At 72.5% G+C, this 115,343-nt stretch carries 100 protein-coding genes and 1 tRNA gene (2 of these 101 cut by a window edge); 47 read left to right on the forward strand and 54 right to left on the reverse strand.

Annotated elements, in window-relative coordinates; all coding sequences use genetic code 11:
• From ABGB11_RS24530 to glf, 6 genes are all read right to left on the reverse strand, one after another.
• Window positions 1-682 carry the 5' portion of a class I SAM-dependent methyltransferase gene (locus ABGB11_RS24530; RefSeq protein WP_347636317.1) on the reverse strand. Its footprint begins 410 nt before the window's first position, so the window shows 682 of its 1,092 coding nt (coding positions 1-682); it begins with the start codon at window positions 680-682; its stop codon lies beyond the left edge, outside the window.
• Entirely contained in the window at window positions 669-3,332 is a 2,664-nt protein-coding gene (locus tag ABGB11_RS24535; RefSeq protein WP_347636318.1) for an HAD family hydrolase, read from the reverse strand. The genes ABGB11_RS24530 and ABGB11_RS24535 overlap by 14 nt, the downstream gene beginning before the upstream one ends.
• Window positions 3,333-3,404: 72 nt before the next feature.
• Complete coding sequence (locus tag ABGB11_RS24540; protein ID WP_347636319.1) at window positions 3,405-4,193, reverse strand: ABC transporter ATP-binding protein; 789 nt, start codon at window positions 4,191-4,193, stop codon at window positions 3,405-3,407.
• A 2-nt stretch (window positions 4,194-4,195) separates the two neighbouring features.
• Entirely contained in the window at window positions 4,196-5,065 is an 870-nt protein-coding gene (locus ABGB11_RS24545) for an ABC transporter permease (protein WP_347636321.1), read from the reverse strand.
• Complete coding sequence (locus ABGB11_RS24550) at window positions 5,062-7,113, reverse strand: glycosyltransferase (protein WP_347636322.1); 2,052 nt, start codon at window positions 7,111-7,113, stop codon at window positions 5,062-5,064. The genes ABGB11_RS24545 and ABGB11_RS24550 overlap by 4 nt, the downstream gene beginning before the upstream one ends.
• Window positions 7,110-8,324, reverse strand: coding sequence for a UDP-galactopyranose mutase (gene glf, locus ABGB11_RS24555; protein WP_347636324.1), 1,215 nt, complete (start codon window positions 8,322-8,324; stop codon window positions 7,110-7,112). The genes ABGB11_RS24550 and glf overlap by 4 nt, the downstream gene beginning before the upstream one ends.
• 137 nt (window positions 8,325-8,461) lie before the next feature.
• On the opposite strand from glf, the gene ABGB11_RS24560 reads away from it, so the two are divergent.
• Genes ABGB11_RS24560 through ABGB11_RS24575 form a run of 4 tightly spaced genes read left to right on the forward strand, consistent with a single transcriptional unit; the run spans window position 8,462 to window position 13,509 of the window.
• Entirely contained in the window at window positions 8,462-9,799 is a 1,338-nt protein-coding gene (locus tag ABGB11_RS24560) for a hypothetical protein (RefSeq protein WP_347636325.1), read from the forward strand.
• A gap of 8 nt (window positions 9,800-9,807) precedes the next feature.
• Entirely contained in the window at window positions 9,808-10,992 is a 1,185-nt protein-coding gene (locus ABGB11_RS24565; RefSeq protein WP_347636326.1) for a hypothetical protein, read from the forward strand.
• Window positions 10,989-11,972 carry a glycosyltransferase gene (locus ABGB11_RS24570; protein WP_347636328.1) on the forward strand — a complete coding sequence of 328 codons (984 nt, stop codon included), beginning with the start codon at window positions 10,989-10,991 and terminating at the stop codon, window positions 11,970-11,972. Before ABGB11_RS24565 ends, ABGB11_RS24570 begins: the two co-directional genes overlap by 4 nt.
• Entirely contained in the window at window positions 11,956-13,509 is a 1,554-nt protein-coding gene (locus ABGB11_RS24575) for a glycosyltransferase family 39 protein (RefSeq protein ID WP_347636329.1), read from the forward strand. The genes ABGB11_RS24570 and ABGB11_RS24575 overlap by 17 nt, the downstream gene beginning before the upstream one ends.
• On the opposite strand, the gene ABGB11_RS24580 is transcribed toward ABGB11_RS24575, so the two are convergent.
• Complete coding sequence (locus ABGB11_RS24580) at window positions 13,491-14,957, reverse strand: family 43 glycosylhydrolase (RefSeq protein WP_347636330.1); 1,467 nt, start codon at window positions 14,955-14,957, stop codon at window positions 13,491-13,493. The two genes, ABGB11_RS24575 and ABGB11_RS24580, sit on opposite strands and share 19 nt — an antisense overlap.
• Window positions 14,958-15,074: 117 nt before the next feature.
• Here ABGB11_RS24580 and ABGB11_RS24585 point away from each other — a divergent pair, with 117 nt between their 5' ends.
• Window positions 15,075-16,571, forward strand: coding sequence for a sulfatase (locus ABGB11_RS24585; protein ID WP_347636332.1), 1,497 nt, complete (start codon window positions 15,075-15,077; stop codon window positions 16,569-16,571).
• A 118-nt stretch (window positions 16,572-16,689) separates the two neighbouring features.
• Window positions 16,690-19,953, forward strand: coding sequence for a hypothetical protein (locus ABGB11_RS24590; RefSeq protein ID WP_347636333.1), 3,264 nt, complete (start codon window positions 16,690-16,692; stop codon window positions 19,951-19,953).
• A gap of 40 nt (window positions 19,954-19,993) precedes the next feature.
• On the opposite strand, the gene ABGB11_RS24595 is transcribed toward ABGB11_RS24590, so the two are convergent.
• Window positions 19,994-20,923: a glycosyltransferase gene (locus ABGB11_RS24595; protein WP_347636334.1), complete on the reverse strand. Its 930-nt coding sequence runs from the start codon at window positions 20,921-20,923 to the stop codon at window positions 19,994-19,996.
• A gap of 184 nt (window positions 20,924-21,107) precedes the next feature.
• Window positions 21,108-22,547 (reverse strand): LCP family protein, encoded by a 1,440-nt coding sequence (locus ABGB11_RS24600; protein ID WP_347636336.1) that lies wholly within the window; start codon window positions 22,545-22,547, stop codon window positions 21,108-21,110.
• Window positions 22,548-22,690: 143 nt separating this feature from the next.
• On the opposite strand from ABGB11_RS24600, the gene ABGB11_RS24605 reads away from it, so the two are divergent.
• Both ABGB11_RS24605 and ABGB11_RS24610 read left to right on the forward strand, forming a co-directional pair.
• A complete protein-coding gene (locus ABGB11_RS24605) occupies window positions 22,691-23,632 on the forward strand; it encodes a DUF6177 family protein (RefSeq protein WP_347636337.1) in 942 nt (313 codons plus the stop codon).
• Between the two features lie 73 nt (window positions 23,633-23,705).
• Entirely contained in the window at window positions 23,706-25,127 is a 1,422-nt protein-coding gene (locus tag ABGB11_RS24610) for a DUF1266 domain-containing protein (RefSeq protein ID WP_347636338.1), read from the forward strand.
• 46 nt (window positions 25,128-25,173) lie between these two features.
• On the opposite strand, the gene ABGB11_RS24615 is transcribed toward ABGB11_RS24610, so the two are convergent.
• Together ABGB11_RS24615 and ABGB11_RS24620 are read right to left on the reverse strand one after the other, a co-directional pair.
• A complete protein-coding gene (locus tag ABGB11_RS24615) occupies window positions 25,174-25,677 on the reverse strand; it encodes a hypothetical protein (RefSeq protein WP_347636340.1) in 504 nt (167 codons plus the stop codon).
• Window positions 25,674-27,290 (reverse strand): MinD/ParA family protein, encoded by a 1,617-nt coding sequence (locus tag ABGB11_RS24620; protein WP_347636341.1) that lies wholly within the window; start codon window positions 27,288-27,290, stop codon window positions 25,674-25,676. The genes ABGB11_RS24615 and ABGB11_RS24620 overlap by 4 nt, the downstream gene beginning before the upstream one ends.
• Window positions 27,291-27,480: 190 nt before the next feature.
• Between ABGB11_RS24620 and ABGB11_RS24625 the strand changes: the two genes are divergently transcribed.
• Entirely contained in the window at window positions 27,481-28,308 is an 828-nt protein-coding gene (locus ABGB11_RS24625) for a hypothetical protein (RefSeq protein ID WP_347636343.1), read from the forward strand.
• 27 nt (window positions 28,309-28,335) lie between these two features.
• On the opposite strand, the gene ABGB11_RS24630 is transcribed toward ABGB11_RS24625, so the two are convergent.
• On the reverse strand, window positions 28,336-28,650 hold the full coding sequence (locus tag ABGB11_RS24630) for a hypothetical protein (protein ID WP_347636344.1): 315 nt from the start codon (window positions 28,648-28,650) through the stop codon (window positions 28,336-28,338).
• Window positions 28,651-28,905: 255 nt separating this feature from the next.
• Between ABGB11_RS24630 and ABGB11_RS24635 the strand changes: the two genes are divergently transcribed.
• From ABGB11_RS24635 to ABGB11_RS24690, 12 genes are all read left to right on the forward strand, one after another.
• A complete protein-coding gene (locus ABGB11_RS24635; protein ID WP_347636346.1) occupies window positions 28,906-29,307 on the forward strand; it encodes a YbaB/EbfC family nucleoid-associated protein in 402 nt (133 codons plus the stop codon).
• Window positions 29,304-29,606 carry a WXG100 family type VII secretion target gene (locus tag ABGB11_RS24640; protein ID WP_347636347.1) on the forward strand — a complete coding sequence of 101 codons (303 nt, stop codon included), beginning with the start codon at window positions 29,304-29,306 and terminating at the stop codon, window positions 29,604-29,606. Before ABGB11_RS24635 ends, ABGB11_RS24640 begins: the two co-directional genes overlap by 4 nt.
• 8 nt (window positions 29,607-29,614) lie before the next feature.
• On the forward strand, window positions 29,615-38,506 hold the full coding sequence (locus ABGB11_RS24645) for an ADP-ribosyltransferase (RefSeq protein ID WP_347636349.1): 8,892 nt from the start codon (window positions 29,615-29,617) through the stop codon (window positions 38,504-38,506).
• A 34-nt stretch (window positions 38,507-38,540) separates the two neighbouring features.
• Window positions 38,541-39,395, forward strand: a complete 855-nt coding sequence (locus ABGB11_RS24650; RefSeq protein ID WP_347636350.1) for a hypothetical protein — start codon at window positions 38,541-38,543, stop codon at window positions 39,393-39,395.
• Window positions 39,396-39,404: 9 nt separating this feature from the next.
• Window positions 39,405-39,821, forward strand: coding sequence for a hypothetical protein (locus tag ABGB11_RS24655; protein WP_347636351.1), 417 nt, complete (start codon window positions 39,405-39,407; stop codon window positions 39,819-39,821).
• Entirely contained in the window at window positions 39,821-40,768 is a 948-nt protein-coding gene (locus tag ABGB11_RS24660; RefSeq protein WP_347636353.1) for a hypothetical protein, read from the forward strand. The genes ABGB11_RS24655 and ABGB11_RS24660 overlap by 1 nt, the downstream gene beginning before the upstream one ends.
• Entirely contained in the window at window positions 40,765-42,213 is a 1,449-nt protein-coding gene (locus tag ABGB11_RS24665; RefSeq protein WP_347636354.1) for a hypothetical protein, read from the forward strand. The genes ABGB11_RS24660 and ABGB11_RS24665 overlap by 4 nt, the downstream gene beginning before the upstream one ends.
• Window positions 42,214-42,239: 26 nt before the next feature.
• Window positions 42,240-42,758: a hypothetical protein gene (locus tag ABGB11_RS24670; protein ID WP_347636356.1), complete on the forward strand. Its 519-nt coding sequence runs from the start codon at window positions 42,240-42,242 to the stop codon at window positions 42,756-42,758.
• Between the two features lie 40 nt (window positions 42,759-42,798).
• On the forward strand, window positions 42,799-43,605 hold the full coding sequence (locus ABGB11_RS24675; protein WP_347636357.1) for a hypothetical protein: 807 nt from the start codon (window positions 42,799-42,801) through the stop codon (window positions 43,603-43,605).
• A gap of 14 nt (window positions 43,606-43,619) precedes the next feature.
• On the forward strand, window positions 43,620-44,843 hold the full coding sequence (locus ABGB11_RS24680) for a hypothetical protein (protein ID WP_347636358.1): 1,224 nt from the start codon (window positions 43,620-43,622) through the stop codon (window positions 44,841-44,843).
• 129 nt (window positions 44,844-44,972) lie between these two features.
• A complete protein-coding gene (locus ABGB11_RS24685; protein ID WP_347636360.1) occupies window positions 44,973-45,464 on the forward strand; it encodes a hypothetical protein in 492 nt (163 codons plus the stop codon).
• A gap of 189 nt (window positions 45,465-45,653) precedes the next feature.
• Complete coding sequence (locus ABGB11_RS24690) at window positions 45,654-46,466, forward strand: hypothetical protein (RefSeq protein ID WP_347636361.1); 813 nt, start codon at window positions 45,654-45,656, stop codon at window positions 46,464-46,466.
• Here ABGB11_RS24690 and ABGB11_RS24695 read toward each other — a convergent pair.
• The 8 genes from ABGB11_RS24695 to eccD all read right to left on the reverse strand — a co-directional run bounded on the left by ABGB11_RS24695 (window position 46,463) and on the right by eccD (window position 54,120).
• Window positions 46,463-47,182 carry a sulfotransferase gene (locus ABGB11_RS24695; RefSeq protein WP_347636363.1) on the reverse strand — a complete coding sequence of 240 codons (720 nt, stop codon included), beginning with the start codon at window positions 47,180-47,182 and terminating at the stop codon, window positions 46,463-46,465. The genes ABGB11_RS24690 and ABGB11_RS24695 overlap by 4 nt on opposite strands.
• Window positions 47,183-47,186: 4 nt before the next feature.
• Complete coding sequence (mycP, locus tag ABGB11_RS24700; RefSeq protein WP_347636364.1) at window positions 47,187-48,503, reverse strand: type VII secretion-associated serine protease mycosin; 1,317 nt, start codon at window positions 48,501-48,503, stop codon at window positions 47,187-47,189.
• 79 nt (window positions 48,504-48,582) lie between these two features.
• Window positions 48,583-49,695: a hypothetical protein gene (locus tag ABGB11_RS24705; RefSeq protein WP_347636366.1), complete on the reverse strand. Its 1,113-nt coding sequence runs from the start codon at window positions 49,693-49,695 to the stop codon at window positions 48,583-48,585.
• Between the two features lie 24 nt (window positions 49,696-49,719).
• Entirely contained in the window at window positions 49,720-50,319 is a 600-nt protein-coding gene (locus ABGB11_RS24710) for a hypothetical protein (RefSeq protein WP_347636367.1), read from the reverse strand.
• 101 nt (window positions 50,320-50,420) lie between these two features.
• Window positions 50,421-50,717 (reverse strand): WXG100 family type VII secretion target, encoded by a 297-nt coding sequence (locus ABGB11_RS24715; protein ID WP_347636368.1) that lies wholly within the window; start codon window positions 50,715-50,717, stop codon window positions 50,421-50,423.
• 46 nt (window positions 50,718-50,763) lie between these two features.
• Window positions 50,764-51,051: a WXG100 family type VII secretion target gene (locus ABGB11_RS24720; RefSeq protein ID WP_347636369.1), complete on the reverse strand. Its 288-nt coding sequence runs from the start codon at window positions 51,049-51,051 to the stop codon at window positions 50,764-50,766.
• Between the two features lie 215 nt (window positions 51,052-51,266).
• On the reverse strand, window positions 51,267-52,712 hold the full coding sequence (eccB, locus tag ABGB11_RS24725) for a type VII secretion protein EccB (protein WP_347636371.1): 1,446 nt from the start codon (window positions 52,710-52,712) through the stop codon (window positions 51,267-51,269).
• 7 nt (window positions 52,713-52,719) lie between these two features.
• Entirely contained in the window at window positions 52,720-54,120 is a 1,401-nt protein-coding gene (gene eccD / locus ABGB11_RS24730; protein ID WP_347636372.1) for a type VII secretion integral membrane protein EccD, read from the reverse strand.
• A 176-nt stretch (window positions 54,121-54,296) separates the two neighbouring features.
• Here eccD and eccCa point away from each other — a divergent pair, with 176 nt between their 5' ends.
• Window positions 54,297-58,280: a type VII secretion protein EccCa gene (gene eccCa / locus ABGB11_RS24735; RefSeq protein WP_347636373.1), complete on the forward strand. Its 3,984-nt coding sequence runs from the start codon at window positions 54,297-54,299 to the stop codon at window positions 58,278-58,280.
• Between the two features lie 52 nt (window positions 58,281-58,332).
• On the opposite strand, the gene ABGB11_RS24740 is transcribed toward eccCa, so the two are convergent.
• From ABGB11_RS24740 to ABGB11_RS24780, 9 genes are all read right to left on the reverse strand, one after another.
• Window positions 58,333-59,610 (reverse strand): S8 family serine peptidase, encoded by a 1,278-nt coding sequence (locus tag ABGB11_RS24740; RefSeq protein WP_347636375.1) that lies wholly within the window; start codon window positions 59,608-59,610, stop codon window positions 58,333-58,335.
• 205 nt (window positions 59,611-59,815) lie between these two features.
• Complete coding sequence (locus ABGB11_RS24745; RefSeq protein ID WP_347636376.1) at window positions 59,816-60,124, reverse strand: DUF1416 domain-containing protein; 309 nt, start codon at window positions 60,122-60,124, stop codon at window positions 59,816-59,818.
• A 45-nt stretch (window positions 60,125-60,169) separates the two neighbouring features.
• A complete protein-coding gene (locus ABGB11_RS24750; protein ID WP_347636378.1) occupies window positions 60,170-61,009 on the reverse strand; it encodes a sulfurtransferase in 840 nt (279 codons plus the stop codon).
• A complete protein-coding gene (locus tag ABGB11_RS24755; protein WP_347636379.1) occupies window positions 61,006-61,443 on the reverse strand; it encodes a DUF4395 domain-containing protein in 438 nt (145 codons plus the stop codon). Before ABGB11_RS24755 ends, ABGB11_RS24750 begins: the two co-directional genes overlap by 4 nt.
• 385 nt (window positions 61,444-61,828) lie before the next feature.
• The gene (locus ABGB11_RS24760) at window positions 61,829-62,254 is read right to left on the reverse strand and encodes a thioredoxin family protein (protein WP_347636456.1); all 426 of its coding nucleotides are present in this window, start codon (window positions 62,252-62,254) and stop codon (window positions 61,829-61,831) included.
• Between the two features lie 48 nt (window positions 62,255-62,302).
• Window positions 62,303-63,025, reverse strand: a complete 723-nt coding sequence (locus tag ABGB11_RS24765) for a zf-HC2 domain-containing protein (RefSeq protein WP_347636380.1) — start codon at window positions 63,023-63,025, stop codon at window positions 62,303-62,305.
• Window positions 63,022-63,537, reverse strand: a complete 516-nt coding sequence (locus ABGB11_RS24770) for a sigma-70 family RNA polymerase sigma factor (protein WP_347636457.1) — start codon at window positions 63,535-63,537, stop codon at window positions 63,022-63,024. The genes ABGB11_RS24765 and ABGB11_RS24770 overlap by 4 nt, the downstream gene beginning before the upstream one ends.
• A 45-nt stretch (window positions 63,538-63,582) precedes the next feature.
• Entirely contained in the window at window positions 63,583-64,290 is a 708-nt protein-coding gene (locus ABGB11_RS24775; protein ID WP_347636382.1) for a DUF2993 domain-containing protein, read from the reverse strand.
• Window positions 64,291-64,404: 114 nt separating this feature from the next.
• Window positions 64,405-64,659, reverse strand: coding sequence for a MoaD/ThiS family protein (locus ABGB11_RS24780; RefSeq protein ID WP_347636383.1), 255 nt, complete (start codon window positions 64,657-64,659; stop codon window positions 64,405-64,407).
• A 221-nt stretch (window positions 64,660-64,880) separates the two neighbouring features.
• On the opposite strand from ABGB11_RS24780, the gene ABGB11_RS24785 reads away from it, so the two are divergent.
• Window positions 64,881-65,597 carry a response regulator transcription factor gene (locus ABGB11_RS24785; RefSeq protein WP_347636384.1) on the forward strand — a complete coding sequence of 239 codons (717 nt, stop codon included), beginning with the start codon at window positions 64,881-64,883 and terminating at the stop codon, window positions 65,595-65,597.
• A 4-nt stretch (window positions 65,598-65,601) separates the two neighbouring features.
• On the opposite strand, the gene pstB is transcribed toward ABGB11_RS24785, so the two are convergent.
• The 5 genes from pstB to mshD form a co-directional block, all read right to left on the reverse strand.
• The gene (gene pstB, locus ABGB11_RS24790; protein ID WP_347636386.1) at window positions 65,602-66,378 is read right to left on the reverse strand and encodes a phosphate ABC transporter ATP-binding protein PstB; all 777 of its coding nucleotides are present in this window, start codon (window positions 66,376-66,378) and stop codon (window positions 65,602-65,604) included.
• A 22-nt stretch (window positions 66,379-66,400) separates the two neighbouring features.
• Window positions 66,401-67,306: a phosphate ABC transporter permease PstA gene (gene pstA / locus ABGB11_RS24795; RefSeq protein ID WP_347636387.1), complete on the reverse strand. Its 906-nt coding sequence runs from the start codon at window positions 67,304-67,306 to the stop codon at window positions 66,401-66,403.
• Entirely contained in the window at window positions 67,303-68,283 is a 981-nt protein-coding gene (pstC, locus tag ABGB11_RS24800; RefSeq protein WP_347636389.1) for a phosphate ABC transporter permease subunit PstC, read from the reverse strand. The genes pstA and pstC overlap by 4 nt, the downstream gene beginning before the upstream one ends.
• Before the next feature lie 92 nt (window positions 68,284-68,375).
• A complete protein-coding gene (pstS, locus tag ABGB11_RS24805; protein ID WP_347636390.1) occupies window positions 68,376-69,479 on the reverse strand; it encodes a phosphate ABC transporter substrate-binding protein PstS in 1,104 nt (367 codons plus the stop codon).
• Window positions 69,480-69,756: 277 nt separating this feature from the next.
• Complete coding sequence (mshD, locus tag ABGB11_RS24810) at window positions 69,757-70,629, reverse strand: mycothiol synthase (RefSeq protein WP_347636458.1); 873 nt, start codon at window positions 70,627-70,629, stop codon at window positions 69,757-69,759.
• A gap of 110 nt (window positions 70,630-70,739) precedes the next feature.
• On the opposite strand from mshD, the gene ABGB11_RS24815 reads away from it, so the two are divergent.
• Entirely contained in the window at window positions 70,740-72,419 is a 1,680-nt protein-coding gene (locus ABGB11_RS24815; RefSeq protein ID WP_347636391.1) for a bifunctional metallophosphatase/5'-nucleotidase, read from the forward strand.
• Between the two features lie 61 nt (window positions 72,420-72,480).
• Here ABGB11_RS24815 and ABGB11_RS24820 read toward each other — a convergent pair whose 3' ends face one another.
• The 5 genes from ABGB11_RS24820 to ABGB11_RS24840 form a co-directional block, all read right to left on the reverse strand.
• A complete protein-coding gene (locus tag ABGB11_RS24820; protein WP_347636460.1) occupies window positions 72,481-73,467 on the reverse strand; it encodes an inorganic phosphate transporter in 987 nt (328 codons plus the stop codon).
• Between the two features lie 173 nt (window positions 73,468-73,640).
• Window positions 73,641-74,258 (reverse strand): DUF47 family protein, encoded by a 618-nt coding sequence (locus tag ABGB11_RS24825; protein WP_347636392.1) that lies wholly within the window; start codon window positions 74,256-74,258, stop codon window positions 73,641-73,643.
• Window positions 74,259-74,604: 346 nt separating this feature from the next.
• Complete coding sequence (locus ABGB11_RS24830; RefSeq protein WP_021597037.1) at window positions 74,605-74,796, reverse strand: hypothetical protein; 192 nt, start codon at window positions 74,794-74,796, stop codon at window positions 74,605-74,607.
• A gap of 233 nt (window positions 74,797-75,029) precedes the next feature.
• On the reverse strand, window positions 75,030-79,091 hold the full coding sequence (locus ABGB11_RS24835) for an AAA family ATPase (RefSeq protein ID WP_347636394.1): 4,062 nt from the start codon (window positions 79,089-79,091) through the stop codon (window positions 75,030-75,032).
• An 88-nt stretch (window positions 79,092-79,179) separates the two neighbouring features.
• Entirely contained in the window at window positions 79,180-79,701 is a 522-nt protein-coding gene (locus ABGB11_RS24840; RefSeq protein ID WP_347636395.1) for a gamma carbonic anhydrase family protein, read from the reverse strand.
• Window positions 79,702-79,937: 236 nt separating this feature from the next.
• Between ABGB11_RS24840 and ABGB11_RS24845 the strand changes: the two genes are divergently transcribed.
• The 5 genes from ABGB11_RS24845 (at window position 79,938) to ABGB11_RS24865 (ending at window position 85,229) form a co-directional block, all read left to right on the forward strand.
• Window positions 79,938-81,035 (forward strand): DivIVA domain-containing protein, encoded by a 1,098-nt coding sequence (locus ABGB11_RS24845; RefSeq protein WP_347636397.1) that lies wholly within the window; start codon window positions 79,938-79,940, stop codon window positions 81,033-81,035.
• Between the two features lie 81 nt (window positions 81,036-81,116).
• Window positions 81,117-81,647, forward strand: a complete 531-nt coding sequence (gene def / locus ABGB11_RS24850) for a peptide deformylase (RefSeq protein ID WP_347636398.1) — start codon at window positions 81,117-81,119, stop codon at window positions 81,645-81,647.
• Between the two features lie 116 nt (window positions 81,648-81,763).
• On the forward strand, window positions 81,764-82,492 hold the full coding sequence (locus ABGB11_RS24855) for a response regulator transcription factor (protein WP_347636399.1): 729 nt from the start codon (window positions 81,764-81,766) through the stop codon (window positions 82,490-82,492).
• Window positions 82,492-84,024 (forward strand): ATP-binding protein, encoded by a 1,533-nt coding sequence (locus ABGB11_RS24860; protein WP_347636401.1) that lies wholly within the window; start codon window positions 82,492-82,494, stop codon window positions 84,022-84,024. Before ABGB11_RS24855 ends, ABGB11_RS24860 begins: the two co-directional genes overlap by 1 nt.
• Before the next feature lie 275 nt (window positions 84,025-84,299).
• Window positions 84,300-85,229: a trypsin-like peptidase domain-containing protein gene (locus ABGB11_RS24865; RefSeq protein ID WP_347636402.1), complete on the forward strand. Its 930-nt coding sequence runs from the start codon at window positions 84,300-84,302 to the stop codon at window positions 85,227-85,229.
• Between the two features lie 145 nt (window positions 85,230-85,374).
• On the opposite strand, the gene ABGB11_RS24870 is transcribed toward ABGB11_RS24865, so the two are convergent.
• Window positions 85,375-86,199: an oxygenase MpaB family protein gene (locus tag ABGB11_RS24870; RefSeq protein WP_347636403.1), complete on the reverse strand. Its 825-nt coding sequence runs from the start codon at window positions 86,197-86,199 to the stop codon at window positions 85,375-85,377.
• 88 nt (window positions 86,200-86,287) lie between these two features.
• On the opposite strand from ABGB11_RS24870, the gene arfB reads away from it, so the two are divergent.
• On the forward strand, window positions 86,288-86,713 hold the full coding sequence (gene arfB, locus ABGB11_RS24875) for an alternative ribosome rescue aminoacyl-tRNA hydrolase ArfB (protein WP_347636405.1): 426 nt from the start codon (window positions 86,288-86,290) through the stop codon (window positions 86,711-86,713).
• A 9-nt stretch (window positions 86,714-86,722) separates the two neighbouring features.
• On the opposite strand, the gene ABGB11_RS24880 is transcribed toward arfB, so the two are convergent.
• Window positions 86,723-87,100 (reverse strand): MerR family transcriptional regulator, encoded by a 378-nt coding sequence (locus ABGB11_RS24880; protein ID WP_347636406.1) that lies wholly within the window; start codon window positions 87,098-87,100, stop codon window positions 86,723-86,725.
• A gap of 55 nt (window positions 87,101-87,155) precedes the next feature.
• Here ABGB11_RS24880 and ABGB11_RS24885 point away from each other — a divergent pair, with 55 nt between their 5' ends.
• On the forward strand, window positions 87,156-88,025 hold the full coding sequence (locus ABGB11_RS24885; RefSeq protein ID WP_347636407.1) for a polysaccharide deacetylase family protein: 870 nt from the start codon (window positions 87,156-87,158) through the stop codon (window positions 88,023-88,025).
• 10 nt (window positions 88,026-88,035) lie between these two features.
• Here the strand turns inward: ABGB11_RS24885 and ABGB11_RS24890 are convergent, their stop codons facing one another.
• From ABGB11_RS24890 to ABGB11_RS24900, 3 genes are all read right to left on the reverse strand, one after another.
• Window positions 88,036-88,752 carry a L,D-transpeptidase family protein gene (locus tag ABGB11_RS24890; RefSeq protein ID WP_347636409.1) on the reverse strand — a complete coding sequence of 239 codons (717 nt, stop codon included), beginning with the start codon at window positions 88,750-88,752 and terminating at the stop codon, window positions 88,036-88,038.
• A gap of 175 nt (window positions 88,753-88,927) precedes the next feature.
• Window positions 88,928-89,740 carry a crotonase/enoyl-CoA hydratase family protein gene (locus tag ABGB11_RS24895; protein WP_347636410.1) on the reverse strand — a complete coding sequence of 271 codons (813 nt, stop codon included), beginning with the start codon at window positions 89,738-89,740 and terminating at the stop codon, window positions 88,928-88,930.
• Window positions 89,741-89,747: 7 nt separating this feature from the next.
• On the reverse strand, window positions 89,748-90,521 hold the full coding sequence (locus tag ABGB11_RS24900; protein WP_347636411.1) for an SDR family NAD(P)-dependent oxidoreductase: 774 nt from the start codon (window positions 90,519-90,521) through the stop codon (window positions 89,748-89,750).
• A gap of 164 nt (window positions 90,522-90,685) precedes the next feature.
• Here ABGB11_RS24900 and ABGB11_RS24905 point away from each other — a divergent pair, with 164 nt between their 5' ends.
• Together ABGB11_RS24905 and ABGB11_RS24910 are read left to right on the forward strand one after the other, a co-directional pair.
• Window positions 90,686-91,534, forward strand: coding sequence for an SDR family oxidoreductase (locus ABGB11_RS24905; RefSeq protein WP_347636413.1), 849 nt, complete (start codon window positions 90,686-90,688; stop codon window positions 91,532-91,534).
• Window positions 91,534-92,553 carry a DNA topoisomerase IB gene (locus ABGB11_RS24910; protein ID WP_347636414.1) on the forward strand — a complete coding sequence of 340 codons (1,020 nt, stop codon included), beginning with the start codon at window positions 91,534-91,536 and terminating at the stop codon, window positions 92,551-92,553. Before ABGB11_RS24905 ends, ABGB11_RS24910 begins: the two co-directional genes overlap by 1 nt.
• 13 nt (window positions 92,554-92,566) lie before the next feature.
• Here the strand turns inward: ABGB11_RS24910 and ABGB11_RS24915 are convergent, their stop codons facing one another.
• The 4 genes from ABGB11_RS24915 to ABGB11_RS24930 form a co-directional block, all read right to left on the reverse strand.
• Complete coding sequence (locus ABGB11_RS24915) at window positions 92,567-93,328, reverse strand: metallophosphoesterase (protein ID WP_347636416.1); 762 nt, start codon at window positions 93,326-93,328, stop codon at window positions 92,567-92,569.
• Entirely contained in the window at window positions 93,325-93,570 is a 246-nt protein-coding gene (locus ABGB11_RS24920) for a BON domain-containing protein (protein WP_347636417.1), read from the reverse strand. Before ABGB11_RS24920 ends, ABGB11_RS24915 begins: the two co-directional genes overlap by 4 nt.
• 16 nt (window positions 93,571-93,586) lie before the next feature.
• On the reverse strand, window positions 93,587-94,213 hold the full coding sequence (locus ABGB11_RS24925; RefSeq protein WP_347636419.1) for a hypothetical protein: 627 nt from the start codon (window positions 94,211-94,213) through the stop codon (window positions 93,587-93,589).
• Window positions 94,214-94,287: 74 nt separating this feature from the next.
• The gene (locus ABGB11_RS24930) at window positions 94,288-95,706 is read right to left on the reverse strand and encodes a family 1 glycosylhydrolase (protein WP_347636420.1); all 1,419 of its coding nucleotides are present in this window, start codon (window positions 95,704-95,706) and stop codon (window positions 94,288-94,290) included.
• A gap of 591 nt (window positions 95,707-96,297) precedes the next feature.
• Here ABGB11_RS24930 and ABGB11_RS24935 point away from each other — a divergent pair.
• Complete coding sequence (locus ABGB11_RS24935; RefSeq protein ID WP_347636422.1) at window positions 96,298-96,846, forward strand: C40 family peptidase; 549 nt, start codon at window positions 96,298-96,300, stop codon at window positions 96,844-96,846.
• 71 nt (window positions 96,847-96,917) lie between these two features.
• Here ABGB11_RS24935 and ABGB11_RS24940 read toward each other — a convergent pair whose 3' ends face one another.
• Entirely contained in the window at window positions 96,918-97,991 is a 1,074-nt protein-coding gene (locus tag ABGB11_RS24940) for an alkene reductase (RefSeq protein ID WP_347636423.1), read from the reverse strand.
• 102 nt (window positions 97,992-98,093) lie between these two features.
• On the opposite strand from ABGB11_RS24940, the gene ABGB11_RS24945 reads away from it, so the two are divergent.
• Together ABGB11_RS24945 and ABGB11_RS24950 are read left to right on the forward strand one after the other, a co-directional pair.
• Window positions 98,094-100,688 (forward strand): AAA family ATPase, encoded by a 2,595-nt coding sequence (locus ABGB11_RS24945; RefSeq protein ID WP_347636425.1) that lies wholly within the window; start codon window positions 98,094-98,096, stop codon window positions 100,686-100,688.
• Window positions 100,685-101,530 (forward strand): ADP-ribosylglycohydrolase family protein, encoded by an 846-nt coding sequence (locus tag ABGB11_RS24950; RefSeq protein WP_347636426.1) that lies wholly within the window; start codon window positions 100,685-100,687, stop codon window positions 101,528-101,530. Before ABGB11_RS24945 ends, ABGB11_RS24950 begins: the two co-directional genes overlap by 4 nt.
• Here ABGB11_RS24950 and ABGB11_RS24955 read toward each other — a convergent pair.
• Together ABGB11_RS24955 and ABGB11_RS24960 are read right to left on the reverse strand one after the other, a co-directional pair.
• Window positions 101,525-102,214, reverse strand: a complete 690-nt coding sequence (locus ABGB11_RS24955; protein ID WP_347636427.1) for a dienelactone hydrolase family protein — start codon at window positions 102,212-102,214, stop codon at window positions 101,525-101,527. The two genes, ABGB11_RS24950 and ABGB11_RS24955, sit on opposite strands and share 6 nt — an antisense overlap.
• 1 nt (window position 102,215) lies before the next feature.
• Window positions 102,216-102,614: a PaaI family thioesterase gene (locus tag ABGB11_RS24960; protein WP_347636429.1), complete on the reverse strand. Its 399-nt coding sequence runs from the start codon at window positions 102,612-102,614 to the stop codon at window positions 102,216-102,218.
• Between the two features lie 24 nt (window positions 102,615-102,638).
• Here ABGB11_RS24960 and ABGB11_RS24965 point away from each other — a divergent pair, with 24 nt between their 5' ends.
• The gene (locus ABGB11_RS24965; RefSeq protein ID WP_347636430.1) at window positions 102,639-103,925 is read left to right on the forward strand and encodes a cytochrome P450; all 1,287 of its coding nucleotides are present in this window, start codon (window positions 102,639-102,641) and stop codon (window positions 103,923-103,925) included.
• 43 nt (window positions 103,926-103,968) lie between these two features.
• A tRNA-Lys gene (locus ABGB11_RS24970) sits at window positions 103,969-104,044 on the forward strand.
• Window positions 104,045-104,732: 688 nt separating this feature from the next.
• On the opposite strand, the gene ABGB11_RS24975 is transcribed toward ABGB11_RS24970, so the two are convergent.
• The gene (locus tag ABGB11_RS24975) at window positions 104,733-105,113 is read right to left on the reverse strand and encodes a metalloregulator ArsR/SmtB family transcription factor (RefSeq protein ID WP_347636431.1); all 381 of its coding nucleotides are present in this window, start codon (window positions 105,111-105,113) and stop codon (window positions 104,733-104,735) included.
• A 67-nt stretch (window positions 105,114-105,180) separates the two neighbouring features.
• Between ABGB11_RS24975 and ABGB11_RS24980 the strand changes: the two genes are divergently transcribed.
• Entirely contained in the window at window positions 105,181-106,272 is a 1,092-nt protein-coding gene (locus ABGB11_RS24980; RefSeq protein WP_347636433.1) for an NAD(P)/FAD-dependent oxidoreductase, read from the forward strand.
• A gap of 288 nt (window positions 106,273-106,560) precedes the next feature.
• On the opposite strand, the gene ABGB11_RS24985 is transcribed toward ABGB11_RS24980, so the two are convergent.
• A complete protein-coding gene (locus ABGB11_RS24985; RefSeq protein ID WP_347636435.1) occupies window positions 106,561-106,926 on the reverse strand; it encodes a metalloregulator ArsR/SmtB family transcription factor in 366 nt (121 codons plus the stop codon).
• A 300-nt stretch (window positions 106,927-107,226) separates the two neighbouring features.
• On the opposite strand from ABGB11_RS24985, the gene ABGB11_RS24990 reads away from it, so the two are divergent.
• The 7 genes from ABGB11_RS24990 to ABGB11_RS25020 all read left to right on the forward strand — a co-directional run bounded on the left by ABGB11_RS24990 (window position 107,227) and on the right by ABGB11_RS25020 (window position 113,750).
• A complete protein-coding gene (locus tag ABGB11_RS24990) occupies window positions 107,227-108,900 on the forward strand; it encodes an FAD-dependent oxidoreductase (RefSeq protein ID WP_347636436.1) in 1,674 nt (557 codons plus the stop codon).
• A gap of 3 nt (window positions 108,901-108,903) precedes the next feature.
• Entirely contained in the window at window positions 108,904-110,259 is a 1,356-nt protein-coding gene (locus tag ABGB11_RS24995) for an MFS transporter (RefSeq protein WP_347636438.1), read from the forward strand.
• A 57-nt stretch (window positions 110,260-110,316) separates the two neighbouring features.
• Entirely contained in the window at window positions 110,317-111,135 is an 819-nt protein-coding gene (locus tag ABGB11_RS25000) for a hypothetical protein (protein WP_347636439.1), read from the forward strand.
• A 138-nt stretch (window positions 111,136-111,273) separates the two neighbouring features.
• Complete coding sequence (locus tag ABGB11_RS25005; RefSeq protein WP_347636440.1) at window positions 111,274-111,561, forward strand: metalloregulator ArsR/SmtB family transcription factor; 288 nt, start codon at window positions 111,274-111,276, stop codon at window positions 111,559-111,561.
• Between the two features lie 71 nt (window positions 111,562-111,632).
• The gene (gene arsB, locus ABGB11_RS25010; RefSeq protein ID WP_347636461.1) at window positions 111,633-112,691 is read left to right on the forward strand and encodes an ACR3 family arsenite efflux transporter; all 1,059 of its coding nucleotides are present in this window, start codon (window positions 111,633-111,635) and stop codon (window positions 112,689-112,691) included.
• The gene (locus ABGB11_RS25015; RefSeq protein WP_347636442.1) at window positions 112,688-113,356 is read left to right on the forward strand and encodes an arsenate reductase ArsC; all 669 of its coding nucleotides are present in this window, start codon (window positions 112,688-112,690) and stop codon (window positions 113,354-113,356) included. Before arsB ends, ABGB11_RS25015 begins: the two co-directional genes overlap by 4 nt.
• The gene (locus ABGB11_RS25020) at window positions 113,349-113,750 is read left to right on the forward strand and encodes an arsenate reductase ArsC (RefSeq protein ID WP_347636443.1); all 402 of its coding nucleotides are present in this window, start codon (window positions 113,349-113,351) and stop codon (window positions 113,748-113,750) included. Before ABGB11_RS25015 ends, ABGB11_RS25020 begins: the two co-directional genes overlap by 8 nt.
• 178 nt (window positions 113,751-113,928) lie before the next feature.
• Here ABGB11_RS25020 and ABGB11_RS25025 read toward each other — a convergent pair whose 3' ends face one another.
• Window positions 113,929-114,279 carry a metalloregulator ArsR/SmtB family transcription factor gene (locus ABGB11_RS25025; protein ID WP_347636444.1) on the reverse strand — a complete coding sequence of 117 codons (351 nt, stop codon included), beginning with the start codon at window positions 114,277-114,279 and terminating at the stop codon, window positions 113,929-113,931.
• Window positions 114,280-115,097: 818 nt separating this feature from the next.
• On the opposite strand from ABGB11_RS25025, the gene ABGB11_RS25030 reads away from it, so the two are divergent.
• On the forward strand, window positions 115,098-115,343 hold the 5' portion of the coding sequence (locus ABGB11_RS25030) for an ArsI/CadI family heavy metal resistance metalloenzyme (RefSeq protein ID WP_347636446.1). Its footprint extends 249 nt past the window's final position; only the first 246 of its 495 coding nucleotides appear in the window; its start codon is at window positions 115,098-115,100; its stop codon lies beyond the right edge, outside the window.

The raw sequence follows: 115,343 nt of genomic DNA on the forward strand, positions 1-115,343 counted from the left end.
CCGGGACGATCGCGAACCGCCAGCCGGGGGTCTCGTCCAACGCGTCCTCGACGGCCGTGAGGACGCCGTTGCGCGGGCCGCCCGCGTGCGCGGCCACCGTGTAGGCGCCGTCGCCGACGAAGCCCGCGGGGGTGACGTCGTCGTGCCATGCCGTCGGCCCGTCGGCCGTGGACGGGTGCGTGTCCTCCGGGGGCAGCGGGGACGGCTGGTAGTAGAAGTCGCGGCGCCCGCAGGGCCAGAGCACGTCGTGCAGGACGACGACGGCGTCCGGAGCGTTCGCCATGATCCAGGCGAGTTCCGCGCGGACGACGGCGTAGTTGTGGTCGCCGTCCAGGACGTAGAGGTCGGCCGCCGGCAGGTCCGGCAGGACGGCCGGGGACAGGCCCTCCGCGAGGTTCAGCCGCGGGTCCTCGGCGAGGACGGCGCGCAGGTCGTCGCCGGGGGCGGGCTCGACGCAGTGGACGGTGGCGCCGAGGTCGGCGTACACCGAGCTGACCTGGCCCGACTCCACCCCGACCTCGACCACCGTGCCGATCTCGCGGCAGCCGAAGATGGCCTGGAAGAGCTCCCGGAACACCGCCATGGAGTGCAGGAGCAGCGGCTGCTCGCGGGCGGCGCGGGCCTGCTCGTGCGGGTCGGCGGGGGTACCGGTGACGGCCGCCCCGAAGTCACGTCGTGTCACCGAGCTTCCTCCTGGCCACTCGTCCGGCGCCGGCGGCGATGCCCTTGACGCCCGCGGTCCGGTACTCCTGGCGGACCCGTTCGGTGAGCCGCGCGGCCCGCGCGGACCGCTCGGCCTTCCGGTCGACGGGCATCCGCGGCGCCATGCCGGTCATCGACTGCGGGAGCATCGCGAACGCGATCGTGACCTGCCCCGACGACACCGCCGGGACGCCGGCGCGGCGGGCGAGCGGGAGCCACACCGCGGCGTAGGACGTGTCGAACTCCATCAGGTTGCCGCCGAGGTAGCGGCAGTCGGCGTAGTGGAGGCCGACGAAGTCCTCCGGCCTGTCCCAGCGCAGCACCTGCTCGCGGCGGCGGCCCCCGGCGATGACCCTGGCCTCGATCCAGTCGACCCGGACGATGGCGGGGCGGCCGGGGATGGCGAGCGAGATGTCGATCGTGTCGTGGTGCTCGAACGACAGCCGGGAGAACGACAGGCCGTTGTGGTTGATCCGGACGCGCCGGCGGATGGGCTCGTGCCACTGGTCGTCGGCCGTCCGGTACCGCAGCCGCGTCTCGAACTTCTCCCCCGCCGGGTCGAACGCATCCGGGGCGATGGCGCCGTCCGCGATGGCCCGCACCATGGCGCCGAGCCCGGTGTCGGACGCGGCGATCAGCGCGGGCCAGAACGAATCGCGCATGTGCAGGTCGCCGAGGTCGCCCGGCGACAGGTAGGGGATCGCGGGCTTGAGGTCGGCCGGCAGCAGGGTGGTGACGAGGGAGGAGCCGAAGTTGTCCTCGTGGGTCCAGTTGCCGAAGACCGCGGCCTCTTCGGGGGTGGGCGACTCCAGCGCGGCGACCAGGATCCGGGCGAGCCGGTCCCGCGCGGCCTGCGGGCGGGCGAGGTCCGGCCACGTCCCGCCGGAGGCGGTGACGTACCGGTTCCACATGTGCTGGAACGCGAGGACGCCGTCCTGGACGGTGCGGCGCTCGGCGTTCTGGGTCGGGGAGTCGGAAGTCTGGCCGAGGACCGGCGCGCCCTCCTCGGTGTAGCCGATGAGGGAGCCGCACAGCGCGTTGACGCACTGCTCCACGATCTCGGGGCTGCGGGTGATGGTCGCCGCGACGTGCGCCGGATGCCCGGCCTGCGCCAGGTAGCCCTCGGCGCGCAGCCCGGCCATGTGGACCCGCTCGGACCTGGTGTCGGTGGCGAGGTACAGCCCGGCCGGCCGGACGTCGATGCGGGCGATCTCCAGGGCCCGCGCGAGCTGCCGCTGGATCGTCCCGCCCCAGCCGAGGTCGACGAGGGTCAGGTCGCCGTCGTCGAGGGCGCCCGCCTCCCGCAGCGACCGGATCATGCGTTCGCGGGCGGCGGTGACGGTCACCGCGAGCCGGTTGCACAGGTGCGGCGTCTCGGTGAGGGCGCTCGCGACCCGGTCGGCGATGTCGCCGTTGTCGATGACGGTGTCCAGCTCCGTCGCGAGGCCGGGCACGTCGCCGGGCTGGAGCTCCAGGACGGACAGGGCCTGCCGGACGGTCAGCCGGTACCCGGTGCGGACGAAGGCGTGCACCGCGTCCTTGTCGTGCGGGTCGAGCCCGGCGAGCGAGGTGACGAAGCGCGACAGCCACACGGGCGCCGCGCTGACGTCCCAGCCGCGGGCCGCGGCGGCCTCGTTGATCAGCCGGGACAGCAGCTCGCCCTCGCGCATCGAGCACCAGAGCTTGCGCGTCCCGGACTCGTGCGCCTTCCACGCCGCCCACTCCGCGAAGCCGGTCAGCACCGGGCCGAGGACGCCCGCCCCGTACCGCCACGCGACGTCCAGCGCCGAGGTGGTGAACGGCACGCCCGAGTGGACGGCCTTGGCGCGCAGGCTGGTGAGGCCGAAGTCGCCGTGCCGGTCGTCGAGGTCGGGTGCGTGCTCGCCGAACGGCCGGACGGGCTCCTTCTCCCGCTGGAGCACGTCCAGGTAGGCGTCGTCGAGCCTGCGGTAGTGCACGGTCCGGATGCCGAGGGCGCCCGGGACCTCGTGGTCGGCGACCTCGTGGTCGCCGATGTGCACGATCTGCTCCGGGCTGCGGCCGAGGTCGCGCAGCACGATCTCCCAGAGGCCGGACGCCTTGGCGGTGCCGTGCTGGTTCGACCGGAAGATCCGCACGCCCTCCATCGGGCCGAGCTCCGGCCGGTCGAGGAGCCGGGCGAGCTGGTCGTCGGTGAAGTAGGTGTCGGAGACCAGGACGACCTGGATGTCCTGCTTGCGCGCGGCCTTCACGACCTCGGCGACGTCCAGGTCGACGACGGTCAGCTCGCGCTCCAGGAGGAGCTCGGCCTCGACGAGCTGCTCCAGCGGCGCTTCGCCGAAGACGCCGTCCGGCATGGCCCGCCAGATGTCGTACAGCGAGACCTCCGTGCCGAGTGCGTCGCGGCCGCGGCGAGCGGTGTCCTCGGCGGCGATGCGCATGCGGCGGAGCGTCGCGTCGGTCAGCCAGGGCGGGCAGAGCCCGGCGTCCCGCATCCGGGACGCGAGCAGCCCGAACACGTCGGTCGGGCGCGGCACGCGGCGCCAGAGCACGGTGTCGAAGACGTCCAGGGACAGGACGGCGCACGCCTTGTCGGCGATGACGCGGTGGACGTTGTCGAGCAACGGGCCGCCGGATACCTGCTTGGTCAACGCCGCACCTTCCCCTGGTCCTGCACCGGCCGGCGGCGGAGGGACGGCCCCCCGGCCGCGGTCCGGGACACCCTATCCACCGAGATCACCCGATGTGGCACCCAGCCGGATCCCGCTGGCGCGGCGGGCGGCGCGGTCCTCGCGCACCAGCCGGCCGGCCTCCCGCGTCGGCCCGTCGAAGATCACCCGGCCCTGCCGCATGGTGATGCCGCGGTCGCAGAGCCCGACGAGCATCCGGATGTCGTGCGCGACGATGACCATGGTGCGGCCCTCGCCGCGCAGCTCGCGGATGCGGGCCAGGCACTTCTCCCGGAACGGCGGGTCGCCGACGGCCAGCACCTCGTCGATCAGGAACACGTCCGGCTCGGTGTGGGCGGCGATCGAGAACGCCAGCCGCATGAACATGCCGGACGAGTAGAACTTCACCTGGTCGTCCAGGAACCGCCCGACCCCGGAGAACTCGACGATCGCGTCGAACTTGCGGGCGATCTCGGCCTGCGTCATGCCGAGGATCGCGCCGTTGAGGTAGACGTTCTCCCGGCCGGTCAGCTCGGGGTGCAGGCCGGCGCCCACGTCGATCAGGCCGGCGATCCGGCCGCGGACGAGCACCGCCCCGGAGTCCGGGCGCATCACCCCGGAGATGAGCTTGAGCAGGGTGCTCTTCCCGGACCCGTTCAGCCCCATCAGCGCGACGGTCTCGCCCTGGTTGATGGTGAGGCTCACCTCGTCCAGGGCCCGGAACCGGTCCGACAGCCGCTGCCCGCGGAACGCGCGGACGCTCATCTCCTTGATCGACCGCGCGTGCCGCAGCGTGAAGTTCTTCGTGACGCGGTCGATCACGATCGACGGGGTGGAGGGCACGGCTACAGCTCCTGCGCGAAACGCGCCTGCATGCGGGAGAACGCCGCATGACCGGCGATGGACACGAGCACGCTCGCCGCCAGCGCGGCGCCGGCGCTGAGGTACAGGTGGGGCGGGAACGCGAAGCCGCCGCCGGCCCCGGGGAGCCAGAAGGCCCGCTGGAACAGCGACACCGCGCTGACCAGCGGGTTGGCGAGGTAGACGTCCAGCACCCAGCCCGGCGCGTGCTCCCGGACATGGGTCCACGGATAGATCATCGGCACCGACCAGGTGATGACGATCACCGAGATGTCCACGACCTGCTCCAGGTCGCGGAAGAACACGTTGACGGCCGCGCACAGCAGCCCGAGCCCGAAGCCGAGCACGACGATGATGGTGAAGCCGAACAGGGCCGCGCCCAGCGCCTCCGGCGCCGGGCGCCATCCGGTGGCGACGGCCCCGCCGAGCAGGATCGCGAACCCGGGCAGGAAGTGCACGAGGGAGACGAGGACCGACGCGGCTGGGAACAGCTCGCGCGGCAGGAACACCTTGCGGACGAGCGCGGCGTTGCCCGTCACCGACCGGGTCGTCGAGTGCAGCGTCTCGGTGAACAGGTTGATCAGCACCATGCCCGCGAACAGGTAGATCGGGAAGTTCTCGATCCGGTCGTCCATGCCGAGGAACACGCCGATGACGTAGAAGTAGACGCCGAAGTGCACCGCGGGGCGCACGTAGGACCAGCCGAGGCCGAGCAGCGAGCCCTTGTAGCGGGCCCGGAGCTCCCGCCGCACCAGCAGCCGCAGCAGGTACTTGTTCCGCAGGGTCTGCCGCAGGCCGCCGTCGCCGCCCGGCGCCCGCAGCCCGCCGTCCGCGCGGACCGGCGCGACCGTCATCCCTGCTCCCCTCCGGCGCGGCCGGGGTCCGCGGCGTCGAAGGTGGCGCGCCACGCCTCGGCGGAGGCCATCTCGGCCATGGCCGCCCGGTAGCGGCGACTGAGCTCCGGCCACTCGCGGCTGAGCCGGGCGTGCAGGAGCGACGTCCGCCTGAGCAGCGCGCGGAAGCGCTCCGGGTCGCGCTGGTACCACGCCACCCGGGTGCCGTCGGCCGACGAGACGAGCGCGCTGTCGACCTGCGACAGCAGGCTCCAGTGCCGGTCGATGTGCGGGACGACGACCTGCGGGTTGCCGCGCGCGCCCGCCTCCACCGGGCGGAGCTGCTTGACGGTGCCGAGCATCGCGCTCGCGAGCACGTTCACCTTGCCGCGCGGGGGCTTGAACCCGCGTCCCCGCTTCGGCGGCTTGGTCCGGCGGACCTGCGGGAACTCCTCGTGGCTGGTGCGGTTCTGCGCGTCCGGGAACTCGGCGCGGAAGGACAGGATCTCGGGGAGCTTCGTGGCGATGCCCGCGTGCATGTGCTCGGGGCCGCTCAGGACGTCCTCCACCGCGGAGAGCATCAGCTCTGCGGTGGAGTACTGCATGGCGAGCGCGTGCTTCACCGAGATGATGAAGCTCTCCTTGACGAGGTTGCCGCCCCGCTCGTACGGGGAGTGCATCAGCGCGGTGACCAGGCGGTTGCGCTCATGGAAGTACGCCTGCCAGTCGATGCCGTCGTCCTTGTCCTGCCAGGGGACGTGCCAGGCGGCCATCCCGGGCAGGGTCACGGTCGGGAAGCCGGCCTCGCCCGCCCGGACGCAGTACTCCGCGTCGTCCCACTTGATGAACATCGGCATGGACAGGCCGACCTTGCGCACGACGTCGACGGGGATGAGGCACATCCACCAGCCGTTGTAGTCGACGTCGACGCGGCGGTGCAGCCACTTGGTCTTGCGCAGGCCGCCCGAGCTCGTCTTCGCGCGCGGGTTCGGGTCGGGGGGCTGGGCGAAGTCGTGCTCGCGCTTGGTGTGCGGGGCCTCCTCCCACCACCAGCGGTACCGTCCGATGGTCTCGCCGTAGGCGTGCAGCTGGGAGCGGGCGAACAGGTTGAACATGTGCCCGCCGACGATCGTCGGCGTGCGGGCGAAGTCGCCGAACGCGACCGCGCGCAGGACGCCCTCGGTCTCGGTGACCACGTCGTCGTCGAGGAGCAGGACGTAGTCGCTGGTCCCGGCCTTGACGGTCTCGTCCATCGCGCGGGAGAAGCCGCCGGAGCCGCCGAGGTTGCCCTGCTCGATGAGCCGCAGCCGCGGGCCGAGCGCCTCGGCGGCGCGCTCGAAGTTCGCGTCGTCGCGGACGCGCCGGTTGCCCTGGTCGACGACATAGACGGCGTCCACGACCTCCAGCACCTCGGGCGCGCGGCCGAGCGCGAGGAGCTGGTCGACGCAGAACCGCGGACGGTCGAACGTGGTGATGCCGAGGCTGACCCGCCCCTGCCGGACGGGGGCTGACGCGCTCACGTCGGCGCACCAGTCGGCCCGTTCGAGGACGGCGTCCTCCTCGCCGGCGAGGACGTCCATCCAGTACCAGCCGCCGTCGATGAACGGCGCCAGGGTCAGCCGGAACGTCGCCTCGCGGGCGGTGCCCGAGTCGATCCGGACCGAGTCGACGCGCTGGACGTGCCCCTTCGCGCTGGACCGGTAGACGATCACCGTGGCCTGCCCGCGCATCCGGACGCGCAGGACGACCTCCTCCACCGACGTCCAGCGCCGCCAGTAGGAGGCCGGGAAGGCGTTGAAGTAGGTGGCGAACGAGACCCGCCGCCCGACCGGCACGACCACGCTGCGGCGGCCCACGCCCTCGGCCGGTCCCCCGCCGTCCTCGGTCTCGGCGGCGGCCTCGGCGGCGAACGCCTCGGCGCCGCGGCCGATCTCGCCCTCGACGTAGAGCTTGAGGACGTCCAGGTCGCGGTCCACCGGCATCACGACGCGCTGCAGGACGCGCAGCGCCGGCGCCTCGGCCTCAGCCTCCGCCTTGGTCTCGGCCTCGGTTTCGGCATGTTCGGTCACTCGTCCGCACCTCCACGCGGTCGGGGCCGGGGGGACGGCCCTCCAGACCCGCCGGGTCTGTTATTGGGACGCGCCGCCCCGGCGAAATGGGGACGCAGTCTGTTGTCGACCATGCTGAGCGCGCTCGCGATGGCCATGTGCATGTCGAGGTACTGGTACGTGCCGAGCCGCCCGCCGAACAGGACGCCGTCCTCGCGCCCGGCCAGCTCGCGGTAAGCGAGCAGCCGGGCCCGGTCGGCGGGGGTGTTGACGGGGTAGTACGGCTCGTCGCCGCGCGCCGCGGCGCGGGAGTACTCCCGCATGATCACCGTCTTGTCGGCGGGGTAGTGCTCGCGCTCGGGGTGGAAGTGCCGGAACTCGTGGATCCGCGTGTACGGGACGTCCTCGTCGGCGTAGTTCATGACGGGGGTGCCCTGGAAGTCGCCGGTCGGCAGGACCTCCATCTCGAAGTCCAGCGTCCGCCAGCCGAGCTCTCCCTCCGAGTGGCCGAAGTACTCGTCGAGCGGGCCGGTGTAGACGACCGGCACGTTGCCGACGAGGTCGTCCCGCAGGTCGAGGAAGTCGGTCTTCAGCCTGACCTCGATGCGCGGGTGGTCGGCCATCCGCTCCAGCCAGGCGGTGTAGCCGTCGACGGGGAGGCCCTCGTAGGTGTCGTTGAAGTACCGGTTGTCGAAGGTGTACCGCACCGGCAGCCGGGTGATGATCTCGGCGGGCAGGTCGCGCGGGTCGGTCTGCCACTGCTTGGCCGTGTAGCCGCGGATGAACGCCTCGTACAGCGGGCGCCCGATCAGCGAGATCGCCTGCTCCTCCAGGTTGGCCGGGGCGCGCACCTCGGCCGCCTGCGCGGCGATCAGCGCGCGCGCCTCGTCGGGGGCGAACACCCGGCCGAAGTACTCGCAGATCGTGCCGAGGTTGATCGGCATCGAGTAGACCCGGCCCTTGTAGGTGGAGTACACGCGGTGCCGGTAGCCGGTGAAGGCGGTGAACCGGTTCGCGTAGTCCCACACCCTGCGGTTGGACGTGTGGAAGAGGTGTGCGCCGTAGCGGTGCACCTCGATGCCCGTCTCCGGCTCGGCCTCGCTGTAGGCGTTCCCGCCGATGTGGCCGCGCCGGTCGAGCACGAGGACGCGCAGGCCGAGGCCGGCCGCGCATCGTTCGGCGACCGTGAGACCGAAGAATCCGGAGCCGGCCACCACGAGATCAACGTTCACTGGACGGTGCCATCCGTCTCGTGCGGGGGAGCGAAGGACCTGGCCGCGCGGGGTGCGCCGACCGGTCCGCATGTCGGGATTGCGGCTAAGATACCCGGGGTTCGATCGGTACCGGCGCAAGACTCCCAAGGATCGTGGTGGCCTCACCCCCTCCTGGCAGCGCGGCACGGAGTGCCCGCCCTGCGGTCTTTCTGCACGTCGGGGCGGCGAAGAGCGGCACGACGTTCCTCCAGAACGTGCTGTGGCACAACAGGGAGCGGCTGCGCGGGCACGGCGTCCTCTACCCCGGCGACGACCCGGCCGCCCACGTGCGCGCCGCGTTCGACCTGCGCCGGACGTTCTTCCGCGAGGCCTCCGATCCGGCGGTCCGGGGCGCGTGGCGGGCGCTCGTGGACGAGGCCGCGGCCTGGGGCGGGACGGTCATCGTCTCGCAGGAGCTGTTCGCGCCCGCCCGGCCGAAATGGGTCCGGCAGGCCATGGCCGACCTCGACTTCGCGGAGGTCCACGTGGTCTTCACCGTCCGCGACCTCGGCCGGCAGATCCCCGCGCACTGGCAGGAGGACGTCAAGAACCGGTTCACGACCTCGTTCACCGAGTTCGTGACGGCCCTGCGGCGGCAGGACTGGCGCGCCTACGAGAGCGCGCGGCTGTTCTGGGGCCTCCAGGACCCGGTCGCCGTCCTGCGGCGCTGGGGCGCGCACCTGCCGCCGGAGCGGGTCCACGTCGTCACGCTGCCGCCGCCCGGCGCACCCCGCGACCTGCTGTGGCGGCGCTTCTGCGCGGCCACCGGCCTCGTCCCGGACGACTACGACCTGTCCCGGACGTTCGCCAACCCGTCCCTCGGCCTGGCCGAGACGCAGTTCCTGCTGCGCCTCAACGAGGAGCTCGGCGGCGGTGTCGTCGAGCGGGTCGGCTGGCACGGCTACAACGAGGACGTGAAGCTGTTCCTCGCGCAGCAGGTGCTCGCCGGACGGCCGCATCCGGTCAAGATCGAGCTGCCGGACGAGCACGTTCCGTGGGCGACCGAGCGGGCCGTCGAGACGGTCGAGGAGCTGCGCGCCGCCGGATACGACGTGGTCGGCGACCTGTACGACCTGATGCCGGGCCCGGCGTCCGGTCCGGCCCTCGGCCGCCAGGTCTCCCCGCCTCCCGACGAGCCGCGCTGGGCGGAGATGGCCGATGTGGGCGTCGATGCCATCGCCGCGCTGCTGCGGCGCGTCCAGGAAAGGCGGGAACGCGCCGGCGCGGTGCCCGGTGCCGGGATCGCCGTCGGCGACCAGATCGACATGCTGCGGGCCGAGTCGGCCGAGCTGCTGGAGCGGACGGGGAGGCTGGCCGACGACGCAGCGCCGCTGGTCGAGCGGGCGGTGCGGACGGCGGCGGAACGCTATCCGGCGGCCGGGCGCCTGCGCGGCGCCTACCGCAGGATCCAGAGCAGGGCGGGACGGGCCGGCGCCCGGACGAGAGCGGAGTGAGCGCGCACATGGGGGACGAGCGAGCCGGGAAGTCCGTCTACCTGCACGTCGGGGCACCGACCGCGGGCGCGGCCTTCCTGCACCGGGTGCTGTGGGCGAACCGGCGGCGCCTCGGCGACGCGGGCGTCTGCTACCCGGTCGCGGGGCCGCAGGAGCACTTCGCGGCGGTCATGGACCTGCGCGAGATGAGCTGGGGCGGGCACCGCGACCCGGGCTGGGACGGCGCGTGGGAGCGGATGGCCCGGCGCGCCCGCGACTGGGACGGCCCGACGGTCGTCTTCTCCCAGGCGTTGCTCGGCGGGGCGACCGCGAAGCAGGCCCAGCGGGCTGTGGCGGCGCTGGAACCGGCCGAGGTGCACGTCGTCTTCGCGACCCGCGACCTCGGCTGGCAGCTGATCCTCGACTGGCAGGAGCAGATCCGGCACGCGCACACCATCACCTTCGAGCACTTCGTCGACGAGCTCGTCGCCCGCGGCATCGACGCGCCCGAGCCGTACGGGGAGATGTTCTGGGGCCTGCACGACGCGGTGCGGGTCCTGCGGGCGTGGGAGTCCGCCGTGCCGAAGGAGCGCGTCCACGTCCTCACGCTGCCCGCGCCCGACGGGGGCCCGGGGCCGCTGTGGGACCGGTTCCGCGCGCTGACCGGCATCGGCGACGGGGTGTGCGACCTCGGCGGAATCGCCGCGGACGAGCCGCTGCCGGCGACCGAGGCGGAGCTGCTCCGCCGGCTGAACGAGAAGATCGGCCCGGCGCTGGGCGGCGACTACGAGCGGATGGTCCACGAGCATCTCGTCGGGCACGGCCTCGCCGGGGACGGCTCGGACCGGATGGGCCTGCCCGCGCGGCACGCCGAGTGGGCCGCGCGCCGCACCCGCGAGCTCGCCGATTCGCTCCGCTCGTCCGGCTACGACGTCGCCGGTGACCTGGAGGAGCTGACGACCTCGCGGGCCCCGGAGGCCGGCCTGCTTCCCGGCGACGTCCCGGACGAGCTGATCGCGGTCGCGTCCGTCGGGGTGGTGGCCCACCTGCTTGAGGAGCTGACCCTGGCCCGCGAGCGCGTCGGGCTCGCCCACCTGCAGAGCGAGATGGCCGGCGTCCGGGAGAACCTGGAGCGGCTCACCGAGGCCGCCGCGTCCCCGTCGCCGGCCCTGCAGCGCGCCGCCCGGCGCGCCGCAGGCAGGCGCGCCCCGTGACCGCCGGGCCCGGAGCCCGGGGCGGGCCGCCCGTCGCCGCGGTCATCGTCACCCACGACCGGCGCGATCTGCTGGAGGAGGCGCTGACCGCGCTCGGCGCGCAGACCCGCGCCCCGGACCGGATCATCGTGGTCGACAACGCGTCCGCCGACGGCACCGCCGCGCTGGTCGCCGACCGGTTCCCGGACGCGGACCTGCTCGTCCTGGCCCGCAACATCGGCGGGGCGGGCGGGTTCGGCGCGGGCATCGCCCGCGCCCTGAGCGGCGGCGCCGCGCTCCTCTGGCTGCTGGACGACGACACGGTGCCCGAGCCCGACGCCCTCGAGATGCTGCTCGCCGCCCGGGAGAGGGCCGCGACCGGCGAGGACGGCCCGCCCGCGCTCGTGGCCAGCCGGGTCGTGTGGACCGACGGCCGGGACCACCCGATGAACACGCCGCGCCCCAAGCCCCGCGCGACGGCGGACGAGACGCGGGTCGCGCGCGCGGCGGGCTGCGTGCCGATCCGGTCCGCGTCGTTCGTGTCCGTGCTCGTCGACGCCGCGGTCGTGCGGGAGCGCGGGCTGCCGGTCGCCGACTACTTCCTGTGGAACGACGACTTCGAGTTCACGACGCGGCTCCTGCGCGGGCGCCGCGGGCTGCTCTGCCCCGGCAGCGTCGCGGTGCACAAGACCAGGACGTTCGGCGGGACGGAGACCGACCCGGGCGACCGCTTCTTCTACGAGGTGCGCAACAAGATCTGGCTGTTCACCGGCAGCCGCGGGCTCGCGCCGCCGGAGCGCGCCCTGTACGCCGGGTCGACGCTGCGGCGGTGGGCCCGCACCTTCGCGGCCTCCGGCGACCGGGCGGTGCTGCGGCGCGCCGCGGTCCGCGGGGTCCGGGAGGGTCTGTTCACCCGGCCGAGGCCGACCGCCGCGGTGCTGCGCGAGGCCGGGGCCGAACCACCCCCCGACGAGGGTCGCGCCGATGGTCGGGACGGCTAGCCGGCCGCGGACCGGCGCCGGCCGGCGGGCGCGCGGGCTCGCCGGGCCGGGGATGCCGCTGGTCCCGGCGGCGGTGACGCTCGCCGCCGCGCTCGCCGGCATCGGCACCCCGTCGCTGTGGCTGGACGAGGCCGCCACGATCAGCATGACGACCCGGTCCTACGGCGACATGCTGCGCGTCTTCCCTCATCTCGACCTCGTCCACGCCCTCTACTACCTGATCATGAAGCCGTGGGTGGCGGTGTTCGGGACCGGTGAGATCGCGATGCGGCTGCCGAGCGCCCTCGCCATGGCGGCGGCCGCCGCCGGTGTCGCGGTCGTCGCGCGGCGCTGCGCCGGGCCCGCGGCCGGGCTCGCGGCCGGGCTGGTGTGGGCCGCCGGCCCGCAGACCAGCAGGTGGGGGCAGGAGGCGCGGTCCTACGCCATGACGGCGGCGGTCGCGGTGCTCGCGACGTACCTGCTCGTCCGCGCCCTGGACCGGGACGAGCCGCGGCCGTGGCGGTGGTTCGCGGGCTACGCGCCGGCCGTCGCGGTCCTGGGCCTGCTGCATCTGCACGGCGCTCTGCTGCTGGCTGCGCACGGGGTGACGTTGCTGCTCACCCGTCCCAGGGCCGGGATATGGGTGCGCTGGCTCGTCTCCGCGGCGGTGGCCGCGCTGCCGCTCGCGGCCCTGGCGCTCGCGGCGCAGGACCAGAAACGCCAGGTGACGTGGCTTCCCGATCCGTCCTGGAAGGTCGCCTGGACGGAGGTGCAGTTCCTCGCCGGGGGCCACGACCTCGTCGCGCCGGTCATCGCGCTCGTTCTGGCCTGCGTCGCCGTGGACGTCGTGCGGCGCACCCGCGGCTCCGGCGGCACCCGGCCCTCGGGGACCGCCTCCCTCTCGGCCGTCGCGCTGCCGTGGGCAGTCCTGCCGACCGTGCTCCTGCTCGCCGTCTCCGCCGCCGGCGACCCGATGTTCTACTTCAGGTACACGGTCTTCTGCCTGCCCGCGGTGGCGCTGCTGGCCGGCGGAGGGATCGCGGGGCTGCTCACGGTGGCGCGCCGTCCCGCCGTCCAGGCCGCCGTGGCGCTGGCGGCGGCCGCGGCGCTCATCGCCCCGGCCGTCCAGGACCACGAGTACCTGCGGCGGCAGGACAGCCGCCCAGATGACATGCGCAGGGCCGCGGACGCCGTCCGCGCGCACGCCCGCCCGGGGGACGCCGTCGTCTACCTCGCGGGAAGCGTGCGCTGGAGCGCCGCCACCTACCCCGACGTCTTCGGACGGCTCCGCGACATCAGCGTGCGGACGGACCCGGTGGCGGCGGAGAACCTGAAGGGCCGCGACACCTTTCCGCGCGACCTGCCCCGCAAGCTCGCCCGGGTGAACCGGGTGTGGGTGATGAACCACCGGTCCCTCGACCCGCACGGGCCGATCATCCAGCGGCGGGAGCAGGCCGTGCAGAGGGCCGGCCCCTGGCGGACGGTCGGACGATGGTCGTACCGGGGCGGCTGGCTCGTCCTGTTCGAGCGGACGGCCCCCTACCGCAGCTCCAGGTAGTCGATCTGCCCCTGCCCGTTCAGGCGGCGGAGGCCGAGGGTGCTCCAGCCTGCGGCGAGGTCGACCGTCGCCGTGACGGACGCCCAGTCGGCGCCCTTCGTGGCCTCCAGCCGCACGGACGTCGCGGCGTAGCCGTTCACCGACACCTCCAGGTCGGAGCCGTTCCCCGACCGGTTGGCGTACTGCGACCGGACCGAGTACCGGCCGGCCACGGGAGCGAACATCGGCACGTCCACCCGGCAGTCGTCGCGGACGAACGGCCCGACGGCGCTGCCGCCGGACGCGTTGGGCCGGCCCAGCACCGACACGCAGCCGTTCAGCCGTGCCCGCTCCGCCTCGTACCGGACGGGCACGCCCCGGACGACCGGCCGGGCACCGTCCCAGCCGAGCCGGGCGACGTACATGCCGCGGGTCACCTTCGAGCCGCCGTGGTGGTCGAGGATGCCGTGGAAGACCAGGTAGTCGCCGGTCTTGTCGGCGAGGACGTCCGCGCTTCCCGGGCCTTCGACCTTCCCGCCGTACAGTCCGGTGGACTGGACCGCGCCGCCCTTCCGGTAGGGCCCTTCGATGGACGAGGCCACCGCGTAGCGGGTCTGGTAGTTCGACTGGAAGTACCAGCCCGCCGAGTACAGCAGCACGTACTGCCCGCCCCTCCGGACGAGGTCGGGCGCTTCGACGAGGACGGGCTCGTCGGCGGCACGGCCCATGATCTGCTTCGGCGGCCCGGCCGGGCCGAGCCCGTCCGGGGTGAGCCTGACCAGGTAGATCGCGGCCGTCGTCCGCTCGTCGCTCTTGTAGAGCAGGAAGCGGGTGCCGTCATCGTCGATGAAGGACGCCGGGTCGATCGCCCCGCCGAGGTCCAGCGGGCACACCAGCGGCCCGCCCTCCTGCGGGACGAACGGTCCGGCGGGGGACGAGGCGGTCGCCACCCCGACGCACTGCTCGTCGCCGTCCTTGCGGCGCGCGGAGAAGTACAGCAGGTACGACCGGGACCCGGCGCGCGGCGGGACGACCTCGGGCGCCCACGTCCACCCTGCGGCGGCCCAGGCGGGGAGGCGGGCGAGGCCGTCCCCGGGCGACACCGTCCACGGCCCGGTCGGCGACGGGGCCGTCGCGACCGGCATCGTCGCGTCGGCGTTGTTGGTGCCGTACGCGAAGTACGTGCCCGCCGCCTTGATCACGGTCGGGTCCGCGAACGAGCCGTCGACCACCGGCTCGGCGGGCGAGTAGCCGGGCGGATCGATCGCCGCCGCCGAACCCGCCGGGCTCGGCGGCGGCCCGGAGGCCGTGCCGCCCCGGCCGGAAGGGTGCGCGTCCGGGCCGCCGCGCGACGGACCGCAGGAGACGGCGAGCCCGACGACGAGCGCGACCAGCGCGCTGATCGCGGCGCCCGCGACCAGCGGTATCAGCGGCGCGATCACCTGCGGGTCCCGGACCGTCCTTCTCATGGCACCCCGCATCATGCCAACAACCCGCGCGCCACGGCCAACCCCGCCGGGTACACCGTCAACCGCCCCGGATCGTTACGCTTGCCCGGCGATCGCATCACGGAAGGGACACGGACGTTGATCCGACACCGGCGGCTGGCGGCCGCGGTCAGCCTGGCCACCGCCCTCGTCCTGAGCGGTTGCCTCTTCCAGGCGGAGGAGCCGTCCGGCGGCGCCAAGGGCGGCAAGGTCCCGAAGAAGCCGAACATCGTCTTCGTCCTCACCGACGACCTCTCCTGGAACCTCATCGCGCACATGCCTCAGGTGCTCCAGATGCAGCGGGACGGGCTCACGTTCAGCAACTTCATCATGGCCGACTCGCTGTGCTGCACGTCCCGCGCGACGATCTTCACGGGCCGGTATCCCCACAACACCGGGGTCCGCACGAACTTCCCGCCCCAGGGCGGCTATGAGGTGTTCAAGGCCAAGGGCGGCGAGCAGGCGTCCTTCGCCCCGTCGCTGCAGAAGGCCGGATACCGGACGGCGCTGCTCGGCAAGTACATGAACGGCTACCAGCCCAACGACACCCAGGGCAGCACCAGACCGTACGTACCGCCGGGCTGGAACGAGTGGTACGTCAGCGGCAACGGCTACCCCGAGTACAACTACAACCTGAACGAGAACGGCCGCCTCGTCCACTACGGCGGCAAGCCGGAGGACTACCTGACCGACGTGCTGTCGAACAAGGGCGTCGACTTCCTCAAGCGGATAGGCGGGTCCAAGCAGCCGTTCTTCATGCAGATCGCGACGTTCGCGCCGCACGGGCCGTTCGTTCCCGCGCCCCGGCACGCCACGAAGTTCGGCGGCCTGAAGGCGCCCCGGTCGCCCGCGTTCAACGAGGCCGACATCCGCGACAAGCCGTCATGGCTGCGGTCGCATCCGGCGCTGCGGAGGCCGGGCCTCGCCCGGATCGACGCGGGATACCGCGACCGCGTCCGCATGGTGCAGTCCGTGGACGAGATGATCGGCCGGATCCGGACGGCGCTGAAGGACCTCGGCCTCGACCGCGACACCTACGTCGTCTTCGGGTCCGACAACGGCTTCCACATGGGCGAGCACCGGCTGGCCGGCGGGAAGATGACCGCGTTCGACACCGACGTCCGGGTGCCGTTCGTCGTCACCGGCCCGGCCGTCCCCGCCGGTCGGAGCGCCCGGGAGATCGCGCAGAACACCGATCTGGCCCCCACCTTCCAGGACCTCGCCGGCGTGCGCCCGCCCGCGGCGACCGACGGCCGGTCGCTCGCGCCGTTCCTGCGCGGCGCCGCTCCCCCGGACTGGCGCGAGTCCGCGCTGGTCGAGCACGTGAAGCCGCCGCCGTCCCCGCTGGACCCCGACCGGCAGGACTCCGCTCCCGGCGCCCCTACCACCTACAACGCGATCCGCAACGACGAGATGCTGTACGTGGAGTACGAGGACGGGGAGCGCGAGTACTACGACAGGACCCGCGACCCGTACGAGCTGAACAACATCGCCGGCACGCTGACCGAGCAGCGGCGGCGGCACCTGTCCGATCTCCTCTACGCGCTGACGCACTGCTCCGGAGGCGGCTGCATCGCCGCGGGCCGTAGCCGCTGAGGAAGTTCGGTCCCTTATGCGCCGCTATCATCGCTGACAACCCCCGGATCGCAGCGAGGTGCCGCCTCGGGTGTCCAGGGTGAGTCGAGAAGAGTGAACGGATGCTGGGAGAGCGGGTGTGACTGCAACCGGAAAGCCGGACGGCGAGCACGTGGGTGAGCGTCCCGAGCCCGGGCAGCCGGCTCAGGCCCCGCCCACGCCGCGCTGGCTGGACGACCAGGGGACCCCGTCCGAACCGCTGCTCCCCGAGGACGACCCGGAGGACGACGTCGAGGACGGCCTCGTGGACGATCCGGAGGACGACCCCGAAGAGGACGACCTCCCGGAGGAGCCCGCGGACGACGCCCCGGAGGACTCCCCCGAGGACCCCTCCGACGACGTCGAGGACGACACCGACGACGTCGAGGACGACACCGACGACGGCGACGACCTGCCGGCCGACCGCACCGTCATGGATCTCAAGATCAACGAGACCCTGCAGACGGTGATCCTGCCGAAGGGCCGCAAGGCCGCCGCCGAGACCGCCTCGAAGACCGCCCCGGAGAGCACCTCGGAGACGGACGGTGAGGACGCGGCCTCGCCCGCCGTTCCACCCCCGGTGGCCGACGTCGAGACGACGTCCACCGACATCCCGGCGCCGCCGCCCTTCCCGTACGGGCAGGAGATGGCCGACGTCACCCGGGTCGAGCCGCTCGCGCCGCCGCCCTTCCCGTACGGGCAGGACATGGCCGACGTGACCCGCGTCGAGAACCTGGCCCCGCCGCCGCCGACGCCCCCCGCGCCACCGCAGGCGCCACAGTCGCCGCCCGCGCCGAACGTCTCGCCCGCGCAGAGCCCGCCGGCCCACGAGCCGTTCCCGTACGCGCAGGAGATCCCCGGCACGCCGCCCCCGCACCCGCCGTCGGAGCCCTTCCCGTACGCGCAGCAGATCCCGGGCGGGCCGAGCGCCCCTCCGCCCGCCGAGCAGTTCCCGTGGGCGCAGCAGATCCCCGGCACGCCGCACCCCGGCCAGGAGGCCGCCCACCCGGTCGCGCCGCCACCGGTGATCGAGGAGCCGTGGCGGACCGGAGGTCCGGGCGGAGGCCGCCGCAGGAGCGTCAAGAAGCCGCTGCTCATCGGCGCGGCCGGGCTGGCCGTCGTGGCGCTGGTCGCCGCGGGCGTCCTGGTGGTGCCCGGCCTGCTCGGCGATGACGACGGCGGCGGCGACACGGGCGCCAAGCTGGCCGGGTCGCTGTTCCCGGTGGACGGCGCGGCCCGCACCGACGGCCGCGACCAGCAGGTCACCGGCGTCGCGGCGCTCGGCTCGACGGTGGTCGCGGTCGGCGGCGAGACCGACCCGCAGGACTCCCGCGGCCTGTTCCTCGTCTCCACCGACGGCGGCCGCACCTTCGAGTCCGTCCCCCAGCAGGACGCCGACGGCGGCGTCGCACCGCCCGGCGGCGTGCCCGCGGCGGTCGGCGCCTCGTCCCGCGGATGGGTCGCCATCGGCCACCGCGCGGGCGGTGCCGGCGCGGTGTGGACCAGCGAGGACGGCAAGGAGTGGCGCCGCCAGCCCGACGCCGTAGGCGACGTCTTCAGCGCGAAGGACCGGGTCACCCGGATCGTCGGCACCGGCAGCGGCTTCCTGGCCATCGGGGAGAACTCCCCGAAGGGCGACTTCAGTGACGCGCGGCCCGCCGCGTGGCTGTCGGCGGACGGGCGCCGCTGGGAGGCCCGGGTCGGCGACCAGATCGGCCTCCAGGTGCAGAAGGGCGATCTGTCGCTAGTCGAGGCCGCCGCCGCGGGCGACGTGATCCTGCTGGAGGGGCTCATCACGCCCGACTCCCGCAAGCCCGGCCCGTACCGGAAGGTCTGGCGTTCCGACGACGGCGGCCGGACGTGGGCGACGTCCGAGGTGCCGGTCCCGAAGGGCAGCCGCGGCCTGATGATCGGCGGCGGCGAGGCCGGGTTCCTGGCGATGCGCGAGATGAAGGCGTCCGGCAAGCTCTTCGGCCAGGCCTACGCGTCCAAGGACGGCCGGTCGTGGACCAAGGCCGGGAAGCTGGAGCCGTCCGGCTACGGGCGGACCAGCGGCATCGCCTCCGACGGCCAGGGCTTCGCCGCCGTCGTCGTCCGCGGCGGCGACGTGCTGCTGTCGCGCTCCGCGGACGGCACCACGTGGAAGGACGCCGGGTCCGCCGAGTCGAAGGCCGGGCGCGAGGTGCTCGGCGCCGCGGCGGCGGGCGGCCAGACGGTCCTCGTCGGCCGCGAGCCCGGCGGCGGCGACACCGACCCGATGCTCGGCGTCTGGGACGCGTCCGGCGCCGCCGTCCCCGTCGACCTGACGAAGATCCCCGGCGCCATCCGGCCGGACCACGCGGTCCGGGCGGTCGGCGCCACCGGGAACCTCGCCGTCGCGGTGGGCAGCGCGAGCGGCGACGCCGCCGCCTGGACGTCCGCCGACGGCGCCTCCTGGAAGCCCGCGCAGGGCCTCGGCGCCGCGTTCACCCGGCCGGGACCGCAGCAGCTGACCGACGTGGTCGCCGGCGGAGCGGGCTGGCTGGCGGTCGGCTACGACCAGGCCCCGGCGCGCCGTCCCCTCGTCGTCACCTCCCAGGACGGCGCGACGTGGCAGGCCGCCGACACCGCGCCCGCGTTCGGGGCGGGCGGCGGGTCGGTGACCTACGCCGCCGCGGCCGGCTCGGCCGGATACGTCGTCGTCGGCACGGCGGGCTACTCGGGCGCCGCATGGTTCTCCTCGGATCTGAAGAACTGGTCCAAGGGCACCGGGGCCGACGCGAAGGCGCTGACGGGCAGCAAGAACGGGACCCGGTGGATGCTGGACGTCACGGCCGGCCCGTCCGGGTACGTCGCCGTCGGCGGAATCCGGGACGGCAAGGGCAACCACCCCTCGGTGTGGCTGTCCCCCGACGGCAAGCAGTGGACACTTCAGGTGCTCGAACTGCCGCCGTCCGGCGTCACCGAGGGGCATCTGACCCACGTCGCGGCCAAGGGCAACACGCTCGTGGCGGCGGGCGTCGCGGCCACGCAGAAGGGCCTCGACTGGCTCGGCTATGTCTCCACGGACGCGGGCAGGACGTGGCGCCCGCTGGAGTCCCCGAGCGGCCAGACCCAGGCGACCGTCACCGCGCTGTCCGCGACCCCGAAGGGCTTCGCCGCGACCGGCGTCACCGGGCGCGCCGGCGCGACCGACGTCGTGTCGTGGACGTCCGCCGACGGCGCCTCCTGGCAGGCGGCCACGCCCGGCGGCACCGGCCTCGGAGGCGTCGGCGACCAGCAGATCACCGGCCTGGCGGTCTTGGCGGACTCGCTGCTGGGGGTGGGCCGCAGCGCCGACTCCCGCGGTGGTCAGCCCGTCCTGTGGAGCCGCCCGGTGCCTTGACGGCGTCCCGCCCCGGCGGGCCGTGTCACCGCGTCATGGGTCACTGGTCGCGCGGCGGGGCGGCGTCGATCTCGGGCAGCTCCTCGGCCGCGGGCCGCGCGTGCCTCGGGATGTAGGCCGGGGGCTGGGAGGCGCGGACGTCGTCGCGGTCGCGTGAACGGTTGCGGCGGGCACCGTAGGGGGCGACGACGGCGCGGTAGAAGGGCTTGCGGATCACCGTGGGGACGAGGCGGTAGCCGCCGCGGACCATGACGTTGCGCCAGTACTGGGGCTGGGAGATGAAGCCCTCGCGGCGCATCTCGCGCTGCAGGCGCAGCTCGGAGCGGAGCAGGTCGCGGCCGCCGCGGCGCTCGTAGGCTCCGTCGCCGACGCGGTAGTAGACGAGGGGCTCGGCGAGGTTCACCATCCGGGCACCGCCCGCGATCATGCGGACGAACAGCCAGTAGTCCTCCATCAGCGGGAGGTCGCCGTAGCCGCCGGCGGCGATGACGGCGCTGCGCCGGTACACGACCGTCGGGTGGTTGAAGGGGTCGTGCAGGCGCGAGTAGCGCGCGATGTCGTCGGGGTCGCTCGGCGGGGTGCGGCGGCCGACGATGTCGGTGATGTCGGTGCCGAACTCCAGCAGGCCCGCGCCGACGAGGTCGGCGCCCGCGCGGACCAGCGGCACCTGGAGCTGGAAGCGGTGCGGCATGGCGACGTCGTCGGCGTCCATGCGGGCGACGATGTCGTGGCGGGCGGCGTGCAGGCCCGCGTCCAGGGCGGGGCCGAGGCCGCGGTTGCGCTCCAGCCGGACGAACGACACCTCCACCTCGCTGGTGGCGGCGAGCTCGTCCAGGCACTGGGCCAGGTCGCCGGACACGGGGCCGTCCTGGACGAGGACGACCTGGTCGGGCCGGAGGGTCTGGTCGTGCACGGCGCTGCGGAACGCGTCCCGCACGTGCTCCGCCCGATCGCCGCCGTAGACGGTCATCAAGAGAGTGAAGGGCTCGGGCTGCATGCGTCCGTCCGGGGAGCGTGGCGGCCGTGGAGCCCTTATGCGGGGTGTGACTCCGGGCCAAGATGTCGGGGGGGTTGGTTGTGGGCCGTCCTACAAGGGACGCTTTGTTCTGGTTGTTGGTTGGCGCGGGCCAAGATACCGGTGTGGCATGGCCGCTTCAGGTCTTGGCGCAGATGTCGCGGTCCGCCCTGATCTCGCCGGCGAGTTTCGGCACGGCCGGCGAGAGCCCGCGCAGCCTGGCGCCCTCCCTGCCGATCACCAGGTAGACGTAGCCGGGCCGGGCGGACGCCCAGGCGCGCGGCCGGGGCCCGGGGACCGCGATCGCCGTCCGGGCGGCCTGCCCTTCGGCGCCCGCGCCGTAGAGGATCTGCGTGCGGGGGTACTGCTTGCGGCTGGTGCCGACCTTGACGACCTGGAAGCCGCGCTCGGTGAGCTGGTCGGCGGTCCGCTGGGCGAGCCCCGCGGCGCCGGACGCGTTGAACACGCCGATCCTGACCTGCGCGGGCGGGACGGGCTGGACGCCGTTCTGCGCGGCCACCGTGCCCGGGGAGGGCTCGGGAAGCTTGTTGTCCTCCCGGACGGCCTTGAACAGCGGCTCGGCCAGGGCCTGGTCGAACTGCACGCGGTTCTTGTCCTGCGGGTACGCCTGCACGGGCACGGTGACGAACCGCACCTTCCCGGCGCTCATCCCCCGCAGCGACCCGGCGAGCTTCTGCATGACCGACAGGGTGAGCCCGTCGTCGGCCTTGATGGACTTGGCGGCGGCGGAGAGGAAGCCGTAGGTGCGTCCCGGGTCGGTGAGCATGCCCTTGTCGGTGGCCTTCTTGACGACCGACGCCATGAACGCCTGCTGCCGCTTGATCCTTGCGAGGTCGGAGCCGTCGCCGAGGACGTACCGGGTGCGGACGTAGCCGAGCGCCTGGTCGCCCCGCACGACCTGCTTTCCCGCGCGGAGGTGCAGTTCGGCCTTGGGGTCGTCGATGCGGCGCGGCACGCAGATCTCCACGCCGCCGAGCGCGTCCACGACCCGCTTGAACCCGGCGAAGTCGACCTCGATGTAGTGGTCGATATGGATCTTGGTGAGGGACTCGATCGTCCGCCACGTGCAGGCCGGGCCGCCGTTGGAGAACGCCGTGTTGATCATCCCGAACCGGGCCGGGACGGTCGCGCCGTCCTTCTTCTTGCAGGGCGGCATCTGCACCATCGAGTCGCGCGGGAAGCTGATCCCGATGGCGCTCTCGCCGCCGGGCGAGATGTGCAGCAGGATCGTGGTGTCGGAGCGCTGCCCGGCCTCGGCGCCGTAGCGGGCGTTCTCGCCCGCGCGGCTGTCGGAGCCCATCAGCAGGATGTTGAGCGAGTTGTTGAGCTTGGCGGGACGGTTCTCGCCGAGCCTGCCGTCGACGTCCTCGCGGTCGATCTGGCCGTCCAGGCGGCGCCAGAACCCGTACGCGGTGAGGCTGCCGGCGACGAGCGCGACCGACAGCACGACCGAGACCCAGCCGAGCACGCGCCAGAGACGCCCCCGCACCGGCGGCTCCGGTGGCGTCGGGGCGTCGTCCGCGTAGTACACGGGGGAGGGCGCGGCGGCTCGCTGCATCCGTAACATTTCAGCACAGATTGGACATGCGCCACGCGAGTCACGGCGAAGACGCCGGTCAGCCCGCGACCGTCCGGGGGCACGGGCGGGGGCCGGGCGTGCGGCCCGGGGACGGGCGGCCGGTGACTAGACTCCCGGTCGAGATGAGCACCGTAGACGCGCTGACCGAGCAGGCCATGGTCGTCCTCCAGGACCGGCCCGTGGTGGCGCTGAGCGCCTGGCTGAACAAGGCACTCGGCGACTGCACCGGCAGCGGCCGGACCCTGCAGGTCGTCACGCCCCTCGACTCACGGCTGTCGCTGCCGCTGCGCACCGCCGCGACCGGGGACGGCATGCAGTGGGTGGTCCGCAACGGCGACGGCTACTACGAGGGCCTCACCGGGCGGCCGCTGAAGTGGAGCGGCACGACGTTCGTGCCCGTCCCGGAGGCCCGCGACTACGCGCCCGGGTTCACCACCCGCCCGTCGGCCCCGGTCGGCTCGCAGCTCACCCTCGTCTACCGGATCAGGCACGGCGCCGAGGGCGACCTCGGCGGGCCCGTCGAACGCCTCCTGCAGCTGCTCACCGGCAAGTACCCGGCGGGCGTCGGCCCCGCCGAGCCGCTGGAGCACCCGTGGCGCCGCGACCGGCTCACCGAGTACGCCCGCGGGCGGTCCACCGCGCGGCTCATCGTCGGCGGCGACGGACCCCGCCCGGCCCAGGCGATCTGCGACTACACCGCCAGCGAGGGCGGCGGCGTCGCCGAGGTCAGCACCGTCACGGTCGGCTACGCGCCCGAGGACCCGCCGCCGTTGCAGCACCTGCCGACCCTGGTCGGGGCGCTCGCGGCCGACCAGCCGGTGGCGTCGCTGTTCGTCCAGCTCACCCCGGGCCGCGCCGACCTCACCACCGAGCCCCGCTGGACGGGGGCGCCCGCCCCGGTCGCGCTGGCGGTCGCGGGGGCGGTGACCGGCCCGAACGGGCTGCCGGGCCAGCCGGTCGGCCCGCCGCGCGCGCCGCTGACGTTCTTCCCGCTGGGCGACGGCCGCTCGCAGGACGGCTGGCAGCGGCACAGCATGCTGATGCAGCACCTCCAGTCCGCCTGACGAGGACCTAACCCCGGCATATCGCACACAGGGGTGATGATCTACCCGTAAGGGATGATGTACGGTCCTGCCCATGGGAGAGGCCGGTCGGCTCGAAGCGCTTGAGCGGGCGGTCGAGGGGACACTCGCCGAGGCGTCGCTGCAGTTCGACGGCGACGAGGCCGTCCTCCGCGTCGAAGGGTCGCTCGCCGTCACCACCGCCTGGTTCCTCGGAGTCGGCGGGGGCGGGGTGGCGTTACTGCTCGCCGGGGCCCTCCTGTCCCTGACCGGACTGCCGGACGAGGCCCGGTGGGCGCTCGCGCCCGGCGCCGTCCTGGTCACCCTGGTCTGCGCGTTCGTCCTGCTGCTGCGCTTCACCCCGATCGCCGGGCTGTGGTCGGACCTGGAGCTGCGGTTCGCCGAGCGGCAGATGGTCCACCGGCGGACGCGGATCCCGTTCGGCGAGCTGCGCCCGGAACACCTGGTGTGGAAGAACGGCCGGTTCTTCCGGCGCCTCTACGTCCGGCACCCGGCGCTCCGCAAGCAGCTCGCCGGGTTCTTCGGCAGCGAGGAACGGCAGGCCGCGGAGTTCCAGCGGCGGCTCTGGGAGCTGATCCGCGCGCCCGGCGCCCTCGCCCCCGGCGGCGGCTCCGGCCTCACCCCCGTGCAGCGCTGGATCATCGCGGCCGGCGCCCCCTACGGCGCCGTCAACGGCTTCCGGGTGGACCGGCTCGGCACCGGCCCCGGCGGCGCCGCCGCGGCCGACCGCCGCGCCGCGCACGAGCTGCTCCAGCGGCCGTGGGGCGCCTACGACCTCGAACAGCTCCTCGGCGCCGTCAACTGGCTCGTCCAGGACGGGCACCGCGCCGACTTCACGCAGGACGCCCGGCTCGCCGCCCGGTCCCCCGCCGCGCAGGAGGAGTACGGGACGCTGCTGCGCGAGGTCGACGGGCTCATCGCCCGCGACCGGCTCGAACCGCCGTTCGTCGAGCGGCTGATCGAGCTGGTCCGCGTCCGCTACGGCGACGAGGGCGGCTCATACGCGCGGCTCGTCCCGTCGCTGCTGCGGGACGAGCCCGGCGCGGACGCCAGCGAGGAGGGCGCCGAGCTGGCCCAGTTCCTCCACCAGCTCTTCAACGACCGCAACCACGCGGCCGAGGAGCTGCACCGGCTGAAGGCGCTCACCGACCCGACGCTGCGCGCCAACGTCGGACGGTTCCTCATCTGGGACTACGGGCGCGCCCTGATGCTCTACCGGTGGGGCCACATGGTGGGGTGGCTGACGGAGGAGTACTGCTGGGAGCGGATGCTGCCGCTCGCGATCGACATCCAGCGGCGGTACACGTCCTGGCAGGACATGGCGACCTGCTACCTGCAAGGACGGCTGCTGTGGTCGGGCGGCGGCGGGAAGGCGCAGGCCGAGTACGAACGGCTCATCGAGGAACTCGCCACCGACCCGCGCAGCCCGTGGAACCTCGTCCCGTGGGACCTGGACCTGACCCGCGACTGGCCCTGACCCGGCCATCGTCACGGCCGACGCCGCGGCCATCGTCACGGCCGGTCTAGCCGCCTATCACGCCGCCCTGGTACGCGGCGCCGCCCGGGTCGCCCGCCGGGCCGGGGAAGCCGCCGCCCGCACCGCCCGCCGTGCCGCCTTCCGTACCGGGGCCGCCCTGGCCGGTCGCCTTCCAGCTGCGGGCCGGGGCGTCGGCGGCGCCCTCCGGGTACACCATGCCGCCGAGCCAGTGGACGAGCGAGTCGGCGAACGTGCGCGCCACCCGCAGCGCCTCGGGCACGTCGGCGACCGCGCGGACGTCCACCCACCAGACCGGCGTCATGACCCGGGCGGCGAACTCGGCGCCGAGGAGCCGGCCGATCTCGCCCTGCACCGACACCTGCACGGCGTCCTCGATCGAGACCAGCAGCCGGCCCTCACCGTCGTGCAGCCGCGTCGAGTCGGGCTCGCCGCCGCGCAGCTCCAGCGGCTCGCCCATCGCGATCAGGCCGTCGGCGATGGCGTGCACGTCGGGGCGGCGGCGCACCAGCGCGACCAGGTCGGTGCTCATCGAGCCACCCCCGCGGTCAGCGAGCGCGAGAACACCTCGTGGACGACGCGGGTCACGGCCGTCCGGGCGGCGGCGGACACGCGGGACAGGTCGAGCGAGCTGCCGGTCGCGAGCTGCCGGTCGTAGGGGACGGACACGACGGGCAGCCCCCACGCGGTGAGCATCTGGTGCGCCCGCTGGAGGTCGGCGCCCACCTGCGGCGCGTGCGAGACCATCGCGATGACCGTGCGCGGCAGGAGCGCCTGCTGGTTGTTGGCCGAGAACCACTCCAGCGCCCCGCGCGCGCTCAGGGCGCCGTCGACCGTGCCCGGGGTGACCAGGACGAGGCCGTGCGAGCCGGCGATGACGCCGCGGTTCACCTCGGTGAGGATGCCGGCGCCGCAGTCGACCACGGTCGCGGCGACGTACCGGCTGACCGCGCTGAGGGCGGTCTGGAACGTCTCCAGCGTGAACTCCCCCGCGATGCGCCCGCCGCGCGTGGAGGAGAGCACGTAGAGGCCGTCGGGGGTGCGGGTCAGGAAGCGCTCCGCCTCCTCGAACGTGTGCGGGTTCTGTGCGGCCAGGTCGAACAGGGAAAGCTGCGCGTAGACGCCGAGCCGCAGCGGCAGCGAGCCCAGCTCGGCATCGGCGTCGGCGGCCAGCACCCGGTCGGCGCGGTGCCGGGCCAGCTCCGTCGCGACGAGCGCGGCCATCGTCGTCTTGCCCGCGCCGCCGCGCACGCTCGCGACCGCGATCTGCCGGGAGCTCGGCACCGGCCGCTGCATCAGCTCGGCGAACGCGGCCTGCTCCCTGGCCTCCCGGCCGCCGCCGCCCATCGCGTTGCGGACACCGCGGCCCATGCGGCGGGCGAGCGGGTCGCCGTGCTGGTTCTTGCGGACGAGGTCGCCGGCCGGGATCTGGTAACCGGAGCCGGCCTGCTCGGGCGGGACGGGGTGGGCGGGGGACGCGGGCGCGGGCGCGGCGCTCGCGTCCGTGCTCTGCTCGGTGCCGCCGCCGGCGCTCGGCACGGCGCCGAGGACGGGGTTGACCGCCGCCTCCCAGTCGAAGTCGGAGCTGATGAGGGGCTCGACGTGGGCGGTGCCGCCCTGACCGTCCGGCACCTGCTGCGGAGGCGCGGGCTGCTGCTGGGCCGGGGGCTGCTGCGCCGCCGCCTGCTGGGCGGCGGCCTGCTGCTGGGCGGCGGCCTGCTGTTGCGCCGCTGCCTGCTGGGCCGCGGCCTGCTCGGCCGCCTGCTGGGCGGCGATCTGCGGGTCGGCCGCGGGGAACGGCGGCTGCGGGGACGGATCCGGCTGCGGCGGGAGCAGGGGCTGCGGTTCCGGGAGCAGCGGCGCGGGGCCGTCGGGCGCCGCCTGCGCCTGCTCGGCGGGCGCCGCGAACGGCGGCACCTCGGGCGCGGCCTGCGACGCCGGTGACGCCGCGGCCTCGGCGGGTTGCGGCACGGGCGCCGGGACGGGCGCCGCGGACGGCTGCTGTTCAGGCGCGGGCAGGGGAGGCGCCTCCGCTCCCCAGGAGCCCTGCGCCGGGCCGTTCGGCGTCGCGTCGAGCCTCTGGAATCCCCTCCGCGCCACGCCGATCTCGCGGAGGACCGCCTGCTGCCAGCTGGAGTCGGACACCTGCCTCCCCTCTCAGCGGCCAGCCTACGAGACACTGGTCCCCACCCGCACCGCGACGGAGCGCCTGCCCCACGCCCCCACCCTAGGATCCAGACCGCACAGACGGCTCACCTGCACTTAAATCACCGCGATCGGCAAGCTAGTCTGGCCCGATCATCGGCACCCCGCTGTAACACCGCCCGGAGCGACCATGAACCCCCCACCTTGGCCCGGCCAGCAGCCCGGCCCGGGATTCCCGCCGCCCGCCGTGCCTGCCGCACCGCCCCCGTCCCCGGCCGGCCCGCCGCCGCTGCCCGGAGGCCCCGGTTTCCCGCCCCCTCCCCCGCCGCGGGGCGGCGGAGGCGGCCTCGCCCTCTTCCTCATCATCGGCGTCGTCCTCGTGCTGGCCATCGCCGGCGCGGGCGCCTTCCTCCTGCTCGGCGGCGACGACGACGGCCCGAACCGGACGTCCGTGCTGCCGTCGGCGACGCGCGTCCCGTCCTACGCGGCGACGCCGCCGCCGAGCCCGAGCACCGGGTCCGGCGGCGAGGGCGCCATCGACCCGTCCGGCGTGCTGACCCGGACGATCGAGACGGCGAAGGGCAACACGTTCACCCAGGCCGGGACGCGCGTCGAGCCGTGCACCAGCCGCGCCAACTCGGTGCTGCTGCCCGCGCTGCGCCGGCACCCGTGCGTCGGCAACATGTACTCGGCCGTCTACGCCAACCCGTCCAAGCAGATCATCACGTCGGTCTCGATCCTGAAGTTCGCCACCTCGTCGGACGCGTCCGTCGTCAAGGGGTACACGAACCAGGAGGGCTGGCCGAAGTTGCTGACCCCGTCGAACGCCAGCGGGCTGCGGCAGCCGAAGCCCGACCCGGCGTACTGGACGCGGACCTGGACGCAGGGGTCGACCGTGGTCTACGCCCAGTCGTACTGGGTGACCGGCGGACCGACCGGCGGCCGCACCGGCAGCGTCTTCGCGACCGCCGGCGAGCTGGGCGTCGAGGTCACCAACACGCTGCTGTGGAGCGACTGATGGCGCGCGGGGCGGCCGGCCGGCCGGTCAGCCGCCCTGCTCCGTCCCCTGGCCCTGGCCGGGGGAGGTGCCCTGCCCGGACGCCGCGTTCTGCTTCCGCGCGGCGGCGGACTCGTACGCCGCCAGCGCCCTCTCCCCGCCGGGACGCAACTCGAACCGGATGCCCCGATCGCCCTCGAACGGGTTCCGATGGTCGAACCCGTTCCGGTAGATCTCGTTCGGCACTCCCTCTGGGAAGGCGTCGCAGTAGGGGATCCAGCGGTCGAGCGACGTCTGCGCGTCAGGGTTGGACCTCTTCTGCAGGCGCACGCAGGCGTCACAGATGTTCGGTCTCCTGCGCATCGTTCGCCACACCTCTCGCAGATCGTCCTTCCGGGTCGCGCGGCACACCGCGCGATCCTCGCAGTGTTCCACAACGCCGGCACCGTCCGGTGCGGGCATCGCACCACGTCGCTGACGTGGGCCGCCCTCACCGACAGTCCGGACCAGGTTGCGAAAAAGGCAACGAAACCTCTATAAATGATCAATCCCTGTGTGTGTCTGTGATCGTGCGCGGTCGCGGGCTCTTTCAAGCTCCCGACGAACAGAGGGGTCCCTGTGCGCGCTGAATGGCAGGCGCATATCGACGAGCTCCTGCAGACCTACCAGGAGAAGCGCCGGCAGATCCAGGAGATGCAGTCCAGGCTGGAGGCCATCGAGGCCGAGGCGGAGGCCGCCGACGGCATGGTCCGGGTGAAGGTCGACCGGCAGGGCCGGCTGACGTCGCTGGAGCTCGACCCTCGCGTCCAGCGCAAGCTCGGCTCCGAGCAGCTCGCCGAGGCGATCATGGAGGCGACCCGGGACGCGCAGGCGCAGGTCACCGACCAGATGCGCACCGCCATGCAGGGCCTCGCCCCCGAGGGGGCGGCGGAGAGCGGCTTCGACATCGCCAAGCTGCTGCCCGAGCGTCCGGACGACATCGACGCCATCCGGGAGCGCCTCGGGATCCTGCCGCGATGACCTACGAATACCTAGAGGTCGACACAGAAGAGCTCAAGCGGGCCGGCAAGGGGTTCCACGACGGCGCCACCCAGCTCAAGGCCATCTACGACCGGCTCAACTCGGCGCTGTCCGCCGAGGGCCAGTGCTGGGGCTCGGACGAGACCGGCAAGACGTTCGCCGAGGGCTACGCGGAACCGGCCGAGAACGTCCTGGAGTCGTTCCCCAAGCTCAAGGACGGCCTGGAAGGCATCAAGAAGGGCGTCGACGAGATGGCCAAGACCTACAAGCAGGCCGAGGACGCCTCCAGGCTGAAGTGAGCTGATCCGTGGGTCTTGAAATCCCAGAACCGGTCCAATGGCTGTCCTGGATCATCGGGTCCGACTGGCCCGAGGGCGACGAGACGGCGATGCGCCGCTGCGCCGAGGCGTGGACCGACGCCGGCACCGAGATCAACGAGCTGATCGAGAGCCTCAACCAGACGGCGTCCGACGTGCGCACCGCGCTCGACAGCGGCGCCGCCGACGCGTTCGGCCAGAAGTGGGATCAGTGGGTCTCCACCGACCCGCAGATCCTGACGAAGCTCGCCGAGTCGTGCGGGCAGCTCGCCGAGATGCTGGACGGCGGCGCGCTGGACATCGAGTACGCGAAGTACATGTTCATCGCCCTGCTGATCGTCACGGCGATCGAGATCGCGTACCTGATCGCGGCGGCGTTCGCGACGTTCGGCGCGTCCACCGCCGCCATCCCCGCCGTGGAGGCCGGGGCCCAGGTCGCGTCCAGAACGATCTTCCAGCGGCTGCTGGAGTGGCTCAGCCAGCGGCTCCTCGGCGCCATCCTGCGCGGCGCGGCGTTCGGCGCCCTGGAGGGCGGCGGGCTCGACCTGCTCGTCCAGGGCGTCCAGATCGCGCAGGGCAACCGCGACGGCCTCGACCTGAAGAAGACCGGCTCGGCCATCCTGGACGGCGCGATCGGCGGCGCCATCTCCGGCGGCATCGGCCACGGCTTCGGCAAGATCCCCGGCCTGAACGGCCCGGCCGACGGCGCGCTCAGCGGGATGGTCCGCGGCATGGTCCGCGACGGCGCGGCCGAGGCCGTCAGCGGCGTGGCCGGCACCGTCGCCACCGCCGCCGTCCACGGCGACCCGCTGACCTGGGACGCCATCGCCAAGGGCGCCACGTCGGGCGCGTTCGGCGGCGCCGTCGGCGGCGGCAAGGACGGGCTCAACGACTACCGCTCCTCCCTCCCGAGCGGTGACCCGCCGACTCCCAGCACCACCGACCCGACGCCCTCGCCGAGCCCGAGCAACTCCCCCTCCCCGTCGCCGTCTCCCACGCCGTCCGGCGGGAACGACGGCGGCGGAGGCGGCGGCGGGTCGAACTCCGGCGGCGGTGGCGGCTCGAACTCCGGCGGCGGTGGAGACGGCGGCGGAGGCGGCGGAGGCAACCGCATCGCCACGCTGCTCGGCGACACGGGCGGTGGCGGTGGCGGCTCGTCGCTGGCGTCCACCGGAGGCGACGGCGGCGGAGCCCCGAGCAGTTCGGGCGGCGGCCTCGGCGGCAACCCGTCCGGCTTCGGCGCCTCGTCCCCGTCCGGCGGCGGCCCCACCGGAGGACCGTCAGGCGGCGCGGCCCCCGGCGGCGCGGCCCCCATGGGCGGTGCCGCCCCGATGGGAGGCGGAGCCCCCGCAGGCGGCGGGGCGCCTTCCGGCGGAGGCTCGTCCTCGGGCGGCGGCTCCGGAACGCGCGGCGGCTCGCCCACACCCGGCGACGGCGGCTCCCAGCAGGGCGGAGGCTCGTCCCCGTCCTCCCACAGCACGCCCCCGCACTCGGGCTCGTCCAACGGCGCCCCCCACACGGGAACCTCGGACGGCACGTCGACACCTGGAGGCAGCACCCCCAGCCCAGGCGACGGCACCTCCACGCCCAGCGGCAGTACGTCCACGCCCGGCGATGGGGCGTCGGCGCCTCCCCCCGGCTCGTCGACGCCGGGAAGCGAAACGCCGGGAAGCCAGACCCCGAGCTCCGCGCCACCGCCTTCCAGTACGGCGCCCGAGGGCGGCACGGCCACGCCCACCGGGGCCGCGACACCCCCGCCCAGCGGCGGAAACACGGCCACCCCGAGCAGCGGTTCCTCCACCCCTGGCGGCGACCCGGCGTCCGGCAACGCCCCCTCCCGCCCGACACCCGGTGACGAGGGGACGAGCACCGCCGGGGACCCGAACCCGCGCAGCACCGACGGGTCCACCGAGGCCCAGGACGCCATGCCGCGTCCCGAGAGCGACTCGGGCGGCTCGACGGGCTTCGTCGCGGGCATTCCGATGATGCCGATGGGCACGATGGGCGGCCCGGCCGGGACGGCGTCGGCGGGCGGCGTCCACCCGCCGTCCGGTGGCGGCACGTCCCCTGGCGGCTCCAGCAGGACGCCCACGCCCTCGTCGTCCCCGTCCCGCCCGGCCGAGACTCCGGCCTCCGGGAGCGGGCCCCGGCCGGAGACGTCCCAACCGCGGCAGGAGTCCCGGCCGTACGAGCCCGCGGACCCCGGCGCGCGGCCGAAGCCGCCGCCGATCGAGAATGTGGACGACCAGGGCGTCGTCCGCAACGAGCAGCCTCCGGCCCAGGACGGCCCGTCCTCGCAGGACCAGGACGGGCCGCACAGGAAGGAGGCCGCCGACGGCAGTACCCCGGACGACGGCAGCACGCCCGGAGACGGCACGGCCGACGACGGTTCGGCGGACAAGTCCCAGGACCTCGCGGACGCCGAGCAGCAGACGCGGGACGCCCTCGCCCCGTTCGGCGACGACGCGCCCACCGTGGACTTCAGCTCGAACCCGATCGACCCGGCCACGGTGCGGGAGATCAACAACGCCGTCCAGCGGCTCGGCGCGGACTACCCCGGCACGATGCGGGGGCTCTCCCACATCGGTTCGCAGGACTTCAACCAGTCACTCGGGCCGAACAACGGCGACGTCCTCGCCTACGCGACCCCCGAGGACAGCAGCCCGGGCATCTACATCAGCGAGGACGCCTTCTCCGACAACGCCGCGCGGGCCGAGGACGGCGCGGACGAGGAGGCGTCCGGGTTCACCGTGCCCGGCGGCGGCTCCGCCGAGGGCGTCTTCACCCACGAGTTCGGGCACCACCTGGCCCAGCAGCTCCTGGACAACCCGCAGATGCTCGCGGACCTGAACCGGGCCGTCTCCAACGCCATCGGCGTCCCGTACGACGCGACCCAGCCGCACGACGCGGCAACGCAGCAGCGCGTCGAGAACGCCCTCTCCACCTACGGATCCGGCGACTCGCACGAGATGATGGCGGAGGCGTTCACCGAGTACCGCCTCGCCGAGAACCCTCGCGGTCTGGCCCAGGCCATCGGCCAGGTGATGGACCGCCACCTCGGCGCGAACGCCAACGCCACGCCGTCCCCGAACAACACGCCCGGCGGCGACGGCAACACCACCCCGTCCCAGACCCCGGACGGTGGGAACACCCCCGAGGGCACCACCCAGCCCACTCCAGGCGACGGCCAGCCGCGCTCCGACAACGGCCAACTCCGCCCCGGCGAAGACCAGCCCCGCACAGACAACGCCCAGCCGCGGCCGGAGGACGGCCAGCCCCGCACCGAGGACGGTCAGCCCCGTACTGAGGACGGCCAGCCGCGCCCTGGCGACGACCAGCCGCGCACAGACAATGGCCAGCCACGCACGGAGGACGGTCGTCCACGCACCGACGAGACCCAGCCGCGTGACGGCGAAGGGCAGCCTCGGGCGCGGGAGGGCGATGACGGACGGTCCTCCGACGGGCAGCCGACGCGCGGTGATGAGCCGCCACCGGGCCTGCCGCCGCACCTGCACGACGCCTGGCGGGACAGTACGGACACGCCGGCCGGGCGGGCCCTCTACGGGCCGGATGAGCCGCACATGCGGAACACGGCGGGAATGGTGCAGCCCGATCCCGCGGGCAGGTTCGTCCTAGACGCGCACGGCAACAGCGACGGTCCGATCGTCGGTGACCGGCCGATGAGCGCGACGGACCTCGCGGCGCTGATCCGCAGCGACCCGAACTGGAACGGGCGCGACCTGCTCCTGCTGTCCAACAACACCGGGGACGGCCGGTTCGCGGGCGACCTCGCGCAGAACCTCGGTGTCCGCGTCACGGCACCGGCGGGCGCGATCGACGTCGATGCGCGCGGCAACCCCGAGTCGTCCGGCTGGACGGTCCACAACCCGGACGGGACCACCGCGGACCCCGACCCGGTGCGCCGCTTCACCAGTGACGACGAAGGGCAGTGGTACGGCGACAACCGGCTCGGTGAGACCTACCGCAACCTGCCGCCGCACCTGCGGAACGCGCTGTACCAGTACACGGTCCAGTCGATGCCGAACGCGTACCTACGGCCCGGCGCCGACCTGCAAGGCGCCCTGAACCACTTCCAGAACGACTTCAACACGGCCTGGGCGCTGGCCCGGATGAACGACGGGACCAACCTTCCGACGCTGGACGACCTCCAGCGCTGGTCGTCCCACCCGAACCTCAGCCCGGAACAGCGCGACCTGATCAACCACGTCCTGAACGACAGCGATCCGGCCGCCCGCCTCGACCAGCTCAGGAAGAACGCAGGCTACTGGTCGTTCCTGCACGAGTACTTCGGCGGGACACCCACGGTCGACGCGTTCAACGCCCGCATCAACGAACTCGACCAGGCGTTGAACCAGCCCCTGCCGGAGCCGGTGCAGACCGAGCGCGGCCTGCACGACGTGAGCTTCATGCGTCTCGATGACGGGACGCCGCTCGGCCCGCGCGACGCTGAACTGCTTCGCGGCTCCATCCAGACCGAGCCGGCGTACATGTCGACGTCACTCGGGCAGAACCCGGCCGTCGTCGACGGCCGGCCGTTCAGCTACCGGATCCACTTGGATCTGCCGGAGGGCTCTCACGGCGTCTGGATGGGCGGCGACAGCGCCTACCCGGATCAGCGCGAGCTGATCCTGCCGCGCGGCACCAGGTACCAGATCACGGACGTGGACACCAACGCCCGGGACGCCGACGGCAACCCGATCGTCGAGATCCGCGCCACGGTGATCCCGCCGGACGCCCCGGACCCCGGCCCCCGCGGAGGCGAGCCCGCAGCGCGTGGCGGCGAATCCCCGACGCGTGATGGCGAGGGAACTGCGGCGCGCGGGGGCGATGAACCGGCTGCGCGTGGGGATGATGGTTCGGCGGGGCGGCGGGACGATGAGGCCGCGCCGCATGACGGGGAGGACGCGGGTGAGACGCCGCCTGCGGGGCTGGCCGATCATCTGCACGATGTCTATCGGGGTAGCCAGGAGACCCCGGCCGGGCGTGCGTTCTACGGGCCCGATGAGGGGCCCATGCGGGATCTCGCCGGGCGGGTGCCGGCCGATCCGGAGCGGTTCGTCGTCGATGGGCACGGTGACGCGGACGGGATGCGGGTCGGGGGGCGGCGGCTCAGCGTCGATGACGTCGCCGAGCTGATCCGCAACGACCCGAACTGGAACGGCCGCGAGGTCATGCTGCTGTCGTGCGAGACGGGCGACGGGCAGTTCGCCACACAGCTCGCGCAGCGGCTCGGGGTTCCGGTCACGGCGCCGAACGGGCTCGCGTGGTCGGACGCGGACGGCAACGTGTACGCGTCGTCCGGCCGTCCCGGCGAGGACGGGCGGACGCGTCCCGAGCTGCCGCCGAACGGCGGGTGGCAGACCCACCGTCCGAACGGCGACGTCGCCCCGTCCGGGCGCGACGGCCACACCCCCGGGCATCCGGTGTCGGACGCGCCGCGTGCGGGTGACGGCGACGCGACCCGCGGCTCCCCCACGCAGCATCCGTGGAATCCGCCACGCGTCGATCCGGCGGACACCCGGGACCATGCGCTGCGGCCGGGCGAGCACGCGTCGACGGTCGACTACCCGCCGCGCGAGGGCAGGCACCGCATCCTGGCGCTGGACGACGACGGCAATCCCGTGCTGGACGAGCAGGGGCGGCAGATCGTCCGCTCCATCGTCTACACGAACGCGGACGGCCAGGTCACCCACGTCACGAACCCGCAGGCGGAGGGCGAGCCCGCCGCGCTGCGCAACCCGAACGAGAACATCGACCTGACGCAGCCGGAGCCGGGCGTCGTCCACCAGATCGACTTCGGCCGCGGCGACCCGCACGTGTTCGTCGGCGGGGACGACGGCAGCTCGCCGGCGGGGGCACCGTTCGACCCGCCGACCCACACGGCCGACGGCGAGCCGCTGCAGCACGTGACGCAGGACGGCTACGACCCGTCGCACGGGCCTTACAGCGCGAACCAGCCGCTGCAGCCCGACTCGCGGATCGCGGTCTACGACAACCATTCGCCGCCCCGCCTGCACGGCATCTTCTGGACGGACGCCGACGGCAACATCACGCACGTCCGGACGTGGTTCGGCGACGAGGACGGCGCCTCCCGCTACAACAGCGAGCTCGGCGTCCTCAAACACAAGAACGACGGGGTCCCGCTGCCCAACGTCAGCTATATGGTCGAGCCCCGCGACCGGTTCGCCGGCCTGGACCCGGCGGACTTCGACCCGGTCGACGCGGTCCGCCGCGGCGACCTCGGCGCCCAGCGGGTGCCCGACGACGGGGACGGCCTCCCCGACCCGACCGCGCCGCAGCGCACTCCGGGCCCGGATCACGAGGTTCCGCCCGGGACGTTCCTCTTCCACACCGACGCCAACGGCCAGACGGACCTGGCCACCGGGCGTCCCGACTACGATGCGGGCGGCGGGGCCCGGTACGGGGCGCAGGGGCAGGTCGGGAAGCTGGGGCCGAAGGAGTACCCCGGGACCCCGTTCAACGGCGGGCACATCTTCGGCCACCAGGGGCAGGGCCCGCGCGAGCGCATCAACTACTTCCCGCAGTGGGAGGTCGAGAACCAGGGCCAGAACCAGCACCAGGTCACGCGTCCGGAGAGCTGGTACGGGCTTGAGGAGCATCTGGCGCTGCTCGACCAGGACCCGTCGAACAGCATCCGGGTGGACCGGTTCGAGTTCTTCGCGGAACCGAACCGGAACACCGACGGCGATCTCGCGTACACCCCGCAGGTGATCCACGCGCGGTGGGCGCAGACCGACTTCGGCACCGATCCGCCGACCACGACCGTCCACTACCGGACGTTCTACAACCTGCCGCCGCACCAGCTCGGCACCCCGGCGGCGACGCCTCCGAACCCCGGCCGGACCCCGGTGCGCCCGTTCGGCTGGAGGGACCCGGCGGCGAGGTCGCAGGACGGCGGCCCGGCCCCGGCGGCCCGTTCGGCCGGACCGGAGGACGGTCCCGCGCCACGGGACGACGGCGCCGCGCCATACGAGGTGCGGCGGGACCTGCCGAACGTGGCGGAGGACCAGAACCGGGCCCTCACCCCGGAGGAACGCGCGCTCGACGAGTCGATCAAGCAGCGGGTGGTCGGCCGGTTCCAGCAGGGCCTGGACGAGGCGCTCGCCGGCGGGGAGCCGCGCGCCCGCACCGCCGGGCCGGACCAGGCGGAGGGCGCTCCCGAGCCGGACCCGGCCGAGGGCGCTTCCGAGCCGGCTCCGCGTCCGGAGGTCGCGGCGAAGTACGGCTGGTACTCCGAGCCCTCGCCCGGCGACGCGCGCCCGCCCGAGAGCGGCGCGCACGACCCGCGGGAGCCGCACGCGGCCGACCCCGTGGACGACGACGGGAGCGACGGCGACGCCGCCGACCCGGTGCCCGCCGACCTGCCTGCGCACCTGCACGACATCTACCGAGACAGCGAGAGCACCCCGGCCGGACGGTCGTTCTTCGGGCCGGACGAGCACGCCATGCGCGACCTCGCACGGCGCGTCACGCCCGATCCGGACACCTACACGGTGGACGGCCACGGCGACCGGGACGGGCTCCTGGTGAACGGGCGGCGGCTGAGCGTGGACGACATGGCCGCGCTCATCCGCAACGACCCGAACTGGAACGGCCGCCAGGTGACGCTGCTGTCCTGCAACACGGGCGACGGCGACTTCGCCGCCCGGCTCGCGCGGCAGCTCGGCGTCCCGGTGGTGGCCCCGCGCGGCCTCGCCTGGTCGGACGCCGACGGCGGCGTGTTCGCCTCGTCCGCGCGGCCCGGACCGGACGGGGGACGGCGCCCCACCTGGCCACCGGACGGCGGCTGGGACGTGCACCGTCCCGACGGCACCGTCCTCGCCGGCGACGACGGCCACGCACCCGGACGGGCCGGCCAGCGCGAGCCGGGCACCGAGCCGCCGGACGCCGAGGCCCGCGGGCTGCGGGACTGGCTGCGGCCGGAGGGACGCGTGGACCGCGACGGCGTCCACGTGTTCGACACCGACCGGCAGGGCGAGCGGTACGGCGAGAACCGGCTCGGGCACGCGTTCCGCAACCTGCCGGAGAACCTGCGGCGGGCGGCGTGGTGGTACACGCGGCAGTCGATGCCGAACCGGTTCCTGCGTCCGGGCGGCCCGGACGTCGGCGCCCATCTCAACCGGCTCGCGTGGTCGGAGTGGTCCGCCCACCAGCTGCACCACCTGAACGGCGGGCGGATGCCGGCGCGCATCGAGGAGATCGTCCGGCTGCGGAGCCGGACGGACCTCGACCCGCACCAGCGGCAGCTCGTCGACCGGCTGCTCGCACCGCCGCTGACGTCGGTGACGGCGCGCCTCGAACAGCTCCGGGCCGACCACCAGGAACGGCGGTGGCTGCGCCAGTACCTCGGCGAGGAGCCGACGGAGCAGGCGTTCTGGAAGCGCATCGCCGAGATCGACCAGGCGATGAACCAGCCGCTGCCCGAGCCCGTCCAGGCGGTGCGCGGGCTGTCCGGCCTGAACTTCATGCTCGCGCAGGACGGGCAGCCGCTCGGCGACCGCGACCCCCTCGACCACCTGATCGGCACCGTGCAGACCGAGGGCGCGCCGATGTCGACGTCGCTCGGACGCAGCCCGGCCGAGGTCGACGGGCAGTCGTTCGGCAACCGCGTCCACCTGGTGCTGCCGCCGGGGAGCCGCGGCCTGTGGATGGGGTCGAGCAGCGCCTTCTCCGACCAGCGCGAGCTGATACTGCCGCGGGGGACCCGCTACCAGATCACCAACGTCGTCCGCACCGGCTACGAGACGATCACGCTCAGCGACGGAACGACGCGGCGGCAGCCGACCTACGATATGGAAGCGGTGGTCATCCCCCCGGGACCGCCCAGGTCAGCGCCATGACGGGACGGACGCCGACGCGAAAGGGACGCGCGAGATGAGTGACCTGCCTCCCCCGTGGGACCCGGGCGCTCCTCCGAGCACGCCGGGGGCGCCTCCGGCCTTCCCGGACACCGCCGAGCTGCCGCCGTCGACACCGTCGTACGCGCACTGGACGCGGGAACCGCTGATCTACTTCTGGGTGGCGCTGCGCGGCCGGCGGATCGGCTGCCTGTGGGGGTCGACCCGGCATCAGGCGGCCGGCTTCCTCCTCGTCCCCGACGTCTCCGAGGCGGAGATGTACGCCGCCGACTTCTGGGAGGACCGGCTCGCCGAGGCGTACGCGCAGGACATGCAGGCCGCCGACGCCGTCCGGCGGCTGAAGGGCGCCGCCGAGGACCCGGTGGGCGGCGCCATCACGGCCGGCGAGGAGGAGCGGCAGGCCCCGAGCCTCCAGGCCCTCCACGAGGTGGTCGCGCCCGGGTACCCGGCGCCGGAGGGGCCGTCCGTCCAGGACGGCCTGTTCGAGGACGGGACGCCCGCCGACCGGTCGCAGGGGTTCGGGCCGCTGTTCAGCATCGCGCCGCCGACCTACCCGGAGGAGGCCACCGGGCCCGTCCGCTCCCTGCCCGTCACCCTCGCCGGGACGGTCGTCGGCTACGTGTGGGCGTCGGCGGACGGCCGGGCCGCGGGCTACGTGAGCAGGGAACCGGCCGGAACGGCGGGCGAGGTCGCGGCCGGGCTGTGGAGGATGCGGCTGAGCGACTCCCACCAGGAGGGCGTCTCGTCGCTGGAGGCGCTGCGCCGGTGCGCGCTCGCGCCCGCGGACAGGCTGTCCGGGGTCATCGGCCAGGACGCGCCCGAGCAGGAGCTGCCGGGCCTCGACGCGCTGCGCGAGCTCGCGCGTCAGTGAGGGAGCGAAGTGGCTGAGAAGTATCCGCAGTACTACGTGTACGAGGGAAAGCCGGTCGCGTTCGCCGAGGCGCCCGACGGCGGGCTGCGCGTCCCGGCGCTGTCGCCGCGGACCGGCGAGTTCGAGCTCGACCGGTCGTACGTGGACAAGATCTGGTTCGGCACCACCGCCGACATCGAGACGGTCGACCGGGCGGAGTTCGTCCAGCGGGTCGAGGAGTACCGCGCCCGGAGGCTGCGCGGCGAGGGCCCGGTCCACGCGCTGTACGAGACGATCAACGGCCTGGTGGACGCGTCCCGCGCGGAGGCGCGTGACCTCACGCCGGACGAGAAGGCGCTCGTCCACACGCTGCGCCTCCGCGCCCACGAGCTGTTCGAGGCGGAACTCCGCGCCCAGGGACGCCAGGGAACGCCCGGGGAATCGTAATGGCCGCTGAAGCGCTTCCCGAGCTTCCGCAGGACGAGCGGGAACTCACCGGACGGCTCTATCCGAAAAGCGCCTGGATGTTCGTCTGGGCCAGGCGGATCATGCGTGACCTCGTCGGCGGGCGGGTGTCGCGTTTCCTGGTCGGGCGGCTCGAACCCGGAAGCTGGTCGGTATTGCGCGGGGACGCGGAATGGGTGGCCGCCCGAGGAGCGGACGGAACGGCGTCCCATACGGCGTCGTTCGCGTCGGCTCAAGACGCGGTCGCGTACGCGGCGGCGGGCCTGGCCGTGGACGAGAACCTCACCCTTCACGAGGACCTCCTGCGGGAGCAGGGCATTGTCGGCGACATCTGGGACGACACCGGCAAGCGCCTCGAATGGCGGCTCACAGACGACGGCCGGCGGCTCGTAGAGGAGTCGCTCGACAAGGGGCGCGCCCGCTACGGGGATTCGGGAATCGTCCTCGACCAGGTACTTGGGCACCGCAGGGGCTACCAGGTGATTCCGCCGGTGCCTCGTCCGGACGGCGGGTTGTTCATCGGCCTCCACGAGTTCTTCATGGCGCACGTCCGTTCACGCCTTCCGGGCGACTTCGGGGCGAGCACCGGCGATGAGCTTCCGGAGAACACGCTCCTCGACAGCTACGCGCCGGCCGACGAGCTTTACCTGTTCACTCTGGAGACGCCCTTCGAACGCCGGGGGCTTTCCGGGACGGGCCGCAACAACGAGCGCAGATTCTACGTCGTCAAGCGCCCCATCACCGTGTATCCCGGTTTCCCCGTCAAGGAGACCACCATTCCCCCGCAAGGGCTCCAGCGCGTCCGGGAACCGTCGTCGAAGGGCCAGGGCTATCTCCTGCCGCGCCCGCTCGCCGACTTGGTGGCCGCCGGGGACATCGCCCAGGTCACCAAGGACGAAGCCCTGCGCATCTACCGGGGGCGCAGATGACTCAGGACGACGAACGCCTCAACGAGATCGCCTCACGCCTCGCCCGCCTCGCGCCCGAGGGCATGAAGGCGATGAAGTTCGCCTACCGCGCCGTGGGCTCGTCGTTCGAGCAGGCCTTCATCCCCGACGGGATGACCGCCGCCGAGGCCCGGCTCCCGCAGTCGGGCATCTATCCCCTGCTGCGCGACCTTCGCGCCCGCATGTACGAGGACGGCGAAGGCACGTGGCTGGAAATGGCCCTCACGGTCCGCTCGCGTCCGGACGCGGCGTCGCTCCCGGACGACGGCGCGCCCGCGTGGGAGGTCCGCTACAAGAGCGTTGACGAGATCACGTTCGCGGACGAGATCACCCCGCTCGCCGCCTCCGAAGAGCTGCGGAGGTTTCCCCAGGAGGCACGGCGCGTTCCCCGCTGGATGGCGGCTCTCGCCTCCGTCCAGGACGCGGTGGACCGGTTCGACCCCCTCGATTTCTCTCCCCAGGACGACCTGGAAGCCGAATTGCCCGACGGACTCGACGGCCTTTTCGCGGCGGCGCGAGAGCGGCTGCTGGCCATCGTGCCCGGCGAGGACGCGGACCGGTTCCTGGTGGGGCGCCTGGCCGACGCATGCTGGTCGGTCGTCCACGCGCCCCCGGCCTGGCCGGCCGTGCGGATGGAAAACGGCGAAAGCGTCGAGAAGCACGCCTTCGCCGATCCCGTCGCCGCCGTCGCGTTCGCGGCGGGCGCGGTGCTCGCCGAAGCCGGCGCGGAAGTGAACTCCTCGGTTCTCAGGGGCGCCGGAGCCCTTTCCAGGGTCACCGACAGGAAGAAGGGCGTCGACGCCTGGACCCTTCCCGCGCACGACAAGAACGGGAGCCGCCAGGTGCGGCGTTCGATGGCCGCGGAACGGCCGGGAGGTGCCGCGACCCGAGGCCGCCGCTACTTCGCGCTGTCGCCCTTCGACAACAGGCCCGGCGGATACTTCGTGGTCCATCCCGGCCCGGTGCCCGACCAGGGCGACTTCGTCAGCACCCATCGGATCTTCGAATGGCATGTCCGGACCGGTCTTCCCGAACCCAGGACGCCTGTGCCGGGCCCCGCCCAGGACGTGGTGCTGGACGCCGGCATGGAATTGAACACCGCCGAACCGGTCAGCTCGGGCCTTCTGTTCACCCTCGACACGCCATTCGAAAGACGCCGCCTGCCGGGCGCCCCGGAGCATTACTTCTATCGCGTCTACCGGGTGCAGCGGCCCATCACCGCCACCCCCGTCGACCTCGGCGCGAAGACCGTCCACCGGCCTGGGGAAAGAGGCCCGAAACGGCTCCCTGACGCGCAGGGGCAGGCCTTCTCCCTTCCCGGCCCGATCATCGACCATCTGGAGTCCGGTGATCTGGTCGAGATCAGCGGTCCCGGCGGCGACCCCGTTCCGCCCAGGGACTACTGGGATACGGAGGAAGAGCCGTGAACCCCGCGCCAGCAGGAGCAATAGACTTGCGCGACGAGGAGAGGAGCACCGACGCGATGAACCAGCCCCCCGCCGAGGCCCCGGTTCCGCAGCAGGGGCCGCGGCCGTACGACCGGCAGCGGTACGAGGAGCTGACGCAGCAGCTCGGCCGTGCCCTGCTGCAGGTCGCGCCCGCGGGCTGGCGGCGGATCGACCTGACGATCCTCCTGCTGGCCGGGGTCGGCGACCTCCGGCTGACCGTGCTCATGCCGGACGGGAGCTCCCCCGCCGTCGACCCGCCCCGCGAGTGCACGGCCATCGCCGCCGAACTGCGGTCGATGATGTACCGGCCGGACGAGGGCACCTGGTTCGGGCTGCGGTTCATGATGGACCCGCCGAGCGCGTACTGGATCAGCTTCAACGGTGACTTCGACCCGGGGTGGGACCCGCCCGTCCCGCCCGAGACCTGGGCCGAGGACCTCGCGGTGTTCCCGCGCGCGGACGAGCACATCCCCGGCTGGCTGCGCGAGCGGCTCGGCCAGACCGCGGGCGCCGACGGCCGATGACGCCCGGCCCGCCCCCCGGACGCACGGAAAGAGGTACGTCGTGAGCGAGAACGGGTCGCTGAACCCCGTCGAGCAGAACGACCTGCTCCAGCAGATCACCCTGGCACTGACGCACAGCCTGCCCCCTGGGTGGGGCGAATGCACGGTGGTGCACCGCTCGCTCGGCTCGCACAGTGAGACCCTGGGGCAGGTCAGCATGGTCACCGGCCCCGGGCTGCCCGCCCCGTTCGACGTGCCCGCCGCGCTCGGCGAGCTGTTCGAGCGGCTGCGCGCCGGGATGCACACCCCCGGCCTCGGAACCTGGTTCAGCGCCACCTTCACGCTGACGTTCCCGTTCTCCTACGACGTCCGCTACGACCGCGAGGGCGAGCCGCGCTGGCAGAGCCCGCCACCGCCGGACGCGGCCGCGGAGGAGCTCCGCAGGTTCCCGCGCGACGCCGAGCACGCCCCCGCCTGGCTCGCCGCCGGCTCCGCGCCGGAGCTGCGCATCGCCCGGCCCTTCGACGGCACCGCGCCCGACGGGCGTCCCGAGGTCCGGCGGCCGGACGTCCCCGGCGGCGAGCGGGAGGCGATGGTGCGCTACCTGGAGCGGGCCCCGATCGTGCTGGCCGCCCGCAGCCTCGACAGCGACGTCCTCGACCCGGCGCAGGCGCGGAACGTCCCGCTGACCTACCACACCGACGGCACCTGGATCTGGCCCGGCGCCGTCGGCTACTACCTGCGCGCCCACGGCGTCCCGCCGGAGCCCGAGCTCGCCGAGCACATCCGGCGGGGCGGCTTCGAGGTGCCCGACGTCGCCGACGACGTCCGCTCCGCCGCGGTCGCGACCATCACCGGCTCGTCCTGATCGCTGGAGTCGACATGAGCAACGTTCCACCGCCGAGCGGCCCGCAGGGGCCGGGCGTGCCGGGCGTCCCCCCGGCCCCCGGGTTCGCGGCGTCGAGCCCGCAGTCGTACGCGCACACGACCCGCACGCCCGTCGTGCACCTCCCGGTGATGCTGAACGGGCTGCACATCGGCTACCTCTGGGCCGGAATGGACGACAAGTCCGCCGGCTTCATCCGCCGCAACGAGGCGTTGGAGCAGGCGTTCGAGGCGCCGGTCGTGTGGTCCCGGCGGCTCCGCGAGGCCCACGCCGAGGGGCTGCCCTCCCGCGAGGCGGTCCGGCAGTGGGCCGGCCGCCCCGAGGACCCCCGCGGCGGCGGCGTGCCCGCCGGCGCGCCCGAGGAGATCGCGGACGGAACCCGGGCCCTGTCCGAGCTGGCCAACCCCGGCGCCGAGCGCCACTCCTGGGACTCCTTCCGGCACGGCGAGTTCCCCGACGGCACGCCGATGGACCGGTCGGAGGGCTGGGGCCCGCTCCACTTCGAACTGCCGCCCGGCTACGACCTCACCACCGACGGCCCCGTCCGGTACCTGCCGGTCGTCGAGGGCGACCTCGTCCTCGGCTACCTCTGGACGGGCGGCACCGCGGCCCTGTTCCTCCCCCGCGCCGACGCGGCCGCCCCCGGTAGCGGCGCCATGGGCGCCTGGGTGCAGCGCCTCCGCGACTGGTACGCGCAGAACGTCCCGGCCGCGGACGTCCTCGACCGCGCACGCGCCATGCCCGCCGACCCGGTCGCCGGTGCCGTGCCCGCGGACGCGACCGTGCAGGAGGCCCCGACCCTCCAGGCCCTCCGCGGCCGCGCGGCCGTCCACGAGCAGTCGCTGCGCCTGGCCGGCAACCCGGTTCCGGGCGACCCGGAGGTCCTCAAGCGGCCCGCGCTGGACGCCGCCGAACGCGAGGCGGTGCTGCGCTACCTCCGCGAGGCCCCGGTCGTCTACGACAGCGGCCTGCACTTCGCGGACGGCTTCGACCCGGCACGGCCCTCCAGCGTCCCCGACAGCTACCAGACCGACGGCACCTGGGTCTGGTTCGGCGGCGTCCCCCACCATCTGGAGCACCACGACGTCGCCCCGGAGCCCGACCTCCTCAAGCACATCCGGGCCGGCAACGCCCAACTCCCGCTCCTGGACACCGCCGCGCGTGAACGTGCCAAACGCACCCTCCGCCTCCACCGAATCCTCGTCCCACCGCCCGCATAAAGGGCGGAATTACAGATTTGGTCCACTATCCGCTAACGTATAGCCGTTGATCACGCATACCTCTCGTATTGTCCCCGCCCATACCGAGGAATGTGATGACCGAAACCGGCGAAACGTGCGGTCTGTGAGATGCTGTTCGGCACCGGCGAGTTCCTCTATTACCAGGGCGTGTGCCGAGCCTGGAACGGCGAGCTCCTGGCCGAGATCCGGCAGCCCCGCGGCTCGTGGCGCACCCTCTTCCTGGGCGCCGGCGACCGCGTCCGGCTCGCGCGCCCGGACGGCGCACCGATCCTGACCACGGTCTTGCCCCGTGGGACGCCGGTCCGGGACGTCCCGGTCGAGGACGCGTCCAGAACCCTCGTCGGCACCATCCGGAGACGCGGCCGCGACTTCATCGTCGAGAACTCCTTATCGGTGCCGATCGGCGACATCCGTTTCGACCGGAACACCCACGTCATGACCGACCTGCACCGCCACTCGATCGCCTTGGGCGCCCAACGCCCCGACAGTGCCTGGCGAGTAGACCTGCGCCCGGGAATCTCCAATACCGACGCGCGCCTGTTCCTGGCATTCGTCATGGTGATGGACGAGACCTCTCGCACCCCCGCAAACGCCACCTAGCCTCGCGGGTGACCATGGCCTCAGCTTCGCTCCTCGCCGAACTGCAGATCTCGACCCCGCGGAAGGTCGTCGACGATCGCCGGGACCCGGGCGAGTGAGTGCTAGCCTCGCGGAAAATGTCCGCTTGTGAGATGAGAGGCTGGCGTCTTGTCCGATGGCTCACGGTCCGCAGGTGATCGTCCGGAGCTCGTGGCGGCGGATCAGGCGCTGGACGGTTCCGACCTGCCGGCCGCCGAGGCGGCGGAACCCGCCGTCGAGGCGGAGGAGCCGGCCGCGAACGCCCCGCACCGCCGGTGGTGGTCCACCGCCTCGGGGCGGTGGGGGCTGGTCGCCGGTGCGGTGGTGCTGGTCGCCGCGGGGGCCGTCTGGGCTTTGCGCGGGGCGTCCGGGGAGTCGGAGGCGGGGCGGTTCACGTCGATGCCGGAGGCGTGCTCGCTGGTGCCCGGGGAGGCTCTCGAACGGTACGTGCCGAACTCCGAGCCGCCCGTCCCGAGCGAGGCCCGGAACTCCGCCAACGACCGGTACGAGGCGTGCGAGTGGGCTGAGCCGATGGGGTCGGCGACAGGCGCCAAGACGCTGGCGTCGCATCGGCTAAACGTGGCCGTACGGCTGCATCTGGACGGGGTGGACCCGGCCAAGTCCGAGTACGACGCGGCGTGGGGCGGGGCCCGGGCCATGGCCGGGACGACCGACGGTGCGGCCGGGGCGCTGCACGCCGAGGCCCCCGTCACCCTCGGCGTCGGCGACCAGGCGTTCGCCCAGCACCTGACGCTCACCGGGTCCCTCGGACGGTCGGGCACCGTCGCGGCGACCGTCCGCCTGCGCAACGCGGTCATCAGCGTGCGGTACCGCGGGACGACGTCGCCGGCCGGTGTGGACGGCGCCCCCAAGGCCGGCAAGACTGCGCCGCTGGACGAGGCGCAGGCGCGCGCCGGCGCGGAGACGGTCGCGCGCGGCATCGCGGGCACGCTCGCGACGTGCAAGGACTGCGTGAGCCGCTAGCCGGGCGGGTAGCCCCACGCGACGCAGACGTCCTTCAGCTCGGGCGGCGGGGCCTTCGGGACGAGCAGGTCCGGCTGGATGCGGCCCGAGTGGATCTTCCCCATCCAGTCGCCGAGGCCGGGGACGAACGAGTCCGTGCCCGCCTTCCCGTAGTCGAGCATGTCCTCCTGATACTCGACGCCGAGGAAGTCGCAGAGCCCCCGGACGGTGCCCGCGGGGTCGCCGATCAGGTCCTCGTACCGCACGGTGGGGCCCGGCAGCTCGTTCCGGGCGTCCTCGACCGCCTCGCAGTACCGGACGATGTCGGCGATGCGGTCGGCCTCGGAGTAGTACGGCCGCGCCGTGTGCCAGGAACGCAGGGTCGCCGACGGGTGGCGGAGCAGGAAGATGAACCGGGCGTCCGGCCAGCAGGCCACGATCTCGTCCCGGATGAACACGTCGTTGGGCGACTTGTTGACCAGGTGGCGCTTTCCGCTGCGGGCGAGCTCCTCGGCGAGGATCGCGTCCCAGAGGAGGAAGCGCAGCTCGCGCTCCGTGTGGCCCAGCCGCTCCATCGAGGCGGCGACCTGACGGGACTCGAACCCCACCGTGATGTCGCCCAGGTGGGTCTCGTGCGGGGCGTGCAGCTCCGGGTGCCCGCCCAGGATGGCGCGCAGCAGCGTCGAGCCCGTCCGCACCGACGAGAGGATGAACGTCGGTGCGGTCAGCCTGCGCATCGCCTCAGCGGCCGGGGGGCGGGTTCTGCGGACCGCCCGCCGGCGGACCCGCCGGAGGCCGCGGCTGCTGCGGGCCCGGCAAGTACGGCGACGGCTGGGCTCCGTTCGGCGGTGCCCCGAACGGCTGCGGCGGCGCCATCGGCCCCGTCCCCATCGGACCGGACGCGGCGGCGGGCTTCCTGCGGCCCCGCAGGAACAGGAACGCGCCGCCGCCGAGGACGAGCAGCACCACCACGACGCCGCCCACGATCAGGATCGGGAAGCCGCCGGAGTCCTCCTCGGCCGCGGCCGGCTTCGTGGCACCGGGCTTCTTCGCGCCCCCGACCTTGTCGAGCCGCTCGTAGACCGGGTTCGGCGCGTTCGCCGGGACGTTCTGCTTGAGGGCGCGCGGGATGCTGATGACGCCGTACCCGACGAGGTCGTCCCTGCCGGGCGGGCCGAAATCCTTCGCGGTCGCGGTGAGGCGCTGGACGACCTGCCGCGCCGGCATCTGCGGGTACTTGCTGCGCACCAGCGCGGCGGCGCCCGAGGTCAGCGCGGACGCCTGGCTCGTCCCCTCACCGGCGTTGTAGGCGTGCCCGTCCTTGTTGATCCAGCCGACGTTCGCGCCGGGCGCTCCCACGGTGACGTAGGACTGCCGCTGCGTCGACTTCCACGGCTTGCCGTTCTGGCCCAGCGCCCCCACGGCGAGGACGCCGGGACACGACGCCGGGTAGGCGGCCTTGTTGTTGACGTCCCCGGTGTTGCCGGCACCGGCGACGACCACGACGTCCTTGCCCGCCGCATACTGGATCGATTCGAGCAACTTGGGCGGGCACTGGTTCGGGTAGATGTCGGCGGACGGGCTGGCCTGGGAGATGTTGATGACCTTGGCGCCGTGGTCGACGGCGTAGCGGACGGCGTTGCTCGTCGTCGTCGGGTTCAGCGACGGGGCGGCGATCGGCAGGATCTTGGCCTCCGGGGCGATGCCCACGAACCCGGTCTTGGTGCCCTGCGAGGCGATGAGGCTGGCCATGCCGGTGCCATGGCCGTGCTTGAAGGCGTCGTAGTCCTGCCGGCCGTCGCCGCCCTTGCCCGTCAGGTCGGCGCCGGGGAGCAGGGCCGGGCCCAGGTCGGGCAGCTTCCCGTTCACACCCGTGTCGATGACGGCGACCGTCACGCCCTTGCCCTTGGTGACGGGCCAGACCTCCTTCTGGATGCTCCAGGAGTCGAACCACCACTGGTCGGACCTGGGGTCCGGGGCGGCCTGTGCGGGGACGGCCGGCGCAGCCGCCAGCCCGATCGCCGCCGTCGCCGCCGCCGTCCGAAGTAGCCACCGCATCTGTCGCACACTCCCTCGTCCGTCGCACGTCCGGGCGGCGGAGGCCGGAGCCTCCGCCGCCCTACGCCGCTTCACGGGTTCAGCCGATCACCGGGGGAGCGGTGTCGTCGTCGGCTCCCCACACGTCCTCGTCCTCGGTCAACCAGGTGTTGCGCTCGCGCTCCTCGTCCTTGCCGCCCTGTCCGGCGCCGGGAGCCATCGGCATGCCGCCCATACCGCGCATGCCCGCCCCGGCGCCGCGTCCGGCCGCGCCCATGCCGGCGCCGCCGAAACCGCCGCCGGGGCCGCCCGCCGCGCCGCCGCCCGAGCCCGCGCCGCCGAAGCCGCCCGGGTCGGCGCCGAAGCCGCCGCCACCGCCGCCGAGGCCGGGGCCGCCGCCGGGAGGGCCGCCGCCGGGAGGGCCGCCGCCAGGGAAGCTCGACAGGTCCGTGCCCGGACCGCCGAGGCCGCCGGCGCCGGGACCGCCGCCGGGCAGGTGCGGGCCGCCGTCACCGCCCGGGTTGAACGGGCTCGTCGCGCCGGGCGTGAACGGGCTGGGGCCGCCGCCCGGCTTGAACGCGCCCGCGGGGTCGGAGGTCGGCAACCCGGAACCGGCGCCGCCGAAACCGCCGGGACCGCCGCCGGGCAGGCCGCCGCCCGGCCCCCCGCCCGGACCGCCGCCCGGCTTGTCGTGCCCGTCACCGACCGACGTCGGCAGATCCTTGGTGATCTTGAGCGGGTGGCCGTCGAAGGCCTCCTTCATCCGCCGGCTGAACTTCTCGATCAGCTCGCGGGCGCGGTCGTCGTCGCCGCCGGTGTGGACGTATCCGTCCTCCATCGACTCGCCGGTCGTCTTGTACCAGTCGAGGATGCTGACCTTGTACCAGTTGTAGAGCTGGGCGTTGTTGTGGCTGTCGTCCGACAGCTTGCCGGAGGTCTCGTACACCTGCCCGAGCTGGTCGAGCGCCTCCTGCGCGACGTCGCCCTGCCAGTGCTTGACGATCCGCTTGGCGAAGTTGTTGCGGAGTTCGTCGGTCATCTCCGCGAGAACGTCCGAGGCGTCCTTGTAGGCGGTCGACGCGTCGCCGACGGCTTCGGGCCGGAGCTTCTTGAGCTGCTCCTTGATCTGGCCGAAGTCCTGGTCGCCGAACGTGTAGGTTCCGAACTCCATCCCGTCCCGGATGGGGTACGACTCGGGATTGCGCTTACCCATCTGTCCCTCCTTCCAGGGCGCTGATCACGAGAGGTTCGGGTTGCCGCCGCCGGTGGGATCGACCCCGTTCACCCGCGTGTCGGTGTTGCCGTGGGCGTTCTCGTACTGGTCCGCCGTCGCGTTGAGCTTGCCGATCACGCCGTTGTAGGCGGTCTCGATGGCGGTGATGTACTCCTGGAAGCCGTTCTTGCTGGCGGTGGTCAGCTCGACGAACTTGTCGGAGCCCTTGATGCCGCCGAAGTCGGCCGTGGTGATCGAGGTCGCGCCGACCTTGTTGAGCTTGCGCTTCCAGATGTCGAGCTTGTACTTCATGTCCTTGGCGAGCTTCCGGAGCTCCCCCGGATCGACCTCGTAGCCCTTCTCGGCCTTCAGGTTCCACTCGCTGCGGTCAGGCGTATGACCCCGCGGAAGGGCGTTCTTCGGGTCGTCCCACTTACCCGCGTCGGCACCCGCGCTGTACTCGTAGTACAGGTCGCGCTGGCGCCACTCGGGAAGGTCGTCCCACTCCTGCTGGGTCAGCCCGTGGACCTCCACCGTCCGGCCGGGACTGTACTGGCTGGCCCCGACGGTGTAGCTGTACTCGACCTTCGCGAGCTGCTCAGGAGTCAGGTGGTAATCGGTCATCGCTCGCCCTCCTGGCGAATCAGACTTCGTCCCCCGGCACGCCTACGCCGTGCAGGCCCGGAGGCGGCCCTGCACGACGTAGACCCAAGCCTCGGCCGTCGTCAGCCGTGCCAGATGTTCAGGTTCGCCCGCTCGGCACCGCTGTAGTTGCTGTGCGCGTCACCGATGACGACACCGAGCTGGTTCAGAACCTGGCCGATGTGCGCGGCGGCGGAGTCCCACTGGCGCTTGGCCTCCCAGTAGGCGGTCTGCGCGCCGCCCTCCCAGGAGCTCAGGTGCTGTTCGAGGGACTTCTCAAGGTCGTCGAGCTCGTCGACGAGGGCGCGGTAGGCCAGGGTGAAGTCGGCCTGGGCCTGCTGCATCGCGCCGAAATTGGCCTTTGTGTAGCTGTCACTCACGGTACGAGTCCTTTGCGCTCGGAAGGATGACGGAGGAGGGGATCGGTCAGGTGCCGCCGTTGAGCAGCTGGTTGATCTTGTTGACCGCGTCCTGCTGCTCCTGCTCCGTGCTCTCGTACGTGATCTTCGTGTGCACCAGCTTCTGGTGCATGCCCTCCAGAGCCGTCCGGACCTTGTTCATCTCGGTCTGGAACTCGGTGAAGACCCGGTCGAACGACACCGCGGCGTTACCGGACCAGCCGGACATCAGCTGCGACTTGTGCCCTTCGAGCTGGCTCTGCAGGCCCTTGACGATGCCCGCGGAGTCCTCGATCCGGGTCGCGGCCTGCTGCATCGCTGCTCTGTCGGCTGCGGACGTGTTACCCACAGTGTCACCTCCGTTTTTGAATTTCCTCACGCGCGTCAGGAGAGGTTAGGGAGCGGTGACCGGGGTCCGGCCTGCTTGGGGAGCACCCCTGACGACACGAAATGTCAGCGATCATAAGTGTTACGCGCCATCTGTGTCGACGCGCCTGATGATCTAGCGGTTCATGTGACCTACGTCATAGTTCAGGCTTTCGAGGTGGACATCGGCTTGCGTGCCTGCGTGGGATCGAGTGCCGGGCCCTGCGGGATGAGGTGGATGACGCTGGACGGGACGGGCGCCGCCTTCTTCGCGTCGTAGCCGAGCTTCTTGGCGACCTCCGCCGACGGCAGCGCGAACCGGATGCCCTGGTCGTTGACCAGCGAGAGCGACCCCGAGCCGCCGCCCTGCGCGCCGGCGCCGCCCGCGGGGACCAGGCTCATCAGCGCCGCGCCGCCGGGCGGCAGCACCATCTGGTCGATCGTGCCGGACGAGCCCGCGGTGCCCGAGCCGAGCACTCCCGCGGACGGCGCGGGGAGCGATCCGCCCATGGTCAGCTGGGCCGTCGCGGAGCCGACGGGGAACACCGAGCACAGCGGCGTGGCGGTGTCCCAGGAGACGAACTTCGGTAGCGTCGGCGGAAGGTTGTTGTCCAGCAGCCGCGTCTTCGAGGCGAGCTGCTGCGCCGACGGGACGTCCGTCGGCAGCGGCCGCGCCTGCTCGCCGGGGTAGGCCGCGGCGGTCTTGACGTCGCGCAGCAGCAGCTGCGCCTGCGTCTCGTTGATCTGCGAGAGCCCGTCGGGGAGCATCACGTACCAGAGCGCCTGCCCGCCGGCGCCGGTCTCGGCCTTGAACACCTGCCCGACGCGGGCCGTCCCGCCGCGCGGGCCCGGCACCGACTTGCCCCGGTCCGGGACGTTCGGCGATCCGAAGTTGCCCGCGGCCGGGATCGCGTTCAGCCACGTCGCCGGCACCTCGACGGCGCCCGGGCCGCCGGTCAGCGACGTCACCTGGTTCGCCGGGATCGTCATCTGCATCCGGTGGTCCTTCCAGACCACCCATGGGGCGCCGCCCGTCTGCACCACGACGGCCTCGGTGTCGTTCAGCCGGCGCCCGCCCACCTTGCGCCCGGCGGCGAGGGCGCTGATCTGCCGCGGCACGCCGGTCGGGCCGGACGCCTGCCGGGTGCACACCGACCACGGGCCGCGGATGAGCTGGTCCTTGCCGGGCAGCGAGTCGGGTGCGCCGGGGATGCCGATCATCGCGCCGCGCTCGAACCCGGACAGCGACTTGCGCGACACGGTGCGCCGCTCCGGCTCGCTGTCGGAGTCGAGCGCGAGCAGCGCGGACGCGTAGTTCGCGACCGGGAACATCTTCCTGGTGTTGGCGTCGTAGATGTACTTGGTCCCGGTCTCCTTCTCGATGATCAGCTTGCCGGGCTCGTCCAGCCCCTTGGCCCCGCCCGGGGACAGCAGCCCCCAGATGCCGAACACCGCGATGATCAGCAGCCCGACCATCACGCCGGCGAACGCGCCGACCGACAGCCGCCGCATCGGGGACTCGGCGACGTCCGGTTCGCCCTGCAGCAGGGCGAGCCCGACCCGCTGCGTCATCAGGCGGTGCGCCTGGTAGAGATCCCGCCGGCTCTGCATCAGCGCGTCACCCGGCCAGCCCGCGGACGCGGGTGTAGACGTCCAGCACCGCGAGCGCGAGCGGGATCAGCGAGATCATCACGAGCATGTCGAGGATGTCGCCCCAGCGGCCCCAGACCGGGGTCGGGCGGTGTCCCGGCAGCCACAGCGTGACCGCGACGACGATCCCGGTGAGCACCAGCAGCGGGACGAGCGCCGCGGCGAGCGCGACGACCTGGCTGCCGTGCAGCGCCATCCCGATCGTGGTCAGCACCAGCCCGAACAGCCCGATGACGAGCATCCAGGAGCGCTGCGCCACGCCGCGGAAGATCCGGGCGCGCAGCAGCAGCGACACCGACATCGTCGCGGACGTCGCGGGCCCGGCCCAGCCGTCCTCGGCGAACAGGAACAGCATCGCCCCGGCCGCGACGAGCGCGATCGAGGCGATCAGGCCGGTGGAGAACCGGTCGGCGGCGGCGGTGCGGGCGAGCACCTGCCGGCCGTCCACCGTCTCGGTGTCGCGGCGCAGGTCCTCGGCGCTGCTCGGGACGGGCGGCAGCGGCATCCGCGCCAGCTTGAACGACAGCGACGGCACCGCCGCGATGAACATCATCACCACCACGGAGGCGACGGCGGCGATGCCCGCGGCGGGCAGGCCGTCGAACGCGAAGCCGACCCCGGCCCCGACCGCGCCGACGAAAGCGGCGAACGCGACGCCGAGGAAGACGGGCAGGCCGTCGGCGATGGCGAACGCGGCGATGATCGCGGCGAGCGCCGTCACCCCGAACCCGGCCAGCAGGTGCGGCGCGCCGAGGTCGAACAGCTCCAGGTCCTTGCGGGCGGGCGCGGCCAGCCCGGCGAGGAACGCGTACGGGAGCGCCGCGTAGCCGAGGATCACGCCCGCGCCGGAGTCGGCGACCGCCCGCGACAGGACCGTCGCCATGATCAGGGTGAGCAGCGCGACGACCCCCGCGGCGGCCGCGGGCACGATCCACGGCGGGCCGGACAGCGCGATGACGATCGCGCCGACGACCAGCGCGATCGCGCCCGCGCCGAGGCCGAAGGAGCGGGTCGTGGTGGGCCGCCACCGGTCGGTGCGCTCCCGGATCCCGGACGCGATCACGTCGGCGACGTCGTCGAACGACATCTCCGGCAGCTGCGCCATGCGGGGCCGGAAGTACAGGATCTCGCCGTCCCGGACGCCGAGGGCGGCGGTCGTCTGCGAGGCGTCGAACGGATCGGAGTCGAGCCGCTGAAGGACCCAGCCGGAGTGGGCGAGCCCGGCGTCCGCCATGTCCTCGCCCGCGGCGCGCAGCAGTGTGGGAAGCATGTGCGCGAGCGGCACGTCGGCGGGCAGGGACACGTCGATGCGCCGCTTCGGGGCGACGATGGTGACCCTGCAGAGTTCGGTTGTAGCGGGCGAATTCACGGGAGCTCCCGTCCTCCAGGTCAGATCAGGGGGCGGATCCGATCGACGCGCAGCTTAGGATGTGACGTCCGCCTACGCTAAATCAACCTCAAGCATCACACTTAGTCCCCCGGGCCGGCCGTGCTCCCCCGTACAACTCGGCCGACCGGGGTGCGAGCCCACGGAGGAACGCCGAGGTGAGCACCACCCTCGTCAGGCGCAGGGAGCGCCGCAAACCACCGCCGGCCCCCAAGGGCGAGCTGCTGCTGGAGTCGCCGCCGGAGATCCCGGAGCTGCAGAGCGGCGGCCTGCAGAACGTGCTCATGTACCTGCCGATGGCCGTGATGCCGCTGATGATGGGGCTGATGTTCCTCGGCGGCGGCACCCGCAGCCCGCTGATGATGGTCAGCAGCGGCGGCATGGCGCTGGCGATGGGCGGCATGATGCTCGGCCAGCTCGGCCGCGGCTCCGGCGAGCGCAAGTTCAAGCTGAACGGCGCGCGCCGCGACTACTTCCGCTACCTGTCGCAGGTGCGGCGGAAGGTGCGCCGGGCCGCCGAGCAGCAGCGCGAGTCGCTGGAGTGGAACAGCCCGGCCCCCGACTCGCTGTGGTCGCTGGTGATGAGCGCGCGGATCTGGGAGCGCCGCCCCACCGACCCCGACTTCGGCAACGTGCGGATCGGCGCGGGCCCGCAGAAGCTCGCCGTCCAGCTGATCCCGCCGGAGACCCGCCCGGTGGAGGACCTGGAGCCGATGACGGCGGGCGCGCTGCGCCGGTTCGTGCGGGCGCACTCGACGGTGCCGAACCTGCCGGTGGCGGTGTCGCTGCCGTCGTTCGCGCGGATCCTGCCGATGGGCGACCCGGAGGCGGTGCGCGGCATGGTGCGGGCGATGATCGCGCAGCTCACCGCGTTCCACTCCCCCGACGACATGCGGGTCAGCGTGTGCGCGTCGCCGGACGCGATGCCCCACTGGGACTGGATGAAGTGGCTGCCGCACGCGATGCACCCGAAGGTGACCGACGCGGCGGGCCCGGTCCGGCTGATGGCGGGCAGCCTCACCGAGCTGGAGCGGATGTTCGGCACCGAGGTGAAGGACCGGGCCCGGTTCACCCCCGGCCTCCAGCAGAGCGACCTGCCCTACCACGTGGTCATCGTGGACGGCGGCGCCGTCACCCCCGACTCGCAGGTCGGCTCGGACGGCATCGAGGGCGTCTGCGTCATCGACCTGACCGGCCACGTCACGCCGACCGCCGACAACACGATGCTGCGGCTGCGGGTCGCGCCCGACAAGATGGCGATGCTGCGCCGCGACCGCACCGGCAAGGACGTGCCGAGCCTGCTCGGCAGGCCGGACGCGTTCAGCTACGTCCAGGCGGACGGCCTGGCCCGGCAGCTCGCCCCGCTGCGGGCGAGCGCCGCCACCGGCCCGGAGATGGACGCGCTGTCCGCGGCGACGACGCTGACGACGCTGCTCGGCGTCCCCGACCCGGCGCGGATCGACCCGCGGCAGGCGTGGCAGCCGCGGGCGCCGCGCAACCGGATGCGGGTGCCGATCGGCCTGGACGCCGACGGCCGCCCGATCGAGCTGGACATCAAGGAGGCCGCGCAGGGCGGGTACGGTCCGCACGGCCTGTGCATCGGCGCGACCGGCTCCGGCAAGTCGGAGCTGCTGCGCACGCTGGTGCTCGGCCTGGCGATGACGCACTCGTCGGAGGTGCTGAACTTCGTCCTCGTCGACTTCAAGGGCGGCGCGACGTTCCTCGGCATGGACGGCCTCCAGCACGTCTCGGCCATCATCACCAACCTGGAGGACGAGCTGCCGCTCGTCGACCGCATGTACGACGCGCTGCACGGCGAGATGGTGCGGCGCCAGGAGTGGCTGCGCGCCGCCGGCAACTACGCCTCGCTGCGCGACTACGAGAAGGCCCGCGAGCAGGGCGCGGCGCTCAAACCGATGCCGACCCTGTTCGTGGTGCTGGACGAGTTCTCCGAGCTGCTGTCGGCCAAGCCCGACTTCGCCGAGCTGTTCGTGATGATCGGGCGGCTGGGGCGCTCGCTGGGCGTCCACCTGCTGCTCGCCTCGCAGCGCCTGGAGGAGGGCAAGCTGCGGGGCCTGGACACGCACCTGTCCTACCGGATCGGCCTGCGGACGTTCTCCTCGGCCGAGTCGCGGGTCGTCCTCGGCGTGCCCGACGCCTACGAGCTGCCGCAGGCGCCCGGCAACGGCTACCTGAAGATCGGCACCGAGACGATGACGCGGTTCCGCGCCGCGTACGTGTCGGGCCCGTACAAGCCGGAGGAGAACCAGCAGCAGGAGTCGTCGCAGCAGGGACCGCGGCAGCTCGCGCAGATCGTCCCGTTCACCCCGGCGTACGTGCAGCCGCGGATGCAGGAGCAGACGCAACAGCAGCAGCAGCGCCAGGACGAGGACAAGGGCCCGCAGATCAGCCTGTTCGACCTGGTCGTCAAGCAGCTCGCCGGGCACGGCCCGCCGCCGCACGAGATCTGGCTGCCGCCGCTGGAGGAGCCGGCGACGCTCGACCAGGTCCTGCCGAACCTGCAGCAGACGCCGGAGTTCGGCTTCACCACCGCCGGGTGGGACGGCCGGGGCCGGCTGCACGCGTTCGCGGGCATCGTCGACAAGCCATTCGACCAGCGCCGCGACCCGATGTGGCTGGACCTGTCCGGGGCCGCCGGGCACATCGGCGTGGCGGGCAACCCGCAGTCCGGCAAGTCGACGGTGCTGCGGACCCTCATCACGTCGCTGGCGCTCATGCACACGCCGCAGGAGGTGCAGTTCTACTGCCTCGACTTCGGCGGCGGCGCGCTCGCCGCGCTGGCCGACCTGCCGCACGTCGGCGGCGTCGCCAGCCGCCTCGACCCCGACCGGGTCCGGCGGACGGTCGCGGAGGTGTCCGGGCTGCTGGAGTCTCGGGAGCGGTTCTTCACCGAGCGGGGCATCGACTCGATCGCCGCCTACCGGCGGATGCGCGCCGAGGGGCAGATCGCCGGGGACGGCTTCGGCGACGTGTTCCTCGTCGTCGACAACTGGCTGACCGTCCGGCAGGAGTACGAGGCGGTCGAGGGGACCGTCACCGACCTCGCCGCGCGCGGCCTCGGCTACGGCATCCACGTCATCGCCGCGACGAACAAGTGGTCGGAGTTCCGGCTCACGATCCGCGACCTGCTCACCACGAAGCTGGAGCTGAAGCTCGGCGACCCCTACGAGTCGGAGATGGACCGCAGGCTCGCCGCGAACGTCCCGGAGGGGCGTCCGGGGCGCGGCCTCACCCGCGAGGGCCTGCACTTCCTCAACGCGCTGCCCCGCATCGACGGCCGTCCTTCCTCGGGCGACCTCACCGACGGCGTCCGGCACCTGGTGCAGACGGTCCAGGCCGGCTGGCAGGGCCGGCCGCCCGCGCCGCCGGTCCGGATGCTGCCGGACGTGCTGCCGTACACCTCGCTGCCCGCCGTCACCGAGACGGGCAAGCGGATCCCGATCGGCATCGACGAGGACACGCTGTCGCCCGTCCTGCTGGACTTCGAGAACGACCCGCACTTCGTCGTCCTCGGCGACAACGAGTGCGGCAAGTCCAACCTGCTGCGGCTGATCGTCGAGTCGGTCAAGGCCCGCTACACGACGGACGAGGCCCGGATCATCATGCTCGACTACCGGCGGGCCCTGCTGGACTCGGCGGAGAGCGAGCACGTCATCGGGTTCGCGGCGTCGTCGACGGCCGCGGGCGGGCTGATGAAGGACGTCCACGGCGCCCTGGTGAACCGGCTGCCCCCGTCCGACCTGACGCCGGAGCAGCTGCGCAACAGGTCGTGGTGGAGCGGGTCGGATCTGTTCCTGGTGGTGGACGACTACGACCTGGTCGCCACCCCGTCCGGGAACCCGCTCGCGCAGCTCGCCGAGCTGCTGCCGCAGGCCCGCGACATCGGCATGCACCTGATCATCGCCCGCACGATGGGCGGCGCGGGCCGGGCCATGTTCGACCCGGTCCTGCAGCGGCTGAAGGACATGGCCACCCCGGCGCTGATCATGTCCGGCAACAAGGACGAGGGGAACCTGTTCGACGTCCGGCCGGGCCCGCTGCCGCAGGGCCGCGGTACCCAGTCGGACCGCCGCACCGGCAAGCGCCTCATCCAGACGGCCTTCTACGGCCAGCAGCAGTAGGCGGCACACGCGCGGACCCCGGGCCGGTCTCGGCCCGGGGTTCCGTCGTTTCTCAGTCGCGTTCCTCGGCGGGCAGGACGGCGCGGCCCGGCTTCCAGCCGCGCCTGCGGCCGTGCGGGATGACCGCCCCGCCGAGCGCGACGAGCAGGGCGGCGGCGAGGGCGCCGCCCGCCACGGCGAGGCCGACGGTGCGGGCGCGGTGGTCGACGGGCTCGGGCTTGGCGATCGGGACGGCGCCGCTCAGCGGCCGGGCGTCGGCCGCGCCCGGCGTGGCGTTCGGGTCGACGAGGCCGGACACCGCCTGCAGCGGGCTGATCATGCCGTGCCCGCTGCCCTGCCCGTTGCCGCCCTCCGCGGTGATGAGGATCCGGTTGATGACCTGCTGGTAGTTCAGTTTCGGGTGCTTCGCGCGGACGAGCGCCGCGACCCCGGCGGCGTAGGGGGCACCGAAACTGGTGCCCTGCAGGCCGCCGACGTAGCCGTTGCCGAGCGTGGAGATGACGTTCTGGCCCGGCGCCGACACGTCGATGCGGGTCTTGATGTTGGAGAACCCGGTGATGGTGCCCGCCTCGTCCACCGCGGCGACGGACAGGACGCCCTTGTAGCTGGCCGGGTAGGCGGCGCTCTCCTTGCCGCGCCGGTCCTGCGCGACGTTGCCGGCGGCGGCGACGATCAGCACGTCGCGCTTCTGCGCGGCCTGGACGGCGGCGCGCAGCGCGGGCGTGTCCGGGGCGGCCGACGACACGTTGATCACCTTCGCGCCGTGCTCGGCGGCCCAGGTGATGGCCTTCGGCAGAAGCGTGTTGTCCTGGGTGCTCTCCCCGCTCGCGAACTTGGCGTTCAGCAGCTTGACCTGCGGGGCCACGCCCACGAACGGGACGTTGCGGTTGCGCATGTCGGTGGCGGCGATGATGCCGGCGACCTCGGTGCCGTGCCCGAGGCAGTCGTCGGTCGTCGTCCCGGACGCGTCGAAGCTCGCGGCGACCTTGCCCTTGAGCTGCGGGTGGGCCGCGTTGATGCCGCTGTCGACGACGGCGACGGTCACGCCCCCGCCGCGGGTGATCGGCCACGCCTGCTCGAAGTCCAGCCGCCGCTGCGCCCACGGCTCGACGGTGATCGCCGACGCGGGCTGCCCGATCTGCTTGTTGCACTTGGGCGCCGGGGCCCGCTGCCGGGTCTTCTTCGGCTTCGCCGGCTTCTTGGTGGCCGTCGGCGCCACCCGCGGCCGGTCCGCCGGAGCCTCCGGGGCCGCGGCCGCCGCCGGGGCGAACGCCAGACCGGACGTCAGGGCCAGGCTTGCGGTGCCCGCCGCGATTCGCCCTCCGCGCATACCTCGTCTCTCCTGACGTGTGCGAACCCCATGACTCTAAGGGATCTCCGGAGCGTGGATCACGTCCAGCCCGGACATACCCGGCGTATTACCATCTGGCGGGTGCGGGGGCCGGCCGACCACCGCCGGCCATGGCCACGGGAACGGCGAACCCCGCCGTCCCCGGTGGGGCGGGACGGCGGGGTCCGCGACGCGGAGGCGCCGGTCAGATCGCGACCTGGAGGCCGGCGACCTCGCCGGTCTTCGCGGTGACGGTGTTGTCGACGCTCACGCCGCCCGCCGCCAGGACGCGCACGGTCCAGTCGCCGTCGGCGGCGAAGAACCGGAACACGCCCTCGTCGCCCGTGACCACCTCGGCGGTGAACTCGCCGGACGAGTCGAGCAGGCGGGCGTAGGCGCTGGACACGGGGGCGCCGTCACGCGTGACGGTCCCCTGGATGACGGCCTCGTTGGTGAGGTCGACGGTCGCAGGCAGGTGCGCCGTCTGCTCGGGCGCTGCGCAGCCCTGGGTCATTGCTCCTCCATCTCCGTGTGACGGATCGTGACGAGAACTCGTCGCTTACTTGGCGGCGCCGAGCTCGATCGGCACGCCGACGAGCGAGCCGTACTCGGTCCAGGAACCGTCGTAGTTCTTCACGTTCTCCAGGCCCAGCAGCTCGCGCAGGGCGAACCACGTGTGCGAGGAGCGCTCGCCGATGCGGCAGTAGGCGATGGTGTCCTTGTTCAGGTCGACGCCGGCCTCGGTGTAGAGCTCCCGGAGCTCGTCGTCGGACTTGAACGTGCCGTCGTCGTTGGCCGCCTTCGACCACGGGATGTTGGCCGCGGTCGGCACGTGGCCGGCCCGCTGCGACTGCTCCTGCGGCAGGTGCGCCGGGGCGAGCAGCTTGCCGCTGAACTCGTCCGGCGACCGGACGTCGATCAGGTTCTGCTTGCCGATCGCGTCCACGACCTCGTCGCGGAAGGCGCGGATCGACAGGTCCTGGTCCTTGGCCTTGTAGTCGGTCGCGGGACGGGACGGGACGTCGGTGACCAGCTCGCGGGAGTCCAGCTCCCACTTCTTGCGGCCGCCGTCCAGCAGCTTCACCTTGTCGTGGCCGTACAGCTTGAAGTACCAGTACGCGTACGCGGCGAACCAGTTGTTGTTGCCGCCGTAGAGGATCACCAGGTCGTCGTTGGCGATGCCCTTGGAGGACAGCAGCTGCTCGAACCCGGTCCTGTCGACGAAGTCGCGGCGGACCGGGTCCTGCAGCTCCGTCTTCCAGTCGATCTTCACGGCGCCGCGGATGTGGCCCTTGTCGTAGGCGGACACGTCCTCGTCGACCTCGACGAGCACCAGACCGGGGTCGTCCAGGTGTGCCTCGACCCAGTCGGTGTCCACCAGGACGTCTGAGCGGCTCATGCGGGAACCTCCCTCTCGGAGCGGAATTTCGCGGTTGTACGTCGGAGCAGCAGATACATCTCGCAGCCGAGGCAGAACCCGAACACCGCGTTCAGGAACGCCGCCGCCAGCGCGAGGGCGGTGGCACCGATGCCGAGCCAGGTGATCCCCGTCGCGTACCCGACCGTTCCCACCAGGGCGAAGGCGAGGCCGACACCCTGCGCGAAGCGGGGCGGGGCCGCGTCCTCCAGTTCCCTGGGCGGAGCGAGCCGGGGACGGATCAGCACTGTGTACACCAGTCCGTACGGGGCGTACCGGAGGCCGAGGAAGGTCGCGAGCGCGAACACGACGGCCTGGGCGGCGAGCAGTGCCCAGCTTCCGGTCGCCAGCACCGCGATCAGGACGACGGTGGTGACGTATGCGCCGAAGCGCGGCCCACGCGGATCAACCTGCATCGGGGTGCTCCTGGCGGAGTGGAAGCGTGCGTACGAGCTGAGAAGCGGAAAGGTGCTCGGGGGCGGACGGGCTCGATGCCTCAGACCATGCGACAGAGCGAGGCGGCCACGCGGCAGAAGTCGACCGCGCGGCGCTTCGTGAGCATCTGCTCTGTCCAGTAACGCACGGACTCGATGTTAAGCGGCAATCCACGCGCTGTCACTTCCGTCTCGCCTTCCGAGACAGTGATATTCGTCTTATCGCAGGTCATCCGAGTACGGCTCACGGAATGACCTCGCTGTGTTGATCGGCCTCGCTCCGCTCGGCGGGCTCTGTCGCTTCGTGCGGTGACTTCCCTCGTCGCTCTGATCGTTCGTTCCTCACTCCCGCCGCTCCTCAGTCCAGTCACCGCACGACCTCGCCCAACACGGCGATGACGTCGGGTTTGCGGGGGGCGCCGGTGGCGCGGCGGACGACACGCCCGGCGGCGTCCAGGACGAGGACGGTCGGAGTCCGGACGACGTTCAGCCTGCGGACGAGATCGAGATGCGCCTCCGCGTCGAGCTCGACGTGCACCACGCCGTCGACCATCCCGCTCACCTCGCCGAGGACGCGGCGGGTGGCGCGGCACGGCGCGCAGAACGCGCTGGAGAACTGGAGCAGGGTCGCCCGCTCGCCGAGTTCGGCGCCCACGTCCTCCGGCCCGATGGTCTCGGTCACCTCGCCGTCCCTCTCCCCGCGGGCGCGCAGCACCCCGTCACGGTGCCGCCGCACGAGGCCGAACACCGTGGCCGCGATGAGGACCGCGACCGCGATCCATAGTCCCGTCATCGGCATGCACAACTCCCGGAGGCCGGGGCTTCTTCCCGGGCCGTCCCGTCAGGTGGGGATGGTGAGGAGGGGCTGCCCGTCCAGGCCGACGACCTCGAACGAGAACAGCTGGCCGCGCGGGAACATCGTGGACCCGCGGTACTCACCGTAGCCCTCGTCGTACGGGACGTACCAGCTGCCGAGCGCGTCCCGGCGGCCGTCCCGCGCGATCACCAGCAGCCGGCAGTGCGAGCCCTTCGGGACCCCGGCGAGGTGCAGTTCCACCTCCGTGCCCCACGCCTTGCGGTGCAGGAGCACGTATCCCTTGATGTTGGTCTTCGGGTCGGCCGCGGTGATCCGCTCGGCCTGCACCGCCGACCCGGTCGGCGTGGAGGACGGCGGCGCGGCGACGGTGCCGCCGTCCCGGGACGGGAACAGCAACGCGCCGGCCAGCACCCCGACGACCAGCAGCAGGCACGCGGCCGCGGCGAGCGGGATCCACCCCGCGCGCCCGCCGCCCGGGCGCACCAGCGGGCGGAGCCGCCCCCTCCGCCGTTCGGCCGCCTTGGCGAGCAGCCCGTCCAGCAGCTCGGGCGGCGGCCCGGCGATCTGTTCGAGCTGCGCCTCGTCGACCCGGCCGAGCAGCGCGGGCAGGCCGGCCATCCCGGCGAGCTCGTCCCGGCAGGCGGGGCAGCCCTCCAGATGGGCCTCCACCTGGCTCCGCTCCCCGGGGTCGAGCGCGCCGAGCATGTACACACCGAGAGCGGTGCGCACGTCCGTGCAGTCGTTCATGGCGCCAACCCCCGCTCCTCCAATGCGAGTTTGAGCGCCCGCAGGGCGTAGTAGGTGCGGGACTTCACCGTGCCGGGCGGGATCCCGAGCGCCTTGGACGCCTCCGCCACCGACCGGCCCTTGTAATAGGTCTCCACCAGCACCGCCCGGTGCGACGGGCTCAGCCCCGCCAGCGCCTCGGCGACCGTCCACGACTCCAGCGCCCGGTCGATGTCGTCCGAGCCCGCCGCGGTCATCATGAGCTGCTCGTCGATCCCCGTCTCCGGCGGCCGAGCGCGCCGGGCGCGATGGGCGTCCACGACCAGGTTCCGCGCGACCGTGAACAGCCACGGCCGCGCGGGGCGCCCCGCCAGCGCCTCCGGATGCCGCCAGGCGCGCAGCAGCGTCTCCTGGACGACGTCCTCGGCCTGGGTCCGGTCCCCGCCGGTCAGCCGCAGGACATAGCCGAGGAGGGAACCCCCGTGCTCGCTGTACAGGGCGCGGAGCAGCCCCTCGTCCGCCGTCGGTCCCACACCACTGACACGTACGTCCTCGCGGTCCGGTTCACCCGACACGGATCATTTCTGCTGCTGCTGAAGATCGTTCAGCCGGACGTTCTCGGCCGTCGCCGCGACGCGCAGCCCGTCCGCGGTCGGCGTGATCTCGCTGATCCGCGACCCGACGGGCAGGTCGGCGACCGGCACGGTCCAGGTGAGCTGCCGCTTCACGAGGGCCAGCGGGATCTGGGCGGCGCCGTTCGACCCCACCGACACCGGCGTGATCGCGATGCCCTTGGCGGTCGGCTTGACCTCCACCACCGCGGTGCCGTTCAACTGGAAGCCGAGCACGGCGCCGGTCATCTCGACCGACAGGTCGTCGCCCTTCGGCCCGATCCGCTTGACCTCCTTCGGCGCCTCCTTCTGGATCACGTCGTAGGGGATGACGGCGGAGGCCGTCGCGGTGCGCGCGGTCACGTTCGCCGCGCTGCCCTTGGTGACCTCCGACAGCGGCGCGTCCACCCCCCGCATGTCGACCTTGACGCCGGTGACGGTCACCCCCTGCTCCGTCCAGTCGCCGATGGCCACCTCGATGTGCTTGTACTCGCCACCGATCGCCTGGGTCAGGAACGGGATGCCGTGGATCGTGACGTCCGGCTGCTGCTGCAGGTTGTACTGCGCGGCCACCTGCTCACCGATCTTGTCCTCCGCGACCCGCACCCCGAGCCGGTCCGCGGCGACCACCGCCACGGCCACGAGGACCAGCAGCACCAGCAGTACTTTCCGCATGTCTCTCCTTCGGGCTCCGGCATGCGATCGCCACACGATAATGGGCGAACGGCGCGGAAGGCGTCGCACCGGGGAATGACCATGCGACCGGGAGAAATCACCCTGCCGGCTGGATCACCCGCCCGCGAACGGCGGCAGCACCTCCACCACACCGCCCTCCGGCAGCGTCACCGACTCGTGCGGCCGCGTCCCCACCGGCTCCCCGTCGATGAGGAACGAACTCCGCCCGACGACCCGCGCGAACTCCCCGCCGCGCCCCTCCCCGGCCGCGGCCACCGCCTCCGCGAGGGTCACCGCGTCGTACGGCTCCTCATGAGTCCCCGCGGCCGCCTTCGCCGCCGCCCAAAACCGCAACGTGCCCCTGGCCATGACCCCACTCTCTCATCCGTCCGCGGCGTGGTGCGGCCAGGTCGGGCCATGGCCCCGGAGGGCGTCTCGGTTATCCTCATGAGGAGGGATCCGGGCGACGAGGCCATGGAGTTCATCTGAATGCCCTTCATGGTCGCCTCGTTCTTCGCGTCGCCGGCCGTTGCCGGGGCTGGAGGGTGAGCCGCCTGGGTCCTACGTCTTTTGGGACGGGAGGCGGGCACTTGAGCAGTCTGCTCTTGCTGACCAACGCGCTGGAGCCCTCGGACGAGGTCCTGCCGGCGCTCGGGCTCCTGCTGCACTCCGTGCGCGTCGCGCCCGCCGAGGCGTCCGCGCTCATCGACGCACCGCCCGCCGACATCGTGCTGGTCGACGCGCGCCGTGACCTGGTGCAGGCCAAGAGCCTGTGCCGGCTGCTGCGCACCACCGGGCTCGACTGCCCGCTCCTCGGCATCGTCACCGAGGGCGGGCTCGCCGCGCTGAGCCCGGAGTGGGGCCTGGACGACGTGCTGCTGCAGGGCGCCGGCCCCGCCGAGGTCGAGGCGCGGCTCCGGCTCGCCGTCGGGCGCGCCGCGGCCGTCACCGACGCCGACGAGGTGCCCGGCGAGATCCGCAGCGGCGACCTCACCATCGACGAGGCGACCTACACCGCCCGGCTGCGGGGGCGGGTCCTCGACCTGACCTTCAAGGAGTTCGAGCTGCTGAAGTACCTCGCCCAGCACCCGGGCCGGGTCTTCACCCGCGCCCAGCTCCTCCAGGAGGTCTGGGGCTACGACTACTTCGGCGGCACGCGAACCGTCGACGTGCACGTCCGGCGGCTGCGCGCCAAGCTCGGCGCCGAGTACGAGTCGCTGATCGGCACCGTGCGCAACGTGGGTTACCGGTTCGTGCCCGACCACCGTCCCGGCGAGTCCGAGGACAGGACGCCGGCACGCGCCTGAGTCCTCAGCCGAAGCGGCCCGTGATGTAGTCCTCGGTCGCCTTCCGCTCCGGGTTCGCGAAGATCTTGCTGGTCTCGTCGATCTCGATGAGCCTGCCCGGCTTGCCCGTCCCGGCGATGTTGAAGAAGGCCGTGCGGTCGCTGACCCGCGCGGCCTGCTGCATGTTGTGCGTGACGATGACGATCGTGTACTGCGTCTTCAGCTTCTCGATCAGGTCCTCGATCGCGAGGGTGGAGATGGGGTCGAGCGCCGAGCAGGGCTCGTCCATCAGCAGGACCTGCGGCCGGACGGCGATCGCGCGGGCGATGCAGAGGCGCTGCTGCTGGCCGCCCGACAGTCCGGCGCCGGGCTTGCCGAGACGGTCCTTGACCTCGTTCCACAGGTTGGCGCCGCGCAGCGACTCCTCGACGACCTCGTCCAGGCGGGACTTGCGGCGGACGCCGTTCAGCTTGAGCCCGGCCGCCACGTTGTCGTAGATCGACATGGTGGGGAACGGGTTCGGCCGCTGGAACACCATGCCGACGACGCGGCGCACCGCCACCGGGTCGACGGACGAGTCGTACAGGTCGTCGTCGTCCAGCATGACCTTGCCCTCGACGCGCGCGCCCGGGATGACCTCGTGCATCCGGTTGAGCGTGCGCAGGAAGGTGGACTTGCCGCAGCCCGACGGCCCGATGAACGCCGTCACCGAGCGCGGCTCGATCGACATCGAGATGTCCTCGATGGCGTGGACGCCGCCGTAGTAGGCGTGGAGCCCGGAGACCTCGATCCGCTTGGCCATAGCCTCTGTCCTCTCCTTCGTGTCAGCGGCCCGCGGGGGCCTTGCGGCGTGCGACGAACCGGGCGGCGAGGTTGAGCAGCATGATGATCCCGATCAGCACGAGCGCACCCGTCCAGGCCCGGTCGATCGAGTTCTGGCTGGGGTCGGCGGCCTGCTCCCAGATGAAGGTGGGCAGCGACGCCTGCGGGCCGTTCAGCGGGTCGTTGTTGATCGCCTTGGTGAAGAAGATCGTCAACAGCAGCGGCGCGGTCTCCCCCATCACGCGCGCGACGGCCAGCATCACGCCGGTGACGATCCCGGTCATCGCGGTCGGCAGGACGACGAAGCAGACCGTCCGCCAGCGCGGCACGCCCAGCGCGTAGGACGCCTCGCGCAGGTCGTTCGGGACGAGCTTCAGCATCTCCTCCGTGGCCCGCACCACGGTCGGGATCATCAGGATGGTCAGGGCGAGCGACCCGGCGAACCCGGAGAAGGCGAACCCGAACGTCAGCAGCCACAGCGCCAGCACGAACAGGCCGGCGACGATGGACGGGATGCCGGTCATGACGTCCACGGTGAAACTGATGACCTTGCCGAGCCGGCCGCTCCCGGCGTACTCCACCAGGTAGATCGCGGTGAGCACGGCGATCGGGACGGCGATCAGGCTGGTGATCGCGACCTGCTCCAGGGTGCCGATGATCGCGTGGTAGGCGCCGCCGCCCGGGTCGCTGCCGCTGACGGCGTTCATCGAGAACTGGAAGAACGTCGGGTCGAGCCGCCCCGCGCCGTTGACGACCACCGTCCACAGCACCGACAGCAGCGGGACGAGCGCCAGCGCGAACGCCAGGTAGACCAGCCCCTGGACGGCCCGGTCCTTGAGCCTGCGCCCGGCCGACACCGAGGTGAGCGAGGTGTCCGGCGCGGACCGGCGCGTGGTGGCGGTGGTCACGCGAACTCCTTCCGGCGGGCGACGACCGCGCGGGCGGCCATGTTGACGAGCAGGGTGATGACGAACAGCACGAGGCCGGAGGCGATCAGCGCGCCGCGCCCGGTCGTGGACGCCTCGGCGAAGCTGTTGGCGATGTTGGAGGCGAAGGTCGCGCCGCCGTCCTCCAGCAGGTGGACGTTGATGCCGGGCACGTAGGTCAGCACCATCGCGACCGCGATCGTCTCGCCCATCGCGCGGCCGAGGCCGAGCATCGCGCCGCCGATCATGCCGGAGCGGCCGTAGGGCAGCACGGCCATCCGGATCATCTCCCAGCGGGTGGCGCCGATCGCGAGCGCGGCCTCCACGTTGGCCCGCGGGACCTGCAGGAACACCTCGCGGGAGATCGAGGAGATGATCGGCAGGATCATGATGGCGAGCACCACGGAGGCGGTGAAGATGGAATTCTTGCCGGGCGAGTCGCCCCCGAACAGCGGGATCCAGCCGAGCGCGCCGTTGAGGAACGCACTGATGCCCTCCATGTGCTGGGAAAGGAAGGCGAGCCCCCAGAGCCCGTAGACGATGCTCGGCACGGCCGCGAGGAGGTCGACGATGTAGCCGAGCCCGGAGGCGAGCCGCCGGGGCGAGTAGAAGGAGATGAACAGCGCGATGCCGACCGCCACCGGCGTCGCGATGACCATCGCCAGCAGCGACGACACGATCGTGCCGAACGCGAGCTGCGCGATGCCGAACTCCGGCGGGGTCGCGTTCGGGTTCCATTCCTCCGCGGTCAGGAAGTTCGCCTCGTTGTCCTGGAGCGCCGGGACGGCCTTCCAGACGAGGAAGACCGCGATGGCGGCCATGATCAGCAGCACGGTGATGCCGGAGCCGCGCGCCGCGGCGGCGAAGATCCTGTCACCGGCCCGGCCGGTCCCCATCCGCACCCCGCGGGCGCGCCTGTCGACGCCGGCGGCCGTCTCGACGCCGGTCTCGCTCGTCACGGAACGTCCCCCTTCGATCATGTCGGCGGACCCCGGCGCGGCCCCGCCGCCGGCGTGCTCGGCGGCGGGGCTCCCGGTCCCGCCGTCCGGTGTCAGGACAAGGCCTTCACGGATGCCTGGACCTTGGTCAGCACGTTCGGCGGCAGCGGCGCGTAGCCCTGGCCGGTCAGGATCTTCTGGCCGTCCGCGCTGGAGGTGTAGGTGAGGAAGGACTTGACGAACGCGGCCTGCTCGGCCGGCAGCCCCTTCTCGCACGCGATCTCGTAGGTGACCAGGACGATCGGGTAGGCGCCCGGCTCCTTGGTCGCGTAGTCGATCTCCAGGGCGACGTCGTTGCCGGTGCCGGCGACCTTCGCCCCCGCGACGGCCTTGGACGCGCTGTCCGGGGAGAGCGCGGTGAACTCGCCGGCGCCGTTCTTCACGTGCGCGGTCTGCAGCTTGTTGTTCTCCGCGTACGACATCTCCACGTAGGAGATCGAGCCCGCGGTGCTCTTCACCTGGCTGGTCACGCCGTCGGACTTGGGCGCGCCCTGGCCGGTGGAGCTCGGCCACTTCTTGGCCTTCTCCCACGTCCAGATCTTCGGCGCGGTCGTGTGCAGGTAGTTCGTGAAGTTGTCGGTGGTGCCGGACTCGTCCGAGCGGTAGATCGGCTTGATCGGGTCGCCCGGCAGCTTCGCGCCCGCGTTCTCCTTGGCGATCGCCGGATCGTTCCAGTTCTTGATCTTGCCGGAGAACACGCTCGCGAGCGTCTCGGGCGAGAGCTTCAGGCCGTCCACGCCCTGGAGGTTGTAGACGACGGCCACCGGGCCGACGACCATCGGCAGGTTCAGCGCGCTGCTCCCCTGGCAGCGCTTCCGCGCGGCGGTCGCCTCCTCGGGCTTGAGCGCCGAGTCCGAACCGGCGAACGCCACCTGCCCGCTCGTGAACGCCTGGATGCCGGCGCCCGAGCCGCTCGGGTTGTAGTTCAGGTTGGCGCCCGCACACGTGGACGCGTAGAGCTTCGTCCACTCCTCGATCGCGTTCTTCTGCGCGCTCGACCCGGCCGCGTTGACGCCGGCCTTGGCGCAGTCGATGTCACCGGACGGCGCGCCGCTCGCACTCGCCGTCGTGTTGTTGTCGCTCCCGCAGGCGGAGAGGGCCAGCGCCCCCGCGACGACCACGCCGCCGAGGGCGGCGAGTCGGGAACCGTTCTTCACCGGAGGGTCTCCTCTGAGTCTGGTCGGGCGGATCCCCCGAGCCGCCCCGGCCGCCGGCCGGACGGCGGGTTCGCCGTCGACAGCGACGGTAGGCAGGCGAGGTGACCAGCCGCCCCGATCCAGGTGAACGGCAGATGAACGCCGACATGCACGGTTCGGAAGAATGTCCCGATTTGTCATGGACGACGGGTTAACGGTGCAGCTCAGAAGCCCAAAATCCCGGTCGAGGAACACCCATGAGGGTTTGGCTTCCCAGAGGTAAGGGAAGTCGCGCGGATCAGGCGGTGCCGTACATGACGTCGACGGCGTAGCGGGTGAAGCCGAGCGACTCGTACAGCCGGACGGCCGCGACGTTCGACTCGTCCACGTAGAGCATGATCTGCTCCAGCCCCGCGTCGCGCAGGTGGTGCAGGCCCGCGAGGGTCAGCGCGCGGCCGAGGCCGAGGCCCTGCGCGTCCGGGTCGACGCCCACGACGTAGACCTCGCCGATCCGGCCCGGGTGCACCTTCGTCCAGTGGAACCCGACGAGCCGGCCGCCCCGCTCGGCGAGGAAGAAGCCCGCCGGGTCGAACCAGCCCTCGCCCTCCCGCTCGCGGAGGTCGTCCATCGTCCAGGCGCCCTGCTCGGGATGGTCGGCGAACGCGCGGGCGTTCACCACCAGCCAGGACCGCTCATCCCGGCCCGGCTCGAACGCGCGGATCGAGACGCCCTCGGCGACGCGCACGTCCGGCAGGGGATCGGACGCCGGGCGCCGCATCTGGAAGAGCGCGCGGACCCGCGCCATCCCCTCGGACTCCGCCAGCGCCGCGGCCGCCGGCAGGTCGCCGTGCGCCCACACCCGCAGCGGCCCGCCGGCCTCGTCCCGCAGGGCCCGCAGCAGCGCCCGCCCGTGACCCCGGCGCCGATGGTCGGGGTGGACGACCAGCTCGGCCGCCGCAGGCTCCTCCTGCGTCGCCGGGTCGAGATGCGCGTACGCCACGACCGCGCCGCCCTCGGCGACCGCGAGACCGGACCTCCCGCCGCGCAGCGCCAGCAGCGCGTGCTCGGACAGCGGCCCCACGCCGTCCGCCTTCTCCGCCGCCTCGGCCAGCGCCAGCGCCGCGGCGACCTCACCGTCCCTCAGCGACCGCAGTTCACCCACGGGCCCCACCCTATGCGGCCGGACGAACAGGATGATCGACATATCCCCTGATCAAGTTGTCACAAAAACGTCATCGAGCCGCCGGGAACCGTATGCCGGACGGATCTACCGTCCACAGAATGACTCGACGACGCACCTTCCTGGCCTGCGCCGCGGCGGGGCTGACGGTCGTGGGCGTGGCCGCGCAACCCGCCGCCGCGCGTCCCGCACCGACCGCGTCCGTACGCCTGCTCGCGCTCAACGACTTCCACGGCAACCTCGAACCGCCGTCCGGAAGCTCGGGACGGGCCATCGACGAGAACGGGGAAACCGTCCTCGCCGGTGGCGCCGCCTACATCGCGACCCACCTCAAGCAGCTCCGCAACCGCGACACCCTCACGGTCGCGCAGGGCGACCTGATGGGCGCCTCACCGCTGATCTCCGCCGCCTACCACGACGAGCCGTCCGTCCAGTTCCTCGGCGACGTCGGCGTCACCGCGTCCGCGGTCGGCAACCACGAGTTCGACGAGGGCTACGGGGAGCTGCGGCGCATCCAGAACGGCGGCTGCCACCCCGTCGACGGCTGTTCGCCCGCCGGGAGGTGGCGCGGCGCGAAGTTCGACTACCTCGGCGCGAACGTCCTGCTCAAGAAGAACGACAGGCCCGCCATCAGGCCGTGGACGATCCGCCGCGTCAACGGCGTCCGGGTCGGCTTCATCGGCGTCGTCACCAAGACCACCCCGAGCATCGTCACGGCCGAGGGCATCAAGGACCTGACGTTCCAGGACGAGGTCGAGGCCGCGAACCGGGCGGCCCGCGAGCTGAAGAAGCGCCACGTCCGCGCGATGGTGCTGCTCGTCCACGAGGGCGACCAGGTGAAGCCCGACGCGCGGCCGGACGAGTGCGGCATCGTCCCGGGCGCCGGCTCCCGCATCGCCCAGCAGGCCGACCCCGAGATCGACATGGTGCTCTCGGGCCACACGCACCAGCAGTACGTCTGCTCGGTCAAGGACCCGAAGGGCGCTCCCCGCCTCTTCTCCTCCGGCTCGTCCTTCGGCCGCGTGATCACCGAGGTGAACCTCAAGGTCGACCGGCGGACCGGTGACATCGTCCGCTCCTCGGTGAAGGGCGACAACCACGTCGTGACGCGGGACGTCCCGGCGGACCCGGCGACGGAGAAGTTCGTCCAGACGTGGAAGGAGCGGGTCTCCGTCATCGCCGACAAGCCCATCGGCAAGATCACCGCCGATCTGACCCGCACCCCCTCCCCGGCGGGCGAGACCGCGCTCGGCGACGTCATCGCCGACGCCCAGCTCGCCGGCACCCGGGACCTCGGCGGCCAGGTCGCGCTGATGAACCCGGGCGGCGTCCGCACGGACCTCACCTACGCGGCGAGCGGTTCCGAGGGCGACGGCGTCGTCACCTACGGCGAGGCGTTCGCCGTCCAGCCCTTCAGCAACGTGATGGGCGTGACGTCGTTGACCGGCGCCCAGCTCGACGCCCTCCTCGAACAGCAGTGGACGTCCGCGGGCGAGAAGATTCTCCAGCCGTCGGCGAACCTGCGCTTCACCATCGACCGCTCCAAGCCCGTCGGCGACCGGGTCTCCGCGATCACCATCGACGGCGCGGCGATCGACCCGGCCGCCACCTACAAGGTCGCGGCGAACAACTTCCTCCTCGGCGGCGGCGACGGCTTCACCGTCTTCACCGAAGGCACGGACCAGGTCCTCGGCCAGATCGACCTGGACGCCTTCGTCGCCTACTTCACCGCCCAGGGCACCATCGCACCCCCACCGCTCGACCGCATCTCCGGCCAGTAGGAGCGGACGACAGCGCGACGGCCCGCCGCCCCCTCTCCGGGGCGGCGGGCCGTCGGCGTGATCAGGCCCCGAAGAGGTGGACGAGCCAGTAGACGACGGCGGCCACGGCCGCGGCCATCGGCATGGTGAGCACCCAGGCGACGAGGATGTTGCCGGCGACGCCCCACCGGACCGCGGAGAGCCGCTTGGTGGCGCCCGACCCCATGATCGCCGAGGTGATCGTGTGGGTGGTGGAGATTGGAGCGTGCCAGATGAACGCGGTGGCGTAGAGGACCACGGAGGCCGTCGCTTCGGCGGCGAAGCCCTTCGGCGGATCGACCTCGATGACCTTGCGGCCCAGCGTGCGCATGATGCGCCAGCCGCCCGCGTAGGTGCCCGCGGACAGCGCCCCGGCGCACACGATCACGACCCACCAGGGGACCGTGCTGCCGTCCGCGTGCCCGGTCGTGACGAGCGCGAGCACGATGATGCCCATCGTCTTCTGGGCGTCCTGGAGGCCGTGGCCGAGCGCGAGGGACGCCGCCGACATCGTCTGCGCGATGCGGAAGCGGCGCCCGACCCGGCTCGGGTTGGCGCGCCGGAAGATCCACAGGATCGCCACCATGGTCAGGTAGGCGAGGCAGAACCCGACCACGGGCGAGACCACCATCGGGATGGCGACCTTGTCGATCACGCTGTGCCAGTTGACCGACGACATCGACGCCAGCCCGGCGCCGACCACGCCGCCGATCAGGGCGTGCGAGGACGACGACGGCAGGCCGAAGTACCAGGTGATCAGGTTCCAGGTGATCGCGCCGAGCACGCCGGCGGCGACCACGGTGAGGCCGTGCAGGCCGCTCGGCGGGGTGATGACCTCGCTGACGGTCTTGGCCACCCCGACGCCGAGGAGGGCGCCGACCATGTTCATGGCGGCGGCCATGCCGAGCGCGACCCGGGGGGTCAGCGCCCGGGTGGACACCGCCGTGGCGATCGCGTTCGCCGCGTCGTGGAACCCGTTGGTGTAGTCGAACACCAGGGCCACGACGACGACGAGGACGAGGACCGCCATCTGCGCGTCGGTGCGGAGGCCGAGCGCCCCCGCGACCATGACCACCAGCACGCCGGCCAGCAGCAGGAGCCAGGCACGGCCCGTCACCCGGCGGGTCGCCTGCTCCCCCAGCGTCTCCTCGGCGCCGGCCGACGGTTCGCGGGTGAGGGTCACGCCGGAGTCATCGGCCGTGCTCATGATTCCTTGACCGCGATGGTCTCGACCGTGTTGGCGACGTGCTCGAACGCGTCGGCGGCGTCCTCCAGCCGGTCGATGACCTGCTTCAGCTTCAGCACGGTCAAGGTGTCGTACTCGCCGCTGAACAGCTGTGCCAGCAGCTTGCGGTAGACCTGGTCGCCCTGGTTCTCGAGCCGGTTGATCTCGATCCAGTACTCGTTGAGCTCCTTCATCGAGCGCAGCCGCGGCATCGCCTCCGCGGTCAGCTCGGCGGCCCGTTCCAGCACCTCCACCATGTGGACGATGCCCTTGGGGAACTCATCGATCTTGTACAGCACGACGAGGTCGGCGGCCTCCTCCATCTCGTCCATCACGTCGTCGATGTCGGACGCCAGCCGGTAGATGTCCTCGCGGTCGAAGGGGGTGATGAATGTTTCGTTCAGCCGCCGCATGATCGCGTGAGTGCATTCGTCGCCCGCATGCTCGCAGGCGCGCATCTTCTCGGCGATCGCGGCCCGGTCGGAGCCGTCGCTGATGAGTTCCACGAGCAGCCTGGCGCCGGTGACCAGGTTGTTCGCCGAGTCGGCGAACATGTCGTAGAAGCTGTCCTCACGCGGCGTGAGACGCAAGCGCACGTCGTTCTCCTGATGTGCCGGAACAGTCCGCAGAGGATCGTAGGCGCTACCAGCCGTAAAAAGAACCTTTGCCCCAGCTTCTGCTGGTGTCCGCCATCCTCTCACCTACATGATTGCCCTGGATCACCAGGTACATACCCGCGCGGACTCCCCCTATCTGGCGCAACGCCCGCGGGGCCGGGGGCCGGCAGGCGGCCTACCTGCGCGGCGTTGTTGATCAGTAGTGAGATTCGTTACATTACCGCTACATAGAGCATCCGGTTACGGCAGAACCCGGCACGGGCTTCGGTGTGTCTGAAAAGACGAACCGGGGACGCCCTCAATCGGCGTCCCCGGCAGGCGGTGATCAATCCTGTGGCGTCAGCTCACGACGACCGGCTTCGTCGGACCGCACTCCGAGCACCATGTCGATCTCCGCGACGGTCAGCGGCCGTTCCGCCGCCGCCACCGCACTGAGCATCTCGGCATAGAGTTCGATCTCGTCCAGCGCAACACGGTCGTGGACGCGCAGATCGAGATTCTGGCGCACCGCGTCCACCTCCGTTCGTTCCCCACACCCGAGGTCGAGGCTACGCGCCCGACCCCGGCGCGCACATGACCCAAGAGGGCCATTCGCGGGCCACTCCGACCCTGTCCGTCCGGGGGACGGCCCGGCGCCCCGGCCGCCGCTCCCGGCGGCTCCGGAGGGGACGCACCCCGGGTTGTGTAGCCTTCCCGGGTCATCCGCATATGATGCGGATGTCCTATTACTTCCGGGACGGACGGGTCCGGTCAGCCCCCCGGGCGGAAGTCGCCGAGCATCTGCTCCAGCGTCGATTCGGGCAGGTCACGGGCCGTCAGGCGGGCCACGGTGGCCGCGTTGACGTCGGCGCCGGCCAGCCGGGCCGCCTGCCGCGCGACCGTCTGCTCGAACAGCGCCCTGACCGTGCGCGCGTAGGCGAACCGCTGGTCCTCGCGCATCCGCGCGAACCGGCTCAGCAGCTCGACGCGCAGTTCCTCGTCCAGCATGTAGAGGTCGCGCTCGGCGTAGCTCTGGAACAGCTGGACCAGCTCGCGGTCGCCCATCGGGGTGAACTCCAGGATCCGGCCGAACTCGGCGCGGAACGCGGGGTTGCCCGCGAGGAAGCCCTCCATCTCCGCCGCCGGGCTGGTGCAGATCACGGTGAACCGGGAGCCCCCCTGGTTCATGCGGCGCAGCAGCTCGGCCACCACGGCCGGGGACCGGTTGAGCCGGTACGCCTCCTGGATGAGCAGCACGCCGCCGAGGGCCTGGTCGACCATACCCGCGACCCGGTTCTCGGTGTCGACGCGGTCGCGTCCCGCCAGATGGACGGGACGGCACGCCACCACGTGCCCCGAGTTCAGCCGCCCCAGCGCAGCGTAGATGCCGCCGACCAGGCCCGCCACGGTCGTCTTGCCCGTCCCCGGCGGCCCGACGAAGACCAGGTGCTGCGGGTCGCCGCCGGACACCCCGTACCGCGCCCGGTCGGCCGCGAGCCCGGCCTCGTCGGCCATCTCCAGCACGGCCGCCTTGACCTCGTCCAGCCCGGTGAGCTGGTCGAGCTGCCGCAGGTACCCGTCGATGTCGCCGGGCGGGCGCAGGGCCGGCTCGATCCCCTCGGCCACACCCGCGAGGTCGTCGGGGGTCAGCACGAGCCGGTCGTGGGACGCCCCCGCGCGCTCCATGTTCCGCTGGGCGGCCTGGTCCAGGTACGCCTCGACCAGGCGCGCGTTGACCAGATCGCCCGGACCGCGGAGCCGCTCCAGGTCGGCCCGCGCGACTTCCAGCGCCGCCGCCCCGATCGTGACGCGCCGCTCGTCCGCCAGCAGGTGCAGCAGCGTCATCCGGTTGTCGAGATCGGAGAAGTCGGGCAGCCGGTGGACGCGGAACGCCTGCACGAGCCTCGGGTGCTCCTGGAGCAGGCGCTTGTACGCCCGCGGCTCGCACGTCGCGATCACCGGCGTCGTGTTCACCGGGTCGCGGCGGGCGCGGCGCACCGCCCCGACGACCGCGGCCGGGTCCGCCGCGCCGGCGATGGCCACGTCCAGCCGCTCGAAGAGGATCACCGGGCCGGGCTGCCCGAGCAGCCGGCCGATCCGCTCCGGCGGCGCGTTGCGGACGTCCTCGGCGTCGTGCGCGCGGATCGAGCCGTCGCCGAGGCCCGCGTTGGCCAGCGTCAGCGCGATCATCCGGGACAGCCGGCGCTGCCCGGAGTGGGGCGCGCCGACCAGCAGCACGCCGGGGACCCCGGACCTGATCGAGCTGGGGGCGCCGTCCACCCGGGTCCGCTCGACCTCCTCGCCCGCCGGTGCGTTCCACTCCTCGGCCTGCGCGCGCAGGTCGCCGAGGAACGCGGCGGCGTCGTGCTCGCCGTACAGGAAGCCGAACCCGAACCGCTCCAGAACGCGGCGGGTGCTGCGGTCGCGCGGCGGCGGGATCTCGTGGACGGGCTGCTCGGGCGACGGCGTGTCGTCCAGGAAGTCGAAATCGCCGACCATCGTCTTGGACATGACCTTCGTCCCGGGACCTGCTCCCGGGACGGGTTGCGGCGGCACGGGCTGCTGGTCGTCCTCAAGGTCGCCCGGGCCGAGGACGCGCGTGCCGGGGGGCCGGCCCGGTTGCGGTGACGCGGAAGGGACGGGCGCGCCGGCCTGCGGCGAGCCCGCCTGGTCTTCCACCCGGGTCGCGAACGGGTCGAACGCCTGCTGCTGCGGCTGCGGTTGCGGTTGCGGTTGCGGCGGCTGCTGCGGCTCCGGCGGGGGCGGGACGGGGCTCGGCGACTGGACGTTCGGCGGGGGCGCCGGTGCGGAGCCCGCCGGCTGGTAGCCCAGCTGCGTGTACGGCGGCACGAAGTTCTCGTCCTGCTTCTCCTCCTCGGGCGGGGAGAAGCCGCCGGCCGGCTGCTGGGCGGCGGGCGCGGGGCTCGCCTGCACCGGCTCGGGCGCGGGCGGCTGGGGCGCAGGTGGTTGGGGCGCAGGTGGTTGGGGCGCGGGCGGCTGGGGCGGCGGCGCCTGCATCGGCGCGGGCGCCGGATTCTGCACGGGCGGCGGGCTCTGCATCGGGGCGGGCGCCGGATTCTGCGCGGGGGCGGGACTCTGCATCGGCGCGGGGCGCTGGAACCCGAGTTCGGTGTACGGCGGCGCGGCGCTCCCCTCGTCCTTCTCCTCCTCCGCAGGCGAGGCCCCGCCGATCATCGGGTCAGGGGGCGCGAACCCCGGGGAGTCGAACGCCGCCTGCGGCGCCGGGGGCTGCGCGACCGGTCCGGGGGCGTTCTCCAGGCCGGGCTGGGCGGGCGGCTGGACGAACGGGCGGTCCGGCCCGGACGGCGCCTGCGCCTGGGGCGCAGCGCCGGGCGCGAGGCCGGGCTGGCTCTGCATGTTGAACGGGGACGGCTGCGGCGCGGGGTTGGGCGGCGGCGTGGACGTCGGCGCGGCGGCCGTGGCGCGGGCCCGGTTGCGTCCGATCATCCCGGCGATGACCGCGGTCGGGACGGGGAAGCCGCGGGGCCGGGCGGGCATGCCGCCGAGCCGGCACCAGGCCAGGTCGACCTCGTACGTCGCGGCGAGCAGCGACTCGGCGCCGGGCCCCGACCCGGCCGCGGACCGCAGCGGTTCCGGAAGGCGCATGTCCTGCGGCCAGAGGCGGCGCAGCGGATGCCCCTTCTGCTCCGACACCGCCTGCACGGTGTAGCGGATCTCGGGGTCGAGCCAGGGGACGATGGTGCCCACCATGTCCTTGCGGACGACGTCCAGGTCGGCGGCGAGCAGCGCGGCGGCGACCAGCCGGGGCTCGATGTAGGCCGGTTCGGCGGGGTCGCCCGAGAGCTCGGCGATCAGCTCGCTCAGCGTGTAGAAGGCGTGCCGGAAGTTGTCGCCCGGGGAGCTCTCGTTCCGCAGCGCGGGGACGAGGTTGGGCGGGCACCGCGTCAGCCACTGCTGGACGATCGCCTGGTCGCCGTAGGGCAGCGCCCCGTAGTCGACGGTCGGGTTGGTGAGCGTGGCGCCGAGGATGGCGAGCAGCGCGTCGGCCCTGGCCTGGAAGCGGACGTCGTCGCGCAGCGCGCTGGCGACGGCCCACATCGTCCGCAGGACGACGACCGCCGCGTCCACCCGGCTGGCCCGCAGGCGCTCGGAGTACAGCGCGACGAGGGTCTCCAGGGCGGGCGGGGTGAGCCAGCGCGGGCCGTCGACGTCGGGGAGGGGCCGGGCGCGGTAGGGCTTCCAGAGGTCGAGCATCTGCGCGTCCAGCCGCGAGTCGAAGGCGGGCGCGGCCGAGCACCACAGCATCACGCCCCACGCGACGGCGACCGTGGACGGCGTCTCGCTCGTGAACTCCCGCCACCAGTGCGGGTAGTCGGGGGCGGGCAGGGTGGCGGCGGACTCGACGGTCGACCGGACGCGGGAGGTCAGCTCGGTCGCGAACCCGTGCGCGACGAAGGGCAGCCCGGTCGGCGGGTCGTAGGAGAAGTCGGGCCCGGCGGGGATGACGTGCGGCGGCAGCGCGGGCACCTGCGCCTGCCCCTGCTGCGCGGACCGCGCCGCCATCCGGACGGCGGGGATGCGCGGCGGCGGGCACAGGTACCACTGCCCGTCGGACGGGTGCAGCCGGTACCAGCGGGCCCACGCCCCGAACAGCCACCACGTCCCGTCCGGGAGGACGAGCATGCGGCCGGCGATGGCGTGATGGCGCTGCTGCGGCGGCGCCGACGGCCACCATGCGGCGGCCACCATCGCCCTCGTGTCGCGCTCCGCCTCCGCGAACGGATCCTGCCCCGCCTGGGGGCTGGGCGGCGGAGCACTGCCATAGCCCGGTCCCCACACCACGATGGTCATCGTAGTCAGCAGAAACCGGCCGGAACGGCCCCCATCGGCCGCGGAGCCGCGTCCTCGCAGGTCAGAAGGGCCTCAATTCGGCCCTAGGTCACCGCCACTCCGCGGTGCGGTGCCGCTCGGCCTTCTTCACATAGGTATCGGGGGTGTACTCCAGCACCGCCCGGTCGTCGTCGGTCAGTTCCCGGACGATCTTGCCGGGCGTCCCGGCGACCAGCACCCCGGAGGGGATCTTCTTGCCGGGCGGGACGAGGGCGCCCGCCGCGATGAGCGTCCCGGAGCCGACGCGGGCGCCGTTCAGCACGATGGCGCCGATCCCGACGAGCGAGCCCGTCTCGATGTGGGCGCCGTGCACCATCGCCTTGTGGCCGAGGCTGACGCGGTCCTCCAGGACGGCGGGCAGCCCGGGGTCGGAGTGCAGGCAGCTGAGGTCCTGGATGTTGCACTCGTCGCCGACCACGATCTCCTCGTCGTCGCCGCGGAGCACCGAGCCGTACCAGACACTGGACGCGCGCCCCAGCGTCACCCGTCCGACGACGACCGCGCCGGGCGCGACCCACGCGGTCGGATCGATCGTCGGACTGTCCCCGCCCAGCGTTCCCAGGTAGCTCATGGCGCCGATGGTAGCCGCCGCCCCTTGACACCTTTTCGCCGGAGTTCGGGTACTTTGTCGCCGCCGTCCATATGAAGAAACTGCAGCGAGACGCGTGTTCCGGTTGCGCGAATGGGGTGGACCGGACAAGAGTCGGTTCCGACGTCTCCCCACCGTGGGCAGCTCACCGGCGGGCGAGGATCGCATTCTGGCCGACCCTGACGGGGTGATCCCCGCCAACGACCCCCCAAGGCACCATGAGCAACGAAGCCGAAATCCTGCCGAACCTCCTCCAAGAAGAGTCCTTCGAGATCGTCATGCGCGGCTACAACCGCCGCCAGGTCGACGACTACATCGCCCGCGCCCAGCAGAAGCACCGCGAACTGGAGGCGCGGCTCGCTCGCGCGCAGGACGAGATCGAGCGGATCCGCCGCGAGATGGCCGAGGTCCGGGAGGCCCGCAAGCCGACCGGCGACGACCTGAGCGACCGGCTCCGCCAGATCATCAACCTCGCCGAGGACGAGGCCCAGGACAAGATCGCCGAGGCCGAGGCCAAGGGCAACGAGATCCGCCAGGACGCCGAGCAGGAGTCCAAGCGCATCATCGACGACGCCCGCGCGCACGCCGAGAAGAACCTCGGCCAGGCGCAGGAGAAGGCCGACACCATGCTGGCCTCGGCCAAGAAGGAGTCGGAGAGCGTCCTGTCGTCCGCCAAGCAGGAGGCCGAGCAGACGGTGACCAGCGCGCGGCTGGAGGCCGAGCGCACCCTCACCGCGTCCGAGCGCCGGGCCAGCGTGATCAACGAGGGCGCGACGCAGCGGCTCACGGCGCTCACCAAGAACCACACCCAGGCCCTGCAGCGGCTCACCGAGATCAGCGACACCCTGCACCGGCTGCTCACCGCCGAGAACGAGGCGGGCCCGCTGGAGAAGATGGTCGAGGACGCCGTCCGGCAGAGCCCGCCGGCCCGCGCGCAGGCCAAGCAGGCGCCGCCCGCGCAGCCCGCCCCGGCGGCCAAGCCCGCGACGCCGTCCGCGGCCCCGTCCTCCACGTCCACCGGTCCGAAGCCGACGCCGGCCGCGGCCAAGCCGGCCCCGGCGACCCCGCCGGCCACGGCCAAGCCGACCCCGCCGGCCACGGCCAAGCCGGCCCCGGCGGCCGCGCCCGCCGCCCCGGCGAGCCCGCCGCAGACCGCGCCCCCGGTCAAGAAGCCGGAGCCGTCCCCGGCCGCCGACGCCCCGGCGCAGCCCGCCCCGCAGCAGCAGCCCAAGCCCGCGCGTCCCGCCGACGACTCCGGCGGCCCCTCCACGGCCCCCATCCCGCCGCAGCAGCCCCGCGGCCCCATCGAGTTGTAAGGCGCTCGCGCGCGGTCAGGCGGCGCGTCCGGTCCGAACGGCCCGGACGCGCCGCCTGACGCGTTCTATAGGATCTTCCGGGTGAGCAAGAGGACCCACACGCGCCGCGGAACCGCACGTCCGGTCAGGCTGCTCGGGGACCCGGTCCTGCGCACCGAGTGCGACCCGGTCCGGACGTTCGACCAGTCGCTGGAACGCCTCGTCGACGACATGTTCGTCACCATGTACGAGGAGGACGGCGCCGGGCTCGCCGGCAACCAGATCGGCGTCGGCCTGCGGATCTTCGTCTACGACTGCGAGGACGACAAGGGGCGCCGGCACATCGGCCACGTCGTCAACCCGACGCTCGTCGCCGCCGACGGGGACGTGCTCGTCGAGTCGGAAGGCTGCCTGTCCGTCCCCGGGATGCGGTTCGACACCCCCCGGTACTCGCACGCCGTCGTCGAGGGCGTGGACATGAAGGGCAAGCCCGTCCGCGTCGAGGGCACCGGCTACTTCGCCCGCTGCCTCCAGCACGAGTGCGGCCACCTGGAGGGGAAGGTCTACATCGACGTCCTGTCCGGGGAGGCCCGCAAGGAGGCCATGCGGGCCATCCGCGCACTCCGCCAGTAGCACGCGCCTTCCAGGACGCCCCGCCGCGGACGCTCAACCGATCCTCTGCGCGCATTCAGGGGACATTCAGGTTGGGATGGGAATCTCTGCGATGATGTGGAGGGGGACTGTGCACAGTGGTTGAACGTACGGCGAACGGCACTAAGGCGTCAGAAGCGACACTGCTCGTCGTCGAGGACGAGCCCAACATCCTGGAACTCCTCGCCGGCAGCCTCCGCTTCACCGGATTCGACGTGGTCACCGCCACCAACGGCGCGGACGCGGTGCAGGCGGCGCGGCGGCACCGCCCCGACCTCATCGTCCTGGACGTGATGCTGCCCGACATCGACGGGTTCGACGTCGCGCGGCGGCTGCGGTCCGGCGGCGACCACACCCCCGTGCTCTTCCTCACCGCGCGGGACGCCGTCCAGGACCGCATCAAGGGGCTGACGATCGGCGGCGACGACTACGTCACCAAGCCGTTCAGCCTGGAGGAGGTCATCGCCCGCATCCGCGCCGTCCTGCGGCGGTTCCGCGGCGGCGTGACCGAGCCGCCGCCGCGGATGGTGTTCGCGGACGTCGAGCTGGACGAGGACAGCCACGAGGTGTGGCGCGGCGGCAAGGCGATCCAGCTGTCGCCGACGGAGTTCAAGCTGCTGCGCTACTTCATGGCCAACGCGGGCCGCGTCGTGTCCAAGGCGCAGATCCTCGACCACGTGTGGAACTACGACTTCCGCGGCGACGCGGGCATCGTCGAGTCGTACGTCTCCGCGCTGCGCCGCAAGGTGGACAACACCGAGCCGCGCCTCATCCACACCCTGCGCGGTGTGGGCTACGTGTTGCGCGAGCCGTCGAGAACGGGCTGATGGCCGCGCGGGTCCCGGCGCCGGCGGCACGTCCGGCGCCGGGGGGCGTCATCGCCGGGGAGCGGCACCCGTTCGGGGGCATCGAGCGGCTGTGGGGCCGGACGTCGCTGCGCGTCAAGCTGCTCGCCGGGATGCTCGTCCTCGTCACGCTCGGGATGACGGTGATGAGCGCGGCGGGCGCGTCGGTGCTGCGGCAGTACCTCGTCGGGCGCGCCGACGACCAGCTGCGCGGCTCGGTCGGGCGGGCGATCGACCAGGTCGTCCCGCAGCTGCGGCGCGGGCAGACGCAGATCACGGTGCGCATCCCGAGCGAGATGTACGGGCAGGTCCGCACCACCGACGGGCGCCCGCTCGGGCAGAACGAGGCGTGGAGCGAGTCCGGCCATCCGCGGCTCCCGGCCAACCTGACCGGGCGCATCGACCGGCCGTTCACGGTGTCGGGGACGGGCGGCTCCACCTGGCGGATCCTCGCCGAGCCGATCCCCGGCGGCGCCCTGATCGTCCTCGCGTTCAGCATGGACGAGATCGACCGGACGGTCCGGCGGCTGGTGGCGATCGACGCGATCGTGGGGCTGCTGGTGCTGGCCGTGCTGGTCGTGCTCGGCGTGTGGGTCGTCCGGGCGAGCCTGCGCCCGCTGTCGGCGGTGGAGGAGACGGCGGGCGCGATCGCGGCGGGCGACCTGTCCCGGCGCGTCCCGCAGGCCGATCCGCGGACCGAGATGGGCCGGCTCGGCCGGTCGCTGAACACCATGCTCGGGCAGATCGAGGCGGCGTTCGGCGCCCGCGCGGAGTCGGAGGCGGCGGCGCGGCGCTCGGAGGAGACGGCGCTGCGGTCGGAGGAGCGGATGCGGCGGTTCGTCGCGGACGCCAGCCACGAACTGCGCACCCCGCTGACCGCGATCCGCGGCTTCGCCGAGTTCTACCGGCAGGGCGCGGCCCGGAGTCCGGCGGAGCTGGACCGGCTGATCGGCCGGATCGAGGAGACCGCGTCCCGGATGGGCCTGCTCGTGGAGGACCTGCTGCTGCTCGCCCGCCTGGACCGGCAGCGGCCGATCGAGCGCCGCCCGGTGGACCTGCTCGCCGTCGCCGCCGACTCCGTCCAGGAGGCCAGGGTCCTCGCGCCCGAGCGCACCATCGACCTGTCCGTCGAGGGAGGCCTGGCGTACCAGGTGCTCGGGGACGAGCCGCGGCTGCGCCAGGTCCTGGGGAACCTGCTCGGCAACGCGATCGCGCACACGCCGGAGGGCACGCCGGTCGAGGTGCGGCTCTCCCCCGGGACGCTGCGCGGGTCGCCGGCCGCGGTCGTCGCCGTCGCGGACGAGGGGCCGGGCCTCTCGCCCGAGCAGGCGGAGCGCGTCTTCGAGCGGTTCTACCGCGCCGACGACGCCCGCTCCCGCGACCACGGCGGCGCGGGCCTCGGTCTCGCCATCGTCGCCGCGCTCGTCGCCGCGCACGAGGGCACCGTCGAGGCCGACTCCGCACCGGGCGAGGGCGCGACGTTCCGGGTCGTCCTGCCGCTGTCCGACGACTAGCGGGAATTCGCGGCGCGCTTTCAGGAAACCTTCAGGCGGGTGCGCTTAGGTGGCTCGCACAGGGCGCGCCCCGGTCTCGACGGGGGCCGGGAGTACGCGCCCTGGCCAGCACGAAGGCCGGGGGCGGGCACCGCGGCCGGGGGACGGCGCGCCGCCCGTTCCTCGGCCGCGGTTTTCATGACATATCGGCGTTCAGCACACTCTCAGGTTGGTTGCAGGGGCCCTGCAGCCCCCTGCCGCACTGTCGATGGTGAGAGAGACGACAGGGGATCCACATGAACGCCGACCGGCCGCAGCAGCCGCCCTGGGAGCCCGTCCAGCCGGGCTTCGCCCACGCCCCGTGGGCGGGGAGCGTCCCGCCGCCGGCGGAGCCGCGTCCGGGCCCGTTCGGCACGGCGCGCCGCAAGCTCCTGGCGGCGGGGGCCGCCCTGGCGCTGGCCCTCGGCGCGGGGACGGCCGGCGCGGCGATGGCGCTGGCGGTCGCGCACGAGAGCACGGTCTATTCGAGCCCGACGGCCGTGTCGGGCACCTCCGCCAAGGGCGGGACGACCGCGCAGGTCGCGGCGGCCGTCCAGCCGAGCGTGGTGTCGATCCAGGCGCAGGTGCCGGGCGGCACCTCCGGAGGGTCGGGCGTGATCCTGCGCTCGGACGGCGTCATCATGACGAACGCGCACGTGGTGTCGGGCGCGCGGCAGGTCGCGGTGAAGTTCAGCGACGGCAGGACGGCGTCCGCCCGCGTCCTCGGCGCCCAGAGCCGCGACGACATCGCTGTGATCAAGGCGGAGGGCGTGTCGGGCCTGAAGCCGGCGACGCTCGGCGACAGCTCCGCGCTGGCCGTCGGCGACCAGGTCCTCGCCGTGGGCAGCCCGCTCGGGCTGGACGGCTCGGTCACGTCCGGCATCGTCAGCGCCCTCGGCCGCGAGATCCAGGAAGGCGAATCCGACCCTCAACTGCCGCCGGGCCTGCGCGGGCGGCTGTCCCAGCAGCAGCAGACCGTGATCAAGAACGCCATCCAGACCGACGCCGCCATCAACCCCGGCAACTCGGGCGGCGCGCTGGTGAACGCCTCCGGCCAGGTGATCGGCGTCAACACCGCCATCCTCACCGCCGGGAACAGCGAGGGGAACATCGGGGTCGGCTTCGCCATCCCGGTCAACTCCGCGAAGCAGACCGCCGGCCAGATCATCGCCGGCGCCAAGGGCTGACCCGGGATCGCCGTCCGTTCCGGGCTCTGGGGGGAGCGGGCGGACGGACGGAGTTCCGGGTCAGGGGGTCCTTCCGGCCGGGCCGGGTTCGGGAGGACCGTGCAAGGGAGAACGGCCGCGCGGCTGCTCTGGGTCGCGCGGCCGTTCAGCTCCGCACCGTCACCGCGGGCCGCCGCTTCACCTTCGCCAGCATCCGCCGCGTGGTGAACATGTAGTACTCCCTCGGCAGGGTCCGGACGCGCAGCGGGAGCCGCGGGTACACCAGGGCCAGCGCGCCGACCAGGAGCCGGAAGCGGCGCTCGCGCCCGGCGTCCCACGTCCATCCGTACTGCTCGCGGATCGGCGCCGGCATCAGCCCAGCGGTGAGCAGCCGCATCGCCGCCATCCCGGCCGCGCTGAGCGGCCCGCCCGGCAGCTTCGGATTCAGCACCTGGTGCGCGACCGCCCGCGACGCGTCGCTGATCTCCAGGCTCTGGAGCATGTCCGCGTAGTACCGGCGGAACTCGGGGTACGTCCGCGGGAGCCGCTCCTCCGGGCACCCGAGGATCGTGGCGTAGATCTTGGTCTGCCCGTAGAACTCCTCCAGCTCGGCGTCGCTGAGCGTCCTCCGGAAGAGCAGCTGGTGGAACTGCGCGGCCACCGCGAACAGCGTGGCCCCGACCCACACCTGCAACTCCGGATCGTTCGCCTCGTAGTCGGGCCCGGTGACCGTGTCGTGCCCTCTGGAGACGAGGGCGCTGAAGGTCTCGGCCTCCTCCCGCGTCCCGAACTGCACCGCGTAGAGCCACCCCATGGTGTTCCGCAGGCGGCGCAGCGGGTCGTTCGCGGTGTAGCTGTGGTCGTACACCCCCTGCGCCACCTTGGGATGCGCCGTCTGGAGCAGCGACGCGGCCCCGCCCGCCGCGATCAGCGCCCCCTCTCTCGTGATGACGCGGATGAGGTCGTCGTCCTGGAACAGTCCGTCGGTCATGGCGATCAGTGTAAGTAACCACTTGCGTCCCGCGCAGCCCGGGGGTTAATCGAACGACAAGATCACCGGGTTTTGCGACAATGGAGGCATGTCCGCCCCGATCCATGTCCGCGGCTCGGTCTCCATCCCGGAGTCCGAGCTCGGCTGGCGTTTCTCCCGCTCCTCGGGCCCGGGCGGGCAGCACGTCAACACCAGCGCCACCGCGGCCGAACTCTCCTTCGACGTGGCGAACTCGCCGTCCCTGCCCGAGCACCTGCGGGCCCGCGCCCTCGACCGGCTCTCCGGCCGCCTCGTCCGCGGCGTCCTCACCATCCGCGCCGAGGAGTACCGCTCCCAGCAGCGCAACCGGGACGCCGCCCGCACCCGCCTCGCCACGCTCCTCGCCGAGGCCACGGCCCCGCCCCCGAAGAAGCGCGTCCCGAAGAAGGTCCCCCGGGGCATCAACGAGCGCCGCCTGGAGAACAAGAAGCGCCGCTCGGCTATCAAGCGGCAGCGCACCACCCGCTGGGACTGACCACTCCGCTCAGGCGGACGGCCGGGCGGGGAGGCCCGTGGCGGCGTCGATCACTTCGTCGAGGACGTCGCGGGAGTTCGCCAGCTCGGTGATCATGCGGTCGATGCGGTCGCGCTCCTCGGCGAGGTCGGCGACAAGCCTGGGGGTGGCGATCTCCGACGGGCCGCCGTCCGCGTCCCGCATGCACGGGAGCAGGCGGGCGATCTTCTTGCTGGTCAGGCCCGCGGCGAACAGCTCCTGGATGCGGATCACCCGGTCGACCGCCCGCTCGGGGTAGTCGCGGTGGCCGCCCGGGGTACGGTCGGACGCCAGCAGCCCCTGCTGCTCGTAGTAGCGCAGCGACCGTTCGCTGACTCCCGTGCGCTTCGCGAGCTCACCTATCCGCATCCGGCCCTCCCGCGGGGTTGAATCTGACACCGATGTTAGCTTTTACCGTGTCGGAATGACGAACACAGCGGAGAACCGCCTCTTCGACTACAGCCCGATCACCGAACGTCCTCCCCTCCACTGGCCCGACGGCGCCAAGGTCGCCGTGTACATCGGGCTCAACGTCGAGCACTTCCTGATCGACCGGCCGTCCACCAGCATCTGGCCGGGCACCGCCGACCTCGTCCCCGACGCGCTCAACCACGGCTGGCGCGACTACGGCGCCCGCGTCGGCATCTGGCGGACGATCGAGAGCCTGGACCGGCACGGCGTCCGGCCGAGCGTGCTGCTGAACTCCGCGGTCGCCGAGCACAACCCGCAGATCATCCAGGCCGGGCTCGACCGGGACTGGGCCTGGCTCGCGCACGGCCGGACGAACTCGATCCTCCAGGCGGGCATGGATCGCGAGGAGGAGCGGCACTTCCTCGACGACGTCGTCGGCACCATCACCAAAGCCACCGGGCGGCGCCCGCGCGGATGGATGGGACCGGGGCTGACCGAGACGTTCAACACCCCCGAGCTGCTCGCCGAACTCGGCCTCTCCTACGTGCTGGACTGGACCAACGACGACCAGCCGTACCGGCTGAAGGTCCCCGGCATGATCAGCGTCCCGTACACGGTGGAGCTCAACGACCTGCTGATGTTCGGCCGGGGGTACACCGGGCCGGAGTTCCTGCAGGCCGTCAAGGACCAGTACGAGCAGCTGCGCGCCGACTCCGGGACGAGCGGACGGGTGATGGCGCTGGCCCTGCACCCGTTCGTGATCAGCCAGCCGTTCCGGCACAAGTACCTGGACCAGGCGCTGGAGTTCCTCGCGGCCCAGCCCGACGCCTGGCTCACCACCAGCGACGACATCGCGGAGCACTACCTGGCGACCACCGCTTGAGAAGGGGCGGTCAGCGGAAGAGGGCCTGCCGCGTCCCCATGATGATCCGATCGTGGGGACGCAGGGTCCCCATCACGGTCTCCAGTTCGGGACGGGCCATGGAGACGCAGCCGGCCGTCGGGCCCGCCCCGACGTGCATGAAGATGGCCGAGCCGTTCCCCTGGACGATCGGGGAGTCCGGCGGCCGGTTGTAGTCGATCACCACGGCCTGCCGGTAGGGGCCGTCCTTCATGATCTGCGAGAGGTCCTCGTCGGCGGGCAGGCACGTGCCGCGGTAGTAGCGGTTGTAGCGCTCGTCGCCGATGGTCGAGCCCCAGCAGTCGCCGGTGTCGCGCAGGGTCCGGTACGGGAGCGCGGTGCCCGGATCGCCTTCGCCGAACGCCTCGGTCAGGCTGTAGGAGCCGGTCGGGGACATGCCGTCACCCTCGCGTTTGGCGCCGGGCTCGGCGTAGCCGTTCCGGCCCACATGTCCCGGGGTGCCCAGGACCTTTCTCCAGGAGCGTCCTTTGCGGACGCATTCGGTGACGGTCACCTCGGTCGTCCCGTAGGCGGCCGCGACCGCGAAGACCACATGCCTGGCGGCGCCCGGGTCGTAGCGCGACTCGCCCCGGTTGAGCGCCTGGCATGGATCGTGTCCGGCGCTCTCCCTCGCGGACGCCTGGGGAACGAAGACGAACGGCGCGGCGAGCGCGACCGCGCAGAATGCCACGACCCGTGCGACGCCCATGGACTCTCCCGGTGACCTCGGTGATCGTTCCGCGGTTGATCTCTACCCGCGGCAAGGTCATCTCACGCGGCCTCACCCCCTCCCCGCGTGCGGGGCCCGCGCGGCCGCATCAGGGACGAACGCCAAGACGCCCGGAACGGGGAGGTTCCGGGCGTCTGGCGGGACTCGGGCGAGGCTACTCGCCCTTCCAGTTCGGCTTGCGCTTCTCGGCGAAGGCCGCCGGGCCCTCCTGGGCGTCCTTCGACGTGAAGACGGGCAGCGTGATGTCCTGCTGCTTCTTCCACGCCTCGGCGGACGTCCAGTCGGCGGACTCGACGATGACCTTCTTCGTCGCCGCGAGCGCCAGCGGGGCGTTCTCGGCGACCTTGAGGGCCAGCTCCTTGGCCGCGGCGAGCGCGCCGCCGGCCTCGGCGAGCCGGTTGACGAACCCGAGCTCGGCCATCCGCTCCGCCGGGTACTTGTCGCCGGTGAGGGCGATCTCCATGGCGATGTGGAACGGGATGCGCTGTGGCAGGCGCAGCAGGCCGCCGCCGGCGGCGACCAGCCCGCGCTTGGGCTCCGGCAGCCCGAACTGGGCGTCCCGCGCCGCGACGATCATGTCGCAGGCCAGCGCCACCTCGCAGCCGCCGGCGAGCGCGTAGCCCTCCACGGCGGCGATCAGCGGCTTGGCCGCCGGGCGCTCGGTGATGCCGGCGAACCCGCGGCCCTCGACGACGGGGTTGTCGCCGGTCAGGAAGCCCTTGAGGTCCATGCCGGCGCAGAACGTCCCGCCGGCGCCGGTGAGGATGCCGATGGACAGGTCCTTGCGGGAGTCGAGCTCGTCGACGGCCGCCGCGATCCCCTTCGCCACCTCGCCGTTGACCGCGTTGCGGGCCTCCGGGCGGTTGATGGTGATGACGAGGACCGCACCGTCTTCGTCTGTCAGCACAGCGCCGTTGCCGGGGGGCGCGGGGTTCCGTCCCCCCTCGGGTGATACAGCGTCGGTCATGAGTGCCTCACTTCGGCTGGAAGCGGATGCCGCCGTCGAAACGGATCGTCTCGCCGTTCATGTAGTCGTTCTCGATCAGGGACGTGACGAGGTGGGCGAACTCCGACGCCTTGCCCATCCGCTTCGGGAACGGGACGGGCGCGGCGAGCTTGGCCTTGAACGCCTCCGCGGCCTCGCCCTCGCCGTAGATCGGGGTGTCGATGATGCCGGGGCAGATGGTGTTGACCCGGACGCCGATCGCGGCGAGGTCGCGCGCGGCCGGCAGCGTCATGCCGATGATGCCGCCCTTGGACGCCGAGTAGGCGATCTGCCCGGTCTGCCCCTCGATGCCGGCGATGGACGCGGTGTTGATCACCACGCCGCGGGCGCCGTCCGCGTCGGCGGGCTCGGTCTTGGAGATGGCGGCGGCGCCGATCCGCATCAGGTTGAAGGTGCCGATCAGGTTGACCCTGATCACGGTCTCGTAGGAGGCGAGGTCGTGCGGGCTGCCGTCCCGGTTCACGGTGCGCGAGGCCCAGCCGATGCCGGCGCTGTTGACGATGACGCGCAGCGGGGCGCCGGTGTCGACGGCGGCCTGGACGGCGGCCTGCACCTGCTCCTCGTTCGACACGTCCGTCTTGACGAAGACGCCGCCGACCTCGTCGGCGAGCGCCTTGCCCTTGTCCTCGTTCAGGTCGGCGACGACCACCTTGACGCCTTCGGCGGCCAGCGCGCGGACGGTGGCCTCACCGAGGCCGCTCGCGCCACCGGATACGACGGCGGAAACTCCGTTCAGGTCCATACAGCGACACCTTACGTGAGGGACCGAATGTGGTTCGGGATGATGGTAGCCGGACGCCGGTTCGCACGTCCCGCCGCACCCCCGGGGACTACCGAGCCGCGATATTACCCGCCGGTACCATAGGCGGGCGTTTGCTGCCCGTGACTCAGGGCATGCGGCAGCACATGAGTGAGCGTCCGGCACAGAGCCAGTCCTACCCCGGCCGCACCGGGGACATGGCACCCGAACCCCGCGACGAGATGCGCGACTACACCGGCAGCGACCAGCTGCGCGGGCGGCGGGCGCTGATCACCGGCGGCGACTCCGGGATCGGCCGCGCCACCGCCGTGGCGTTCGCCAAGGAGGGCGCCGATGTCGCGATCACCTACCTGGAGGAAGAGGACGACGCCCGGCACACCGCGGGCCTCGTCGAGGCCGCCGGCCGCCGGTGCGTGACGTTCGGCGGCGACCTCGCCGAGGAGCGGCACTGCCGCGAGGTCGTCGAGCACACCGTCCGCCGGCTGGGCGGGCTCGACCTTCTCGTCCTCCACCACGGGACGCAGACGCCGGTGAAGGACGTGCGGGAGATCGACAACGCGCAGTTGCGGCGGACGTTCGACGTGAACGTGTTCGCGCTGTTCTGGATCGTCCAGGAGGCCCTCGACCACCTGGGGCCGGGATCGAACATCATCATCACCGGGTCCATCAACGGGCTGCGCGGCAACAAGACGCTCATCGACTACTCCGCCAGCAAGGCGGCCGCGATGGCGCTGACCACCTGCCTCGCCCAGAACCTCATAGACCGCGACATCCGCGTGAACTGCGTCGCCCCCGGCCCGGTCTGGACACCCCTCATCCCGGCCACCTTCGACGAGGAGCGCGTCGAGAGCTTCGGGCAGCAGGCGCCGATGGGACGCGCCGCCGATCCCGACGAGATCGCGCCGTCCTACGTGTTCTTCGCCTCGAACCGGCTGTCGTCCTACTACACCGGCCAGACGCTGGTGCCCGCCGGCGGAGAGATCCATCCGGGCTGATGCGGCTGCGGCAGAGCGACCCGACCGGGCCCGGCTACGGGCGCCGGAAGCACGGCAAGGGGTGGGTGTATCTCGGCCTCGACGGGCGCCCCCTGGGCGACCCGGGCGAGAAGCAGCGGATCCGGTCCCTGGTCATCCCGCCCGCCTGGAAGGACGTGTGGATCTGCCCGGACGCCGACGGCCACATCCAGGCCATCGGGACGGACGCGGCCGGACGGCGCCAGTACCTCTACCACGACGCATGGCGCGAGCAGCGCGACCGGGAGAAGCACGAGCACGTCCTGGAGCTCGCCGAGCGGCTGCCGAAGGTCCGCGACACGCTCAGCGGTTTCCTCGCCGGACGAGGATATTCGCGGGAACGGGTGCTCGCCGCGGCCGTCCGGCTCATCGACCTCGGCTTCTTCCGGATCGGCGGCGAGGCGTACGCGGCGGAGAACCAGACGTACGGCCTGGCGACCGTCCTGCGGGAGCACGTCACCTGCCGGCGCGGCCACGTGACGTTCGAGTACCCGGCCAAGGGCTCCAAGGAGCGCTACCACGCCGTCGCGGAAGAGAACGTGTGCAAGGTCGTGAGCGGTCTCAAGCGGCGCGGCGACGGCGGCCCTGAGCTGCTCGCCTACCGCACGCGGAACGGCTGGCACGACGTCACCACGTCCGACATCAACGAGTTCGTCCGTGAGGTCACCGGCGGCGACTTCACCGCCAAGGACTTCCGCACCTGGCACGCGACCGTCCTCGCCGCGGTCGGGCTCGCGGTGTCGGTGCGCGCCCCGGAGAGCGACACCGCCCGCAAGCGCGCCGTCGTCCGCGTCGTCAAGGAGGTCGCGTCCTACCTGGGCAACACCCCGGCCGTCGCGCGAGCGTCCTACATCGACCCCCGGATCATCGACCTGTACGAGCAGGACACGACGATCGCCCCCGTCCTCGGCCGCCTGGGCGTGGACGCCGCCGAAGGCGATCTGGCGACCCAGGGCCCAGTGGAACAGGCCGTCCTCGACCTTCTCCGCTCAGCGCCCTGACCTCTTCCCCGGGTCACCAGGCGGAGACGCGGTTCTCGGTGTGGTGGCGGGTGGGGGGTGCCGCGGGGTCCAGGCGGTACAGCGCGTAGGCGTGCTGGAGGACCGGGAGGGCCACGTTGCGGACGCGGACGCCGCCGGAGGTCAGGCCGCGCTCGGTGCCCTTGTGGGCGTGGCCGTGGATCGCCAGGTCGGCGCCGGCCTCGTCGATCGCCTCGCCCAGCAGGTAGCTGCCGAGGAAGGGGTAGATCTCCGGCGGCTCGCCCTCGAGGGTGTCGGCGGCGGGCGAGTAGTGCGTCAGGCTGATCGTGATGTCGGCGTCCAGTTCCAGCAGGGACGCCCCGAGGCGTCCGGCGAAGTCCTTGGTGTGGCGGACGAACGCCTTCATCTCCGGCTCGCCGAAGTCGCCGGCGCACCTGCCCTCGAACCCGCCGCCGAACCCCTTGCCGCCCGCGACGCCGAGCCGCGTCCCGTCGCAGTCCAGGACGGTCCCCTCCCCTTCGAGGACGGTCACGCCCGCGTCTCGGAGAATGCCGGCGATCTCCTCCTCGGCGTCGCTGTGGTAGTCGTGGTTGCCGAGGACGGCGATCACCGGGACGCCGAGGTCGCGCAGTTCGGCCGCCGCGACGCGGCCCTCCTCGACCGTCCCGTGCCGGGTCAGGTCACCGGCGACGAGGAGGACGTCGGCATGGCCGGCCAGCCCCGCCAGGTGCCCGCGGTACTCCCCGGCCGCCTCGGGCCCCATGTGGAGATCGCCTGCCGCCGCGATGTGGATCATGAGATCCGCTCCTCCGCGTCGGGCTCGGGGACCGCGACGACGTGCAGCTCGTTGCAGATCTCGCGGCCCCCGGCGGCGACCCGGGCGGCGTCCTCCACGGCGCGGCGCCGTTCCTCGCTCACCACCTCGCCGTGCAGGTGCACGACGTCGCCGCGGACGTCCACGCGGATGCCGAGCTCGTACGCCTCCGCCGCGAGCCTCTCCTGGATGTGCGCGGACAGGTATCTCTCCTGGTCGGTCATCTCGTCCCCCGTTCGGTCACAGCACGTCCTCCCCGATGACGTCCAGCCGGGCGAGCAGGGTCAGGAACGCGTAGGCGTAGGGGGACTCGGCGGTCTCGGCGGCCACTCGCCGCCAGTCCACCTGCTCGCGCAGCGCCCGTCCCACGTGCAGGAACCCGCCGAAGTCGCAGGCCGTCTCGGTGAACGCCAGCAGCCGCATGATCATCAGGTCGGTGGCCGGGAGGACGGGCATGAACACCGCCCCGACCGCCAGCTCCTCGGCCCGGCCGAGCAGCTCGTCGTCCACCGGGCGGCCGGAGGGCGTGTGGATCAGGTCGATCGGCTGCTCACCGTCGAAGGCCTTCTCCAGCCAGTTCTCCGGGCTCTGCTGATGCATCATGCCGGCGGCGGCGAGGGCGTCCAGGGCGGCCTGGACGTCCCGCGGCCGCACCACGAAGTCGACGTCGTGCGTCGACACGGCGGCGCCGTGCGCATACGCGGCGAACCCGCCCGCGAGCGCGTAGCCGATCCCGGCGTCCCGCAGCGCGGCCGCGGCGCGCTTCAGCGCGAGCAGCAGGCCGTCCGCCGCGCCGCCGAGGCCCGGCGGCCCCGGTCCCGCGGTGCCGGACCCGCGCGGCGCGACGGCCCGCGGGTGTGTCCGCACGTCCCCCACGTGTACCCCTGGTCGTTGGCGGTGCCGTGGGACTACCCGGGGACGCGCAGGTCATGCCCCGTTCGTCAGCCCACCGAGCGGTAGGCGGCGGGCGGGGTGGGGGTGGTGCCGAGGCAGGTGGCGATGGGGTCCGCGATCGAGCACCAGCCCGGCTTGCGGACCGGCATGTACCCGGACGGGACGCCCCGGTTCGCGATGAGCGACCGGTAGGTGGGGACGGCGTCGGTCGGACGGCGCTTCAGGGACGGGTCGGTCAGCGCGTCCACCGTGTACAGGCCGAACCGCGGCCGGTAACTGCCCCACTCGTAGTTGTCGGTGAGGCTCCAGTAGTTGAAGCCCATCATCTTCACGCCCTCGGCCATGGCCCGCTGGATCCAGTAGATGTGGTCCCGCAGGTGGTTCGAGCGCGTGTAGCCGTCCGGGCGCGGCTTGCCGTCGTCGGTCGGCATGCCGTTCTCGACGATGTAGACGGGCAGGTGCGGCAGGCGGCGCTGGTAGTTCTTCAGGACGTAGTACAGGCCCTCGGGTTCGGGGTCGATCTTCCAGAACTCGCCGGTCAGCGAGTGCACCGCGGTCAGGTTCTCCAGGTTGGCGCCGTAGTAATAGTCGATGCCGATGAAGTCGAGCTTGTCCGTGACGTCGTTGAACAGCGCCGCGTCGAAGATGCCGTTGATGGCCGACCCGTAGGCGACGTTGCTCGACACGGGGGCGCCCGGATCGACCTGGTGGATCATGTCGTAGGCGGCGCGGTGCGTCTTGATCAGGGCGTCGCGCATCGTCATCATCTGCCCGAGGTCCATCGGGCGGGTGGTCAGCTCTTTGTAGATGTAGGCGCTGGCCTCGTTGAAGGTGATCCAGATGACGCCCTGGCCCTTGTACCTGTTCACGATGTAGCGCGCGTTGCGCAGCCAGTCGTCCTGGGTCTTCGGGTCGTCCCAGGCGCCCTGGTCGGCGACCCACCCGGGGTACACCCAGTGGTCGAGCGTGAGCATGGGACGCATCCCGTTCGCCTTGATCCGGCGGACGAGGTCGTCGTAGTACGCGATCGCGGCGGGATCACGGTGGCCGCGGCGCGGTTCGATGCGGGACCACTCGACGGACGTCCGGAAGACGCTCACGCCGAGCCCCTTGGCGAGCTTCAGGTCACCGGGATAGCGGTGCCGGAAGTCGACGGAGTTCCCGTACGGGTCCTCGACCCCGGGGGCCTCGTTCTCGGCGTATCTCGTCCAGTTGCTGTCGGGGAACGACCCTTCGCTCTGGAAACCGCTGGTGGCGACGCCCCAGAGGAACCCGGGCGGGAACTTGACGGTCGAGGGCTTGGCCGCCGCCGGTTGGGCGGCGGAGGTCGTCGCGGTGGCAGGGGACGCTGCGGTGGCGGGGGACGCTGCGGTCAGCGCGAGCGTGACCGAGAGGGCGAGGGCTGGGAGGAGATGGACGGGGCGTGCTCTGCCGGGCCTGCCGAACACGGGGCTCCCTCCGGTCACAGGACATGAATCTCCTTCGCACTACAGGGGTGCTCGCCGCCGCCGTCAATGGCCGCACATGGCCGGATCCGGCAACCCCACCCCCCGTCCCGGCTGTGCCGCACATCACAGATCAATAAATGAACCACACCCTTAACGGTCGCATGTGACTCACTTCACAATTCGTGAATTCCCTCGATCATCCATGCTGGCAGAACGGTAGACCGCAGTCTCAATCGGACGGCCGTCCGGCGAAGAAATGGCTTCGTGATTTGCCAGCCGTCGCGGACGCTGGCTAGCTTCCTGCCCGGTTCATGCGGCACATCGGCCGCCAGGACAGCAGAACACGCAACCCGGCGCACGGCGGCGGCGCGCCCGGCCCCCGACGAGGGCGGGCGCGGACCCCGAGGTCGTCCCATCCAGGGACCCCGCCCGAGAGCCGTCCGCCGGAAGCCGAATCCGTGCAGCCATGAGGCACGGAACCGGAAGCGGCCGCCCTTTTCGTAAACGGCCGCGACATCCCGATCCCATGATCAATACCGGTGGGTGACGGCTGCCCGGTAGGCATCGACCGCGAAGTCTGGAGTCATTCTGCATACCCCCCGAACGACGTTGAAGACCGGATTCACCGTGGGCGGCCTCGTGCTCACCACGACCACCGCGCTCGGCGCCTCCGTCCTCGCGGTGGGCCCGGCGCAGGCCGCGGTCCCGCAGCGGGCGACGCTCGCCGCGGCACCGGCCGCGCAGGCCGCCACGGCGAAGGCCGCGGCGAAGCAGTCCCGGGCCGCGAAGCAGCGCAAGCGCGCCGCCTACGCCGTCAAGTACGCGGCGAAGCAGATCGGCGACCCGTACCGCTACGGCGGCACCGGCCCCGGCTCGTGGGACTGCTCGGGACTGGCCGGCGGCGCCTGGCGCAAGGCCGGGGTGAAGCTGCCCCGCACCACGCAGCAGATCTACCGCGCGGTCAAGAAGAAGGTCTCCTGGAAGGGCGCCGTCAAGGGCGACCTGCTGTTCTTCTACGGCGGCAGGACCCACATGGGCATCTACGCCGGGCACGGGTACATGATCCACGCGCCGAGCTCCGGCCAGCGGGTCAAGAAGATCAAGCTGACCAAGTACTACAAGCGCAACTTCAGCGGCGGCGTCCGCCCGGGTCTCTGACCCGGCGACGCCGCGAGGCCCCGGCACCGGCTCCCCTTGGCCGGTACCGGGGCCTCCCCTGCCGGGCACGGTCACGCCAGCACCGGGTAGTCGGTGTAGCCGCGGTGGTCGCCGCCGTAGAACGTCCTCCGGTCCGCCTCGTTGTAGGGGCCGCCGGCCTTGATGCGGGCGGGCAGGTCCGGGTTGGCGAGCCACATCTCGGCGAACGCGACCGCGTCGGCCGCCCCGTCCCGCAGCGCCTCGACGCCGTACTCGGGCTTCGCGGGGAACGACCCCGGCGTCGGATGCGGGTTGAGGATCAGCGTCCCCGGCCACGCGGCGCGCAGCCGGAGGGTCGTGTCCCGGTCGCCCAGCTCCATGATGTGCAGGTACGCGAGGCCCAGCGGAGCGAGCGCGGCGAGCAGCGCCGCGTACAGCTCCGGCGTGTCGCTCTCGCTGACGCCGTTCGCGGTGCCGCCGGGCGACACGCGCAAGCCCACGCGGTCGGGCCCGATCGCCTCCGACACCGCCCGCGCGACGTCGACGGCGAAGCGGACGCGGTTCTCGACCGTCCCGCCGTAGACGTCGGTCCGCGTGTTGCTGCCGTCGGTCAGGAACTGCTGGATCAGGTAGCCGTTCGCGCCGTGCAGCTCGACCCCGTCGAACCCGGCCTCGATCGCGTTGCGCGCGGACGCGACGAACTCCTCGATCGCCTGCGCGATGTCGTCCACCGTCATCTCGCGCGGGACGGGGTGGTCGAGCAGCCCGTCCGGGGTGAACAGCTTCTCGCCGGACGCGAGGGGCGACGGCCCGAGCGGCGCGCCTCCGTCCGGGTACAGGACGGGGTGCCCGACGCGGCCAGCGTGCATCAGCTGGGCGAAGATCCGCCCGCCCTCGGCGTGGACGGCATCCGTCACCGCCCGCCACGCCGTCACATGGCCGTCCTCGTGCAGGCCCGGCGTGCGGATGTAGCCCTGGCCCCGGACGCTCGGCTGGGTGCCCTCGGTGATGATCAGCCCGGCGGCGGCACGCTGCCGGTAGTACTCGACGGTCAACCCCGTCACCGCGCCGTCCTCGGTGGCCCGGCTGCGGGTCATCGGGGCCATCACCAGACGGTTGGGCAGCTCCAGCTTGCCGGTCGACAGCGGCTCGAACAGCTCCTGCATGAAGTCCTCCTCATGGCGTTATCGCTGGCCATGAAGCTACGAACGACCTCTTAGGGGGCGAATCCGTAAAGCTTCGGTATTCGGCCCCGTAGTTTTGGAGGCGTGCTCTACGGGCGGAACGACGAACAGGCGCGGATCTCCTCGCTGATCGACGAGGCGCGCGACCACCGCCGCAGCGGCGTCCTCGTGCTGCGCGGAGAGGCGGGGATCGGCAAGTCGGCGCTGCTCGCGCAGGCCGCGGACCGGGTGCCCCGCGCGCTGCGGATCACCGGGATCGAGGCGGAGTCCGAGATCGCGTTCGCGGGCCTCAACCAGCTGCTGTGGCCCGTCCGCGACCGGCTGGACGCCCTGCCGCCCCCGCAGGCCGCCGCGCTGCGGTCCGCGCTCGGCGAGGCGTCCCCCGGCCACGACCGCTTCACGACCGGCCTCGCCGTCCTCACGCTGCTCGCCGACCTCGCCGACGCGGACGGCCCCGTCGTCGCCGTGGTGGACGACGCGCAGTGGCTGGACACCGCGACCGCGGACGCGCTGCTGTTCGCGGCCCGGCGGCTGGCGGCCGAGGGCGTGGTGATGCTGTTCGCCGCGCGGGACGACGCGTTCACCGCGACCGGCCTGCCGGAGCTGCGCCTCGGCAGGCTGCCGCGTCCCGACGCCGAACGGCTCCTCACCGCGCGCGGCCTGGCACCGATCGTCCGCGACCGGATCCTCCGCGAGGCGGCCGGGAACCCCCTCGCGCTGCACGAGTTCGCCGCCGCCGACACCCGACGGCGGGACGACGCGCGGCCGCTGCCCGTCACCGACCGCGTCCTCGGCGCGTTCCAGGCGCAGATCGCCCTGCTCCCCGAGGCCACCCGGCTGATGCTGCTGATCGCGGCCGCCGAGGGGCGGGGCCACATGCCGAGCCTGCTCGCCGCTGCGGGCGCCTTCGGGGTCGGCCTCGCCGACCTGGAGGCGGCCGAACGCGCCCGCATGGTGGAGGTCGCCGGGCGCACCATCGCCTTCCGGCACCCGCTGATCAGGGCGGCCGCGTACCAGGGGGCCGTCGCGGCGCAGCGCCTCGCCGTCCACCGGGCCCTCGCCGACGTCGCCGACGACGTGGACTGCCGCGTCCGGCACCGCGCCTCCGCCGCCCTGGGGCCCGACGAGGACGTCGCCGCAGAGCTGGAGGCGGCGGCCTGCCGCGCCCGCGACCGCACGGGGTACGGGACGGCCGCCGCCCTGTACCGGCAGGCCGCCGACCTGACCCCGGACCCGCGGGTGCGGGCCGCGCGGCTCGGCGCCGCCGCCGACCTCGTCCTGCGGGCGGGGCGGCTCGACGATGCCGAGGAGCTCGCCGTCCAGGCGGACCGGCTCGGCCCCGCGCCCGCCGACCGCCCCCGGCTCGGCCGCGTCCACGCCGCCGTCGAGTACGAGCGCGGCGACCCGCGCGCCGCGGCCCGCGGGATGGTCGCCGGCGCCGCCGGGGACGACCGCGCCGGGATGCTGCGGACCGGCGCCATGTACGGGTGGGCGTCCGGCGAGCTGCCCGCCGTGCTCCGGGCGGCCGAGCTGCTGCCGGACGACCCGGCCGTGCGCGGCCTGGCGCTGCTGGCCCGCGGCGACCACGCGGGCGGCGCTCCGCTGCTCGCCGGGCCGGTCGCCGAGGCGCTGGCCGGCACCGGCGACCGCGTCCGCGGCGCGCAGCTCGCGCTGATCGCCGGGGACGACGCCGCCGCGCTGGACCTCGCCGCCGCCGAGGTCGCGGACGCCCGCCGGCACGGCCGGATCGGCGAGCTGCCGAACATCCTGCAGATCCAGGCGCAGACGCAGATCGCCGCCGGGCTGCACGCGGACGCCGAGGCCACCGTCGCCGAGGCCATCGCGCTCGCCCGCGACACGGGCCGCCCGCACCGCGAGGGCCGGCTGCGCGCCGTCCTGGCCCGGGTCGCCGCGATCGAGGGCGACGAGGCGCGGCTGCGCGAGCTGGTCGCGCACGCCCCGCCCTCGGCGGGCGGCTCCGCCGACGGCGCGCTCGCGCTGCTCGACCTCGGCCTCGGCCGGCACGACGACGCGCTGCGCCGCCTCGAAGAGATCTCCCGCGGGCCTCACCGGCACGGCGGCCTCCTCTCCGCCGCCGACCAGGTCGAGGCCGCCGTGCGCGCGGGGGCCGTGGACGTCGCCCGCGAGGCCCTCTCGCGGTTCCGCGCCTGGGCGGAGGCGGTGAAGCAGCCGTGGGCGCTCGCCGTGTCACTGCACTGCGAAGCCCTGCTCTCCGACAGCGAGGAACCGTTCGTGGAGGCCGTCCAGTTGCACGAACAGTCGTCCCGGCCGTTCGAGAGGGCGCGCACGGAACTCCTCTACGGCGAGTTCCTGCGCCGGTCCCGCCGCCGCGCGGACGCCCGCGGCCCGCTCCGGTCCGCCGTGTCGATCTTCGAACGCCTCCGCGCGGCCCCCTGGCTGGACCGGGCACGCGCCGAACTCCGCGCGACCGGCGAGTCGGGGACGTCCGTCCCCACCGCGCCGGACCTCATCGACCGCCTCACCCCGCAGGAGCTCCAGGTCGTCCGGCTGGCGGCCTCGGGGACGAGCAGCCGCGAGATCGCCGCCCAGCTGTTCCTGAGCCCGCGGACCGTCGAGTACCACCTCTACAAGGCGTATCCGAAGCTCGGCATCTCGTCCCGCAGGGAACTCTCCCGCCTCTCCCTGGAGCCCGTGTGAAGGACCGCGCGTACGCCTCGCTTCAAGCCCTCGCCGTCGGGGACGCCCTCGGCTCCCAGTTCTTCGTCCCGGCCAACCGCGCCGCGTTCGAGACGCGGACCCTCCCCCCGGGCTCCTGGCAGTGGACGGACGACACGGAGATGGCCGCGTCCGTCTACCTCGTCCTGACCCGCCACGGCGCCATCGACCAGGACGCCCTGATCGCGAGCTTCGCCGAACGGCACGACTTCGACCGCGGCTACGGGCCGTCCACCGGGCGGCTCCTGCGGCTCGTCCGCGAAGGCGGCGACTGGCGGACCCTCGCCCGCGAACCGTTCGACGGCGCGGGCTCATGGGGGAACGGCGCCGCGATGCGGGTCGCTCCCCTCGGCGCGTGGTTCGCGGACGACCCCGCCGAAGCGGCCCGCCAGGCCGCCCTCTCGGCCGAGGTGACGCACCCGCACCCCGAGGCGGTGGCCGGGGCGATCGCCGTGGCCGTCGCCGCCGCCCTCGCACCCACCGGACCGCCGCCCGGCAAGTTCATCGACGAGATCCTCCGGCTCGTCCCGCCCGGGACGGTCCGCAAGGGCATCGTCGAGGCCCGGCGCCTGCTGACGATCAGTGAACCGTCCACCGCGTCCGCCGTCCTCGGCAACGGCCGGCACGTCGCCGCGCACGACACCGTGCCGTTCAGCCTCTGGGCCGCGGCACGGCACCTCGGCGACTACAAGGCCGCCTTCTGGACGACCGCGGCGGCCGGCGGGGATGTCGACACCACCTGCGCCATCGTCGGCGGCATCCTCGGCTCCTCCCCCGCCGACTGGCTGGAGCACTGCGAGCCGCTGCCGTCCTGGGCGCTATGACAGCGTCCGCCGGAGAAACTCCTCTGTAAGCCTCCAGGCGCGCGCCGCCGGCTCCGGCTGGTAGAACATCGGCGCCTTCCGGTTGTGGAACGCGTGCCCGCCGTCCTCCTGGACGTGGATCTCCATGCCGTCCCGTCCTTCGACGGCCCGCTCCACCTTGGCGACGTCCTCCCTGGGGATATAGGGGTCGGCACCGCCGAAGTGGAACTGCACCGGCGCCTGCACGGCGTCCAGGTGCTCCAGCATCCCCGGCACACCCGACCCGTAGAACGACACCAGGGAGTCGACCTCCGCCCTTGCGGCGAGCAGGTACCCGAGCGTCCCGCCGAAGCAGAACCCGAGGACACCGACCTTGCCCACCTCCGGCATGCCCCTCAGCACCCCCAGCGCCGCCGCCGCGTCCTCCACGCCCTTCTCCCAGTCGAACTGGGAGACCATCGACATGCCCTTGGGCAGGGCCTCCTCGTTGTGCTCGGTGGTCCAGTTCGGCTCGATCCGCCAGAACATGTCGGGCGCGCCCACGACATACCCGAGCGCCACCAGATCCTCCGCGACCGCTTCCATGTAGTCGCCCACACCGAAGATCTCCTGGACGAGCAACACGCCCGGTCCGCCGCCCTCGGGCGCCCACACCCGCAGGTCGAACTCGCCGTCCGGCACCACGACTTTCTCGACTCGACTCATGTCAGCCGATGATGGCGTAAACCGCGCTCGCGTGCGCCACGGTCTTCCCATCCGCCGTCAAGTCGATCTCCGCGAACGCCAGCGTCCGGCCGAGCTTCGTCAGCTCCACCTCGACCCGCACGTCCCGCCCGGCCACCGGCCGCTGGAACGACGTGCTCAGCTGGACGGTCGTCATCGGCACGAACGCCCCCTTCGCACCCGACACCGCCAGCACGACCGCCGTGTCGGCCGCCGCCATCAGCGCCTGCCCCGACAAGGCGCCGCCCTCCCGCGCCAGCCGGTCCGACCAGGGCAGCCGCAGCACCGCGGTCCCGTCCCCCACCTCCTCCGGCACCAGGCCCAGGTCCAGCACCCAGGGCGCGAAGTTGTCACGGAGGATCTCCTCAGGCTTCAACGTCACCCCGACATGATGCACGCTGTGGACATGCACGAGGAGATCTTCCTGCCCGCCACCTATGCCGCCGGCGTCCCCTACGACACGTTCCGGGAGCTCCGCGCCGAAACGCCCGTCACCTGGGTCCCCGAACCCGCCGTCGGCCCCTGGCCCGCCGGCCCCGGCTACTGGGCGGTCTTCCGGCACGCCGACGTGAAGCACGTCCTGCGCTCCCCGGACCTCTTCTCCTCCAACCTCGGCGCCACCCAGATCCGCGACCCCGACACGCCCGAGGATCTCGCCTTCGTCCGCGCGATGATGCTCAACCAGGACCCGCCGGACCACTCCCGCCTGCGCCGCATCGTCGCCGCCGCCTTCACCCCCCGCGCCGTCCGCGCCCTGGAAGAAACGATCAACGACCGCGCCCGCGGCCTCATCGCCTCGGCCCTGGGCGAGGACACCGACTTCGTGGACCTCGCCGCGGACCTCCCCGTCTGGACGCTCGCCCACATCATGGGCGTCCCCGAGTCCGACCGGCGCCTCCTCTACGACTGGGCGTCCCGCGTCATCGGCTACCAGGACGACGAGTACGCCGGCCTCTCCACCGCCGACGCCGCCGCCATGACCCCCATGGCCCAGGAGGCCATGAAGTACCGCCCCACCACGTGGGCCCACCCGGACGGCCGCCCCGTCAACCCGCGCTCCTACACCGCTCTCGCCGACATGTTCGCCTACGCCCACGCGCTCGCCGCCGAGAAGCGGCTGCGCCCGTCCGGCGACATCATGTCCCGCATGCTGGAGGGCGGCCTCACCACCCACGAGTTCGAGAACATGTTCTTCCTCTTCGCCGTCGCGGGCAACGAGACCCTCCGCAACGGCATCCCGGGCGGCCTCCTCACCCTCCTCGACCACCCCGCCGAACTCTCCCGCCTCCAGGCCGACCCGTCTCTCCTCCCGTCCGCCGTCGAGGAGATGCTGCGCTACTGGCCCCCGGTCATGGACTTCCGCCGCACCGCGACGAAGCCCGCCACCCTCTCCGGCCAGGAGATCGCCGCCGGCGACAAGGTCGTCGTCTACCACGCCTCCGCCAACCGCGACGAGACCGTCTTCCCCTCCCCCGACCGCTTCGACATCACCCGAACCCCCAACGACCACGTCAGCTTCGGCTTCGGCCCCCACTTCTGCCTCGGCGCCCACCTGGCCCGCACCCAGATGCGCGCCATCTTCCGCGAACTCCTCCCCCACACCGTCACCCTCACCGGCACCCCCGTCCGCCTGGCCTCCAACTTCCAGAACGGCCTGAAGCACCTCCCCGTCCACCTCACCCCCGCCCGCTAACCCCGTCGCAAACCCCCCGCCGATCTCGGTACGCTTGCGGGACGGGTCGCTAGCTCAATTGGCAGAGCTCCGGACTTTTAATCCGTAGGTTGTGGGTTCGAGTCCCACGCGACCCACCACCCCTGGCCAGGGCAAACAAAGAAGATGCCCGGTATGCCCGGCGCCGGTTCCGTCCCGGTTCGTTCCCATGTTTGCTCGATGTTTGCTCGGCGGCTCGATCCGGGCTCCGCACAGGTCCCATCCGGCCTGCTGGGCCCCGCCCCGCACCCACACGTGTTGTTGCTGGTCACGGCCCAGACGACCGGCTCCGGCGCAAGGAATGAACCCGCCTGATCGCCGCGTACTTCTCCACCATGCTCATCTGTGCCATCGGTGCCCCCAGACCAGTCCGAAGCACAACGAGCGTCCATCACAAGAACCCGGCTGGCACCAAGCTCGCTGGACCGTCACCACCCGGCCACACCGTGGCCCCTAGGGTCACTCGCAAGTGGTACCGAAACTCCTGACCTACGGCGGTTTCACAGATCCACCTCGGACGAGGCGCGGCCGCGCGATCATCCGGCCGCGCGCCGGCACCGCCGCCGCCCGACCTGTCACCGCGCGTCCGGACCGAAACCCGCCCGGCCACCCGGCGGCGTGCACCACGCCGTGACCTGCACAGAGCCCTCCACTCCGGACCTGGGGACGCATTCGGGAGAAGACCGCCTGGTGCGGCGACGGGCCGTCGAACCGCCGTGAGCGATCACGGCAGTGCGCCCCGGTTCGACCCAACTCAACGGGCCGAACCGGCCGGGTTCCACTCCGCGATCAGCAGCAATGCTGGAGATAGGCCTGCAGGTTGGACAGGGCGGAGGCGACGGTCTCCTTATCGGCCCGGTACAGGACGACCTTGCCTTCCTTGCGGGAGGTGAGGATGCCGCCCCTTTTCAGCTCAGCAAGTTGCTCGGAGGCCCGGGGCTGGGCGATTCCGGCGAGCTGGGACACCTGGTTCACCGACAGCTCCGCGCCCCGGGCGAACAGCAGCATGATGCGCTGCCGGGTTGGGCTGGCCAGCGCCTTGAGGAAGTCGTGCACGGCAGGGCTGAACTCGACCGGCTCTTCCTGTGCTTCGGGCGCTGTTGAGCCGGACGTCGCGCAGGCAGACACACCGGTGTCCGGAACGGCGGGCACGGTCGAGGTATGCGGCATCGGTCCTCCCCCTCAGACGACATTCAACCACATAACTCTGCTTTGACATATCTCGAATCATGTATATATGTTCCTGGGCATGACCACACCAAACGATCCAGTCGTCATCGTCGGAGCCGGGCAGTCCGGCCTGGCCGCAGCGCGCGCCGTGCGTGATGCGGGTATGCGGCCCCTCGTCCTGGAGGCCGGCGATCGCCCCTCAGGTTCCTGGCCGGGCTACTACGACAGCCTCACGTTGTTCTCTCCCGCCCGCTACAGCGCGATGCCCGGCTTCCCCTTCCCCGGCGATCCCGACCGCTATCCGACGCGCGACGAGGTCGCCGACTACCTGGAGAGCTACGCCGCCCACCTCGACGTTGAGATCCGCACCGGGACACGGGTCAGCGATGTCGAATCCCGTGGCCGGGGGTTCGTCGTCCGGACCGCCGACGGTCAGGCCATCCCCGCCGCTGGGATCGTTGCCGCCAGTGGTTCCTTCGGCAAGCCGTACCAGCCCGTCCTGCCGGGCCAGGAGGACTACACCGGAGAGACCCTGCACGTCGCGCAGTACCGTGACCCCAAGCGATACGCCGGCCAGAGAGTCGTCGTCGTTGGAGGCGGCAACTCGGGCGTCCAGGTGGCCTACGAACTGGCCGAGGTCGCCTCGGTGACCATCGCGACCCTGCAGCCGATCTCCTTCATGCACCAGCGGATCGGCGGCCAAGACCTGCACCACTGGCTGGAGACCAGCGGCTTCGACCTGCTGTCCGGCCCATGGCTCGGGCACCTCGTGCCCGGCCCTCTCGTGCTCGACACCGGTGACTACAACAACGCCCTGGAGTCAGGCCGGTTCGACCGGCAGCCGATGTTCACCGCATTCGACGGCGACGGGGTGGTCTGGCCGGATGGGGGGCGGGAGAAAGTCGACGTGGCCCTGTTCGCCACCGGATACCGGCCCGATCTCGGCTACCTGCGCTCATTGGGAGCTCTGGACGACGCAGGGTTGCCCGCGCACGTCCATGGGATCTCCACCACCCACGTCGGGCTGGTCTACCTGGGGCTGGAGTTCCAGCGCTCGTTCTCCTCCAATACCGTGCGCGGAGTCAGCCGCGACGCCGACTACGTCGTCGGTCAGCTTGCCGCCTACATCCGCGATGCGGCCGGCGCCATCGGACTCTGATCAAAGTGTGTGCTCTGTCGACCGTCCTGCTGCTGGCCATCAGGTACCGGCCCGGCGTCGACTATCTCGCCGGCCTGGGAGCGCTGGCGCGCAGCCGCTGCAGCGCGGCGGTGTGTCCCCCATCCCCCAGGGGCGGGATTTGTGGGTTCGGAGTGGCAGCGTTCGTTCGCTCCGGCGACCCCGCGCGATGTCGGCGCCGACGCCCGCCACATCTTCACCCGGCTCGCTCGGCGGCACACGAGGTAACTCGGGCGGCCGTCGGCCGCGCCAGGCCGGGAGGCCGGCTTGCTAGGCGGGGGCGAGGGCGGGCAGGGCGAACAGGCCGGACAGCCGGGTGAGCCGTTCGGGGACGACGCGGTAGTAGACCCAGGTCCCGCGCCGCTCGCCGTCGATCAGCCCGGCTTGGCGGAGCACCTTCAGGTGGTGGGAGATGGTGGGGGCGGTCAGCTCGAAGGAGCCGGTCAGGTCGCACACGCACGCCTCGCCGTCCTTCGCGGAGGCGATCATGTTCAGCAACCGCAGCCGGACCGGGTCCGACAGCGCCTTGAACACCCCGGCCAGCTCGGCGGCCTCCTCCTCATCCAGAGCGGGCCCGCTCAGCGGCGCGCAGCACGCCGGGTCGGTGACGTCTTCCAACTCCAGCGACTTAGACATGACTCTAACTTGACATCCATCTATGCAGGGATGCAAACAGATGCCTGCTTCGAAGGATGTCTAAACAGGGGGGTGTGATGAAGCCGCCGCTCGCCCGGCACAGCAGCGACCGGCACAGCACCGCCCAGCACAGCACCGCACGCTCCGGCGGCGCCTAAACCTCCGCGACGACCGCGGGGAGGTCTGCACCAGCGCGTGCCGTGCGGCCGCCCACCGCGCCAGTCTCTGACCTAAACCGCACCGTCCATTCCACAAGACCGCCCAAGCAAGCCCACCCACGCAACGCAGCGAGGAGACATCATGAGCGAGAACGACCAGTCCCAGGAGCCCGCCGAGCGGGCGCCCGAATCGGCGGCTGCGGGCAACTGCTGCGGAGTCAGCAGCTGCTGCACCGACACCGAGCAGTCCCTGGACCCGGCGGTCACCGTGATCGAGACCACGACCAGCGCCGAGTGCGGCTGCGTCGATGACACCGACTCCGGCGACCTGCCGGTGGTGGTCATCGGGGCGGGGCCGGTCGGGCTGGCCGCTGCCGCTCATCTGGCGGAACGCGGCCTGGACTTCGTGGTCCTGGAGGCCGGCGAGGCCGCCGGGGCGGCGATCTCCGAATGGGGACACGTCCGGCTGTTCTCGCCATGGCGGTACGACACCGACGCCGCCGCACGCCGCCTTCTGGAGCCGACCGGGTGGACCCTGCCCGATCCGGAGGCGCTGCCGACCGGCGCCGAACTGGTCCGCGACTATCTGGCCCCGCTGGCCAGGGTGCCCGCACTGGCCGGGCGGATCCGGACCGGAACCCGCGTGATCGCCGTCGCCCGGCGCGGCGTCGACGTGACCCGCACCGTCGGCCGCGACCAGCAGCCGCTGCTGGTCCGCACCGTCGGCCCGGACGGCGCCGTCACCGACCTGACCGCCCGCGCCGTCATCGACGCCTCGGGCACCTGGGGCCGCAGCAACCCGCTCGGCCACTCCGGCCTGACCGCCCCTGGCGAGGACCAGGCCGCCCCTTACCTGACCGGACCGCTGCCGGACGTGCTGGGCCGCGACCGCGACCGCTTCGCCGGCAAGCACGCCCTGGTCGTCGGCATGGGCCATTCCGCCGCCAACACCCTGCTCACCCTCGCCGAACTCGCCAAGACCGCGCCGGGCACCCGCATCACCTGGGCCGTCCGATCGGCGTCGGTCGCCCGTTTGTACGGCGGTGGCGACGCCGATGGTCTCCCGGCGCGCGGCGCGCTGGGCACCCGTCTCAAGGCCGCCGTGGAAGGTGGGGAGATCGAGTTGGTGCGGTCCTTCACGATCACCGGTTTCGCCGCACCCGCCGACGGCCCTGCTACCGGGCCCGTTGAGGTCACCGGCACCACCCCGGACGGGGAGCGCGTCATCGAGGCCGATGCCGTGGTGGCGGCCACCGGGTTCCGGCCCGACCTGGACATGCTCCGCGAGGTCCGGGTGGAACTCGACCCGGCCACCGAGGCACCGGTCCGGCTCGCGCCGATGATCGACCCCAACTTCCATTCCTGCGGCACCGTCCCCCCGCACGGCGAACGCGAGCTGACCCACCCCGAGACCGGCTTCTACCTGGTAGGGATGAAGAGCTACGGCCGCGCCCCGACCTTCCTGATGGCCACCGGCTACGAGCAGGTCCGCTCCGTGGTCGCCGCCCTGGCCGGAGACCGAGCCGCGGCCGACGCCGTCGAACTCGACCTTCCCGAAACCGGCGTCTGCTCCACCAGCCTGATCACCGAGGACCAAGTGCCCGGAGCCGCCGGCGACGGCTGCGGCACCTCCTGCGGCACCGAACCCGCCGAGACACCGGCCACGGTCACCGCAGCCGAAGCCGGAGGCGGCTCGTGCTGCGGCGGATCGGCGCCCGAGCCGATCACCATCGGCATCGGTACCCCCGTCGGGCTGGGCTTTGCGACCGGAAGCGTTCACGGCCACTCCGGCGACGCCGAACGAGGCGACAACTAGCCGGTGAGCCGCGAATCCTCCGTCCCGGTGCCGGCGGCGACCCACCACGCCTCCGGCACCGGCGCCGGCACCGATGCGACCTCCCGCGTGCCGCTGCTCGCGCTGTGCGTCACCGAGATCACCAGCTGGGGCGTGCTCTACTACGCCTTCCCGGTCCTGGCCCCGGGGATCAGCCGCGACACCGGCTGGTCCACCAGCGCCATCACCGCGGCGTTCTCCGCCGCGCTGATCCTGGCCGCGCTCGGCGGCATCCCGCTCGGCCGCGCGCTGGACCGGCACGGCCCCCGGCTGCTGATGACCGGCGGCTCAGTGCTGGGCGTCCTTGCCGTCATCGGTCTGGCGGCCGCGCCGAACCTGGGCTGGTTCGTGGCCGCGTGGCTGCTGGCCGGGACCGCGATGACCGCCGTGCTCTACCAACCCGCGTTCGTCGCCCTCACCCGCTACTACGCCCCCCACCATCTGGGTGCCTTGACCACCCTCACGCTCGTCGCGGGCCTGGCCAGCACCGTCTTCGCACCCCTCACCAGCGCCCTGGCCACCCAGATGTCCTGGCGGGCCGTCTACCTGGTCCTGGCCGCGGTCCTGGCCGCGGTGACCATCCCCCTGCACTACTTCGCGCTGCGCCGCCCGTGGCCGCCGCCCATCGAGCACGGCACCGCCTCCGCGGGCGATCCCGATGGCGATGGCGATGTCGGCCGCGACCACGGCAGCGACCAGGGGAGCGCCGCGGTGCACACGGTGGTGCGCAGTTCGCCGTTCCTGCTGCTGACCACGGCGCTGACGTTGTCGGCATTCTCGATGTTCGCCGTGCTGACCAACCTCATTCCACTGCTCACCGCGCGCGGCGCCTCCAGCGGCATCGCCGCCTGGGCACTCGGCCTCGGCGGCGTCGGGCAGGTCGCCGGTCGGCTGGGCTACCGCGCCCTGGTCCGGCGCAGCAGCGTCCGGACCCGCACCGTGTGCATCCTGGCCGGCTCCGCCGTCACCACCTTCGTGCTGGCCGCGGTACCCGGCCCCCTTCCGCTGCTCATCGCCATCTCCGTGCTGGCCGGCACCACGCGCGGCATCGCCACCCTGCTGCAAGCCACCGCCGTCTCCGACCGGTGGGGCACCGCCGACTACGGCTCCCTGTCGGGCGTCATGACCGCGCCCGTCACCATCGCCATCGCCATCGCCCCCGCCGCCGGCGCCGCCCTGGCCGCCGGCCTCGGCGGCTACCCCGCCCTGTTCATCGCGCTTGCCGCCACCGCAGCGCTGGCCGCGTTGGCAGCCACCGGCAGCATCCCCCGCCGCTCTGTCGCCATCCCCGCAACCAGCCCCAGCGCCGACCCGGCGCTCGCCGAGCAGCCGCCCGGGTAGAGCGGTCGGGGAAATTACACAGCCGCTCTACTAGGGCCGGGCGTACCGTCGGCGGGCATGAGCGAGGAGCAGGAGTTCCTGCACAAGTTGGCGCGCCTGGTCGACCGCGAGCACCAGCGCCACCAGGCGCTGCAAGCCCGGCCGCAGGCCTGGGAGATCCAGCCCGGCAGCCCGCTGGCCGGCGACGAGGCCAAGTCGCACCCGCACGACGTCGGCCACGGCGCCTGGCACGCGCTGACCGTCGCGCAAGACCACCTGCTGTGCCTGCACTCGGTGCTGCACTCCTCACCGCAAGGCGTCGACCGGCTGATGATCCACACCCACTCCCAGTTCACGCTGCTGCGCGCCGGGATGGAGAACGCTGCGCGAGCGGTGTGGCTGCAGCCGGCGGACCGGGCCGGCCGCGTCACCCGTCGGCTGGCGATGCAGCGCAACGAGATCCGCGCCGCCCACCGGATCCGCGATCTGCTGAGCAATCCCGGCCCGACGACCAGGCAGCAGGCCCTCACCGACCTGTACGCCCTGCTCGCCACCGCGCTCGGCGTCGCCCCCGCCGTGGCCGAACGCACCCTGAACAAGACCCCGGCCTGCTACAAGGACATGGTCCGCGACGCCGCACCGTCAGCTGGATACTCCGCCGACACCGCCGAGCTGATCTGGAGCGCTTGCAGCGCCCTGGCGCACGGCGACACCCACTGCACCCTTAGCGTGCTGGACAAGCAGGTCACCGCCGCCCAGTCGGCCAAGGGCAACCGCATCGCACTGGCGCGCGTCACCGGGTCGGTGAGCGGCCTGTACTGGTGCACCCTGGCGGCGACGTCGATGCTCAGCGCGGGCTACCAGCTGTACGCCGAGCGCGCCAAGGCGCCCTTCTAGCCGCCCGTTCTCACCGTCCGCCCTAGCGCGCCGCCCCCCACGCGCGGAGGGTCTGGGTTCCGCCGACCTCGTCGTATGCGCAGGCCGACACCGCTGCTAACGTATCATTCTATGGTGATGTCAGTAGAGAGTGATGTGTTGAGGGTGCTCGCGGACCCGCTCCGTGCGCAGATCGTGTCGCTGCTGGCGGGCGAGGCGCTGTGCACCTGCCACCTGGTCGAGGAGACGGGGGGCAAGCAGACCAATATCTCCAACCACCTGCGGGCGCTGCGCGAGGCCGGGCTGGTCGATACCGAGCCGTGCGGCCGGTTCACCTACTACCGGCTGCGCCCCGAGGCGCTGGACGCCCTCGCGGCCGACTTCGCCGGACTCGCCGACACCGCCCGCGCGGCCCAGGCCGCCGGACGCAAGAGGCCCTGCACGTGACCACCACCGAACCGGCCCGTGAACCGACCCCCGATTCCGGCCTCGCGCGCTCCGGTGGCGCCGAGGCGAACCTGATCGGCAAGCTGTCCACCCTTGACCGGTTCCTACCGGTGTGGATCATCGCGGCGATGGCGGTCGGGCTCGGGCTCGGCCGCGCCGTCCCTGGCCTGGACGAAGCACTGTCGAAGGTGGAGGCGGGCGGGATCTCGCTGCCGATCGCGCTCGGCCTGCTGGTCATGATGTATCCGGTACTGGCGAAGGTCCGCTACGACCGGCTCGACACCGTCACCGGCGACCGCCGTCTCGTGGTCTCCTCACTGGTGCTCAACTGGCTGGTCGGCCCCGCAGTGATGTTCGCGCTCGCCTGGATCTTCCTGCCTGACCTGCCCGCCTACCGCACCGGCCTGATCATCGTCGGACTGGCCCGCTGCATCGCCATGGTCATCATCTGGAACGACCTGGCCTGCGGCGACCGCGAAGCCGCCGCGGTGCTGGTCGCGCTGAACTCGGTGTTCCAGGTCGTCGCGTTCGGCGTGCTCGGCTGGTTCTACCTGCAACTCCTGCCGGGCTGGCTCGGTCTGGACACCGGCCACCTGCACATCTCCACCGGCAAGATCGTGATCAACGTGCTGGTGTTCCTCGGCGTTCCGCTGCTGGCCGGCTACCTCACCCGGCGCTTGGGGGAGATTGCCCGCGGCCGCGAATGGTACGAGTCGCGTTTCCTCCCGCGTATCGGGCCCGCCGCGCTGTACGGGCTGCTGTTCACCATCGTGATCCTGTTCGCCCTTCAGGGGAAGACGATCACCTCCCAGCCCGCCGACGTCGCCCGGATCGCCCTGCCGCTGCTGGCCTACTTCGCGGTGATGTGGGGCGGAGCATTCGCCCTGGGACGAGGCGTCCGGCTGCCTTACCCTCGCACCGCAACCCTGGCGTTCACCGCCGCCGGCAACAACTTCGAGCTGGCCATCGCCGTGGCGATCGGCACCTTCGGCGTCACCTCCGGCCAAGCGCTGTCCGGTGTCGTCGGACCGCTGATCGAGGTCCCGGTCCTGGTCGCCCTGGTCTACGTCTCGCTGTGGCTGCGCCGCCGCTACACCTCCGCGACGCCCGAGGCGCAGAACCAGACATGAGCGAGCCGGACATGAGCGTCCCCGCCGACCGGGCCGTCTTCGACCGCATCGCGGTCCGGCTGGCCGCCCGCTTCCACGGACTGGTCTCCACCGACACCGTCCGCCGCCTGGTCATCGACTCCTACCGTCAGCTGCACGACGCATCCCGCGTCGACCGCCACTTGGTGGTCCTGGCCGAACGGTTCGCCGCCGAACGGCTCACCGCGCTCGCCCAAGCGAGCGGCCGGCTCGCCAAGCCGGTCCCCGAGGTGCTGTTCGTCTGCGACGCCAACGCCGGACGCTCCCAGATGGCCGCCGCCCTCGCCACCGTACGCGGCCGCGGCGCCCTGCACGCACGCTCGGCCGGCACCACGCCCGCCGCCGAGCTGGAACTGGCCGTCGTCGAGGTCATGGCCGAGATCGGCGTCGATGTGTCCGCCGAGTACCCCAAACCGCTGACCGACGAGATGGTCGCGGCCGCCGACCTGGTCGTCACCCTCGGCTGCGGCGGCGCCTGCCCGATCCTGCCCGGCGTGGGGTATCTGGACTGGGCCGTGCCCGACCCCGCCCACCAGCCCCTGACCGAGCTCCGCCGCATACGTGACGAGCTCGACCTGCTCGTCACCGACCTGCTCGCCACCCTCGACCCGTCCACACCGCACCCACGACGGAGCCTTGATGCCTGACAAGCCCAGCGTGCTGTTCGTCTGCGTCCACAACGCCGGACGTTCCCAGATGGCCGCCGCCTACCTCACCCACCTCGCCGGCGACCGGGTCGAAGTCCGCTCCGCCGGATCGCAGCCCGCCGACCAGGTCAACCCGGCCGTCGTCGCGGCCATGGCCGAAGAGGGCATCGACGTCTCCGCCGAGATCCCCAAAGTCCTCACCGTCGACGCCGTGAAGGCCTCCGACGTCGTCATCACCATGGGCTGCGGCGACACCTGCCCGGTCTTCCCCGGCAAGCGCTACCTGGACTGGCAGCTCGACGACCCGGCCGGCCAAGGCGTCGACGCCGTCCGCCCCATCCGCGACCAGATCCGAGCCCGCATCGAAAAACTCGCCGCCGAACTGACCACCTAAGCCCGCACCGGCACCTCCCCCGCACCTATCGCCGATGGGCCGGCACACGGTGCGGGGGTGTCGCCGCAGGTGCCGCCGTCTTGTGGGGTCCCGCCGGCCAGGGCGAGCCGAGCCAGGCCGGAGTACCGCGCGACGATGGCCTCAGGGGTGGAACGGCCACCGGTGCCGGAGTCGGGCATCAGGTGTCCCCTTCGGGTGGGCAGGTCGGCGCGGCCGGTGCGGGGAGTCCCATGATCAGATCGGCGGCGGTGGGGAAGCACTGCACGCACGCCTGGTTGATCCGGTAGTAACGGGCGGTGCCGTGCTGGTCGACCAGGACGAACCGAACGTCTGACAGCACTTTGAGATGCGCTGAAACGGTCGACTGCCCGACGTGGACAGCCTCGACGATCTCTCCGACGTTCATCGGCCGTCCCTGCCGCGCAAGGAGGGACACGATCTGGATGCGGGTCGGGTCGGCGAGCGCCTTAAACCACGACGCGTACTCGGTGGCGGTCCGCCGGTCGAGCGGTCCTTTCTCTTCATTCATCGTCTATCGACGATAGACGATGAACGTCGGATGCGGAAGGGCGGTCGATGCCGGAGCCATCAGGAGTTCGGCGAGCAGGGCGCGAACGCGGGTGTCGCTCTCGTCGCGGACGGGGCGGGTCGGCGCGATGGCGCCAGGGTCACCCCGTCCCGCCTGCTGATTCTCGGACGGCTCCGCCACGGCCCCTGCGCCGTCACCGACCTGGCCGAAGTGGTGAGCATGGAGCGTTCGCACTCTCCCACCAGCCGCACCTCTCGCGCTTGCTGGGCCTGGTCGAGGGTGAACGCGCCGGGCAGCGCATCATCTACCGGCTGCACGGCAATCACGTCGCGATGCTGCTGGACGAGGCCGTGCACCACAGCGAACACCTGCGCATGGGCATCCCGCGCCCCACCCTCGCCCCCGGACGCCTGTGCCAACTCTGCTGGCTGATTACCGTCAGGCCTCCTCGCCCCCCTCCAGCGGCGACCTTCGCCTGGACGACAGAGAGCCGGCTGCGCGTTCTTGCCTGTGACGGTTCGAGGCGGTTGGTTCCGACAGCGGAACCACCCAGAAGCCGCGGACCATCCAGCGGGGACCATTCGCACACGGAGACCTCGTCGTCCTCGCGGCAGACCATGGAGCTTGGTGACCGGCGGACCCTTTAATTCGAGGCGCCTCTAATTTGACACCTATCTATGTTAGGGTCATGCTGGACTGATTAGACAGACATCGAATCAAACTGATGATGGGGCATCACCTCAGTGCCGCGCTCGCCGCCGGGTTCGGCACCCGCATCTGACCTGCCCTACGCCCGTTCCATCTCAAGGAGGAAGCTCATGTCCCGCGTCCAGCTCGCGCTCCGCGTCCCCGACCTGGAGACCTCGGTCGCCTTCTACACAAAGCTGTTCGGCACCGAGCCGGCCAAGCGCCGTCCCGGCTACGCCAACTTCGCCGTCGCCGAGCCCCCGCTCAAGCTCGTCCTGATCGAAGGCCAGAGCGAGGAGGCCACCCGCCTGGACCACCTGGGCGTGGAGGTAGAGGACTCGGGCCTGGTCACCGACGCGGCCGAGCGCCTGGCCGCC

The organism is Actinomadura sp. B10D3 (assembly GCF_039871695.1).
In the GTDB taxonomy this organism is placed as follows: Bacteria; Actinomycetota; Actinomycetes; order Streptosporangiales; family Streptosporangiaceae; genus Spirillospora; species Spirillospora madurae.

Excerpts from the sequence above, each read along its gene's own strand:
- ABGB11_RS24545 (WP_347636321.1), bottom strand. The coding sequence starts at position 5,065 with ATGACGGTCGCGCCGGTCCGCGCGGACGGCGGGCTGCGGGCGCCGGGC.
- ABGB11_RS24565 (WP_347636326.1), top strand. The coding sequence starts at position 9,808 with ATGGGGGACGAGCGAGCCGGGAAGTCCGTCTACCTGCACGTCGGGGCA.
- ABGB11_RS24575 (WP_347636329.1), top strand. The coding sequence starts at position 11,956 with ATGGTCGGGACGGCTAGCCGGCCGCGGACCGGCGCCGGCCGGCGGGCG.
- ABGB11_RS24580 (WP_347636330.1), bottom strand. The coding sequence starts at position 14,957 with ATGAGAAGGACGGTCCGGGACCCGCAGGTGATCGCGCCGCTGATACCG.
- ABGB11_RS24595 (WP_347636334.1), bottom strand. The coding sequence starts at position 20,923 with ATGACCGTCTACGGCGGCGATCGGGCGGAGCACGTGCGGGACGCGTTC.
- ABGB11_RS24600 (WP_347636336.1), bottom strand. The coding sequence starts at position 22,547 with ATGCAGCGAGCCGCCGCGCCCTCCCCCGTGTACTACGCGGACGACGCC.
- ABGB11_RS24605 (WP_347636337.1), top strand. The coding sequence starts at position 22,691 with ATGAGCACCGTAGACGCGCTGACCGAGCAGGCCATGGTCGTCCTCCAG.
- ABGB11_RS24610 (WP_347636338.1), top strand. The coding sequence starts at position 23,706 with ATGGGAGAGGCCGGTCGGCTCGAAGCGCTTGAGCGGGCGGTCGAGGGG.
- ABGB11_RS24615 (WP_347636340.1), bottom strand. The coding sequence starts at position 25,677 with ATGAGCACCGACCTGGTCGCGCTGGTGCGCCGCCGCCCCGACGTGCAC.
- ABGB11_RS24625 (WP_347636343.1), top strand. The coding sequence starts at position 27,481 with ATGAACCCCCCACCTTGGCCCGGCCAGCAGCCCGGCCCGGGATTCCCG.
- ABGB11_RS24630 (WP_347636344.1), bottom strand. The coding sequence starts at position 28,650 with ATGCGCAGGAGACCGAACATCTGTGACGCCTGCGTGCGCCTGCAGAAG.
- ABGB11_RS24640 (WP_347636347.1), top strand. The coding sequence starts at position 29,304 with ATGACCTACGAATACCTAGAGGTCGACACAGAAGAGCTCAAGCGGGCC.
- ABGB11_RS24650 (WP_347636350.1), top strand. The coding sequence starts at position 38,541 with ATGAGTGACCTGCCTCCCCCGTGGGACCCGGGCGCTCCTCCGAGCACG.
- ABGB11_RS24660 (WP_347636353.1), top strand. The coding sequence starts at position 39,821 with ATGGCCGCTGAAGCGCTTCCCGAGCTTCCGCAGGACGAGCGGGAACTC.
- ABGB11_RS24665 (WP_347636354.1), top strand. The coding sequence starts at position 40,765 with ATGACTCAGGACGACGAACGCCTCAACGAGATCGCCTCACGCCTCGCC.
- ABGB11_RS24680 (WP_347636358.1), top strand. The coding sequence starts at position 43,620 with ATGAGCAACGTTCCACCGCCGAGCGGCCCGCAGGGGCCGGGCGTGCCG.
- ABGB11_RS24685 (WP_347636360.1), top strand. The coding sequence starts at position 44,973 with ATGCTGTTCGGCACCGGCGAGTTCCTCTATTACCAGGGCGTGTGCCGA.
- ABGB11_RS24695 (WP_347636363.1), bottom strand. The coding sequence starts at position 47,182 with ATGCGCAGGCTGACCGCACCGACGTTCATCCTCTCGTCGGTGCGGACG.
- mycP (WP_347636364.1), bottom strand. The coding sequence starts at position 48,503 with ATGCGGTGGCTACTTCGGACGGCGGCGGCGACGGCGGCGATCGGGCTG.
- ABGB11_RS24705 (WP_347636366.1), bottom strand. The coding sequence starts at position 49,695 with ATGGGTAAGCGCAATCCCGAGTCGTACCCCATCCGGGACGGGATGGAG.
- ABGB11_RS24710 (WP_347636367.1), bottom strand. The coding sequence starts at position 50,319 with ATGACCGATTACCACCTGACTCCTGAGCAGCTCGCGAAGGTCGAGTAC.
- ABGB11_RS24720 (WP_347636369.1), bottom strand. The coding sequence starts at position 51,051 with ATGCAGCAGGCCGCGACCCGGATCGAGGACTCCGCGGGCATCGTCAAG.
- eccB (WP_347636371.1), bottom strand. The coding sequence starts at position 52,712 with ATGCAGAGCCGGCGGGATCTCTACCAGGCGCACCGCCTGATGACGCAG.
- ABGB11_RS24740 (WP_347636375.1), bottom strand. The coding sequence starts at position 59,610 with ATGCGCGGAGGGCGAATCGCGGCGGGCACCGCAAGCCTGGCCCTGACG.
- ABGB11_RS24745 (WP_347636376.1), bottom strand. The coding sequence starts at position 60,124 with ATGACCCAGGGCTGCGCAGCGCCCGAGCAGACGGCGCACCTGCCTGCG.
- ABGB11_RS24750 (WP_347636378.1), bottom strand. The coding sequence starts at position 61,009 with ATGAGCCGCTCAGACGTCCTGGTGGACACCGACTGGGTCGAGGCACAC.
- ABGB11_RS24755 (WP_347636379.1), bottom strand. The coding sequence starts at position 61,443 with ATGCAGGTTGATCCGCGTGGGCCGCGCTTCGGCGCATACGTCACCACC.
- ABGB11_RS24760 (WP_347636456.1), bottom strand. The coding sequence starts at position 62,254 with ATGACGGGACTATGGATCGCGGTCGCGGTCCTCATCGCGGCCACGGTG.
- ABGB11_RS24765 (WP_347636380.1), bottom strand. The coding sequence starts at position 63,025 with ATGAACGACTGCACGGACGTGCGCACCGCTCTCGGTGTGTACATGCTC.
- ABGB11_RS24775 (WP_347636382.1), bottom strand. The coding sequence starts at position 64,290 with ATGCGGAAAGTACTGCTGGTGCTGCTGGTCCTCGTGGCCGTGGCGGTG.
- ABGB11_RS24780 (WP_347636383.1), bottom strand. The coding sequence starts at position 64,659 with ATGGCCAGGGGCACGTTGCGGTTTTGGGCGGCGGCGAAGGCGGCCGCG.
- pstB (WP_347636386.1), bottom strand. The coding sequence starts at position 66,378 with ATGGCCAAGCGGATCGAGGTCTCCGGGCTCCACGCCTACTACGGCGGC.
- ABGB11_RS24815 (WP_347636391.1), top strand. The coding sequence starts at position 70,740 with ATGACTCGACGACGCACCTTCCTGGCCTGCGCCGCGGCGGGGCTGACG.
- ABGB11_RS24820 (WP_347636460.1), bottom strand. The coding sequence starts at position 73,467 with ATGGCGGTCCTCGTCCTCGTCGTCGTCGTGGCCCTGGTGTTCGACTAC.
- ABGB11_RS24835 (WP_347636394.1), bottom strand. The coding sequence starts at position 79,091 with ATGACCATCGTGGTGTGGGGACCGGGCTATGGCAGTGCTCCGCCGCCC.
- ABGB11_RS24840 (WP_347636395.1), bottom strand. The coding sequence starts at position 79,701 with ATGAGCTACCTGGGAACGCTGGGCGGGGACAGTCCGACGATCGATCCG.
- ABGB11_RS24845 (WP_347636397.1), top strand. The coding sequence starts at position 79,938 with ATGAGCAACGAAGCCGAAATCCTGCCGAACCTCCTCCAAGAAGAGTCC.
- ABGB11_RS24860 (WP_347636401.1), top strand. The coding sequence starts at position 82,492 with ATGGCCGCGCGGGTCCCGGCGCCGGCGGCACGTCCGGCGCCGGGGGGC.
- ABGB11_RS24865 (WP_347636402.1), top strand. The coding sequence starts at position 84,300 with ATGAACGCCGACCGGCCGCAGCAGCCGCCCTGGGAGCCCGTCCAGCCG.
- ABGB11_RS24870 (WP_347636403.1), bottom strand. The coding sequence starts at position 86,199 with ATGACCGACGGACTGTTCCAGGACGACGACCTCATCCGCGTCATCACG.
- arfB (WP_347636405.1), top strand. The coding sequence starts at position 86,288 with ATGTCCGCCCCGATCCATGTCCGCGGCTCGGTCTCCATCCCGGAGTCC.
- ABGB11_RS24880 (WP_347636406.1), bottom strand. The coding sequence starts at position 87,100 with ATGCGGATAGGTGAGCTCGCGAAGCGCACGGGAGTCAGCGAACGGTCG.
- ABGB11_RS24885 (WP_347636407.1), top strand. The coding sequence starts at position 87,156 with ATGACGAACACAGCGGAGAACCGCCTCTTCGACTACAGCCCGATCACC.
- ABGB11_RS24890 (WP_347636409.1), bottom strand. The coding sequence starts at position 88,752 with ATGGGCGTCGCACGGGTCGTGGCATTCTGCGCGGTCGCGCTCGCCGCG.
- ABGB11_RS24895 (WP_347636410.1), bottom strand. The coding sequence starts at position 89,740 with ATGACCGACGCTGTATCACCCGAGGGGGGACGGAACCCCGCGCCCCCC.
- ABGB11_RS24900 (WP_347636411.1), bottom strand. The coding sequence starts at position 90,521 with ATGGACCTGAACGGAGTTTCCGCCGTCGTATCCGGTGGCGCGAGCGGC.
- ABGB11_RS24905 (WP_347636413.1), top strand. The coding sequence starts at position 90,686 with ATGAGTGAGCGTCCGGCACAGAGCCAGTCCTACCCCGGCCGCACCGGG.
- ABGB11_RS24910 (WP_347636414.1), top strand. The coding sequence starts at position 91,534 with ATGCGGCTGCGGCAGAGCGACCCGACCGGGCCCGGCTACGGGCGCCGG.
- ABGB11_RS24915 (WP_347636416.1), bottom strand. The coding sequence starts at position 93,328 with ATGATCCACATCGCGGCGGCAGGCGATCTCCACATGGGGCCCGAGGCG.
- ABGB11_RS24920 (WP_347636417.1), bottom strand. The coding sequence starts at position 93,570 with ATGACCGACCAGGAGAGATACCTGTCCGCGCACATCCAGGAGAGGCTC.
- ABGB11_RS24940 (WP_347636423.1), bottom strand. The coding sequence starts at position 97,991 with ATGCAGGAGCTGTTCGAGCCGCTGTCGACCGGCAAGCTGGAGCTGCCC.
- ABGB11_RS24955 (WP_347636427.1), bottom strand. The coding sequence starts at position 102,214 with ATGAGTCGAGTCGAGAAAGTCGTGGTGCCGGACGGCGAGTTCGACCTG.
- ABGB11_RS24965 (WP_347636430.1), top strand. The coding sequence starts at position 102,639 with ATGCACGAGGAGATCTTCCTGCCCGCCACCTATGCCGCCGGCGTCCCC.
- ABGB11_RS24975 (WP_347636431.1), bottom strand. The coding sequence starts at position 105,113 with ATGCCGCATACCTCGACCGTGCCCGCCGTTCCGGACACCGGTGTGTCT.
- ABGB11_RS24980 (WP_347636433.1), top strand. The coding sequence starts at position 105,181 with ATGTTCCTGGGCATGACCACACCAAACGATCCAGTCGTCATCGTCGGA.
- ABGB11_RS24985 (WP_347636435.1), bottom strand. The coding sequence starts at position 106,926 with ATGTCTAAGTCGCTGGAGTTGGAAGACGTCACCGACCCGGCGTGCTGC.
- ABGB11_RS24990 (WP_347636436.1), top strand. The coding sequence starts at position 107,227 with ATGAGCGAGAACGACCAGTCCCAGGAGCCCGCCGAGCGGGCGCCCGAA.
- ABGB11_RS25000 (WP_347636439.1), top strand. The coding sequence starts at position 110,317 with ATGAGCGAGGAGCAGGAGTTCCTGCACAAGTTGGCGCGCCTGGTCGAC.
- ABGB11_RS25015 (WP_347636442.1), top strand. The coding sequence starts at position 112,688 with ATGAGCGAGCCGGACATGAGCGTCCCCGCCGACCGGGCCGTCTTCGAC.
- ABGB11_RS25020 (WP_347636443.1), top strand. The coding sequence starts at position 113,349 with ATGCCTGACAAGCCCAGCGTGCTGTTCGTCTGCGTCCACAACGCCGGA.
- ABGB11_RS25025 (WP_347636444.1), bottom strand. The coding sequence starts at position 114,279 with ATGAATGAAGAGAAAGGACCGCTCGACCGGCGGACCGCCACCGAGTAC.